Genomic DNA, 115343 nt, shown 5'->3' with positions numbered 1-115343 from the left:
CGAGAAGACCGTCACCGCCACCATGTTCGAGCGGAGCTTCGCGGACGTCGCCACGTCCTGCACCGACGAACTCGGCCCGGCGGGCTACGGCTACGTCGAGGTGTCACCCGCGTCCGAGCACATCCAGGGCGGCCAGTGGTGGACCTCCTACCAGCCCGTCAGCTACAAGATCGCCGGCCGTCTCGGCAGCCGCGACGACTTCGCCGCGATGACGAAGGCGTGCCACGCGGCCGGCGTCAAGGTCATCGCGGACGCGGTCATCAACCACATGTCGTCAGGATCCGGCACCGGAACCGGAGGCACCCAGTACACGAAGTACAGCTATCCCGGCGTCTACCAGGACCAGGACTTCCACGGCTGCCGCAAGGACATCTCGAACTACGGTGACCGCAACGACGTCCAGACCTGCGAACTGGTGGGCCTCGCCGACCTCGACACCGGCAGCGACGCGGTCCGCACCACCCTCGCCAGGTACCTCGACGACCTGCGCTCGCTGGGCGCGGACGGCTTCCGGATCGACGCGGCCAAGCACATGGCGGCCGACGACCTCGCCGCCATCAAGGGCAAGATGACCGAGGACCCCGGCTACTGGGTGCAGGAGGTCATCTACGGCGGCGGCGAAGCGGTGCAGCCCGACGAGTACACCGGCATCGGCGACGTCGACGAATTCCGCTACGGCAGCCACCTCAAGAGCGCCTTCCAGGGGGGCAACATCGCCCAGCTCAGGTCGGTGGCCGACGGCAAGCTCGGCAGCGGCTCGGCCCGTACCTTCGTCGACAACTGGGACACCGAGCGCAACGGCTCGACGCTGACCTACAAGGACGGCGCGGCCTACACCCTCGCCAACGTGTTCATGCTGGCCTCGCCCTACGGCTCGCCCAACGTCTACTCCGGCTACGAGTGGTCCGACAAGGACGCGGGCCCGCCCAGCGGCTCCGGCGGCTGGACCGGCGAGCACGCCAAGCAGGAGATCACCGGCACGGTCGGATTCCGTAACGCGGTGGGCTCGGCCGAGCTGACCGACTGGTGGGACAACGGCGGCAGCGCCCTCGCCTTCGGCCGCGGCAAATCCGGCTTCGTCGCCCTCAACAACGGTGAAGGTGACCTCACGCAGACCTTCACCACCTCCCTGCCGGGCGGCACCTACTGCAACGTCGTCAAGGCCGCGGCTGACCACTGCGATGGCAACACCGTCACCGTCGGCGACGACGGCACGGCGCAGCTGACCGTGCCGGCCAAGAGCGCGGTGGCCCTGCATGTGGGCGCCAAGAGCTGATGCCACAAGGGCTGCGCCCGGTCTCCGTACGGGAGGCCGGGCGCACCCTTGTGTCGCGTCATCCGGTGGCCGTCGGCGGCCGGGTGGCCCGCTCCAGCTCCACCAGCACCGAGTGGTAGGCGGGGCGGCCCAGCGCGTGGTCCATGCCGACCTCGCACATCCGGTTCGCGGACAGGTAGGCGTCGAAGGTGCGGGCGCCGACCTCGGCGGCTTCCCTCGCGGTCGCCGACTCGGTGAGTTCCCTGTGCAGCATCCCGCGGTCCCCGGCGAAGGCGCAGCAGCGCAGGTCGTCGGGGACCACGACGTCCCGCGCGCACGCCTCGGCGACCTCCCGTAGCTGCGCCTCGTCGCCCAAGTGCCGCATGGAGCAGGTGGGGTGGAGGACGGCGGAGCCGGTCGTCCGGTGGATCTCCAGGTGCGGCAGGAGTTCGCGCGCGGCCCAGACGACGGAGTCGACGACCGTCAGCTCGGCGTGCAGGGCGCGGTTGGCCGGGGTCAGGTAGGGGGTCACCTCGTGGGCGATGCCGAGGGTGCAGGAGGAGGCGTCCACGACCAGCGGCAGCCGTCCGCCCGCCGTCCAGCCCCAGGCCGCCTCGACGATGCGGTTGGCCATCACCACGGTGCCCCGCTCGTAGCCCTTGGAGTGCCAGATCGTGGCGCAGCAGGTCCCGGTCACGTCCGGCGGGATCCACACCGGCTTGCCCGCCCGCCCGGAGACCGCGACCACCGCTTCCGGCAGCGGGGGGCCCAGGTCGCAGGCGGGGCCGCCGAAGATGCGGTTCACGCAGGCCGGGTAGTAGACCGCGACCGCGTCCGCCCTGGTGGTGGCGGGCAGGGTGCGGGCCGCGGCGCCGGGGATCTGCGGCAGCCAGCGCGGTACCAGGTCGGGGCGTACGGCCTTGCGGGCGGCGTCGGTCGCCGACTCAAGGAGTCGGTCGTCGATCCGGCGGGCGGCGGCCACCGCGAGGCGGGCGGCCCGTTCGACGGTCGCGAAGTGCCGGGCGAACAGCGCGGCCGACCGTTCCTCGCGCGGGGAGTGCCGCAGGTGGCGGAAGTCCTTCATCATCGCGCCGGTGTCGATGCCCACCGGGCAGGCCAGCTTGCAGGTGGAGTCGCCGGCGCAGGTGTCGACCGCGTCGTAGCCGTAGGCAGCGAGCAGCGCGTCGTTGACCGGGGATTCCGGTGGCTGCCGCAGCATCTCGCGGCGCAGCACGATGCGTTGGCGTGGGGTGGTGGTCAGGTCCTGGCTGGGGCAGGTCGGTTCGCAGAAGCCGCATTCGATGCAGGGGTCGGCGACCGCCTCGATGCGCGGGATGGTCTTCAGGCCGCGCAGGTGGGCCTTGGGGTCGCGGTCGAGCAGGACGCGCGGGGCGAGGATGCCGTGCGGGTCGACGAGGCGCTTGATCCGCCACATCAACTCCGTTGCGCGCGGCCCCCATTCACGTTCCAGGAACGGGGCGATGTTGCGGCCGGTGGCGTGCTCGGCCTTGAGTGAGCCGTCGAAGCGGTCGACGACCAGCGTGCAGAACTCCTCCATGAAGGCGGCGTAGCGCGCCACGTCGTCGGGGCGGGCGGCGTCGAAGGTGAGCAGGAAGTGCAGGTTGCCGTGTGCGGCGTGGCCGGCCACCGCCGCGTCGAAGCCGTGCAGGACCTGGAGTTCGCGCAGTGCGACGCAGGCGTCGGCCAGCCGGTCGGGCGGTACCGCGAAGTCCTCGGTGATCAGGGTGGTGCCGGCCGGCCGTGAGCCGCCGACCGCCGTCACGAACGCCTTGCGGGCGCTCCAGTATCCGGCGATGGTGCCGGCGTCACGGGTGAAGGCGTTGGTGACGGAGCCGACCGGGATCACCAACTCCAGGTCGTCAAGCAGCCGTTCGGCGGTCTGCTCCCACGCGCGCAGCGCGTCCTCGTCGGGTGCCCGGAACTCCACCAGCAGTGCGGTGGTGTCCTTCGGCAGGTCCGCCCAGTCGGCAGGCACCCCGGCGACGCTCACCGAGGCGCGCAGGGTGTTGCCGTCCATCAGCTCGACGGCCCGCGCGCCCGCCGCGTTGAACCGCGGTACGACCGTGGCCGCCGCCCGCAGGGTGGGGAAGAACAGCAGCGCGGTGGAGGTGTGACGGTCCAGCGGCAGGGTGTCGAAGACGGTCTCCGCGATGAAGCCGAGGGTGCCTTCGGAGCCGACCGCCAGGCCGCGCAGGATCTCGGCAGGGGTGCTGCCGTCGAGGAAGGCGTCCAGGCGGTAGCCGTTGGTGTTCTTGATCTCGTACTTGGCGCGGATCCTGGCGACCAGGTCACGGTCCGCCTCGATGGTGGCCTTGAGCGCGAGCAGTCCGGCGCACAACTCGGGCTCGGCGTGCGCCAGTTCCGCGTCGGCCGCCGGGTCCGCGGTGTCGACGAGGGTGCCCGACGGCAGGACGAGGGTGACCGATGCCAGCGTCCGGTAGGAGTTGCGGGTGGTGCCCGCGGTCATCCCTGACGCGTTGTTGGCGACCACGCCGCCCAGGGTGCAGGCGACGGCGCTGGCCGGGTCGGGCCCCAGCAGCCGGCCGTGCCTGGCCAGCGCCGCGTTGGCGCGCAGCACCGTCGTGCCGGGCCTGATGCGGGCGCGGGTGCCGCCGTCGAGCACCTCGATGCCTGACCAGTGCCTGCGGACGTCGACGAGGATGTCCTCGCCCTGCGCCTGGCCGTTGAGGGAGGTCCCGGCGGCGCGGAAGACGACGTGGCGGCCCTTGCCGTGGGCGTAGGAGAAGACCGCGGAGACGTCGTCGATGTCTTCGGCGAGCACCACGACCTGCGGGACGAAGCGGTAGGGGCTGGCGTCGGACGCGTAGCGGACCAGGTCGGAGAGGGTGTGCAGCACCTTGTCGGGGCCGAGCAGCGCGATCAGGTCGCCGCGCAGCGGTTCGGGGGTGCCGGGTGCGCGGGCCGCGGCGACCCGGTCGGGGGAGGGGGCCCCGGTCGCGGCGGGCCGCAGGGCCCCGGGCTTCGGCTCCAGCAGGGGCATGGCGACTCCTCCAGACGCAGGCTTTTCTCAGCAGCGCGGCCCCGGCCCGTCGACCAGGGTGGCCAGCAGACCGCCGAGCACCTCGCGCTGTTCCGCGGTCAACGGAGCCAGGATGTCCTCCGCGGCGGCCCGGCGCGCGCTGCGCAGCGCGTCGAGCGTGGCGCGTCCGGAGTCGGTCAGCTCGACGCGTACCACCCGGCGGTTGGCCGGATCGGGTGCCCGGCGGACCGCGCCGTGCGCCTCCAGGGCGTCGACCAGCGTCGTCACCGCCCGTGGCACCACTTCGAGGCGCTCGGCGAGGTCGGCCATCCGGGGCGGGGTGTCGCGGTGGTGGTCCACGATCCGCAGCAGCCGGGACTGCGCGGGGGTGAAGGCGATGTCCAGCTGCTGCATGCGGTGTTTCTGCGCGCGGTGCATCCGGCGGGTCAGCCGTACCAGTTGTTCGGCGACCTGGGAGGTGCTGTGCGTCGGCTCGGGGGAGGACATGGACGGAGGATAACAGGATCAAGTTCATTGTGAGTATAGGTAACAATGAGCTAGGCTCCATGACCGTCGCACGACGTCCGCCTCTCCGCACACCCTCCGAAGGAGCCCATGCGCCGCGAAGAATCCGAGTGGACCCCACCGCCCAAGGACCCGGACCAGCCGGTCCAGCTCCGGCGGATCCTGGCACTCTTCCGCCCCTACCGTGGCCGCCTGGCCCTCGTCGGCCTCCTGGTCGGCGCCTCCTCGCTGGTCTCGGTCGCCTCGCCCTTCCTGCTGCGCGAGATCCTCGACGTGGCGATACCCGGGCGCCGCACAGGACTGCTGACCCTGCTCGCCCTCGGCATGATCCTCACCGCCGTGACCACCAGCGTCTTCGGCGTCCTGCAGACCCTGCTCTCCACCACCGTCGGCCAGCGCGTCATGCACGACCTGCGCACCGCCGTCTACGCCAAGCTCCAGCGGATGCCGCTGGCCTTCTTCACCCGCACCCGCACCGGCGAGGTCCAGTCCCGGATCGCCAACGACATCGGCGGCATGCAGGCCACCGTCACCTCCACCGCCACCTCCCTGGTCTCCAACCTCACCTCCGTCGTGGCGACCGTCGTCGCCATGCTCGCCCTCGACTGGCGGCTCACCCTCGTCTCCCTGCTGCTGCTCCCGCTCTTCGTGTGGATCAGCCGCCGGGTCGGCAACGAACGCAAGCGGATCACCACCCAGCGGCAGAAGCAGATGGCCGCCATGTCCGCGATCGTCACCGAATCCCTGTCGGTCAGCGGCATCCTCCTGGGCCGCACCATGGGCCGCGCCGACTCCCTCACCCAAAGCTTCGCCGGCGAATCCGAGCGCCTCGTCGACCTGGAGATCCGCTCCAACATGGCGGGCCGCTGGCGGATGGCCACCATCGGCGTCGTCATGGCCGCCATGCCCGCGCTCATCTACTGGGCGGCGGGACTCGTCCTCCAACTCGGCGGGCCCGCCTTCTCGCTCGGCACCCTGGTCGCCTTCGTCTCGCTCCAGCAGGGCCTGCTGCGGCCCACCGTCTCGCTGCTGACGACCGGCGTCCAGATGCAGACCTCGCTCGCCCTCTTCCAGCGCATCTTCGAATACCTCGACCTGCCCGTCGCCCTCACCGAGCCCGCCGCACCGGTACGCATCGCCGCACCCCGCGGCGAGATCCGCTTCGAGCACGTCGGCTTCGCCTACGACGCCGCGGACGCGCCCACCCTCCAGGACATCGACCTGACCGTCCCGGCGGGCAGCAGCCTCGCCGTCGTCGGCGCGACCGGCAGCGGCAAGAGCACCCTGAGCTACCTCGTGCCGCGGCTCTACGACGCCACCGAAGGACGCGTCACCCTCGACGGCACCGACGTACGCGCACTCGACTTCGCCACTCTGGCCCGCGCCATCGGCGTGGTCTCCCAGGAGACCTACCTCTTCCACGCGTCGGTCGCCGAGAACCTCCGCTTCGCCAAGCCCGACGCGAGCGACGACGAGATCGAACGCGCCGCCAGGGCCGCCCAGATCCACGACCACATCACCTCGCTCCCCGACGGCTACGACACCCTCGTCGGCGAGCGCGGCTACCGCTTCTCCGGCGGCGAGAAGCAGCGGCTCGCCATCGCCCGCACCATCCTGCGCGACCCGCCCGTCCTGGTACTCGACGAGGCCACCAGCGCCCTGGACACCCGTACCGAACACGCCGTCCAGCAGGCCATCGACGCGCTGTCCCGAGGCCGCACGACGGTCACCATCGCGCACCGCCTGTCCACCGTCCGCGACGCCGACCAGATCGTGGTCCTGGACGGCGGGCGGATCGCCGAACGCGGTACCCACGACCAGCTGCTCGCCGCCGACGGACGCTATGCCGCACTGCTGCGGCGCGACGCCCACCAGGAGCCTGCCGACCGTGACGCACGCCTCACACCTGCCGGTGATCAGGTGGTGACCAGCTAAGTGACCCACGGGTAAGGTCGGGCTCGCGGCGGCCGGTTCAATGGTCGGGGTGGCCGCCGCACCCACCCTGCGTCCCGTCCGCCGTCCGCCCGCCCGACAGACCGTTCCGGGAGCACACCGTGGCAGCCACCGCACTCTCCGCCCGACTGCTGGCCCGTACGCTCGCCGCGGCCGGCGTCGCCCACTTCCTCGTGCCCAAGCCGTTCGACGCGATCGTGCCCCGCCAACTGCCGGGCAGCGCCCGCGCCTGGACCTACGCCAGCGGCGCCGCCGAACTCGCCGTCGCCGCCGCCGTCGCCCTGCCGCGCACCCGCAGGGCCGGCGCGCTCGCGGCTGCCGGGCTGTTCGCCGCCGTCTTCCCCGCCAACGTCCAGATGGCCTACGACTGGCGGCACCGCCCGGCCCCGCTCAAGGCCATCGCCTACGGCCGGCTGCCCGGCCAGCTCCCGCTCATCGCGCTCGCCCTGCACGCCGCCCGCACGGCGGGCCGGGCCCCCGCCGAGTAGCCACGCGCGGGCCACCCGGCGGCTGCGCGGCGTACGCACCGGCCGCCCGCCAACGGCAAGGTCACCCGGCGGACCCGCCCCGGGCGGGCGCGAGCCGGTAGCCGTAGCGGTACGTCCGGTCGGCGTGCAGCAGGTACTGCTCCAGCGGCGGCGCGCCCCAGGAGTCGTTGCCGCCCACCCCCATCTGCCGGTGATTGACGCCCAGATGGATCTCAGGGCGCCGCTTCAGCTCGTAGGGATGCAGCGGACCGTCCAGGTCGGCCGGGGTGTGGTGCAGCGCGCTCAGCTCCAACAGCGGTGCGTCATCGCCCGGTTCGGCGCTCACCCGCAGCCCGGTGCCGTCACGGGCGGTCAGCGATGCGGTGCGTACGTCGGTGACGTTGCCGGTCTGCTGGGGCCGCACGTACGGGCCGAACTGGGCGTCGACGGTGGAGCGGTGGCGGCCGACGAACGCCGCGGTGCGCCGGTCCCGGTAGTTCTCCTGCGGGCCCCGCCCGTACCACGTGAAGGTGTCGAGCCCAGCGGGTACCGTCAACAGCGCGCCGACCAGCGGAAGATCGGGCAGCAGCACGCCGGGGCGCAGGGTGTGCGCGATGCGCACCTCGCCGTCGCCGCGCACCGTGAACACCGTGTCCCAGTGCGAGACGGCGGGCGAGGTGGGCAGCGTGGCGGTGACCTCGACGGTGACTTCGGACGGGGACGGCTGGGCGGCCCGCACGCCGGTGACGGTGCGCCCGCTGCCCGCGTCGCGCCAGGTCCCGAGCGTGTTCTGGGCGCCGCGCCCGATGTCGTTGTCGGTGGGCGCCCGCCAGAAGTTGGGCACCGGGCCGCCGGAGACCAGGGTGCGCCCGCGGTGCCGGTAGGCGGTCAGGGTGCCGGTGGCCTTGTCCAGGACGACCTCGACGTCGCGGCCGGTGACGGTGACCTGCTCGCCGGTCTCGGTCAGCTGCAGCGGCGGCAGCGCCGACGGATCCGGATCCGCCGGTGCCTGGGTGTGCCAGGGCAGCGCGAACTGCTCGGCGGCGACGCTGTGTCCCGCGTCAGCCCAGCGCGCGTCGCGCCGGAGCACGAACGACAGATTGAGCCAGTACGCGGCGCCGGGCTCCGGGCGCGTCGGCCGCCGCAGGGGGATGCGGACGGTCGCGTCGGCGCCCGGCCCGGCGCTGGGCGCGGGCAGCGTGCCGTGCTGGATCCGCTCGCCGTCGCGGGTGACCTCCCAGCGCAGCTCGTAGTCGTCGAGACCGCGGAACAACTGCCGGTTGGTGACGGTGATCTGCGTCTTCGCCGGGTCGGCAGCGGCCATCCGGATCGCCTGGTAGACCTTCTTCACCTCGTGGATGGCGGGATGCGGGGTGCGGTCGGCGGAGACGATGCCGTTGCAGCAGAAGTTCTTGTCGGTGGGGTAGCCGGGCTTCCAGTCGCCGCCGTAGGAGAGGTAGCTGTGCCGCCGGTCGCCGGGGACCGGGAGGCGGATCGCCTGGTCGACGAAGTCCCAGATGAAGCCGCCGTGCAGGTTGGGGTAGCGCTCGAAGACGTCCCAGTACTCCTGGAAGTTGCCGGTGCTGTTGCCCATCGAGTGGGCGTACTCGCACAGGATGAACGGCTTCGGGTTGCCGGACTTTCCGTACTGCTCGACGCCGTCCGGCGCGGTGTACATCTCGCTGTGCAGATCGGCCACGTCGTTCATGCCCTCGTAGTGCACCGGCCGGGACGGGTCGCGGCCGTGCGTCCAGTCGGCCATCTTGCGGAAGTTGGCGCCCTGCCCCGCTTCGTTGCCGAGCGACCAGACCACCACGCTGGGGTGGTTCTTGTCCCGCTCGACCATCGAGCGCATCCGGTCCAGGCAGGCGTCGGTCCACTCCGGCAGCCCGCCGGGCAGCACCTCGCGCACGCCGTGCGACTCCAGGTTGGCCTCGCCGACGACGTACAGGCCGTACTCGTCGCAGAGGTCGAGCCAGTACGGGTGGTTGGGGTAGTGCGAGGTGCGTACCGCGTTGATGTTGTGCTGCTTCATGATGCGGACGTCCTGCCGCATCCGCTCCGCGGTGACCGCCTGGCCGTGGTCCGGGTCGGACTCGTGGCGGTTGACGCCGCGCAGCACGATCGGCTGCCCGTTGACGGTGAAGGTGCCGGGGCCGTGGGCGATGCTGCGGAAGCCGACCCGGGTGCGCTGGACGTCGACGGCACGGCCCGCCGCGTCGGAGAGCGTGACCACCAGGGTGTAGAGGTACGGGTCTTCGGCCGACCACAGGCGAGGGGCCTTGACGGCGGCGTGCGGGGCGACCGTCACGTCCTTGCCTTCGCCGAAGCCGACGGCGGCGGTCAGCGGCTTCGGCAGCACCTCCTTGCCGTCGGCGTCGTGGAGCGTCGCGGTCAGCCGGTGCGCGCCCGCGCCCGCCGCGCCCCGGTTGCGTACGGTCGCCCGCACGGTCAGTTCCGCGTCGCGCGGCGTGTCGTCAAGGGTGGTGCGTATCTCCAGGTCCTGGACGTGCACCGGGGGAATCGCGTAGAGGTAGACGTCGCGGAAGATCCCGGACAGGTCGATCATGTCCTGGTCCTCCAGCCAACTGCCGTCGGACCAGCGGTAGACCTCGACCGCCAGTGTGTTGCGGCCCGGCTTCAGCGCGTCGGTGATGTCGAACTCGGCCGGGGTGTAGCTGTCCTCGCTGTAGCCGATCCGCTCGCCGTTGAGCCAGACGAAGAACGCCGACTTCACGCCCTGGAAGGAGAGCAGGGTGCGGCGCCCGTCCCAGCCGCCCGGCACGGTGAAGGCGCGGCGGTAGGAGCCGACCGGGTTGAACCCCTCGGGGACGTGCGGCGGCACCGGCGTCTCGTAACCGGTCCAGGGGTACTTGATGTTGAGGTAGATCGGCTCCGGGTAGCCCTCGATCTCCCAGTTGGACGGTACGGGGATACGGTCCCAGCCGCTGTCGTCGTACCCCGGGTCGTGGAATCCGGCCGGCCGCTCGTCCGGGTTCTTGGACCAGTGGAAGCGCCAACTGCCGTTCAGAGATCTGTAGTACGGGGAGTCGTCGACCACGCCGGCCAGCGCCGCGCCGGCGTCCCGGTACGGGATCAGGCGGGCCCGCGCCGCCTCGCGGTTCACCTGGAAGACCTGCGGCTGCGCGTTCCACTCACCGCCCGTGCCCGCGGCCTCGGCGGCGAAGGCGCTCTTCTGCGCGGCGAACGCGGCCCAGCCCGCCAGAGCGCTGCCGGCGACCAGGAACGAACGGCGGGACATGCGGCGAGCAGGCATGCGACAACTCCGAACGTAAGGCAACAGGAAGCAGCAGGATCGAACACGGCGCGCCCCAATACAAGCCCCCGGTACGCCACTTCACCACGCGGCGCCGCCCGCCGGACGCGCTCCGTGACCCCGCGGGCGGACCGGCTCGCCCCGCCGCACGGCCCCGCATGTTGCCCACAGATTTCGGCCGCCCTCCGACCCTGGCGGCCACCCGCCCCCGCGGTACATGATCGCGTGTTGGACCGGCCCGCCCCCGGCGGCGGGCTCAGCCGAAGTACCCGAGCGGAGGACCATGTCGAGCGCGGAACACACCGGACCCTTGACGGAAACCGGGCCACCCGGCGCGCGCAGGCCACCGTCCCCACTGCGCCAGCTGGCCGCCGCGTCGGTGGGCAACGCCGTCGAGTGGTACGACTGGTACGCCTACTCGTTCCTCGCCGTCTACTTCGCGGAACAGGTCTTCCCCGAGGGCACAGGCAACTCCCTCGTCCCGCTGCTGTCGTCCTTCGCGGTCTTCGCCGTCGGCTTCTTCATGCGCCCGATCGGCGGCCTGCTGATGGGCGCGGTCGCCGACCGCCGTGGCCGCCGCGCCGCACTGACCGTCACCATCCTGCTGATGGGCGGCGGCAGCCTGCTCGTCGCCGTCACCCCCACCTACGCCACCGCAGGCGTCCTGGCCCCGGTCGTGCTGGTCGTCGCCCGGCTGATCCAGGGCCTGTCCGTGGGCGGCGAGTTCGCGGCCTCCACCACCTTCCTCGTCGAATCGGCAGGACCCGGCAGACGCGGCCTCTTCTCCAGCTTCCAGTACGTCTCCACCACCATCGGCCAGCTGCTGGCATCCGGCACCGCCGCGCTGCTGGCCACCCTGCTCACCGAGGAGCAGATGGGCCTGTGGGGCTGGCGGGTGGCGTTCATCGGTGGCGCGCTGCTGAGCCTGCTGGGCCTGTGGATCAGGCATGGTGCGCGGGAAACCCTTCCCCAAGCTCTCAGCTCCGTTCGAGCAGGGGAGGCCCCATTCCAAGCTCTCAGCTCCGTTCGAGCAGGGGAGGCCCCATTCCAAGCTCTCAGCTCCGTTCGAGCAGGGGAGGCCCCGACCGCCGCACAGCAGGCCGCCGCCCGTCCCGGGCTCTTCGAAGGGCTGCGCCGCTACCCCCGCCAGTCCCTGCTGATCTGCGGCATCACCGCGGGCGGCACCCTCGCCTACTACACCTGGACCACGTACCTGCCGACCTACGCGCAGGTCAACGTCGGTTTCGACAAGGGTGAAGCGCTCACCGTCGGCACCATCTCGCTGGTCTTCTTCGCGCTGTTGCAGCCGCTGGGCGGCATGCTCTCTGACCGCATCGGCCGCAAGCCGCTGCTGCTCGGCTTCGCGCTGGGCTTCGCGGTGCTCGCCGTGCCGCTGCTGCACCTGATCTCCGACACCTTCGTCTCGCTGCTGCTGGTGCAGTGCGCCGGCATGGTGCTGCTCACCGGATACACCGCGGTCGCCGCCGCCGTGAACGCTGAGATCTTCCCCGCACGGGTACGGGCCGCGGGCATCGGCTTCCCGTACTCGCTGACCGTCGCACTCTTCGGCGGCACCGCCCCGTACGTCGGCACGTGGTTCAAGTCGGCGGGCCACGCCGACCTGTTCCCCTGGTACGTCGCGGTGCTCTGCCTGGTGTCGTTCTGCGTCTACCTGGCGCTGCCGGAGACGGCGCGCACGACGATGGACAACTGACGCACGGCGCCGCCCCGGCACAACGGAAGGCGCCGCCCCTCCCTGGGACGGGGAGGAGCGGCGCCGTGGAGCACGGTCCGTCAGACGAGCCAACCCACGAAGTGGAGGACGCCGGCAAGCAGGTTGGTGAGGATGTCCATGGGGTGTGTTTCTCCTTGTGCGAATGTGCAATGTGGGACCAACTCTCCGGCCCAGCAAGGGATGTCGACCGGAGGCGCTGTGACGTTCTGCAGTCCGTCGCTTGCGCCCCGTAAGCATCACCCGGCGCGAGGTGCCCTGGAAACCCCTTTTGGCATCGATCACGCTTTCTGGCGAACACTCGATCCCGCGTTCGTGTGTTCCCATGCGGGAGTGCCGGGCCCCGGCTCGTCGGCTGGACCCAGCAGCCGCCGCAGATCGCGGACCGCGGCCCGGCCCGCCCGGTTGGCGCCGATCGTGCTCGCCGACGGCCCGTAGCCGACGAGATGGATCCGCGGGTCACGCACCACGCGGGTGCCGGCCAGGCGGATGCCGCCGCCCGCCTCGCGCAGCCGCAGCGGCGCGAGGTGGCCGATCGCCGCGCGGAAGCCCGTCGCGTACAGCAGAACGTCGGCGTCGGCCGACCGCCCGTCCGCCCAGACCACCCCGCCGGGAGTGACGCGCGCGAACATCGGCAGCCGCTCCAGTACGCCGCGCGCACGGGCCTGCCGCATCGCCTCCGTCATCGGCAGGCCCGTCACGCTCACCACGCTCTGCGGCGGCAGGCCCTCGCGCACCCGCTCCTCGACCCGCGCGACCGCGGCCCGGCCCTGCTCCTCACCGAGCGGGCCGTCGCGGAAGACCGGCGGGCGTCTGGTCACCCAGGTCGTGGCCGCCGCGACCGGCGCGATCTCCAGCAGCTGCTGGACCGCCGACGTCCCGCCGCCGACGACGATGACCCGCTGTCCGCGGAACGCCTCGGGGCCGGGGTACTGCGCGCTGTGCAGCTGCCGTCCGGCGAAGGTCTCCTGTCCGGGGACGCGCGGCAGGAACGGCCGGTCCCAGGTGCCGGTCGCGTTGATCAGCGCCCGGGGCGCGTACGTCCCGTCGGAGCTCTCGACGCGCAATCGGCCGCCCGCCCCCTCACGCACCGCCGCGACGTCCGCCGGCCGGTGCACCCGCAGTCCGAAGGCCCGCTCGTAGCGGTCGAAGTACGCGCCGATCACTTCCGACGAGGGCCGCGCGGGATCCGCTCCGGTCAGCTCCATGCCCGGCAGCGCGTGCATGCCGTGGACCTTGTCGTAGGTCAGGGTGGGCCAGCGGAACTGCCAGGCGCCGCCGGGGCGCGGCGCGTGGTCGAGCACCACGACGTCGCGGTCCGGTACGTAGCCGGCCCGCCGCAGGTGGAAGGCGGCGGCCAGGCCGGCCTGCCCGGCGCCGATCACGGCGACTTCGATCTCGCGCGCCGCGTCGTCGGGACGCCCTCCGCTGTAGTTCATGTTTCTACTAACTCGGGAGGGCGGTCAGGTCTTCCCGCCCGCGACCGTCATGGTGGGGGCATGACGGCCGCGGGCTCCGGCGCCGCCGGACGGGGCGGCCCGGACGCCGGGCCCGGCGCCGCTCCCGGGGCGCAGGACCCGGAGGTCGGAGGCTGTGTCCTGACCCCGGCCGACGTGCGCTGATCCGGCCGGGGTCAGGACGCAGGCCCTCAGCGCCCGCCGGCCACCAGCAGCGGAGCCCCGCCGGACGCGGACGCGGGCAGGCCGCCGCCCTGCGCGCCGTCCGGGCCGGCGTCGAGCAGGCCGCGCGCCGCCAGCTCGGGCCGTACGCCCTCGCCGAACCAGTACGCCTCCTCCAGGTGCGGATAGCCGGACAGTACGAAGTGCTCGATGCCCAGGGCGTGGTACTCCTCGATCCGGTCCGCGACCTGCGCGTGGCTGCCGACCAGCGCGGTGCCCGCGCCGCCGCGCACCAGACCCACCCCGGCCCACAGGTTGGGCGAGATCTCCAGCTTGTCGCGCGACCCGCCGTGCAGCGCCAGCATCCGCTGCTGGCCCACCGACTCGCTCTTGCCCAGGGCCTGTTGGGCCGCCGCGACGGTGTCCGGGTCGAGATCGCCGAGCAGCCGGTCGGCATTCGCCCACGCCTCCTTCGACGTGTCCCGGGAGATGGTGTGCAGCCGGATGCCGAACCGGACCGTGCGCCCTTCCCGCTCCGCGAGACCGCGAATCCAGTCGATCTTCTGCCTGACCTGCTCGGGCGGCTCGCCCCAGGTCAGGTACACATCCACGTTCCGCGCGGCGACCGGCCCGGCAGCCGCCGACGAGCCGCCGAAGAAGATCTGCGGCAGCGGATCGGGCGGCAGCGCCGTCAGGCCGCCCTCGACCTGATAGTGCTCCCCCTGGAAGTCGAACGGCGCACCGCCCCACACCCCCCGCACGACCTGGAGGAACTCATCGGTACGGGCGTACCGCCGGTCGTGGTCGAGGTGATCGCCGAACCGCTTCTGCTCGGTCGAGTCGCCGCCGGTGACCACGTTCAGCAGCAGCCGCCCGCGCGAGAGACGCTGGTACGTCGCGGCCATCTGCGCGGCCAGCACCGGTGAGATCACCCCGGGCCTGAAGGCCACCAGGAACTTCAGCCGCTCGGTGACCTGGGTCAGCGCCGTCGTCGTCAGCCAGGCGTCCTCGCACCACGTCCCGGTCGGCGTGAGCACCGCCTCGAAGCCCAACTGCTCGGCGGCCTTGGCGATTTGGGCCAGATACTCGATGTCGGGGCCGCGCACCCCGCGCACCGGTGTGATGCGGTCGCGCCGGACACCGCCGTCGGTGTAGGCGTGCCGGTCGACGAGGGTGCGCCCGTCGCCGCCGGTCGGCAGGAACCAGTGCAGGTGTACGGACATGTCAGTGGGCCTTTCCATAGGTGCGCGGCTCGGTGCCGGACGGCGGCAGGCCACCGTTGAAGCGCGGGTCGACGAACGCGCCGAAGTCGAAGGAGCGGGGGATGAGGTGGAACGCGGCGAAGGTGTCGACGATCTTCTGTTCCGAGGCGATTGCGTCCTTGTCCACGGCCACCTGCACCGCCGTGCCCCGGGTGCGTTTGACCGCGGCGAGCGCCACGTCCTTCGGCAGTCCGGTCTCCTTCGCCCAGACCTCGGCCCAGGCGGCCGGGTGTGCGTGCACCCAGTCCTGGGCCCGGCGCAGCCGCTGGATGTAGTCCTTGACCGCCGCCGACTTCTTCTTGTCGTTCAGCGCGGCGGGCGCGGCGACCTGGAAGCCCAGACCGTTGACCACACCCTGCCCGCTCGCCAGCACCCGCGCGTCGGCCTGCTCCAGCGCCTGCGAGGTGTACGGATCCCACACCGCCCAGGCGTCCACCTTGCCGCGGGTGAACGCGGCCAGCGCGTCGGCCGGCTGGAGGTAGCTGAGCGTGACGTCCTTGGGGGAGAGCCCGGACTTCCGCAGCTGGGCGAGGAGTTGGTAGTGCGCGGAACTGCCCTGCGCGACCGCGATCGACTTCCCCTTGAGCTGGGCGGCACGGTGCAGCGGCGAGTCCTTCTTCACCAGGACCGCGTCGCCGTCCGCCCTGCTGTGCGCCCCGGCGACCACCTTGATCTTCGACTTCGCCGCCGCCGCGAACACCGGCGGCGTATTGCCCACCGCGCCGATGTCGACGGCCCCGGCGTTCACCGCCTCAAGCAGCGGCGGCCCCGAGGTGAAGGTGGACCACTTGATCTTGTAGGTGAGGTCGTCCAGCTCCCCCGCGGCCCGCAGCACGGCCTCCGAACCGCCTTTCTGGTCACCGACGTTGAGGGTCAGCGACCCCTTTCCGTCGGTTCCGCTTCCGGTGCCGCCCGCCGAGCCGCCGGCCCCCGCCGCGCCATCGCAGGCGGCCAGCAGCAGGGCGAGCGGGAACAGCAGGGCCGGCGCGAGGTGCCGTGGTCGTGATCTCATCGACGTTCCGTTTCTCTTCTCGTGTGGGTGCGAGGCGGTGTGTTCCCCGCGCACCGGCCGCGCGGCCGTGCGGTCAGTGCGCGCCGGCCGGAGCGGCCGTCGCCACCTGTGCCTTCTCCTCGGTGCCCGCCACTCCGAGCCGGTCCAGGAGCCGGGCCCGCAGCGCCGTGAACCCCGGGTCGGCGATGTCGCGCGGGCGCGGCAGGTCCACCGCCGTCTCGTACGCGATCCGGCCGTCCTCCATCACCAGCGCGCGATCGGCGAGCAGCAGCGCCTCGTCGACGTCGTGCGTCACCAGCAGCACCGCACAGCCCCGCTGCTGCCACAGGTCGGCCACCAGCCGCTGGGCCTTGATCCGGGTCAGCGCGTCCAGCGCGCCGAACGGCTCGTCGAGCAGCAGCAGATCCGGCTCCCGCACCAGCGCGCGGGCCAGCGAGGCGCGCTGGGCCTCACCGCCGGAGAGCGTCTTGGGCCAGGCGTCGGCGCGGTGCCCGAGCCCGACCTCCTCCAGCGCCGCCACGGCCGTGGCCCGCTCGGGCCGTCCCGGCAGCCCCAGCAGGACATTGCGCCACACCCGCTTCCAGGGCATCAGCCGAGGCGCCTGGAAGGCCACGGCCTTACGGCGCGGCACCAGCACCTCGCCGTCGATCTCCCGGTCGAGGCCGGCCAGCACCCGCAGCAGCGTCGACTTGCCGCAGCCGCTGCGTCCGAGCAGCGCCACGAACTCGCCGGGCCGCAGCGTCAGTTCGAGGTCGTCGATGACGGCCCGGCCGTCGAACGCCCGCACCAGGCCGGCGACCCGCACGGCCGCACCGGCCCCGTCGGCCGTCTCGGGGGTCACCGTCCGGTGAATGTCGGTCGCCATTGCAGCAGCAGCCTTTCGAGGGTGCGGACGAGGAAATCGGCGAGCAGGCCGAGGATCGCGTAGACCACCAGGCAGACCACGATCACGTCGGTGCGGAAGAACTCCCTGGCCTGGTTCATCAGGAAGCCGAGGCCGTCATCGGCGTTGACCTGCTCCCCGAAGACCAGCGCCAGCCAGGCGGTGGCCAGCGAGTAGCGCAGCCCGGTCATGGCACCGGGCAGCGCGCCCGGCAGCACCACGTGCCGGATCAGCCCCCAGCGGCTCAGCCCGAGCGAGGTGCCGGCCTCGACCAACTGCGCGTCCACGCCCCGGATTCCGGCATAGACGTTCAGATACAGGTGGAAGGCCACCCCCAGCGCGATCAGCGCGATCTTCGGTGCCTCGCCGATCCCCAGCCAGACGATGAACAGCGGGATCATGCCCACCCAGGGGATCGACCGCAGCATCTGCACGGTCGCGTCCACCAGATCCTCGCCGAGCCGCGAAAGCCCGGAAGCCAGCGCCAGCGCGACACCTGCCACCCCGCCCAACAGCAGCCCCACGGCGACCCGTTGCAGCGACACCACCATCGCCGACGGCAGCGTCCCGTCCGAGATCAGCCCCGCTCCGGTGGCGGCGATGGTGCCGGGCGACGCCAGGATGTCCTCGTGCAGCACGCCGCTCGCACTGAGCACCTGCCACAGCGCCAGCAGCGCCACGGGGCCGACCGTACGGCGCAGCCACCGCGGCACGGACCGCCGCCGCCCGGACACCGGCACCACACGCGACAGCTCGGGAGGTGGCCCCGCGGACGCGCCTTCCTCGGCGAGCGCCGCGGCCCCGGCGGACGTATCGGGTGGCACCTGACCGGCCACGGCCTGATCGAGACTCATCGGAACTCCACGGAGGGGAGGGACGGGGGAGGGGGAGGAAGAGGGAAGGGGCGGGCGCGGAACCGCAGTTGACCGGCGCGCACCGGAAAGGGCCACTGGCAGGGCCACCGGAAGGGCCACCGGCAGGGCCCGTGCCGGAACCGCACGCGCACGTCGGACCCGGCCGCTCGGGTACGTGCGGCGGACACGCACGGGGGAACAACGCGCTATGGAACGCGGAACGGGGAACGCGAAACGCGGGCCACGTGCCCGGCAGGGAGACAAGAGCCGCAAGCCCTCAGAAAGAGGACGCCTCGGGCAGGGAAAGCGTCAGCAGCCGCGGCGACAGGTGGCGGAGGCCACTCGCAGCAGGTCGATGTGACCACGCGTCGTGAGCTGGGCTGACGTAGACATGCCGCCGAACGTAGCGGGGCGCCGAGATGAGGGTCAATCGCCGTCTCGGCAGGTGGACCTTTGTTGCGGGCGTATGGCGGACGCGGCCCCGAGACTGCGGCCCCGGCACCAGCCGCCGTACGAAGATGGGCACATGAGCACCACATTCATCACGCGCACCCTCGACGTCACCACCGGCTCGACGGAGACCGTCGCCGACCTGACAGCCGATTGCGACGCCTTCCTCCAGGAGGCCGCACACGGCGGCGACGGCCTCCTCAACCTCTTCGTCCCGCACGCCACCGCCGGCATCGCCATCCTGGAGACCGGCGCGGGCAGCGACGACGACCTGCTGTCCGCCCTGCACGACCTGCTGCCCGCCGACGACCGCTGGCAGCACCGCCACGGCAGCCCCGGCCACGGCCGCGACCACGTCCTCCCGGCGCTCGTCCCGCCGCACGCGACCCTGCCGGTCATCGCCGGGCGGATGGCCCTGGGGACGTGGCAGTCCGTGTGCCTCGTCGACACGAATCGCGATAACCCGGACCGTCAGGTGCGGTTGAGCTTCTTGGGTTGACCTTGAGCCGGTCGTCCCTGCCGGGCCTGGTCCGGGTGCCGGCCCTCGCACGCTCCCGGGAGACAGAGTTGCAGGGCCGGGCGCCCGCCACGCCGGTTCGTTCGGTGGGGCCGATGCCGGAGGTGTCACGCCTTCCCACGTGTAGAGCTGTGGCGGCACCCGGAGGAAGCGCGCAACCTGAGTGCTCGGGGCCGTGCGTCATAGGCTGGATGCACAGCACGAGGGGAAGGCTTCGTTGAAATACCATGGAGCGAACTAGCCTTGGGGGAGTGCGGGTGGAATCCGACGGCGTGGTCGGCCCAGTGTCCGGGCAGCAGGGACCATCACCTGTTTCCGCGTCGTCCAGACCCGTGGCACCGTCGCGAAGCGGCAGGCTCGACGACCAGGTCCCCTTCCTGGCCCGGTTGGAACACCAGGAACGTGTCGCGCTGCTGGAGCTGGGCCGGCCCATGAAGTGCGGCCCGCGGTCCGTACTGGTCCGTCAGGACGAACCGTCCACCCACGTGGTGATCATTCTCGTCGGCTGGACCAAGGTCACCCGCTCCACAGCCAATGGTTACGAGGCGCTGCTTGCCCTGCGGGGCCCCGGCGATGTCGTCGGGGAGGCATCCGCCGCCAGTGGCCGCCCGCGCTCTGCGACGGTCACCGCGCTCGGGAAGGTCGAGGCCGTCACGATCGAGCGCGACCGGTTCCTGGGCCATCTCGCGGAATTCCCGGCCTCGTCCCTCCAACTGCTCACCCTTACCGGAGACCGGACACAGGCCAGCGACCGGCGACGCGTGGAGCAAGGCGCACTCGGAGTCCGTGAGCGGCTGTCGCTCCTGCTCCTGGAGCTGTCGCGCACACACGGGGTGCAGGACGCGGAGGGAGTGCGCCTGACCAGCGGTCTCAGCCAGCACGAGCTAGCAGGCGCGGTCGGAGCCTCTCGCGAGGCGGTGGCCAGACTTCTGAAGGAACTGAGGGAACGCAACGTTGTCCGGACCGGCCGCAGGGGACTGGTCATCATCCGCCCGGACCAGCTGCGCCGGATGGGTGGCGGCGAATAGCCGACGGCCGTGCAGCCGGGGCGAGTTGTGTGTCATCGGTTACAGACGCTGTGTGCAACTGTTCCTTCTCCATTGTCAGACCCCCACGAGATAGTGCTCCGGACCGAGCCCGACAGTCCGAGAGGCACCCATGAGCCTGGGTCTGACAGAACCCGTCAACCGCACCATTCTGCTGCTGGACATCGAGGACTTCAGCCGACGGGACAATGTGGTGCAGGCCTTCCTGCGCCGGGAACTGCACAACGTGGTGGAGGACACCCTGGCCGCGGCGGGTGTCGAGCGGAACATGCAGTACCGAGAGGACCGCGGCGACGGTCTGATCGTGCTGGTCAGTGCCGACATCCCGAAAACGGTGCTGCTCCGGGCCCTGCTGACGACCATCCCGGATGCGTTGTGCCAGTACAACCGGCTGGCATCGAGCAGCGCGCAGATGCGGCTGCGGATGGTACTCGCCGCAGGTGAAGTCGCCTTAGACCCGAAGCAGGGCACGGTCGGCGGGCTCGTCGGCCATGACCTCAACCAGTCCTGCCGGCTGCTCGACGCCGACGCCCTGCGCGAAGCGCTCGCGCAGCGAGAAGCGGACTGTGTGCTGGGAGTGTCGTCCCCCGTCTACGAAGGTGTGGTTCGCCACGGACACCGCGGACTGCGCCCGGAGGAGTTCCACCACGCGGCGGTGTCCGTGAAGAAGGACCGGCTCGACCTGTGGCTGCACGGTTCGCTGCCGTACGGCACCACCGCCCCCGCACCGGAGCCCGGGTCCGTCGGAAGCGGCGGCAGGAGTACACACGAGGGCGCCACTGGGCGGGCCTCGGCGCTGCCTGCCGCGGCGCCCGCGAGCAGTGGGGCGGCATTCGCCTTCAATGGCGGAACGGTGTCGGTCGGCGGCAGTCAGGTCAACGGCGATCAGACCGGGGTCAGCGGCGGCCACGTCACGGGCGACGTGGTCATGGGCACGGTCCGGCACGAGGGCCGGAGTGAGCAGGCATGAGCGAGCAGCAGCCCGGTGACAAGCCACCGGACCGCCCCCAGGACGACACCGACCCGGCGGGCGGCAAGCATGAGCAGACGAACGACGAGCATGTTGAAGAGGAGGGCGACCGCCCGCAGGACCCCTGGGCGGCTCGGCGCGACCTGTACGAACACGTACCGTCCGCCGTCGGCGGCAGCCTGGTTGGCGGTGATCAGACAGGGGTCAGCGGGGGCAGTGTAGGAGGCGACGTCGTCCTCGGCACGAAGGTGGAGCACCACTACCGCTTCGGTGCCGCCACCCACACCTCCGGAAACATTCCCCCGGCCGAACTCGACCAGCTCGCCCTGGAGTTCGCCGGATACGAGGAACTCGTGCACCCCCTGCGCGAGCGGCTACGTGAGAAGAGGGTCCTCGTGCTGTACGGCGCGCCCTTCTCCGGCCGCCGCAGCGCGGCCCTGATGCTGCTGCGCTCGCTGGATGCCGTGTCTGTACGCGCCGTCGACCCCAACATCCGCCCGACCGCGCTGAAGGACGAGGTCAACGGCGATCAGCACGGCTACCTCGTCAGCGATCTGGTGACGGGCAGGGAGAACCCGCTGCGCGACATCGATCTGTGGGCCGTGCGGGACGTTCTCCGGGACAAGGGTGCCTATCTGGTCATCACCGTCGACCTGTTCGCGACCCTGCGGGGTGTCGAACCCGTCCGGTGGCAGCCGCCGTCGCCCCAGGCCGTGCTCCGGTCACATCTGCACGCCTTGGTGGACGATCCGCCGAGAGAGCGCGAGCTGCTGGCGCTGGACCTCTCCCGGGAGTTCCTCGAGAGGGACGACCACCAACTGCGGGAGGCAGCGCAGTTCGCGAAAGCCCTTGCCGGACATGCGGACGGCACGGTCTCCCGGGAGAAGTTGGCGAACATCGGCCCGGAGCTGGTCCGGGAGCAGGTCAGGGCATGGTTCGGGGACGATGAAACCCTTCTGCGGGACAAGGCGTTCCTCATCTCCCTGGCGGCGTTCGACGAGGCCGCCTACGCTCTGACCGCGGAGCTCAGCGACACCCTGTGGGCGGAGTTCCAGAGAACCGAGGACGCCGGGAGGCAGCCCCGGGTCGGCATCTTCGGGACGTCCATCACCAAACGCCTGCGCCTGGCCCGAGCGGTCGAGTACCGGAAGGAGGAGCACACCGAGTGGGGCCCCGTGTTCCAGCGCATGGCCCGCTTCCAGGAACCCAGAGCCTCTGGCGAGGTCCTTCGCGAGGTCTGGACAAGCCACCCCTCCGCGCGGCCCGCACTGCTCGCGTGGCTCCGGAAGCTCGCGCAGGACGGCCGTCCACTGGTGCGTACCCGCGCGGCGGTGACCGCCGCGGTGCTCGCCCAGACCGACCTGCCGTCGGCGATGGCACTGCTTATCGAGGGCTGGGCGAAGTCGAAGCTCTACCGCGACTGCCTCGTCGCCGCCAACGCTCTCGCGACGGCATATGCCGTCGGTGCCCCGAACATCCCGCAGATCCTCCGCTCGTGGTGCGACGAGGAAGCCGGACCACGGCTTCGCTGGACAGCCATCCGGGCCTACGCCCTGGTGGGCGCCAGGATGCCCGACGAAGCGCTGAAAGCGCTGGCGGAAGCCGCTCGTACTGGGGACGACGAGCAGGAGGCGCAGCATATCGCCGAGTCCGCCGCGCTGCTGCTGAGCGACGAATCGGCGCCGGTGCGTGGCCGGGTGCTGCGCGGCCTGCTCGACATCCTTCAGGACGGGCCTTCCGGCCGCCAACTGGCACTGCACGCTTTCGTCCTGGCCTGCACACGCGCCGAGAGCCGGCTGATGCTGCGGTGGTACGCGGAGGCCGCCTCGGCGGGCCAGGCCGAGGACGCGCGGCAGCTGTCCCTGATGTGGCAGATCGCCCTGGGCGATCTGCGGTACACGGCAGATGCGTTGAAGGCGCTGGCCGGCTGGGCCCTCGAGGCGGACGGTGATCCGCGGGCCGAGCGGGAGCTGGCGATGCTCCTTCCGGCGCTGGTGGTCTCCGATGAGGATCGCAAGCGCCTCGATCACATGCTCGTGACACTGCGCGGCGGCCGCGGCGGTACGGGGGCGCCACCCGCGGTCGCCGACCGTCTGCGGGGCGTGCTGTGAGGCGCCGCTTCTCGTCTGCGGCCACGGGCTGCGAAGTTCCGGAACACCACTCAGTGAGGAGAGAGCAACCATGGCGGACCTCCGTCGCGAGCCCGACTGGGACCAGGGCGCAGACCGGCACAGCGAACTGATCGACCCCGTATTGACCGTGCGTCAGTTGTCCCGGTTCGGCCACCACAGGGGTTACTGCCGGATCGACAACGCGCTGGTCTTCACCACGGACAAAGGGGAGTTCGAGGTCTACCTGCCGCCCGACCGTCCGGCGCGCTCCCTGTTTACAGCGAGGCGGTACACCGCGGTCTACGAAGTCGACATGGGGGTGCACGCCTGCACCGTGTCCCTACCGCTGCCCAGCGACAACGATGCCTTCGACTTCACCGCCGAGGTGGAGCTGACCTGGCAGGTCTCCTGGCCGCAACAGTTCGTGGCCTCCGGGGAACGGGACGTGCCCGGTCTCCTGAGGCGCCGGCTGGAGCAGCTGATGTACCCGGTGAGCCGTGGCTTTCCGCTCGACCGGAGCGCGGAGGCCGAACGTGCCGTTTATCACGTGCTCGCCAGGGCGGGCGAGTTGGGTGCCGAAGCGGGGTTGCGCACGTCGTACGCCGTGCGGCTCAGGCTGGATGACGAGGCGATCGGCCACCAGCGTGAGCTCCGCCGGATCCGGTACAGCGACGAACAGCTGGGACTGTCGCACGACGTGGCGATGCGGGAGGACCGGCTCAGCGCGGAGCGGAATGCGGAGCAGGCCCGGCACGATCACGAACTGGCCATGCTGCAGGGCCGCCAGGATGAGGAAGTCAGGGAGCTGGAGGCGAAGAAGGTCCACTATTACGAGTACTACCTCCAGCACGGTGGTGTGGCGATGTGGGCCCTGCACCTGGCACAGCACCCCGAGGATTCCCGGTTGGTCATGGAGAACCTGCAAAGGGACCAACTGGAGCTGATCCGGAGCCAGTCCGAGACCGCCCTGCAGGTTCTGAAGGAAGGGAATCTTGAGGACTACCAGCGAGCGGGGCTGAACAAGCAGGCTGTGGAGATCCTGGAGGGGCTCCTCGCACGCAACTTGCCCGGTATCGCTTCTGCTCCCCCCACACCGGACTCCCTGCCCTGGGCCGGTCCCACCGGCACTCCGGTGCGTTTCCACAAGCAGTGGGGCGGATCGTCCGCCGACAGCGCCGAGGAGGGGCGATGAGCAGTCGTGGGGTGCAATTTCCGACGGTGGGGGCCCGTCTGCTCACGGAGCTGCGCTCCGAGACAGCTCGTGCGGACAGCAAGGCGTCGCTGCTTCTGGGGGCCATGAGCATGACGGTGAGTCTGCTCGGTGGTCTGTTCGCTGCCCGCGGATGGTCTCTATCCGGGCTCTCCGCCTCCGGGAGCGTGCTGTTGTGGGTGGCCATGGCCTCTCTGGCCGGTGCACTGGGATGCCTGCTGCTCGCCGTCCTGCCCCGGTACGGCACCAGCCGGTGGTCGCCGGGGCGGCCCTTGACGTACTTCGACGACATCCGCCGTGCCGCGGAGGACGGGCGGCTTGCCGAGGCCCTCGCCGTCACCGCGGCACATCAGACCGACGGATTGCTGGAGGCGCTGGCCCAGAACAGCCGCATCGTCGGCGCCAAACACCGCTGGATCCGCGTCGGCCTGGCTGCCTACTGCGCGGGCGTGGTGCTTCTTCCCCTCGCGCGGCTCGTCGGCTGAACGCACACCGGCGGCCTGCTCCTTACCGCGTCGTCACGATCCGACCGTATGCCGAGACAGGAATCTCTCATGACCACTCCCTTCGACTCCACCCACCCCGGTCGCATTTCCCTGCCTGAAGCCCCGGCCTATCCGGTTGCTGTTCCTTTTCCGTCCCCGTGCAGCCCGGACGAGACGATTCCGTCCCCACCGCCGTACCCGGGCAGCGCGGCACCTTCCGTGGCCGCACCCCCCGCCGGGAAGCCGGAACAGCAGTCCGGGTCTGGGAAGCGTGCGCCGCACGAGGGTCTTGGCCGTCGTGGGCGTGTGCACCTCGCCAAGCGGCAGCGCAGCATAGACGCCACCGCCGTGGGTCAACTGCTGCTGCAGTTACCCTCGTTCCTCGCTGGCCTGGTGATTGTGGCGACACTCTTCCACCTCCTGTTCTCCGGCATGGGCTGGTTGGGAATCCTGCTCTGGATCGCTTCAGGTGCCATGGCGTTTCACCGGCCCACCGAGAGAGCCCTGGCTCGTCATTTGCTGAACCTCCGTCATCCCACCCACGAGGAATTGAACCGGCTGGAACCGCTGTGGCGGGAAGTGACGGCGCGGACGGGTGTAGAGGGCCGTGCCTACGAGCTGTGGATCGAGGACAGCGATCACCTCAACGCACTGGCCGCGGCAGGGCACATCGTGGGCGTCACCCGGTTTGCACTGGAGCGCCTGTCTGATGGTCAGCTGGCCGCCGTCCTTGCTCATGAGCTGGGGCACCACGTCCGTGGACACGCGTGGTCCCTGATCCTGGGGCAGTGGTATGCGGTTCCGGGGCGGTTTGCGTGGGCCGCTGTGCGGAGGCTGATCCGGCTCGTCACCGTCGTGGGCCGTGGGCGCCTGAGCTTCTGGGCGGCAGCGCTGCTTCTGGCGGTGGGCGCCATCGCGCTGGCGGTCGCGTGGGAATACTGGTTCCTCACCCTGACGCTTGTGGCCGCCCCCTATCTCCTCGCCGCCGTGACCCGCCGGACCGAACTGAGGGCGGATCACCATGCGGTAGCGGCTGGTTTCGGGCCGATGCTCGCCGAGGTGTTGCACATGATGCAGGCGGAGGAACGGGAGGGCGGGCATGTGACGACTTCGGCTCTGTCCGGGTGCGGCAAGACGGCTGAGATTGACCCGGGAACCGCCGCCCGCGGCCGTAGGCGGAGTCTTTCGGGCAAGCTCCTGTCCTCGCACCCCGACTACTACACGCGCCTGCACCACCTGGCGCCGTACCCGGAGGGTCGCTGAATCTGCTCCAAGTCGGATCCTGAGGCTGCGCTGCCGCCGCACCCTCGCGGGCCCTGTACCGCTCAGTCAACGCGTGTGGGGCATGTTTGATTGTCCCAGCGGAGTGTGGCGGACACCAACAAGGACAACCCGCACCGCGAGGTCCGGCTGAGTTTCCTGGGATGACTGAGGCCGTCCGGGCGGGGACCGCGGTGGTGCGAGAAACATCACCTTTGGATGGATCTTGACACCAGATGGTCAATTTGGGCGATGCGTCGGTGACAGGATAGAAGGGATTCCGCACCATTTTCGTGCGATTTCAATCCGCAATCCTGCCAGCCTCCGTCCGTCCCCGGACCGAGACAATCGATGGGCCCCGTCCTGCCATGCCGCTCCCCTTCCTCCATCGTCTGCGCGACCGTACGCTGCACAGCCCCCAGCCCTCCCTGCCGCGCGGCGCGGGCGCGCTGGATCTGTGCGTCAACGATCCCGTCGGGCTGGCGATGGCAGGCGTGGGGATCTCGGTCAGGGACGCCCACGGCCAGGAAGTGACGCACGGCCTGACCGATCCCAACGGCCGGCTGACCGTGACGCTGCCGCCCGGCGGCTACCGGCTCGTGGTGACGTCCGACGGCTTCAGCCCGGTCCGGTGCGAGGCCGAGGTGGTGGCGGGCGAGCGCACCGTGCAGCGCCCCGTCACGCTGGAACTGGCACCGGCGGTCCCGCTGCCCGAGCCCGGCCAGTGGCGGATCGACCCCGACCACTCCGCCATCCGCTTCGCCGCCCGGCACATCGGATTGGCCGACATCTACGGCCGCTTCAACACCTTCGAGGGCGGACTGTGGATCGGCGAGCGGATGCAGGACTCCCGGGTCGAGGTGACCATCGACGCGGCGAGCCTGGACACCGGCGTACGGATGCGGGACGACCATCTGCGGTCGGCGGAATTCCTGGACGTGGCCCGCTTCCCCTACCTCCAGTTCGCCGGTGACAAGTTCGTCCACAAGGGCGGCAGCCGGTGGGCGGTGCAGGGCGTGCTGCACCTGCACGGCGTCAGCCGCAACGTCCAGCTGGACACCCGCTACCTGGGCATCGGCACGGGCATGGCGGGCGAGACCCGCACGGCCTGCCGCGCCGTCACCGAACTGCACCGCGAGGACTTCACCCTCGACTGGCGCAAGATGCTGGCCAGAGGCATCGCCGCGATCGGCGCGACGATCCGGATCGATCTGGATATTCAGGCGGTTCGGCCGGAGTAGCGGCCGGGGAGTGAGAGGGGCGCCCCGCCTTTCCGGCAGCTGGCCGGGGAGGCGGGGCGACGTCATATGCGGCCGGGGCGCCGGCGGGCGGGGCGAGCGGGATTCCCTGCCAACGTTTTCGTTTTCGCAGGTCGTGGGCGCGGCTGGTAGGGAATCCCTATAGCCGTTTCGTCAAAGCCGTCTCGACCGGGGGCGGTCGGGCTGATTCAATCGGCGGCATGACCGAGGAACGGCAGGAACTCACGCGGCGTCGCCACGTCGACCTGTCGCGGGTTTCCAGTGCCGTCTGTACCCCGGCGGCCGTTCGGGCCTGAGCGCACTGTGGACAGCGCGCGTAGCCGGTAGCCTCCGCGCCGCCCGTTCCGGATCTGCTTCTCCCTCCTCTCTCCTCCCTTCTTCCTCCCCCTTCCCGCGCGCGACGGCCGTCCGATGCCGTACGGACCGCGTCCGCGGCCGGGCCCGGCGCTGCCCGGGTGCCCGCTCACCGCCCCCGGAGGCCCCCGCATGCCCTCGTCCGCCCTCCCTCCCGAACTGTCCGCGCGCCTTCGCGCCGACGCCGCCGCACTCGAAGCGCGCCGTGAACTCCCTTACAAGAGTGTGGAGTTGGTGCGGGACAGTGGGGTGGGGGCGCTCCGGGTGCCGGTGGAGCACGGCGGGCGCGGTGGTTCGCTCGCCGCGTTGTTCCGTGCCGTCGTCGACCTCGCCGAGGCCGACTCCAACGTGGCGCAGGCGCTCCGCCCGCACTTCGGATTCGTGGAGTTGCTGATCAGCCAGGGCACCGAGACCGAGCGGGAGCGCTGGTTCCCGCTCGTCGCGGGCGGTGCGCTGTTCGGCAACGCGGCGTCCGAGCGGGGCACGGCACACCCCGGGGAGATCAGGACCCGCATCACGGCCGACGGGGAGCACTTCCGGGTCGACGGCACCAAGTTCTACTCGACCGGCTCGCTCTTCGCCGACTACGTCGTGGCGATCGCCCTGGACGACGAGGAGCGCCGGGTCCGGGTGGTATTGCCGCGCGACCGGGAGGGCCTGGAGCTGGCCGACGACTGGGACGCGCTGGGCCAGCGGACCACCGCCAGCGGCACCACGCGGCTGCGGCAGGTGCGGGCCTTCGCCGACGAGGTGGCCGTCGATGCCACGGCCCGGCAGCGCCGTACCCATCTGGGCCCGTACTACCAGCTGTACTTGGCGGCCGTGCACACCGGCATCGCCAAGGCGGCCGTGGCCGATGCCGTGGAGTACGCGCAGGACAAGGCGCGGCCCGTGCAGCACGCCGGGGTCGCACGGGCCGTGGACGATCCGCTGGTGCAGCACACCGTCGGCTCGATCGCCGCGCTCGGCTATGCGGCCGAGGCCGCCGTGCTGCGGGCGGCGGATGCGCTCGACGAGGCCCTGGCGGTGCGCGGTACGGACGGTGTCGCGGGTCTGCCCGATGCCCTGCACGACGCGGCGGTGCAGGTGTCGCAGGTGCAAGTGGTCGCGGCGCGCGCCGCGTTGGACGCGGGGGAGCGGCTCTACGACGTCGGCGGCGCCTCGGCGACGCTGCGCGAACACCACCTCGACCGGCACTGGCGCAACGCCCGCACGCTCGCCTCGCACAACCCGGTCGCACACAAGGCCAGGGTGGCGGGCGACTGGCTGCTCAACGGCACCCCGCCCCCGCTGAACGGCTTCTTCTGACCGCCAGGCTCCGCCCCTCGTCCCGCCTTCCGGCCGCTCGTCCCGGCCCCCTCCCCGGAGTTGCCCGTGAAGCCCCCGTCCCGCAGGCGAGCCGCCACCGCGCTGGTGGCCCTCGCCCTGACCCTCCTCGCCACCGGATGCGGCGCCGGCGGTGTCAGCACCGCACCGCTCGGCGCGCGGCCCGCGCCCGGCGGCACCCTCACCTACGCCACCGACCGCGAACCGACCTGCCTCGACCCCCACGTGTCGGGCGACATGCCGCAGGCGTACGTGGCGCAGCAGTTCCTCGACTCGCTGGTGGCCATCGACGCGCACGGCCGGATCAGGCCGTGGCTCGCCACCTCGTGGGAGGTCTCCGATGACGCCGGCACGTACACCTTCCACCTGCGCCGCGACGTGCGGTTCACCGACGGCACCCGCTTCGACGCGGCGGCCGTGAAGGCCAACCTCGACCACATGGTGAACCCCGCCACCCAGTCGGGTACGGCGGGCGGCTACCTTGCCCCCTACAAGAAAACCGAGGTCGTCGACGCCTTCACCGCCCGCGTCCACCTGGACCGCCCCTACTCGCCCTTCCTCAGCATGCTCGCGCAGACGTTCCTCGGGATGGAGTCCCCGAAGGCGCTGAAGCGCGGCAAGGAGGCGAACTGCGCGGCCCCGGTCGGCACCGGGCCGTTCATCGTGAAGAAGTGGCACCGGCAGTCCGACGTCGAACTCGTCCGCAACCCGCACTACAACTCCCCGCCCCCGTACGCCCGGCACACCGGGCCCGCCCACGTCGCCAAGGTGGTGTGGCGGTTCATCCCGGAGCCCGCGACCCGCTTCGCCGCCGTGCAGTCGGGGCAGGCCGACGTGATCGACGCGCTGCCGCCGGAGGACCAGGCGTCCGCGGAGCGCGACGGCCGCCTGAAGGTCGTGGTGCGCGACCGTCCAGGCAACCCGACGAACCTCGCCCTGAACACCTCCCGTCCCCCCTTCGACGACCGCCGGGTGCGCGAGGCTTTCCTGTACTCGGCGGACGTCGTCAACGGCCTCAAGAGCGTCTTCTTCGGCCAGTACCGGCGCGCGGGCGGCCCGCTCAGCTACGTCACCCCGCACTACGCGAGCGGGTACGAGAACGCCTGGCCGCACGATGCGAAGCGGGCCAACGCGCTGTTGGACAAGGCGGGTTGGGGTCACCGGGACGGCGCGGGCTACCGCGTCAGGAAGGGGCGCAGGCTCACCGCCGACGTCCTGCTGAAGTCCGACATCAGCCCGAACCAGCTGGCCCTGATGGAGCAGATCCAGGCCACCGCCAAGGACGTCGGCTTCGACCTGAAACTGCTCAGGCTCGACGCCGCCACCGTCAACACCCGCTACCTCGCCGGTGATTACGACCTGCGCGACGGCTACTGGAACACCAACACCCCGGACGTGCTGCACACCGTCTTCGGCAGCGAGTACGCCGTGCACCACGGCATCCACTCCAACGCCTCCTACGTCAAGGACCCCGCCCTGGACCGGCTGCTGCGCGCCGCGCAGGCCACCACCGACGACGCCGGGCAGCGGCGGCTGTACGGCAAGGCACAGCGGCTGATCTCCGCGGGGGCCTACCAGCTGACCCTCTACCCGCAGACCACCCGGCTCGCCGCGCACCGCGCGAGCGCCCGCGGCGCGGCACTCGAACCCGCCCTGTCCCTGCCCTACCTCTATGACGCGTGGGTGAACACCCGATGACCGCCACCGCCCCCCGCCTGCGCCGCTACGGCGCCCGGCTCGCCGGCGCCGCCCTCGTCCTGTGGGCGGCGGCCACCGTGACCTTCCTCGCCCTGCACCTGGTGCCCGGCGACCCCGTACTCGTCCTGCTCGGCGGCGGCTCGGGCGCCAACCCCACCCCTGAGACCATCGCCGCCACCCGCCACGCCTACGGACTCGACCAGCCGCTGTACGCGCAGTACCTGCACCACATCGGGCGGCTGGTCACCGGCGACCTCGGCGTCTCCACCTCCCTGAAGGAACCGGTCGCCGGGGTGATCACCCAGCAGCTCCCGGCCACCATCGAACTGACCGCGCTGGCCCTGCTGTTCGCGTGGCTGCTCGCCGGCGCCGTGGTCCTCCTGTCGACCGGCCGCAGCGCACCGGCCCGCGCTCTCGGCTCCGGCCTGGAGACGGTGGCCGCGGGGCTGCCGCACTTCTGGCTCGGTGTGGTGCTGCTGTACGGGTTCGCGTTCCGGCTCGGCTGGTTCCCCGTCGCGGGCGGTACCGGCATCGCCGCGCTCGTCCTGCCCGCCCTCACCCTGGCCGTACCGCTCGCCGGCTACCTCGGCCAGGTCACCCGCGGCGCCCTGCTGACCGCGCTGGAGCAGCCGTTCGTCACCTCGGCGCGGATGCGCGGCATGAGCAGCGCCGCGGTGCGCGCTCGCCGCGCCCTGCGGCACGCGCTGCTGCCCCCGCTGACGCTGTCGGGCTGGGCGGTCGGCGCGCTGTTCTCCAGCGAGGTCGTGGTGGAGTCGGTGTTCGCGCGCCAGGGCATCGGCCGTGCGCTCCTCAACGCCGTACTCGCCCGCGACCTGCCCCTCGTCACCGGGATCGTGCTGCTGATCGCCGCCGTGTACGTCCTCGTCAACCTCGCCGTCGACCTGCTCCACGCGGTGGTCGACCCGCGCATCCGCACGCCACGGGAGCTGTGACACGTGACCACCGCCCTGACCGCCCCCGCGCAGGCCGAGCCGCGGGTGCGCCGGATACGCCCCGGCCTCATCGCCGCCGGGGTCTTCCTCGCCCTCGTCGTGCTGGCCGCGCTCGCGCCTGGCCTGCTCACCACCTACGCTCCCGACGCCATCAGACCGGCCGACTTCTTCCAACCACCTTCCGCCGCCCACTGGTTCGGCACCGACCAGAACGGCCGCGACGTCTACACCCGCCTCGTCCACGGCGCCGGACAGTCGCTGCTCATCGGCCTCGGCGCCACCGCCATCTCCCTCACCCTCGGCATCACGCTCGGCCTGACCGCGGCGCTCGGCGGCCGGCGCGCCGACTTCGCGGTCGGCCGGGTACTCGAAGTGCTCTTCGCCTTCCCAGGGCTGCTGCTCGCGCTGCTGTTCATCGCGGTGTTCGGCACCGGCGCGGTCACCGCTGCCGTCGCCGTCGGCATCGGCGAGGCCGCGGGGTACGCCCGCCTGATCCGCGCCCAGGCCACCACCGTGGTCCGCTCCGGCTACGTCGAGGCGGCCCGCGGCCTGGGCCATCCGCCGCTGCGCGTGGTGCGCCGCACCGTCCTGCCGAACGTGCTGCGCCCGCTCGCGGCACTCGCCACGCTCGGCATCGGCCAGTCCGTGGTGTGGGCCTCGTCCCTGTCCTTCCTGGGCCTGGGCGCCCAGCCGCCCGCAGCCGAGTGGGGCGCGATGCTCGCCGACGGCCGCACCTTCCTGCAGTACGCCTGGTGGACCTCGTTCTTCCCCGGCCTGTTCATCGTCCTGACCACCCTGTCCACCACCGTTCTCGGCCGGCGCCTGCAAGCCTGGCTGGACGCGAGGAGCAGCTGATGCCCGCACCGGATGAGCCCACCGCACCGCCCGGGACGCCCGCGCAGCCCGTACCGCTGATCCGCGCCGAGAACCTCACGGTCGGCTTCGGCGCCCGCACCGTCGTCCACGGCGTCTCGCTCACCGTGCGCCGCGGCGAGACCCTCGCCCTGGTCGGCGAGTCGGGATCGGGCAAGAGCGTCACCGCCCGCACCCTCGTCGGTCTGCCAGGGCCAGGGGCGCGGGTGCGCGCCGACCGCCTGGAGTGGCAGGGCGAGTCCATCCGCACCTGGGGCGAACGGCGCCTGCGGCGGATACGCGGCCGTGGCATCGGCTTCGTCCTCCAGGACGCCCTGGTCTCGCTCGACCCGCTGCGGCCGGTCGGCAAGGAGATCGAGGACGCCCTGAAACTGCACGGGTACGGCGACCGCGACGCGCGGCGCGCACGGGTGCGGGAGGTGATGGAACAGGTCGCCCTGCCCGACCCCGCGCTGCGGGCCGCCCAGTACCCGCACGAACTCTCCGGCGGCCTGCGCCAGCGGGCCCTGATCGCCTCCGCGCTCGCCCTCGACCCGCCGCTCCTGATCGCCGACGAGCCGACGACGGCACTCGACGCGACGGTGCAGGCGCAGATCCTCGACCTGCTGGCCGCCGCCCGCAGCCGGGAGCGCGGCCTGCTGTTCATCACCCACGACCTGGCGGTGGTGCGGCGCCTCGCGGACCGGGTCGCGGTCATGCGGGGCGGCGAGATCGTCGAGGAGGGGCCCGTCGGCCACGTCCTCCAGGACCCGCAACACGCCTACACCCGGCACCTGTTGGCCGCCGACCCGGCCCTGCACCCCAAGGGCGCGCGGCTCTCCGCGACGCCGCGCCCCACTCTTCCCGCACCGGAAGGAGAGCGGCCGAGCGGAGTGGTCCTGGCCGCCGAAGGACTGCACAAGACCTACCGGGGCAGGATGGCCGTCGCGGACGTGTCCTTCGCGCTCGCCGCCGGACGCACCCTGGGCATCGTCGGCGAATCGGGCTCGGGCAAGTCCACCACCGCCCGCATCGCCCTCGGCCTGACCCGCCCCGACAGCGGCACCGTCACCCTGCACGGCGAGGAGTGGAGCGCGCCCGCCGAAAAAGCCCGCCGCCACCGCCGCCACCACATCCAACTCGTCCACCAGGACCCCCTGTCGGCCTTCGACCCGCGCTGGACGGTACGCCGCACCCTGGCCGACGCCGTCCGCCTGCACCGCCCCGGCCACCCCACACCCGGACCCGCCGAAGCGGCCGACCGGGCCCGGGAACTGGCCGCGCAGGTCGGGCTCCCGGCCGACACCCTCGACCGCCACCCACTGCACCTGTCCGGCGGCCAGCGTCAACGTGCCGCCCTCGCACGGGCGTTGGCGCCCCGCCCCGCCATACTCGTCCTGGACGAGCCCGTCTCGGCACTCGACGTCTCCGTCCAGGCCCAGGTACTCGACCTGCTCGCCGAACTCCAGGACACCCTCGGCCTCGCCTACCTCTTCATCTCGCACGACCTGGGTGTCGTGCAGCACGTCAGCGACGACGTGCTCGTGATGCAGGGCGGCCGGATCGTCGAAGCCGGCCCGGCCACCGCCGTGTTCGCGGCCCCGGCCCACCCCCACACCCGCGCCCTCCTGGACGCCGTACGCCCCCTCACCCCCTCCGGAGCCACCCGATGACCGACCTCGCACCGCTGCGCTTCAACGCCTTCGCCATGAACTGCGTCTCGCACATCAACCACGGCCAATGGGTGCGCGACGACACCCGCCAGACCTCCTACACCGACCTCGACACCTGGGTGGACCTGGCCCGCACCCTGGAGCGCGGCCACTTCGACGCGCTGTTCCTCGCCGACGTGATCGGCACCTACGACACGTTCCGCGGCGGGCGCGACACGGCAGTACGCGAGGGTCTCCAGGTCCCCGTCAACGACCCGTCGCTGCTGGTCGCGGCCATCGCCCACGCCACCGAACACCTGGGCCTCGCCTTCACCCAGTCCGTCCTCCAGGAACCCCCCTACAACTTCGCCCGCCGCCTGACCACCCTCGACCACCTCACCAAGGGCCGCGTCGCCTGGAACGTGGTCACCTCCTACCTGGAGTCCGCAGCCAAGGGCCTGGGCCTGGACGGACTGCCCCTGCACGACGAGCGCTACGACCGTGCCGAGGAATACACCGACGTCCTCTACCAGCTCCTCGAAGGCAGCTGGGAAGAGGACGCCGTCGTACGCGACCGGGCGCGCGGCATCTACGCGGACCCCGACCGCATCCACGACATCCACCACGAGGGCCGCTTCTACCGCGTCAACGGCCCCCACCTCTCCGAGCCGTCACCGCAGCGCACCCCGCTGCTCTTCCAGGCCGGATCATCCGAACGGGGCAGGGAGTTCGCGGCCCGCAACGCCGAGGCCGTCTTCCTCGGCGCCATCTCACCGGAGGGCGCGCGGGCACAGGTCGACGACGTGCGCGCACGAGCCGTGGCGCACGGCAGGGACGCAGGCGACATCCTCTTCTTCCAGGGCCTGACCCTGATCATCGGCTCCACCGAGGAGGAAGCCGCCCGCAAGCTGGCCGCCTACCGCGACAACACCAGCCTCGACGGCTTCGCCGCCCACCTCTCCGGCTCCCTCCAACTCGACCTTTCCCAGGTCGACTTCGACGCCCCCGTCGGCGAGATCGACACCAACGGCGTGCAGGGCTTCGTGCGCTCCCTGGTGGAGGGCGCACCCGACAAGAACTGGACATTCGGCGAGGCCCTGCGCGCACGCGCCTGGACCCGCCCGGTGGCCGGCGTACCGGAACAGATCGCCGACGAACTGGAGCAGTGGCGCGGCGCGGGCATCGACGGCATCAACCTCTCCTACGTCACCACCCCCGGCTCCTTCACGGACTTCGCCGACCACCTGGCCCCGGTGCTGCAAAAGCGCGGCCTGCTCAAGACCGAGTACACCGAAGGCACGCTCCGCCAGAAACTGTTCGGGCGCGGGGACCGGCTGCCCGGCACGCATCCGGCGGCTCGATATCGGCGGGGGTGAGGCCGCGGGCGGCTGCGGTCGGGGGTGGTCCGCCGCCGCCCCAGGTGGTGCGGTCGACCGGACCGCCGTGTACGGTGTCTCGCCAACTGCCGCTTCAGGAAAGGGCGGTTGACTACACCCGGAGGGCTCCATGGGAACCGTCAGATCCGTCATGCGTGGAATCCCGGCGTTGCTCGTCGCCGCCGTGCTGCTGGCCGTGACCGTTCCCGGAGCGGTCGCCGCTCCGGACACCGTTCCCACCTCGGCTCCCGCCGCGTTGACGGGGGACGATCTCGCGGCCTCGTGGACCGGCCCGCTCAGCACCCGGGGCCGGTACATCGTCGACGCCCACGGCGACCGCTTCAAGCTCAAGTCCGGCAACTGGGCGGGCGCCCAGGGGACGTACGTGGGCAGCGGCGACGTCGGCGACGTGGCGAACCATCAGGCGCACCAGAAGTCGAACAACATCCCTCTCGGCCTGGACCGCACCCCGATCGGCCGGATCATGGCCGACTTCCACCGCCTCGGTATCAACAGCATTCGGCTGCCGTTCGCCAACGCACTGGTGCACGACAAGACCGAGGTGCCGGACACCGCGGTCGCGGCCAACCCCCAGCTCAAGGGGAAGACGCCGCTGGAAGTGTTCGACGCCGTCATCGCGGCGCTGACCGCCGACGGCTTCGCGGTGATCCTCAACAATCACACCACCAGCTACCGCTTCTGCTGTGGCCTGGACGGCAACGAGCGCTGGAACAGCGGACAGTCGACCCAACAGTGGATCGACGACTGGGTGTTCATGACCAAGCGCTACCGGGCCGACAAGCGCGTGGTCGGTGCCGACCTGCGCAATGAGGTCCGCCGTGACACCTGGGACGACGCCAACTGGGGCCGGGGCGACGAGCACGACGAGTACACCGCCTTCGAGCAGGCCGGGAACAAGATCCTCCAGGCCGCCCCCGACATGCTGATCATCATGGAGGGCATCAACTGGCAGGGCATCCCTGCTGCCCCCTTCCCCCACCAGCGTCCGGACCTCAAGCCGGTCCGCACGCTCTCCCACACACTGATCGACTCGAACAAGCTGGTCTACGCGGTGCACTTCTACGGCTACACCGGCCCGGCCAACACCGGTGCGGGCAGTGGCCCGGGATCGACCGACGACCCGCGTTACCAGGACTTCACCCCCGAGAAGCTCGCCCAGGTCGTGAGCGACGAGGGGCTGTTCGTCACCGAGGAGGGGAAGCACTTCACCGCCCCGGTCTGGGTCAGCGAGTTCGGCGCCGCCGGGCGCGGCTCCACCGACGCCAAGGAGAAGACCTGGTTCAAGAACTTCACCGACATCCTGGTGAAGAACGACACCGACTTCGCCCAGTGGCCGCTGGTGGGCTGGAGCGACGACAAGGGCACGCCGAACGACAACTGGGCGCTGATTTCGTACGACGCATCCGGAAACAAGCTCAGCGTCGAGGACGACGGCGACTGGCGGGCCACCGACTGGAACAAGCTGGTCAACGCCCCCGCCAAGAGCGGCCCCATCGGCCCGGTCAACCACTGGAACATCGTCTACACCGATCACGGCGACTGGAACCTCTCCCGCACCATGCTCGCCAAGGCGGACTGGAGCCCGGACAACTTCAAGGGCAACTGCCCCGACACCGAGCGTCTGATCGGACTCAGCCACAGCAACGGCCGCGGCCTGTGCACCGACGTCGCCGAGCCGCTCAAGGCGGCGGGTGCCTGGGAGATGGTCAGCGACGAGCGCTACGTCAAGCAGGGCGACTGGGCCGGCGGCTACAACAAACTCCAGTGCCCGGTCAACAGCTTCGCGGTCGGCTACAGCAAGAACGGCCCCGCCATGGTCTCCCTGCTCTGTGCACCCTCCGCCACCCCGCTCCCCCTCGAGGGCCGCAGTGTGTGGTTCGACCGAGGCGACAACCGCCCCGCCACCGGCGGCGCCAAGGGCAGTGATTGGGCCGAGAGCGACTACAAGGGTCAGTGCGCCGACAACGAGTACATCGCCGGCGTCGCCATGACCTGGAAGTCCCTCCAGCACGGCCGCCCCGACGCCCTGCTGTGCCGCCCCCTCACCTGATCCACCCCGCACCGACGGACCAGGAGCATCCCGGCGCGCCTCGACTGAAGATCGCCGCTGACGGATTCCGCCCCGGGGGCCGACCACCGCGCATCATCTCTGCCGGACTGCCCCAGCAGTACTTCGTTGGGTTGGTCGGCGCTGTGGTCGGCGCTGTGGTCGGGCGAGGTGGGCATGTCGCGGTGGCAGCAGGTGAGGCATGTGCCGGTCCGTGCGCGTATGAGGGCGCTGACTTGGCAGAAGGTCAGGCCGCACATACCGATCTGCATCCGGTACTGATGGCGCGTATTAATGGCTTGTGCTGATATGACACAGCACAACTGGCACACATGGCCGGCCATCTTCAGATTCCTCCGCACCTTGTCGGTCTGGCTGATCACACGGCGGTGATGGCTGCGAGGGGGGATGGAACAGGAGATGGCGTGGAACGGCGCAGCTTTCTCGTCGGGGCCGCTGCGGTTGCCGCATCCCCCGCGGCCTCCAAGGTGCCTGTTCGGCGGCCACGCGTGGCCGAGAGCGGGCAGGTGGCTACGTTGCGTGTGGCCACGGCGGCTTTCCGTCGGCTGGACGGATCGACGTCATCCCGACAACTCGCGGAAACGGTGCTGTCCCACCTGCGGTTGACACAGGCCATTGCGCAGAACGCGGAAAGCAAGGACGACCGGGGGCGGCTCGCGGCAGTGGGCAGCGAGGTGGCGAGCTTGGCCGGATGGTCGCACTGGGACATGGGCGACTATGGATCGGCCCGTACGTGGTACGGATCGGCGATCAAGGCCGCGCGGCGTGGGGGCAATTCGCTGCTCGCGGCATACCAGTTGGGCAGCTTGGCGCAATTCGAGGCACATGCGGGAAACGCCGTGCAGGGGCTCAGCCTTACGCGGTCGGCGCGTAAACAGCTCGGGCCGGGCCTTCCCGCCATTGCGGATGCGTGGCTGTTCGGCGTCGAGGCTTTGGCGCATGCTGCGGCCGGCGACGCGGAACAGGCCGACGCGGCATTGACGGCGGCGGAACGGAAAGCGGAGCGGATGGAGAAGGAGGGGGCGCCACCGTGGCCGTGGGTGTTCTCCTACACCGAGGCGAAGGTTGCAGCCACGCGAGTCTCGTGCGGTGCGCTTCTCGGGCTGCCGTGGTGGGTCTCCGGCGCAATGGACTCCACTGCTGCCGTGATGACATCAGGCCACGACAAACAGTGCGCGCTACTGATGCTCGACATGGCGTCCGGGCACATGGCGTCAGGGCGGCTCGATGGTGCATTCACCCTGGCGGCACGGGCGTTGGAAGTCGGATTGCGCTACCAGTCGGGGCGAATCGTTGAGCGAGTACGGGCTTTGCGCCGCACGTTCTCCGGAGCCACCCCGCCCAAGGTCGTACGCGATTTTGACTGATCGGCTGTACGGCGTATTCCTGTAACCCGAGATCAGAGGAACTGGGCTGTGCGTGTGGGAATTACCGGACACCGTGGACTGTCTGCCCAACTGGAACGGTAAGTCCGCGACCGCCTGGACACCGCATTGCAGGTGTATGACGCGGACGATCTCTGCGGGGTGTCGTGTATTGCAGACGGCCCTGACGCATGGTTCGCCGAGGCTGTTCTTGACCACGGCGGCAGGCTCGAAGTCGTCGTTCCGGCTGAGGAATACCGCGTAGGGCTGGTTGACCGGCTCATCGCTGTATGGGACGGCCAACCGGCCCGGGGGTATGGCGGCACGGCGGATGTGGTGGCCTACGCGCGGAGTACCGGAGTACCGGTTGAGGTGGTCTGGCCGGACGGGGCAACACGCGACCAGAAGTGATCCACTGGCTGTGGCCAGAGCGTAGCGAGACGCTCGGCCGGGGGATTCCAGCCGAGCGTCTCGCTGAACTTGTTCGCGGGTGAAACTACTCGCCACAGCCGGTCAACGCACCCGCTGGGCTGTCACCATCCGCGGATCGAGGATGTGGGGGCGTCGACCGGCTCATTATGCCGCCGATATCGGGAATGAGTCCTTGCTGTCCTGGACCATCCGCTCGAAGGTGAGTTGGTACGTTTCATTCTTCAGGGCGAAATTCAGCAGGGCTGTGGACCAGTCGTCGAACAGCGAGAACACGCGGTCCACGATGAGCCTCGCCTGCTCACGTTGTGATGCGTCGAGCAGCGGCAGCTCGGAGGTCTCGACCTCCGGAGACTTGATGCTGTGCGACGCCTCCGCGAGGTAGTGCGGCGTACCGAAGAACTCGCACTCCTGGCCGTTTTGCAGCGTAATTCCCTGGCAGTGCTCGAAGATCGTCACAGAAACGGCTTCGATGGACTCGACCATTGCGAACACGACATACGTCGGAGCGTTGGCGGCCATCTCGGCCAGCCCGAGGCAGAGCCGCCGGGAATGCTGGAAGTCCGCTCCCCACAACACCCGCGACGCGTCGGACAGGGGCATGGGGCCGTCCGCCCCGAGTTTGGCGAGGTCCGTGAGCATCCACTGCCAGTGGAAGTCCTCTTCGTAGGTGTGGTCGTTGAGCAGGGCCTGCAGAGGGTCGAGTTCGCCGTCCTCGACGGTCTTGCGGAAGACGTACTTGTTCAGATCGGAGTAACCCATGATGAACGGTATGACGCTCGGAGCCCAGGCCAGACGCTTATCCCCCGACAGCGTTTCGTCGGCCAACAGCCGGATGAAGAAGTCGTGGTCTTCGTACCGCTTGCGTTGTTCTTCGATGTATCGGATGACTTCCCGCATGTTCGTCTCCGGAGTCCGCAAGAGTGCCGGCGGGCCGGGTGAATCCTGACCTGCCGGCACGGTGCGACTTTGCCGCACCCGTAGATCACGACGGTTGCTACGGGCGGGCAGTTCCCGCGTTCTCCGGTTGCCGCCGGTTGCCGAGGAAGTCCAAGGTCGTGTCCGCCGGGGGTGCCCCGCATGAGCGGGCGTCACGTCGGGACGTCGGCGAACTACCCACGGTGGGAGGGGAGTCCGGGGCACGTGAGAGCGTCCGCCGACCTACCGGTGGACGCTCTACGACGCGAACGGCACCGCCGCCGGCGTCTCGTCGCGGGAGGCCGCGTCGGGGTGGCGCCACAGGCCGCGGGCGGCGAGTTGGGGCAGGACGCCCTCGCCGAACCAGTAGGCCTCCTCGACGTGCGGGTAGCCGGAGAGTACGAACTCGTCGATGCCCAGGGCGTGGTACTCGGCGATCCGGTCGGCGATCTCGGCGTGCGAGCCGACCAGGGCGGTGCCCGCGCCGCCGCGTACCAGGCCGATGCCGGCCCACAGGTTCGGGTAGACCTCCAGGCGGTCGGTGGCGCCGCCGTGCAGGGCCAGCATGCGCTTCTGCCCCTCGGAGCCGGACCTGGCGAGGCCCTGCTGCACGTTCTCGATCACGGCCGGGTCGACGCCGGACAGCAGCCGGTGGGCCTGCGCCCAGGCGTCCTCGGCGGTGTCACGGGCGATGACGTGCAGCCGGATCCCGAAGCGGACCTCGCGGCCCTCGGCCCTGGCGAGCGCCCTGATCCACTCGATCTTCTCGGCGACCTGGGCGGGCGGCTCGCCCCAGGTGAGGTAGACGTCGCTGTGCCGGGCGGCCACCGGGCCCGCCGCCTTCGACGAGCCGCCGAAGTAGACGGGCGGCACCGGGTCGGGCAGCCGGGTCAGGCGGGCCTGCTCCACGCGCTCGTGCTGCCCCTGGAAGTCGACGCTCTCGCCGCGCCACAGGGCACGCGTGATGTGCAGGAACTCGTCGGTGCGGGCGTAGCGCGCGTCCTTGTCCAGGAAGTCGCCGTAGGCGCGCTGCTCGTGGTCCTCGCCGCCGGTGACGACGTTGAGCAGCAGCCGGCCGCCGGAGTGCCGCTGGTAGGTGGCCGCCATCTGGGCGGCGAGCGCGGGCGCGACGAGTCCGGGCCGGAAGGCCACCAGGAACTTCAGCCGCTCGGTGGCCTCGACGAGCATCGCCGTGGTCAGCCAGGCGTCCTCGCACCAGGCGCCGGTGGGTGTCAGCGCGCCATCGAAGCCCAACTGCTCGGCGGTACGGGCGACTTGACCGAGGTAGGCGAGGCTCGCGGGCCGGTCGCCGCCGGCCGACCCGGTGGGCACGCCGTGGCCGCCGCCGACGATGTGCCGGCTGTCGCCGTTGGTGGGCAGGAACCAGTGGAAGGTCAGGGTCATGGGTGGTGGTGTCCTCTGCGGTGGGTTCGGGCCGGGCCGTTGTGGTGGGGTCAGACCAGGCCGTTGCGCGGCGGCGGGGTGTCGTTCAGCTCCCACGCGCCCAGATAGCGCAGCTTGAGGCGGCGCGGGTCGTGGAGGGTGTGGGTGCGGGCGTTGCGCCAGTGCCGGTGCAGGTTGAGGTCGCGGTCGGCGGCACGGGTGCCGATGAGTTCGAAGACGCCGCTGGAGACGGCGAGGGCGGCGACGTCGGACTGGGCGCGGGCGGCGGCCACCGCGGCGGACGCCTCGGCGGCGTGCTCAGCGGTCGGCTCGGCGTGCGCGGTGTCCAGGGCGTCACCGGCCTCGCGCAGCAGGGCACGCGCCGCGCGGACCCGCAGCGCCAGCTCGCCGAACCCGTCGATGACGGCTTCGTCGTCGGCGGCCCGCGCCACGCCGGTCTCCAGGCGCGGGCGGGCCAGGGAGTGGATCAGCCGCTTGCCGTCGCGCAGCGCGGCGACGGCGATCCCCGTGTCGATGGCGGCGTGCAGGTACTGGCCGAAGGCGCCGAAGACCTCGTCCTTCTCGAAGATGGTGTGGACCGGCACGAGGTGTTCGGCGGGCACCCGCACCCGGTCGAAGCGGACGGTGCCGCTGCCGGTGGTGCGCTGGCCCATGCCGTTCCAGTCGTCCTCGATGTGCACGCCGGGATGGTCGGCGGGCACCCACGCCGCGTGCGTGCGGCCCTCCTCGTCGTTGGCGTACACCGTGATCCAGTGCGCGAACAGCGTGCCGGTCGCGTAGAACTTGGTGCCGTCCAGGACGCGGCTGCCGTCGTCCTGCCGCTCGAAGCCGATGGCGAAGTCGCGGGCGGTGCGGGTGCCACGCTCGGAGAGCGCGTTGCCGAAGTGGCGGCCCGCGAGGATCTCGGCGTGGAAGAAGGCGCGCTGCTCATCGGTGCCCGCGTGGGCGAGGACGTTGACGAAGAAGTAGTGGTTCTGCGGGATCTGGCCGACGCTCGCGTCACCGGCCGTCAGCTCCGTGAACACCTCCCCGAGGCTGCGGGCGCCGATCCCGGGCCCGCCGTGCGCGCGGGGGACGGTGAGGGTGAACAGGCCGGCTTCGGTCAGGGCGCGGACCTCGTCGTACGGGAGGGTGCGCTCGGCATCGCGGCGTGCGTCGTCGACGGCGAGGCGTTCGGCCAGCTGACGGGCGCGCGTGATCGCCTCGGCGGCGGATGCGGGGATGCGGGGCATGGGACGTGCCTTTCGGTGCAAATGCGTGCCGGGCGGCGGGTGTTGGCCCGCCGCCACGGGCGTCGGGGGAGGCCGGCGCGGAAGGGAAAGCCGATGACCTTCAGGCCGCGGCGAGCCGCTGCGGCTTCGCGAGCGCGTCCCGCCAGCGGGCGACGACCGGTGCCAGGCCGGCGTCCGCGTCGGGTGTGAGGGAGACGGTGCCGTCGTCGGCGGCCGTGATGTGGCGGTCCAGGACGAACCAGCCCTGGGCGACGTCGGCGCCGAGCGAGGTGAGGACGGGCCGCAGCGCGTAGTCGACGGCGAGGACGTGGGCCGGGGAGCCGCCGGTGGCCAGCGGCAGGACGCTCTTGCCGCGCAGCGCGTACTGCGGCAGCAGGTCGAGGAAGGTCTTGAGCACCCCCGAGTAGGCGGCCTTGTAGACGGGCGTGCCGACCAGCAGCGCGTCGGCGCCCTCGACGAGCGCGACGGCGTCGGCGACCGCGGGGTGCGAGGTGTCGGCGGCGAGGAGCGCGTCGGCGGGCAGCGTGCGGACGTCGAGGCCGTGCACCTGGTGGCCCTGGGCGGTCAGTTCGCGGCCCAGGTGCTGGACGAGACGCGCGGTGCGGGAGGAGCCGGGGGCGGAGGCGCTGCCGGTCAGCGTGAGGACGGTGGCCATGGCGGAAATCCTTTGCGTACGCGGCCACAGGGGCCGGTGAGCGGAGAGGTGAAGGGAGGCGGGCGGCAGTTCCGCGGATGCGGTGAGTGCGCCCGGTGGCACGGCGGGCCGGCGTCACGGATGACGCGGCGCGTGCGGGGCGGCTCGGCAGGGCGCCATGGAGGCGTCACAGGGCGCCGGACACCGGCGGGTACCTGCGTACGAGGCGGGGCGAGCGCGCCCGGAAGGCTCAGCGGCAGGGTCGACAGGAGGCGCTGCACACCCGCGCGAGGTCGACGTGACGTCGCCGCGTGAGGGGGTGTCGCACTGCATCCATACCTGTGATTGAAGCAGCCGCTCGCGCGGGCGTCGAGACGGTAATGGCTACGCCCTGATAGGGATTCCCTGCCACGGGGAGGACGGCGGGGCGGCCATGGGGGAGCCGGGGGAGCGGCGCGGGGCCCGCCCGCACGGCCGCCGGAGTACGGCGGGACCGGCCCGCGGCCCGGCGGACCGCGCCGCGCGCCGGACGCACGCGGACGACCCGCATCCTGGCGGTGCCGTGGCGCGCCCTTCCACCGGGCGGTACGGAAAACCTGCCGATGTCGGATGTCGGACGCCGGAAGCAGGGCGCATCCGGGCCGCATCAGCCGCAGCGGCCCCAACTCCTGCGGAAGGGAGGGCAATCAGGGCCGGCTGGGGGACCGGCCCCCCGTGCTACCGGGGGCCGGCCAGCACCTCGGCCGCCGCGACGCCGGAGGCCGCGGTGGCGCCGTGCGTGAAGATCTGGACCGCACCGGGAGCGGCGGCGCCCGGCAGGCCCATCTCCACCACGATCGCGTCGGGACGTGCGGTGGTCAGGTCGGCGAGGGCGCGGCCCATCCACGCGTGCCGGGCGGCGTCCCGGACGACGACCACCACCGGACGGCCCGACGCGGGCGCCAGCGCGTGCTCCTCCAGGACGGCGGGCCGGGTCGTCCAGTCCTCGTGATGCACCCGGACGAAGGTCGTTCCGGGCAGCCGCTCGCGCAGGGGGGCACCGACACCCCACGGAGTCTCCTTGGCGATGGCGAGATTGGTGGCGGGCACCAGCTCCACCACGTGCGGCGGGGCGGCCAGCGGGAGGGATTCGTGCACCGATCCGCTCAGCCGGATGGCGCGCCGGGCGGCGACGAAGCCGATGTCGCCGCTGACCGGGTCGGCCGGTACGGCCTGCGCCAGGTGGGTCGACCAGCCGGCGAAGTCCCGGACCCGGTCGGCCGCTTCGGCGAGGCGCCCTTCGGCGAGGTCCCCGGAGGCCACGGCGTCGACGAGCGCGCCGACGAGGAGTTCGGCGGTCGCCTCATCGGCGTTCTCCCCGCCGACGCAGATGGCGTCGGCCCCGGCGGCGATGGCCTTCACCGCGGCGCCGCCGATGCCGTAGCGGTCGGCGACGGCGCCCATCTCGATGGCGTCGGTGACGATCAGCCCGTCGAACCCGAGTTCCTTGCGGAGCAGGTCGTTGAGGATGCGGGGGCTGAGGGTGGCGGGCAGGTCGGGGTCGTAGGCGGGCACGAGGAGGTGGCCGCTCATGACCGCGCGCACCCCGGCGTCCAGGGCGGCCCGGAACGGGGGCAGCGCCTGCGCGATGATCTCGTCGATTCCGGCGTCGTAGCTGGGCAGCCCGTGGTGGGAGTCGACGGCGACGTCGCCGTGGCCGGGAAAGTGCTTGGCGCAGGCGCCGACACCGGCGGACTGGAGGCCCCGTATCCATGCGGTGGTGTGCCGGGAGACCACGGAGGCGTCCACGCCGAAGGACCGGACGCCGATGACGGGGTTGTCGGGGTTGGAGTTGACGTCCACGCTGGGCGCATAGTCGAGGTTCACCCCGGCGGCGTGCAGCTGACGCCCCAGGTCGCGGGCGACGGCCTCGGTCAGCTCGGTGTCGTCGACGGCGCCGAGGGCGAAGTTGCCGGGCCGGGACGAGCCGGTGGCGGATTCCATCCGGGTGACGTCCCCTGCCTCCTCGTCGACGGCGACGATCAACGCCGGGTTCTCCGCCCGGAGTTGCGCGGTCAGCCGGCTGACCTGATCGGGGCTGCTGATGTTGCGGGTGAACAACGCGACGGATGACAGGCCGTCACCGATGGCCCGCAGTACCCAGTCCGGCGCCTGTGTGCCCACGAATCCCGGCTGCAGGACGGAGAGGGCGAGCCGTCGCAACACCTTGTTGTGCTTGCTGGAGGACATCGACTGGCCTTCCGGATAGTGCCGACACATCGATCACAGGGGCGGGATTGGTACAGACCAAGGGATATTGGCCTAGGCCAATCGGTGGTGTCAAGAACGCCTTGAGGATGACGCGGGGGCCCGCGGGGCGTGGTGCGGGTGCGGCCCGGCCGTCCATCGGGAAGGCGGGCGCGGCGTGCGGGCGTGGCGGTGCTGCGACATGCGCCTCGCGGCCCTGAACTCGCGGGTCGTGAAGCCTTGTTGGTCCGGTCCGCCGTCGCGCTGCCCGCCTGCGGTCCTCCGTGGGGCGGCGACCTGGGCCCGCATCCCCGGCCGTCCGTGGCCGCCGAATCCGGTGTTGACACCGGAAGTTGGTCTAGTCCATTTTAGTGGGACGCGAGTGACGCAAGGGGCGGATGCGGCGTACCAGCCCTCCTACTCCGGCACGACTCTTACCGCTGCCCGAAACCACTCCCTCACCAACGGCCACCTGTGACTGCGCCATGCCCGCGACGGCATGGGCACCGGCCGGCGCACCACAGCCTTCTCCGCGCCGGCCCCGTACGACCCCCACCCCGCTGACACGCCCCCGCACGGCGGCGGCACGGGGCGATCCGGCCAGCCACAGGTCACTTCGAGCCATGGAGCGCACGCATGCCGGCACCCGACAGCTACCTGCACCGAAGTCCATCGGACATCCCGTATTTCAGCTCGGACGGCGAAACCTACCTGGTACGGACACCCCTGCGCGACCTCAGGAAAACCCGGCCGCTACGCGTGCTGTCCGACGAGGATTTCGCCTTCTGGCAGACCTACGGCTACGTCGTGGTGAAGCGGGCGATAACGCCTTCCGCGGCGGCGCGACTCCTGGAATTCACCTGGGAATTCCAGCAACTCGACCCGGGGCGCCCCGACACCTGGTACCAGGACCGTCCCTTCCGGTCCGACCTCGACAGGGAACTGCACATCTACGGCTTCGTCGAGGCGTACCACCACCAACTCCTGTGGGACAGCCGCCAGACCCGGCGGGTCTACGACGCATTCGTCGACGTGTGGGACTGCGAGCAGCTCTGGGTCACCCTGGACCGGCTCAACCTGAACCCGCCCAACGTCAAGAACCGCGACCGCGCGCTGATCCCGGCGACGGAGCGGGGCTTCGACATCGCACTGCACTGGGACATCGACACCACACTCGGCATACTGCCGCAGCGCGTTCAGGGCATCATCGCCCTCAACGACACCGCACCGGACCACGGCGGATTCCAGTGCGCACCCGAACTCTTCCGTCAATTCGACCGCTGGAAGGCCCTCCAGCCGGACGGCCGGGATCCGATAAGGCCCCGCTTCGACCGGACGGAAATGCCCGTGGTGCAGCCCGCATTGGAGGCCGGCGACCTGCTGATCTGGAACGGCCTGCTCGCGCACGGAGTGGCCCCCAACACCTCACGGGACGGCGTGCGCGCGGTCCAGTACCTCTCGATGATGCCGGCGCTGGAGAGCCACGAGGAACTGCGGCGCTCCCGGGTCGATTCCTGGCGCCATCTCCTTACGCCGGAATGGAACGCGACACTGCTCGGCGACGCCGAGAAACCCGAATCGCTGCGTTACGGCACCGCCGAGCTGAATGACCTCGGGGCCAGACTGCTGGGCCTCGAATCCTGGAACGGTACGGAATCCGAAGAGGCAACCGGAGCTGGGGCATGCGCCGAATCTGTCTGACCCTTCCCACCAACAGGGCCTGCGCCGCGACGATATCGGCCATCGGCGAAGAGGCGGCCTACGCGGCCGGACACTTCGACGTCGAGGTCCACCTGCTGATACTGGACTCCACCGAAGGGCCCGTGTTCACGGAGCACGCGCAGGCCGCACGCGGCATTCCCGCGGTGCCGCGGGTGCACGTGCACCACCTCGGCGAGGCGGACCAGCGGGACTTTCTCCAGCGGGTCATCCGCCACGCCGACCTCCCGAAACCCGAGCTGATACTCGACCTCATGCTCCCGGACGGGGTGTCCTACGGCGCCTGCACCAATCGCGCATTCCTGATCGGTGCCGCGCTGGGGTGCAGGTCCCTGCACCGCAGGGATTCGGACAGCCGCTACCAGGTCGTGAACGGCGCACCCGTCTTTCCCGTCCACCAGGAACTCACCTCCATCGGAAAGCGCGCGGCCGAAGCGGCGTACGGCGTCACCGAGAACACGCTCGCCCCGGAACACGCGGACAAACCGGTGGCCATGGTGGGGAGTTCCTTCGTGGGCGAACTCTCCGTGGACATCGGCGAGATGTACCGGCTCGACCGCGACATCTACCACGACGTGGTCAGCCTGTGGGCCCCCGAGAGTTGGACCGACGAGGCGAAGCGGGAACTCGTCGACGAGTCCTTCCGCGGAGCCGGCTCGGAAACGTTCACCGACGACCACACGACCCTGGCTCTCGTCGACCCGATGCGGGTGGACATGTGCAACATCAGTTTCCAGCAGGTGCACGAACAGGTACCGCTGCCGCCCGCGACCGACACCATCGGCAGCGACTACTTCCTCCTGCACTTCGTCCAGGACGCCACGCTGCCCGGCGTGCTGCACAACCGCAACATCGTGAATTTCTACACCAGGGAACGCCGGACCGATCCGGGATTCCTCGCCTACCACCTGCGGTACGCGAAATTCGTCCTGTCCATGCTCTATTTCCATCACGTCTACGACAGGATGGCGGCGGCCCGCGCGTCCCTCCTCGACGACCGGCACCGGGTACGCCCCCTGGCCATCGCCGAAATGGTCAGGGAAAGCGCCCTGTTGGACCCGGCGGAAAATATCCGGCGGCTGGAAAGTCTCGAACGGTCCTACCGGAAACTCGGCGGGAGATACGCCACGTTCGCCGGAACCCTGACGGCCCGCCGCGCGCGACTCCTCGACGAAGCCAGGCATGACATGGAGGACTTCGCCCTGCTGATCGAGGCATGGGAACCGTTGATGGCCGCGAGCAAGGTCACCGACCCCCGCCCCGCCGCACGGCAGCACGGCCGAGACCCTCGATGAGGCCGGGCAACCCGCGCATGCACGCGGCCCTGGCAGCCGCCACCGACGACCGGATCCTCTTCGACCTCACCGGAATCGAAGAAAGCTACGCGACCCTGCGGCGCGAACTGCCCGGCGTATCCGTCCGGTTCGCCATGAAAGCCTGCCCCGTCGACGAGGTACTGGACCGCCTGGCACGGATCGGCGCCGGATTCGACGCGGCAGGACCCGGCGAGATCGCCCAGGCACTGAAGACCGGAGTGCCGGCCGACCGTATCCACTACGGCAACACCATCAAATCCGACCGGAACATCGCCGACGCCCACCGCCTCGGCATCCGGGATTTCGCCACCGACAGCCGGGAAGACGTCACGGCGCTGTCCGTTCACGCGCCCGGCGCCCGGGTGTTCTGCCGACTGGCCACCGACGGCGACGGCGCGCTCTGGGGCCTCAGCAACAAATACGGATGCTCGGCCGCCGACGCGGTACGCGTCCTGGAAACGGCCCGCGACACAGGACTCACCCCGTCCGGACTCTCCGTCCACGTCGGCTCCCAGCAGATGACCGCCGAAGCCTGGCAGCACGCCTTCGAGCGGCTTGCCGACGTCCTCACGGAGCTGAACCGGCGGGGAATATCCCTCGACCACGTCAATCTGGGCGGCGGCCTGCCGGCCATCGGATACCTCGACAAACACGGCAGGCCGCTGGACCCGCCGATCGACAAGATATTCGCGGTGATCAGGGAGGGAATGCAGCACCTCGGGGAAATACCGGGACACGACCTGCAATTCCTGGTGGAACCCGGCCGCTACCTCGTCGCCGACCACGGCTTCATCCGGGCACACGTGTCCCGGCTGACCGCGCGACAGCAACGGAACGGTGAACGCAGGCACTGGCTCTACCTCAGCTGCGGAAAGTTCAACGGCCTCTACGAAATGGACGCGTTGCAGTACCGCCTGGTGTTCCCCTCACACCCGGACACCGCCACCGTCCCCGCCGTCGTCGCGGGCCCCACCTGCGACAGCGACGACGCGTACGCACACGAGCACGGCCTGGTCCAGGTACCCGAAGCGCTCGCGTCCGGCGATCCCGTATGGGTGCTGTCCTGCGGCGCCTACGCCACCAGCTACACGACACAGGGCTTCAACGGATTCCGTCCCCTCCCGGTCCACTGCATTCACGGAATGGACGGCGCACACAACGGCCCGCCCCACCAGAACCCACGGCCCGGAACTCCCACGAAAGGCACCCGGTAAATGAGCCAGGACGTGCAGATACGGCCCATATCCCCGGACGACTGGGACGCCATCGTGGCCATGGAATCCCGTGCCTACGGCGCCATCGGACTGTCGGAGGACCGCGCCGCGCTGGAATCCAGGGCCCGCGCCTCCCCGGACACCTGTTTCGTGCTGCACCGCGAAAAGCGCCCGGCGGGCTACCTGTTGGCGCTGCCGTACCCGATGTTCCGGTACCCGGACCTGACCAGGACCGAGGACCGCACCTTCCCTTCGCGCAATCTGCATCTGCACGATCTCGTCATCGCGGAAGGCTTTCGCGGCCGGGGCCTGGCACAGCACCTGCTGCGCCACCTCACCGCGACGGCCATGGCACACGGATACCGGCAGATGTCCCTGGTCGCCGTGGCGGGCAGCGCGCCCTTCTGGTCGGCGAACGGATTCCTGCCCCGGAACGGCGCCGCACCACCGAAGAGTTACGGCACCGACGCCGTCTACATGTGCCGGGCGATACCGGCATACCGAGCCGCGAATTCGAAGCCGGCGGGCGTCGCACCGCACGGCTCGTCATCGCAAGACGAAATGGGCTGACGGCACTCATGCTCCGCCTCGACGATCCTTTCCGCCGCGCACAGGTGGCGATCACCGCACTGTTCTGTTCCCTCGGATTCCAGTACGCCACCTGGGCATCGAGGCTCCCCGCACTCAAGGCACACCTCGGCCTGACCGCCGCGGAGGTGGGCCTGTTCCTGATGGCCGCAGGTGTGGGCGCCGCGGTGTCCTTCCCCCTGGTCGCGGTGCTGATGCGACGACTCGGCTCGCGCCGCCTCGCGCTCCTGTCGGCGCTCGGCCTCGCCGTACTGCTCCTCGCGCTGGCCCTCGCGCCGAACTACCCGACCGCCCTGGCGGTCATGTGCGCCGACGGCATTCTGGTCGGCTGCCTGAACGTCGCGATGAACGCCCAGGGCGCCGCGCTCGAAGCCGCCCACCAGCGCAACGCCATGGCCAAACTGCACGCGGCGTTCAGCGGCGGGTCACTGTGCGCCGCCCTCCTCGCCTCCGGAATGAACACGGTGACCTCGGCCGTGACCGCGCACTTCGGCGTCGCCGCCGTCATCCTGCTGCTCCTCGCCGTCTGCGCGGGACCTGGACTGCTGACCGATGACGGGCCCGCCGACGACCGGCCCGGCACGGAAAAGGAACGCAAGAGCCGCGGCGGCCTGACCCTGCCGTCCCGTATGACGCTGTGGATGTGCTGCGCCATGGCCTTCGGCACCATCACCGAAGGCGCCATGAACGACTGGTCGGCCCTCTACCTGAAGGACGTCGCCAAGGCATCGGCGGAACTGGCGCCCATGGGCATCGCCGTGGTCTCCGGAATGATGGTCCTGGCCCGCCTGTTCGCCGACGGCTGGCGAAGCCGGTGGGGTGACGGACGTGTCGTGCGGGTCGGCAGCACCCTGGCCGGTGCCGGTCTCGCGCTCGCCCTGCTGTCCGGCGGCGTGATCCCCGCCCTGATCGGGTTCGCCTGCGTCGGCCTGGGCATCGCGGCCGTCACCCCGTGTGTCTACGTGGCCGCGGCGGGACAGGGCTCCGACGCGCTGACGCTGGTCGCCGCCATGGGAACGACGGGCCTGCTGGCGGGGCCGCCGCTCATCGGCTTCCTCGCGAACGCCGCCGGTCTGGTGTGGGGGCTGGCCGCCGTCGCCGCATCGGCCGTCGTCGTGGCGCTGTGCGGCACCCGGATCCGCTGGAAGAGCGCCTGAGAACGGCGCCGGCCGTGCCCCGCCAGGGACACGGCCGACGCCGAGAGAGAACAGACCGGGAACGCGGTGCGGCGGTTACTCGCCGCGCGCCGCGTCCTTCGCCTTCTTCTCTTCCTGCTTCTCCTTGATCCGCTGCGTTTCCTTGCGGACCTCGGCCTGGGTGGCGCGCTCCCGCTGGAGCCACTCGGGGCCTTCCTGCTTGAGCGCGTCGATCTGCTCCGTGGTGAGGGCTTCGGTGACCCCGCCACGGGCGAGGCCCGCGATGGAGACACCGAGCTTCGCCGCGACCACCGGCCGGGGATGCGGGCCGTTGCGTCGCAGCTCCCGCAGCCACTCGGGCGGATCGGTCTGCAGCGCGTTCAGCTCGGTGCGCGAGACCACACCCTCCTGGAACTCGGCGGGGGTGGCTTGGAGGTACACACCCAGCTTCTTCGCCGCGGTGGCGGGCTTCATGGTTTGGGTGCTCTGGTGCGACGTCATGCTGTCAAGGGTATCGAGCGTGTGCGCTACCGCTGACCACGACCGGTAACCTGGCGGGGTGACAGGCTCGGAAGCATCCCCTTCGTTCCGGCTGGCGTATGTCCCGGGAGTGACGCCCACCAAGTGGGTGCGGATCTGGAACGAGCGACTGCCCGGCATCCCGCTGACCCTGACCGCGGTGCCCGCCGCCGAAGCGGGCGAGGTACTGCGGTCCGGCGCCGCCGACGCGGGCTTCGTCCGGCTGCCGATCGACAGGACCGACCTCAGCGCGATTCCCCTCTACACCGAGACGACGGTGGTCGTGGTCCCGAAGGACCACATCGTCGCGGCGGTCGACGAGATCACCGCGGACGACCTGGCCGACGAGCTGGTGCTGCACCCCCTCGACGACACCCTCGACTGGGAACACCCGCCGGGGCGGCCCGCCGTCGAGCGCCCGGCGACGACGGCCGACGCCATCGAACTGGTGGCGGCCGGCGTGGGCCTGCTCGTCGTCCCGCAGTCGCTCGCCCGCCTGCACCACCGCAAGGACCTCACCTACCGGCCGGTCTCCGGTGTGCCCGAGTCCCGCGTCGCGCTGTCCTGGCCGGAGGCCGAGACCACCGACCTGGTGGAGGACTTCATCGGGATCGTCCGCGGCCGGACCGTCAACAGCTCACGCGGCCGTACGCAGGCCCCCGCCCAGCAGCCCAAGCGCAAGCGCCCCGAGTCCGGCGGCACCCGCGCGAAGCCCGCGGGCAAACCGGCCGGCCGGAACCCCCGCGGCGGCTCCGGCGGCCCCAAGGGCGGCAAACGCGGCAAGCCCCGCCGCAGGTCATAGTGCTCCGACGGGCGCGCTCTAGGCCACCCGCTGCCCGGAGCCCCGCTCCTCCCCGGGCGCTTCCTCCTCCTCGGGGACCTTCACATCGCTGACGGCGATGTTGACCTCCACGACCTCGAGGCCGGTCATCCGCTCGACGGCGGAAATGACGCTCTTCCGTACGGCCACCGCCACTTCGGTGATGGGCTCGCCGTACTCGACGACGAGATCCAGGTCGATCGCCGTCTGCTTCTCGCCCACGTCGACCTTCACGCCGTGGGTGGGCGTGGTGCCCCCGGGAACGCGCTGGCGCAGGGCACCGACCGAACGCGAAAGACCGCTGCCGAGTGCGTTGACGCCGTCGACGTCCCGTGCGGTGAAGTACGCGATCTTCTCGACGACCGTGCCTGCGATGGTCGTACGGCCGCGTGCCCCGGCTGCGCCCTGCTCGCTCTGTCCTCCGGTCCCGTTCATACCGATCACCTCACGGCGGCATCGAGGGGAAGTAGCCGATCCACTCCTCACGCTAGGGGCCGATCGGGGGTACCGCCTCTCGGGGCGGCGGCGCGGGGGCACCCGGAGTGCGGTCGCGGCGGCGGTGAGACGAACGCCACAGGGGGTCGGATGGCGCGGTCGCCCTGGGCTCAACCGCTCAGCGGGGAGCGGGAGTTGGGGTGAGTGGCTGCCGCGTCAGGCCGGGAGGGAAGGGGCGCCGGGCCGGTCTTCGGGGGATGTGCGAGCACCGCAAGGGGTACAGGACGGCGGCTCTATACACAACATGTATAGTCATACTATGATCCAGCGCCATCCCTCCCACACCGCACCCGGTTCACCTCAAGGTCGCGGCCTCACGCGCTCCGGCGATCGTACCCCCCACGCCGACAGGCACCTGACCCGCCAAGGGGTCGACGCCTGATGCTGATTCCTGCCCAGAAGCGGCGGTCGGAAGCCGACCCGTCATCCACGCCCGCGCGCGGTGGCCGTCGGTGGGACTGGCCGGTGCTGTTGGTCTGCGCGGTCTCATCGCTCGGGGTGGGGCTCTCTTCCCCGCCCGACACCTCGCAGCAGGCATGGGGCATCTGCGCGGCGGCCGGCTACCTCGTCGCCGCCCTGGTCGCCCTGAAGTCGGCGAAGCCGTGGGCGCGCATCCCCGCCGTGATCTCCGTCATCGGTGCGGCTGTCATGCCCCTGCTGTACCTCACGGTGATCAGCAAGGAGCAGATGGAGGTCGGGGTCGTCGAGCGGGGTGCGGACCTGCTCCTCTCCTCCGGAACCCCGTACAACGCCACACCGCACATCGTCGCCGACTTCAACCCCTACCTGCCCGGGATGAGCCTCTTCGGGATCCCGCACATGCTGTTCGGCGACACCCCGCTCGGCAGCGCGCGGCTGTGGTTCCTGCTCGGCTTCCTCGCGGCGGCGATCTGCGCCGTGCGGGTACTGGCCAAGGGCTCCAAGAGCGGCTCGCTCGGCCTGAACGAGAACGTGGGCGGCGGCATGTCCGGGGGCCTCGGTCTCCTGTGGCTGATCGCCTGCCCGCTGGTCGCGCTGCCCATCGCCATCGGCGGCGTGGACCCGCCGGTCATCGGCCTGATGTGCCTGGCCTTCGCCTTCGCGCACCGGGGCGACGTGGGCCGCGCGGGCCTGGCCCTGGGAGCGGCGGCGGCACTGAAGTGGACGGCCTGGCCGGCCATTCCGGTCCTCGTCATGATGTTCTGGGTGACGCGCGGGAAGCGTGCCGCGGTCAAGTGCGCGCTGGGTTCCATAGGTATCGCGGTCCTCTCCGCGATACCCGTGGCCCTCGTGGACGGCTGGGCGTTCTACCAGAACCTCGTGCTCTACCCGCTGGGCCTCGGCTCCGCTGCGTCTTCCGCCCAGAGCCCGCTGCTCGGCAGCCTGATCGTCTCGCTGGTGCCGAACGGCGAGGCGGTCACCGTCGTGCTCATCGCGCTGAGCGCCCTCGGCGTGGGCATCTCGCTCCTGGTCCGCGCGCCGCGCACCACCGTCGCGGCTGCCAACCGGCTGGCGCTGGGCCTGAGCCTGGCCATCGTGCTGTCCCCGGCCACCCGCATCGGCTACCTCATCTACCCCGTCGTCTTCCTCGTCTGGCCCCGCTTCGCCGCGGGCCTGGCGTCCTGGCGGGAGGGTGACGACCCCGAGGCCACGGCGTCGGCGGACGCCCCGCAGTCCGTGGCGGGCCCCGACGCGGCGCTCGCCCCGAACAGGTAACCACCGGACCGCCGGGGGCTCTCCACAAGGGGAGCCCCCGGCGCGGCAGTTCGGCGCGAGGTCAGTCGAGGTTCAGCTCGCCCATCGCGCTCCAGCCGGTCGCACCCTCGATCACGGTGCTCACGATCTCCGGCGTGCGCCGCAGCATCGGGCGCATCGTCTCCAGACCGGCACGGAAGTGCTCGGAGTTCACGTGCGCCTCGGCCGCGTCGTCCTGGAACGCCTCCACCAGGACGAAGGTGTTCGGGTCCTCCAGGCTGCGGGACCACTCGAACCAGAGGTTGCCCGGCTCGGCGCGGGTGGCCTCGGTGAACGCGTCGACGTGGGTACGCCATTCCGCGACATGCTCGGGCTTTACGGGGAATTTCACGACAATAAAAATCATCCGTCGATTCTACGTCATATGCCGGGCTCCGGCATATGACGATGCCGGGTGGAGCCGCAGGTCAGGGCGGTGCGGGCGGTGCCGGATTCGCCCGGATCGGTGCAAGTCCGGGGTCAGCCCGGCGCGTTCCCGGGAGCGGCCCGGTGACGGTTCAAGGCCCGGTGGGCGTCGGCGACGAGGGTACGTACGATCTCCGCCGCCGGCCGCACCTCGTGGACAAGACCCGCGCTCTGCCCGGCGTAGAGCGCCAGGGCCTCCGCTCGCCCCGTCATGTCCCGGGTGGGCGCCACGTCGGCGTACCGCGCCACGCTCCCGCCGCCGGCGAGGTGCGCGAGGACGTCCCGCTCTCCCGGCCGTGCCCCGGGCGCAGGCCGGCCCGCCGCCTCCCAGTCGCGCACGGTGCTGTTGCGCAGCGCGCGGTGCGGGGCGCCAGGCCACCCCTTGTCGAAGACGATGCCGTGGACGGTGTCGGTCTCCCGGGCAGCCGCCACCTCTTCCCGGTAGACGTCCGCGCTGGACGCCTCTTCCGCGAGCAGGAAACGGGTGCCGATCCAGGCGGCGTCGGCGCCGAGCGCCAGCACGGCGGCCAGGCCGCGGCCGTCCGCGATCCCGCCGGCGGCGATGACCGGAACCGGCGCCACCTCGTCGACCACCGCGGGAATCAGCGGGAGCGTGGCGACCTCGCCCCGGACGTGCCCGCCGGCCTCCCAGCCCTGGGCGACGACGGCGTCCACCCCCGCGTCGACGGCCCGCCTCGCCTCCGCGGCGGACGCCACCGTGTGCACGTGGAGCGCGCCCGCCCGGTGGATGCGCGCGGTCATCGGCGCGGGGTCGCCCCAGAACGTCGAGATGATCCGGACGCCCTCGTCCAGACACTGCGCGAGCCGTTCCCGCTGCGGCCAGTGGAGGATCAGGTTGGCGGCGAAGGGATGCGAGGTCAGTTCCCTGGTGCGGCGGATCCGTTCCCGTAGCGCGGCGCGGTCGTCCCAACTGGCCGCGAGGGTGCCGAGGCCGCCCGCCTCGCTGACGGCCGCCGCCAGGGCCGGCACGCAGGGGCCGCCGATCGGGGCCTGGACCACGGGGACCGTGATGCCGGCCAGTGCGCAGAACGGGGTGCGTAATGCCGCGGGCGGGGGAGTGGACACGTGCGCCTCGATTCTCTGTCGTCGGTCGGTATGTCCTGGATGCCGCCCGGAGTCAGCTCCGTGCGGTCTTGGCCTCGCTGCCGTCGGTGACCGGTACGTCGAGGGGGCGGGCCAGACCCGCCACGCCCTCGTCCAGGCGCTGGAGATGGCGCAGCACGCGGAAGGCCACCGAGCCGGACGGCGGTGTCGCGGCGCCGTCGCCCTTGAGCATCGAAGCGATGCTGGCGCCGGACTCGACCTCGCCGCCGATCGTGTCCTCCCTGACATGCGCGGCGATCACCTCGATGTTGTGGGCGATGCGCAGTCCGGCCCGCTCCAGGCGCGGGTCGGCCGCGATGTTCTTGCTGTACGGCACCAACTCGGCCGTCGCCGCCAGGGATCGGGCGTGGTACGCGCAGGTCTCCAGCAGCGCCACCAGGTAGCGGGCGGTCTGCCGTCGGCCGCGCAGCGGGGTGATCGGATGCGTCAACGGCTTGGTGGAGGCGCGCAGCTCGTCCAGCGCGGTGTCCAGGTCCCGTGCCCTGCCCAGCAGATCGGAAGCGGGCCCGCCGCACAGCTGCTCCACCGCCGCCGACACCACGTCGCCCAGCCGGTCGAGTACGGTGCCGAGCAGCTCGTCGGTGCGCCGGTCGGTGTGCACCGGCAGCACCAGCACCGCCGCGATGATCCCGCAGACGGCGCCCAGTGCGGTCTCCTCGATGCGCAGTACCAGCACGTCGAGGCTGTAGGTGTTCAGCAGCGTGTAGAGCAGCCCCAGCATCGCCGTGACGAAGAAGGACATCAGCGCGTACGACAGGGGCGCGGTGAAGAACATCGCGAAGATGAACAGCAGGACGAGGGCGAACGCGACCCAGGTGTGGTTGCCGACCAGACCTGCGAGCCCGACACCTGCGACCACCCCGACCACCGTGCCGATCAGCCTGCGGTAGCCCTTGACCAGGATCTCGCCGGTGGACGCGGTGTTGAGGAAGACCACCCAGCAGGTCAGCACCGCCCAATACCAGCGCTGCTCGGAGAGGAACTCGCCGCCGATGATGGCCAGCACCGAGCCCACCGAGACCTGGAACGCGGCCCTGGTGGTGAGGCGTTGCAGCCCGGTGCGGTCGTCCTCTGCGGGCTCGTCGGGAGCGGCGAGCGCGACGTCCTCCGCGTCGAACTCCTCGCGGGAGAGGGTGGTTGCCGGGGTGTCATCGGATTCGTCCTGCGGCCCGTCCAGCGCGAGCCGCAGACCCAGGACGGAGCGGGCCGCTTCGCCGAGCCCGCGGAAGACGTCCTGGACGGCGGTCGACGCGCGCGGCAGCTTCTCCTCGTCGCGGTAGCCCAGCAGCCTGTTGCGGACGTGGGCCACGCCGGAGCCCTGTCCCGCGGATGCGGGGCGCGACACCAGCAGGTGCAGGGCGTTGAGGTCGCGGCGGAGCGTGACGGTCGTGTCGTCCTCGACCGTGAACAGGTCTCCGGTGGCGGGTACGGGCGCGTGCGGCAGGTGGAGGGTGAGGGTGTCGGCGCGCTCGGCGCTGCGGGCGTTCAGCAGCAGCATGCCGAGCCGTTCCGTGGCGATCTCGGCGTCCGCGACGCGTCGTTGCAGCAGCGCGGCGGTGGCCTCGTCGCGGGTGCCGTCCTCCAGGCGGCTCTGGATCATCAGCGCCGCCTCGTGCAGCCGGGCGGTGCGCCGCCGCAGGTCGTCGAGGACCTTGTCCATCTGCTCGGGTTCGGCGTCCAGCAGCTCTATCTGGCCCGCCACGAGCTGCGCGAGCCGGGCCCTGAACGCGTCGCGCAGCCGCTTCAGGATGCGTTGCGGGGTCTCCGGTATGACGGCGAACCGCACGACGGCGCTGCACGCGAAGGCGAGGGCGAGCGTCAGGTACAGCACGGGCAGTGCGGACACCGAGGCGCCCACGAACAGGGAGATGAAGTAGATCTGGAAGCCGATCAGGCCCAGCGCGGTGCCGCGGTCGCCGAACCTGCGGCTGTAGACGGCGCCGAAGATCAAGGCCACGAAGAACGCGTCGCCCGCGATGATCCGGTGGTTCAGCAGCGACCCGAGGGACATCGCGGCCAGCGCCACCGGCAGGCCGAGCCCGAGGGTCACCGCCTGGCCGCGTACGTCCTTCTCCTTGATGGCGAAGGTCGACACCATGGCCGCCATCGCGCCCGCGACCATCAGCTTGACGTCGGTGTCGAGCAGGGCGAGGGCGACGAGGGTGAGACCGATCGCGGACACCGTCCGCAGTCCCGCCATCAGCCGCAGCAGACCGGGGTCGGACGCCGAGAAGCGATCCCACGTGCCGGTCCAGACCCGCCGTGTCACTGCCTTCACGCTGCCGGACTCTCCTGATCGCGCCATGATCCTCGGACGCCTCAGCATCCCATGAGCACTCCCCGCGGGGCGAGTGTGTTCGGGTGGCGGACCGGTGTGCGCGGGGCGGAGGGGCCCGACGGGGGGGGGTCAGGGAGCGGGGCAGTGGGCCGGCGTGGGACGTGACGCGTCCCGGATCAGCGCCTCGTTCGCCGCCTTCAGCCGTTTCACGTCGGGTTTGACCACTCTGCGGTCGTACGTCAGCAGGCCGTTCAACTCGCCCTCGACATCGGTGATCTGTGTGTAGACGGCACCGTTGCCGCCCTGGCAGGCCAGCTTGCGGACCTCGCCGAGCCGTGCCAGGTAGTCGTCCGTGTACGTCGCCGGATCCACGTCGACGTACGACTGCTGGACGGCCCAGGCGTGTCCCGGCACCGCGAGGCCGAGGCCGCCGTACTCGCCGCTGACCCGGGCCCGTTTGCCGTCGGACGCGGGCAGTTGGGCGCCCGGGTAGGCGTGGGCGTCGGCGATGTCGCCGTTGCCGCCGTCGACGGCGCCGCAGCAGTTGATGCCGCTCATGTTGTCGACCGGGCGGGTCGGATCCCAGCGCTTGGCCAGGCCGGCGACGCGGGCCGGGTCGTACTGTCCCCAGCCCTCGTTGAAGGTGACCCACATGGCGATCGAGGGGCTGCTGCGGTGCTGGTCGATCATCGCCTTCAGCTCGTGCTCGTACTCGGCGCGTGCGGCGGTGTCCGGGGTGCGGCTCATCGCGGGCATGTCCTGCCAGACCAGCAGGCCCAGCTTGTCGGCCCAGTAGTACCAGCGGTCGGGCTCGGCCTTGATGTGCTTGCGGACGGAGTTGAAGCCCATCTTCTTGTGCATCGTCAGGTCGTGGGCGAGCGCGTCGTCGGTCGGCGCGGTGTGCAGCCCGTCGGGCCAGAAGCCCTGGTCGAGGGTGGCCATCAGGAAGGTGGGCTTCCCGTTGACGAGGGTGCGCGGGGTGCCGTTGACCTTCTCGACGCCCACCGAGCGCATCCCGAAGTAGCTGCCGACCCGGTCGTGTCCGATGCCGGCCTCGAGTCCGTAGAGGAACGGGTCGCCGGGCGACCACAGATGGGGGTCGGGGATCTTCAGCCGCAGTGGCTCGCCGGTGCGTCCGTGCGCCGTGGCGACCTTCTTCTTCCCGTCGTAGGCGGTGGCGGTGAACGGCACCCCGGCGCGTACGCCGCGCGCCTCGACGGTCAGTGTGCGGTGCGCGACGTCGGGGGTGAGCGTGAGGGAGTCGGCGTGGTCGGCGGCCACCGGCTCCATCCACACGGTCTGCCAGATGCCGGACGACGGGGTGTACCAGATGCCGCTGGGGTCCTTGCGCTGCTTGCCGACCGGCGGGTTGGGGCCGCCCGGCCCGTCGGTCGGGTCGTGGACGCCGACGATCAGCTCCTGGGTGCGGCCGGGCTTGAGCGCGTCGGTGACGTCGGCGCCGAACCTGTCGTACCCGCCCCGGTGGGCGGCGACCTTCGTGCCGTTGACGTACACGGTGGACTGCCAGTCGACGGCATCGAAGTTGAGGCGCAGCCGCGTGCCGCCGCCGACGTGCCAGCCATCGGGGACGGTGAAGGTGCGGCGGTACCACATGCGGTCCTCGTGCCGCTCGATGCCGGAGAGCTGGGACTCGACGGGGTAGGGCACCAGGATCTTCTCGCCGAGCCGCTTGCCGACCGGCGGCGCCTCGCCCGCCTTGGCTGCGGCGAACTGCCAGCTGCCGTTGAGGTTCTGCCAGGCGTCGCGGGTGAGCTGCGGGCGCGGATACTCGGGGTGTGCGTTGTCAGGTCCGACCTTGTCGGCCCAGCGCGTCCGCAGTTCGTGCTCCGACGTGTTGGGGCCGCTCGCCCAGAAGGACCCGACGGCCTTGCCGTCGCCGCCGGTCAGGCCGCCCTTGCCGTCGTAGCGCAGCTCGGCGGTGCCCGCGGCGCCGCCGCCCTTCTTGCCGACGACGGGTTCCTTCAGTCCGACGAACAGGACGCGCGGGTCCTTCGGGTCGGCCGTGACCTCGCCCAGCGGCCAGGTGGCGCCACCGATGACGGCCTTCAGATGACCGGCGAGGCCGGCCGGGGGCGCCGCGACGGGCCGCGCGAAGTCGAGCTTGAGCCGGCGGCCGTCCCGGAGCACGGTCGCGGCCACGGCGCCGTCGTAGTCGTAGCCGTCCGGGAGGCGGAACGCCGACGACGGGACGGCCTTTTTGGCCTCGCCGGGTTCGGTCCAGCGCAGGTGCAGGTTGGAGCCGCCGAAGTGCTCGAAGTACTCGATCTTGAGGTCGTGGGCGGTGCCTGCGGTCAACTGCACGGGCCGGGAGGTCTGTTCCTTGTCCCAGTCGTCGACCCAGTGGTCGATGGTGAGCTTGCCGTCCACCCACAGCCGGAACCCGTTGTCGCCGCTCATCGAGAAGGTCGTGGGCCCCGACTTCTCCGGTACGACCTTGCCGGTCCAGCGGACGCTGGTGTCGTCGTCCTGGCCGGTGGCGTACCGGAGCCGGGAGTCCAGGCTGGCGAAGTCGATGTCCGGGTCGAAGCCGGTGGCCTTGAGCGTGTGGAGGTCGAAGGCGCCCGGCGCGGACTGGGTGTAGTACTCGCCCTTCAGCCCGTGGGGCCCGTCCGCGTCGGCCGCCGTGGCCGCGGCAGGCACGGCGGACGCGGCGGGCGCAGCGGGCGCGCCGCACGCGCCGAGGCCGGCCAGGCCCAGCGCGGCGCCGAGCAGCAGCGCCAGGTGTCGTCCGGTTCGTCGGGTGCGCACGGGTCCTCCTCGGTACAGAAAGGGCGGCTCGTCACCGGCACGGACGGCGCCCGGTGGTACGCCGCCGGTGCGCAGGGGAGGAGCTGCGGTGGGCATGACAGCACGCCGGCCGGAGCGCCGTCCAGGCCGTCCGGGGCAGGGTGTCCGGTACGGGCGGCCTCCCCCGGGTGGGCCCCACGGGCACCCGAGGACGGAGGATGGGGCCATGACTACGACACCCGAGCCGCCCGCCGGCCTCGACCTGCCCGCCTATTTCGACCGGATCGGTGTCGACCGGGACCAGGGCCCCGACCTCGGCTCACTGCGGCGCATCGTGGCCGCGCACGCGCAGACGATCGCGTTCGAGAACCTCAGCCCGTTCACCGGCCGGGAGGTCCCGCTCGATCAGGAAGCGCTGACGGCGAAACTGGTGCACGGCGGCAGGGGCGGCTACTGCTTCGAGCAGAACCTGCTGCTCAAGGGTGTCCTGGACGCGCTCGGCCTGCGCACCACAGGACTCGGGGCGCGCGTGGTGTGGGGCCGCCCGGAAGGGGCCGCACCCGGGGCCCGTACGCACATGCTGCTGCGCGTCGAGCTTCCGCAGGGCCCGCACCTCGTCGACGTGGGGTTCGGCGGTGTGACGCTGACCGGCGTGCTCGCCCTGGAGCCCGGGACCGAACAGCCCACCCCGCACGAGCCGTTCCGCCTGATGCCCGACGGGCCGCACGGCTATGTGATGCAGGCCAGGGTCCGTGACACCTGGCGGCCGGTGTACACCTTCGACCTCGGCGAGCAGCTCCTGGCCGACTACCAGGTGAGCAACTACTACCTCTCCCACCACCCGGCCTCGCCGTTCACCTCAGGACTGATGGCGGCACGGCCCGCCGCCGACCGCCGCTACGCGCTCAACGGCGCCTCCTTCGCCGTGCACCACCTGGACGGGCCGACCGAACGGCGCACCCTGGACGGCCCGTCCGGGGTGCGCCGGGTCCTGGAGGAACACTTCCTGCTGGACCTGACGGGCCTGTCCGGTCTCGACGCCGCACTGGCCCGGCTGTTCTGAGCGCCGGCGGACGCCGTGCCCGGTCCGGCCGGGCGCCGGACCTCAGTCCACCTCGGGCAGCGCGTACTCGCTCATCGCGTCCATCAGCCAGCGCGCCAGATGGTCGGCGAACGAGGAGCGGGGCAGCAGGCGGTAGCTGTCGCCGCCGGTCTGCCAGAGGATGACGGGTACCGGCCCGACCAGGGTGCTGACCGCCTGCCCCCGGCCGAAGACCCGCGGATGCAGATCGAGGGGACAGCCCTTCTCCAGCACCTGCCGGGCGGCGGGGCCGCGCAGTTCCAGGACGGTGCGGTTCGCCGAGACGTCCACCACGGACCCCGGCTCCCCGGCGAGCGCGGCGGCCAGCTCCGCGGTGCGGGCGGGCGCTCCCGGCGGCGCGACGACCAGCCATTCGTCGGGCCCCAGCCACAGGGTGGTGCCGGAACCGGCGGACGCCGTACGGCCGCAGCGTGCGGGCAGGGCGGCGCCCAGCACCTTCTCGATCCGGACCGCGGCGGGCGAGGCGGGGTCGACGCGCAGGTTCACCATCACGGCACAGGGCCACTCGGCCAGTGCCACCGCGCGCGGCCCGGTGACCGTCGCGGCGCGCAGCGCTTCGGTGAGGTGCGCCAGCGGACTGCGGCGCAGCGCGGCAGGTCCGGTGGTGGAGAGGTCAGCCGTCACGCTTGGTCCCTTCGGGGTCGTAGAGCACGGGCGATGACACCTCGACGGGCACCAGCTCGTCACCGTGCACGGCGACGAGGGTGCTGCCGATCCGGTCGCGTCCCGCGGCGACCAGCGCCAGGGCGAACGGCCGGCCGAGCGCCGGGCTGTAGTAGCTGGAGGTGACGTGGCCGAGCATCGGCACGGGCCCGTCATCCGGTGTGACGGGCACGCCCCGGTCGATGATCTGGGTGCCTTCGGGCAGCCGGGTGCGGCCGTCGGCCGGCAGCAGCCCGACCAGGTGCTTGCGGTCCCCGCGTGCGGTGTCGGGCCGGGAGAAGGACCGCTTGCCGACGAAGTCCTTGAGCCGGGAGACGACCCAGGGCATGCCGGCGTCCTGCGGGGTGACCGTGCCGTCGGTGTCCTGGCCGACGATGATGAAGCCCTTCTCGGCGCGGAGCACGTGCATGGCCTCCGTGCCGTACGGGGTGATGCCGAAGGGGCGTCCCGCCTCTGCGACCTGTTCCCAGACGGCGTGGCCGTACCAGGCCGAGACGTTGATCTCGTAGGCGAGTTCACCGGAGAAGGAGATCCGGCAGACGCGGGCGGGCACGCCGGACGCCAGGGTGGTCTCGCGGAAGGCCATGAAGGGGAAGGCGTCGTTCGAGACGTCCAGTGCGGGGGCGAGGCGGGCGATGACGTCGCGGGAGCGGGGGCCGGCCACGGCGACGGTGGTCCACTGCTCGGTGACCGAGGTGCACACCACGTCGAGCTCCGGCCATTCGGTCTGCAGCCACTCCTCCAGCCAGTCGAGTACGGCGGCGGCGTTGCCGGTCGTGGTGGTCATGAAGTAGTGGTCGTCGGCGAGGCGGAGGGTGACGCCGTCGTCGAAGATCATGCCGTCCGGTGTGCACATCACGCCGTAGCGGGCGAGGCCGGGCTTCAGCTTCTTGAAGCCGTTGGTGTAGATGCGGTTGAGGAATTCCCCCGCGTCCGCGCCCCGTATCTCGATCTTGCCGAGGGTGGACGCGTCCATGAACGCCACCCCTTCCCGGGCCGCCCGGCACTCGCGGATCACCGCGCGGTCCATGTCCTCGCCGGGCCGCGGGTAGTAGCGGGGCCGCTTCCACTGGCCGACGTCCTCGAACACCGCGCCCTGCCCGACGTGCCAGTCGTGCACCGCCGTCCTGCGCTCCGGGTCGAAGAGCGCGCCCCGCTCGCGTCCTGCCAGCGCCGCGAAGGCCACGGGCGTGTAGGGCGCGCGGTAGGTGGTGGTGCCGAGCGCCCCGGGCGAACTCTCGCCGAGCAGCGTCCCGATGACCCCGATCGCGTTGACACCGGAGGTCTTGCCCTGGTCGTTGGCTGTGCCGAGCGAGGTGTAGCGCTTGACGTGCTCGGCGTCGCGCATGCCGGCGCCGGTGGAGCGCCGCATGTCGGCGACGGTGACGTCGCGTTGGAGGTCGACGAAGTGGGTGTCATCGCCGCCGTCGTCGCCGGGGATCAGCCACAGGGGCCGTACGGTCCACGGCCCGGCGGGTCCGGCCGCCCACGCGGGCGGAGCGTCCGGCGCCGGTGCCTCGGGGTGTCCGGCTGCCGCCGCCGCGCCGGCCCCCGCCCGCGCGCCGTCGGCCAGGCAGCCGGCGAGGTCGTAGATGCCGTGGGCGGCACCGGCCGACCGCTGGTCATCGACCGGTTCCCCGGGGACGAAGGCGGCGCGGTCCGCGTCCCAGCGCAGCGCGCCCTGCCGCTGGCTGTGCAGGTGCACCGCGGGGCTCCAGCCGCCGGACACCGCCAGCAGATCGCAGTCGTAGGACCGGCCGGGTCCGGTGGTCCCGCCCCCGTCGTCCAGTGCGCGGACGGTGACGCCGGTGAGCCGGGGCGCGCCCGCGGTATCGGTCACGGCGCTCGCGGTACGCACCGGAACGCCGGTCGAAGCGGTGAACTCGGCTGCCCTGGCGGAGAGTTGAGGTCTCGCATCGATGACGGCCGCGACGGTGACACCGGCCGTGTGCAGGTCGGCGGCGGTGTCGTAGGCGCTGTCGTTGGTGGTGGCGACCACGGCCCGCGAGCCGGGCGCCACCGCGTAGCGGTTGACGTAGGTGCGCACCGCCGACGCCAGCATCACGCCGGGCCGGTCGTTGCCCGCGCACACCAGCGGCCGTTCGTGGGCGCCGGTCGCCAGGACCACCTGGCGGGCCCTGATGTGCCACAGCCGCTGCCGCGAGACCCCGGCCGGCGCGTCCGCGCCGAGGTGGTCGGTGCGCCGCTGCACGGCCAGCACGTAGTTGCCGTCGTACGAGCCGAAGGCGCTGGTGCGGGTGAGGACCCGGGTCTCCGGTGCGGCGTCCAGCGCGGCGCGGGTCGCGGTGGCCCAGGCGCGGGCGGACTCGCCGGAGCCCGCGCCTTCGGAGAGCAACGACCCGCCGGTCTCCGGCTGTTCGTCGATGAGGACGACCCGGGCACCGGCTCCGGTCGCCGCCGTGGCCGCCGCGAGTCCCGCCGGTCCCGCGCCGATGACCAGGACGTCGGTGTGCACATACTTCTTGTCGTAGACCGCGGTGTCCGGCGTCGGGTCCAGCCTGCCGCGGCCGGAGAGCGTGGTGGCGGCAAGGCCGTCGTACAGCTCGACGGTGGTGGCAGGCAGCATCCCCTCCGAGCAGGGACCGGCCAGCTGGAGAAGGGCGTTGGGCTCCTCCACGCCCGCGGCGACGATGCCGCGCGGGCGCCCGCGGTACAGGGAGGGCGCCACCTCGATGACGCCGCCCGCGAGCATCGCGGAGGCGACGGTGTCGCCCGGGTGGCCGGTCAGCTCGCGCCCGTCGAGGGTGAAGCGCAGCGTGGTGCTCCGGTCGATCAGGCCGCCGTGCGGCAGCCGGTGGTGCTGCTCGGTCATCGGTTCCCTCCGGAGGGTGCGGACGCCGGGGTGTCACCCGGGGACGGTGCTGCGGCGGATGGCGGTGCGGCCTGCGGCCGGTCGTCGGGCGGTGCGGCGGGCCGCGCCTCGTGCAGCCGGTAGGTGGCCAGGATCCGGTAACTCGCGGTGTCCCGCAGGGCGTTGAACCAGCGGCGGCAGCCGGTGGCGTGCATCCACCGCTCGGCGAAGGGCCCCTTGGGGTTGTCGCGGTAGAAGACGTAGTCGGCCCACTGCCGGTCGTCGAGGGCCGCGGGGTCGGCGGGGTGGGGGACATGGGCCTGGCCCCCGTAGTGGAACTCGGTCTCGTCGCGCGGACCGCACCAGGGGCATGTCAGGAGGAGCACGGTGACCTTCTCTCAGTGGGCCACGGCCGCGGCGCCGTGTTCGTCGATGAGCGCTCCCGTGGTGAACCGTTCGAGGGCGAAGGGTGCGTTGAGCGGGTGCGGGGCGCCGGTGGCGAGGGTGTGCGCGAAGGTCCAGCCGGCCGCCGGGGTGGCCTTGAAACCCCCGGTACCCCAGCCGCAGTTGACGAACAGACCGTCGACGGGGGTGGCGCCGATGACCGGCGAGGCGTCCGGGGTGACGTCCACGATCCCGCCCCAGGTGCGCAGCACATGCGCGCGGGCGAAGACCGGGAACAGCTCGACGGCCGCCGCCATCTGCTGCTCGATGACGTGGAACGCGCCGCGCTGCCCGTACCCGTTGTACGCGTCGACCCCCGCGCCCATCACCAGCTCGCCCTTGTGCGCCTGCGAGACGTACACATGCACGTGGTTGGACATGACCACGGTCGGATGGACCGGCTCGTGCAGTTCGGAGACCAGCGCCTGGAGCGGGTGGGACTGCACCGGCAGCCGGAACCCGGCCAGTTCGGCCAGCACACTGCTGTGCCCGGCGGCGGCGAGACCGACCCGCCCGGCGTGGATGCGGCCCCGGGTGGTCTCGACGCCGGTGACCCGGTTCCCGTCCTTCAGGAAGCCGGTGACCTCGCACCCCTGGATGAGGTCGACCCCCAGCTCGTCGGCGCGCCGGGCCAGCGCCCAGGCCACGTGGTCGTGCTTGGCGATGCCGGCCCGCGGCTGGTAGGTGCCGCCGAGCACGGGATAGCGGGTGTCGGGTGAGGTGTTGAGGATCGGGCAGACCTCGGCGATCTCGTCGGGGCTGAGCCACACGGAGTCGATGCCGTTGAGCCGGTTGGCGTTGGCCCTGCGGGTGCCCTCCCGTACGTCCTGGAGGGTGTGCGCGAGGTTGAGGACGCCGCGCTGGCTGAAGAGGAAGTCGTAGTCCAGCTCGTCGGGCAGCCCCTCCCACAGCTTCAGCGCGTGCTCGTAGAGTGCCGCGCTCTCGTCCCAGAGGTAGTTGGAACGGATGATCGTGGTGTTGCGGGCCATGTTGCCGCCCGCCAGCCAGCCCTTCTCCAGGACGGCGACGTTCGTGATGCCGTGCACCGACGCGAGGTAGTAGGCGGTGGCGAGTCCGTGCCCGCCGCCGCCGACGATGACGACGTCGTAGGAGGAGCGGGGCTCGGGATTGCGCCAGAGGTGCTCGGGGTGCTCGGGGAGGGGCTCGGTGCTCATCCGGCGGATCCCTTCAGGTCGTGCGCGGGGGCGGAGAGGTGGTCGTAGAGCGGGAACGCCTTGGCGAGCGCCGCGACGCGGTCGCGCAGTGCGGCGGCACGCGCCTGGCTCAACTCCCGGTGGTGCGCGTCCGGATCGCCCATCAGGGCCTGCGCGATGAGGTCGGAGACCTCGCGGAACTCCTCGGCGCGAAAGCCCCGGGCCGCCAGTGCGGGGGTGCCGATGCGCAGCCCCGACGACACCATCGGGGGCCGCGGGTCGAAGGGCACCGCGTTGCGGTTGACGGTGATGCCGATGCGGTGCAGCCGGTCCTCGGCCTGTTGGCCGTCCAGCGTGGAGTTGCGCAGGTCGACGAGGACGAGATGGACCTCGGTGCCGCCGGTGAGCACGGAGAGACCCGCCTCGGCGGCGTCGTCGGCCAGCAGCCGTCCCGCCAGCGCCCGCGCGCCGTCCAGGGTGCGCTGCTGGCGCTCGCGGAACGAGGGCGTTGCGGCGATGCCCAGGGCGACCGCCTTCGCCGCGATCACGTGCTCCAGGGGCCCGCCCTGCTGGCCGGGGAACACCGCGCTGTTGATCTTCTTGGCGAGCCCGGCCCGGCTCAGGATCAGCCCGCCGCGCGGTCCGCCCAGCGTCTTGTGCGTGGTGGTGGTCACCACGTCCGCGTACGGCACGGGACTGGGGTGCAGACCGGCGGCGACCAGACCCGCGAAGTGGGCCATGTCCACCAGCAGATACGCGCCGACCTCGTCCGCGATCCGGCGGAAGGCGGCGAAGTCGAGCTGCCGCGGGTAGGCCGACCAGCCCGCCACGATCATCTTCGGCCGGTGCTGCCTGGCCAGCCTCTCCACCTCCTCCATGTCGACCCGCAGATCGGACGCGCGGACGTGGTACGGGACGACGTCGTAGAGCCGGCCGGAGAAGTTGAGGCGCATCCCGTGCGTGAGGTGTCCGCCGTGCGCCAGGTCCAGGCCGAGCAGGGTGTCGCCGGGATCGAGGAGCGCGGCCATGGCGGCGGCGTTGGCCTGCGCGCCGGAGTGCGGCTGCACGTTGACCGCATCGGCGCCGAAGAGTTCCTTGGCGCGGGCGATGGCGAGGCGTTCGATGACGTCGACGTGCTCGCAGCCGCCGTAGTAGCGGCGGCCCGGGTAGCCCTCGGCGTACTTGTTGGTGAGGGGCGATCCCTGGGCCTGCATCACCGCCGCCGGAGCGAAGTTCTCCGACGCGATCATTTCGAGGGTCGACTGCTGGCGGTCCAGTTCGGCGTCGATCGCCGCGGCGACCTCGGGGTCGAGGGTGCTCAGCGGGAGGGAGAGGTGGGAGGCGTCCGTGGTGACCGAAGAGTTCGCTGGCATCTGCGCACCGTCCTAAAATGCGTCTGACGAGCAACTGATATATCAGAAGCTTGCGGTAACGTATGGGAGTCAACGGAACAGGTCAAGGGGGCCGGATGAAGCGCACGGAGCCGGGAGTTGAGGAGATCTCGCTCGCCGAGCGCGCCTACCGCACCATCCGCGACCGGCTCGTGATGCTGGAGATCCGCCCGGGAGCCCCGATCAGCGAGGACCAGCTGGCACAGTCCATCGGGCTCGGCCGCACCCCGGTCCGCGAGGCGCTCAAGCGCCTCCAGTACGAACGGCTGATCGCCACCTACCCGCGGCGCGGCACCTTCGCCACCGAGGTCAACATCACGGACCTGGCCCATATATCCGAGGTGCGCCGCCAGTTGGAGCCGATGGCCGCAGCGCAGGCCGCCCGACGCGCCACGGACGGCCACCGGGCCGCCCTCACCGCCCTCCTCGAAGAGCTGGAGGACGGCACCGCCCAGCAGCGCAGCGCCGAGACGCTGATGCGCCTCGACCTCCAGGTCCACCGCGCCGTGTACGCCGCGACCCGCAACCCGTACCTCGAAGACACCCTCGTGCACTACGACAACCTGGCGACCCGGGTGTGGTGCCTCTTCGTCGACCGGCTGCCGGGCATGGCGGGACACATCGGCGAGCACGGCCCGCTGCTGCGCGCCGTCATCGCCGGTGACGCGGACAAGGCGGCCGAACTCGCCGACAGTCACGTCGACGGCTTCGAGCGGGCCATCCGCGCCGCCATCTGACCCCCGCCGCGCCACCTGGAGCCCGCCCAACGGCCCATCCGCATACCCTGCTTGACGCCGCGTCACCGTTTCGTCAAGAAGGAGCCGCCCGATGCCCAGGTCCCTCGCCGCCGTACTGCGCGCCGCCCGCACGCCCCTGTCCGTCGAGTCCGTCGACGTGGAGGCGCCGCGCGACGACGAGGTGCTGGTCAAGGTGACCGCGTCCGGCGTCTGCCACACCGACCTCGGGGTGATGGCGACCGCCGAGCCGGACCGGCTGCCGCTGATCCTGGGGCACGAAGGGGCCGGCGTGGTGGAGCAGGTCGGCGCGTCCGTCACCGAGGTGGCGGTCGGCGACCACGTCGTGCTCAGCTACGCCTACTGCGGTGAGTGCGACCGCTGCAAGGCAGGACGGTTCGTCCACTGCCGCAACATGACGGCGCTGAACTTCGGCGGTGCCCGCGCCGACGGCACCACCGCGTACCGCGCCGAAGGCGAGCCGGTGCGCGGCCACTTCTTCGGCCAGTCGTCGTGGGCGGCGCACGTGGTGACCACACCGCGCAACGTCGTGAAGGTGGACCGCGACCTGCCGCTCGAACTGCTGGGCCCGCTGGGGTGCGGGATCCAGACCGGCGCCGGAGCGGTGCTCAACACCCTGGACCCGGCGCCCGGCAGCTCGCTCGCCGTCTTCGGTGCGGGCTCGGTCGGCCTCTCGGCCGTCATGGCGGCGAAGGTGGCGGGCTGTGCGACCGTCATCGCCGTCGACCCGCTGGAGAGCCGCCGCGCGCTGGCCGCGGAACTGGGCGCCACGCACGTCATCGACCCCGCGGACGAGGACCCCGCGGCTGCCGTCGTACGGATCACCGGCGGCGGTGCGGACCACGCGGTCGAGTGCATCGGCATCCCCGCGGTCGTACGCCAGGCGCTGGAGTCCCTGACCGTGCCCGGCGTCTGCGCCACGGTCGGATTCCAGGGTGCCGCCAATGACATCACCATCGACCAGGGTCATTTGCTCCTCGGCCGTTCGCTGATCGGCGTCGTCGAGGGCGATGCCGACCCGCACACCTTCATCCCGCGGCTGATCTCGCTCCACCGCGAAGGCAGGTTCCCGTTCGACCGGCTCGTCGAGGTATTCCCCCTCGACGAGATCAACGAGGCGATCGACGCGGCACATCACGGAAAGGTCACCAAAGCGGTGGTCAAGTTCCCGTCGTGACGCACTGCCGGTGACGGAATTCCACCGGGGATACCAGGATGTGAGGAAGTGCCACCCATAGGACGACGCTTCGGCGGCCGGAAGCGGAGGATAATCATGCAGCGGGTGTGCATCCATACGCCCGCCTCATGCGTCTCATGGGCAAACGGGCATCCTCATGTGCCCGTCCTGTAAAGGGTATTTGGAGCATTTATCTTGAAAATCGCAAATAGGGGCATGAAGCGCACCTCCGCGGTCGTCGTCACCGCGGGCGCTGTCCTGTCCGCCGGAGTGTTCGCCGCTCCGGCGCAGGCCGCCACCGTCAAGGCGCCGTCGATCGCCGCCAAGGGCGGCTTCGTCATGAACAACGGCTCGGGGAAGACCCTCTTCACCAAGGCCGCTGACACCCGGCGTTCGACCGGCTCCACCACCAAGATCATGACCGCTCGGGTGGTGCTCGGCCAGAAGAACCTCAACCTGAACTCCAAGGTCACGATCCAGAAGGCGTACAGCGACTACATCGTCTCGAAGGGCGCGTCCTCGGCGCGCCTCATCGTCGGCGACAAGGTCACCGTCGGCCAGCTGCTGTACGGGCTGATGCTCCCGTCCGGCTGCGACGCGGCGTACGCGCTGGCCGACAAGTTCGGCAGCGGCTCCACCCGGGCCGCCCGGGTGAAGTCGTTCATCGGCAAGATGAACGCCACCGCCAAGAGCCTGGGCCTGAAGAACACGCACTTCGACTCGTTCGACGGCATCGGTCACGGCGCGAACTACTCGACGCCGCGCGACCTGACCAAGCTCGCCAGCAACACCATGAAGTACTCCACCTTCCGCAACGTCGTGAAGACGAAGTCGACGACGCAGAAGGTCACGATGAAGAGCGGTGGATACCGCAACATGTCGTGGACCAACACGAACACCCTGCTGGGCAGCTACAAGGGTGCCATCGGTCTGAAGACAGGATCGGGCCCGGAGGCCAAGTACTGCCTGGTCTTCGCCGCCACCCGTGGTGGCAAGACGGTCATCGGCACCGTCCTCACCTCCTCCTCGGTCGCCAACCGTACGGCGGACGCGAAGAAGCTGATGGACTACGGCTTCAAGAAGTAACGCAGCGGTACCCGGCAGGGGCCCGTCCGCGACCTCCGGGTGGCGGGCGGGCCCCTGTGCCGTGCAAGGCCGCTCCGGCACCAACATCCGTACGTTAGTGATCTGTTAGTCGTTCGGCAGCGCCACCCGGCAGTGTGGCGTGTGGGGGGAAACGAACGGGACGTCGCCGGCCGGATCTGTGTCCGGTTCCGCCGTCCGCGGCCGTCGCGCGCTGCGCGAGCCAGGCGCGGCACGGCACGGAACGGGCCCCCCGAAGCCGTGGCGTCGGTCGCTTCCCCCGTCCTGATACGGATTCGAGGAGATGATGACCATGCGTGGTCTGCGTACCGCCCTTATCGCCACCGCTGCCGTCGCGCTTGCCGGTGGGATGACCGCGGGTGTCGCGTCCGCCGCGACCACCGGCGCGTCCGCCGCCGGGGCCTGCCAGCCGGGGACGCTGAAGGTGACGACCACCGACGCGGGCGGCAACCAGGCGGGCATGAACCATGCGGGGACCTACCTGACGGTCAAGAACACCGGCAAGACCGCCTGCTCGTTCAGCGGCTATGCGGGCCTCGCCCTGGAGGGCAAGGGCCACACGGCCCTCAAGACCACGGCGCGGCACGGTGACACCTACTTCGCCAAGGACCCCGGAGTCCACAAGGTCACCTTGAAGCCGGGCCAGGCCGCCTACGCCGACCTGGTGTGGACCCACACCGGCGCCTCCACCGCCCACGCCAAGTACCTGCAGGTCTCCCCGACCGGCAGCAACTCGCACAGCGTCATCTCCTTCGACCAGGAAGTGGACAACGGCACGCTGTCCGTCACCGCCTGGTCGGCGAAGCTGCCGACTGCCTGATCCCTTTCACGGCTGCGGGCCGGCACCCCTTTTTGCGGGGTGTCGGCCCGCACCCTTTGCGGGAGTGCCGGCCCGCACCCAAGGAAAATGTCTGCGCGTCATCTTCCTTTTCCAGAACGGCAGTTCACTTAGGGAAGACAGGTAATCCGGGGTGAATTCCGACGCGCCGCCGCTCGGGAATTCCTCAACGCCCTTGCAGCGACTTGGCGTTGTCGCCGAACGTCCATCCCTTGGAACCGTCCCAGTTGATCGACCAGGCCATCAGCCCCTTCAGCCCGTTCCCGTACGTGCTCCACGCCTTCGACACCAGGTCCGGTGACATGTAGCCGCCCCCGGCGCCTGGCTGGGCCGGAAGTCCCGGGACCTGCTTGTCGTACGGGACCTTGATCGTGGTGCCCTGGACGACCAGTCCCTTGTCGAGGCAGTCGGTCTGGGCGGTGAACCCCTCGACGGTGCCGGCGGAGTACGAGTCGCCCGAGCACCCGTACATGCTGCCGTTGTAGTACTGCATGTTGAGCCACCACAGCCGGCCGTTGTCCGCGTACTTCTTCACGATGGGCAGGTACGCGCCCCAGATCGAGCCGTAGGTCACGCTGCCGCCGGTGACGTACGCCGTCTCGGGTGCCATCGTCAGGCCGAAGTTCGACGGCATCTTGCCGAGGATGCCGTCGATGATGCGGATGAGGTTGGACTGCGAGGGCGACAGCTTGTTGATGTCGCCGCTGCCGCTGAGTGCCGTCTCGATGTCGATGTCGATGCCGTCGAAGTGATACTTCTTCAGGATCGGCACGAGCGTCTCGACGAACCGGTCGGCGACGGTGCTGGAGCTGAGGTCGATGCCCGCCGTCGCGCCGCCGATGGACATCAGGACGGTGAGGCCGTCACTCTTCGCCTGACACATCTCCTCCGGCGTCGCGACCTTCACCGTGGAGTCCATCCCGTCCTCCCACAAGGCGGTGCCGTCCGAACGGACCACGGGGAAGGCGGCGTTGATGACGTTGTATCCGTGGTCGCGGATCCGCTTGTCGGTGATCGGGATCCAGCCCAGCGGCGGGTGCACGCCGTTCGACGCGCCGTCCCAGTTCTCCCAGTAGCCCTGGACGACCTTCCCTGTGGGCTTGGACTTGACCGCACAGGGGTCGTCCTTCGCCGCGTGCGGCGCACGCGCCGCCGAGGCGCTCGACGCGTACGCGGCGGGGGCGGGCGGGACTTGCGGGGCGCTCGGTGCCGCGGCGATCAGCAGGTGCGTGACGAAGGCCGTTGCCAGGCCGATTCCCAGCAGGTGTGACGTCCGACGTTTCATCCTGTGCTCCCTTCTTGCCATGGCGGGCCCGCGGCGCAGCCGCTGCGGTACCCGTGGGGGCATGGCGCGGGGTGGGTGGGTAGCGGCCACCGGTTGTCGCGCCGCGTCGCATGCCGGTCGGCCGGCCGGCGGTGGAGCGGTGAGGGGAGAGCGGGGGAGGGGGTGGCCTGGAGGCGTACGTGAGGTGACGCGGTGGCGCGCCACACCGTAAGTTGGTCCAGACCTGTCGTCAAGAGGTCTGGACCAACCTCGGGTGGAGGTGAGGTGCCGTAGGCGTGCTCACGGCACGGGTCAGACCCGGGTGGCCACCACCAGGCGGCAGCGCGGGCTGCCGTCCGCCCGCAGCCCCAGTTCCGGCAGGTCACGCAGGCGCACCGAGAAACCGGCCGCCACCAGCTCCGCCCGGACCTCCGTCAGCCGAAACGGCCGGTAGTACATGACGAAGGCCGGCCGCCACAGCAGATTGCGCACCCGCATCGCCGCGTCGAAGGCGGCCACGGCCCAGTAGAGCGAGCTTCCGGGGCGGGCGGGCGCCGCGAGCGGGAAGACGAACCTTCCGCCGGGCCGCAGCACGGAGCGCACCTGGGCGAACATGCCGGGCCACTCGCGCGGCAGGAAGTGCCCGAACGCCCCGAAGCTGACCGCCAGATCGAAGACAGGGCCGAACGGCAGGGCCCGCGCGTCGCCGCGCACCCAGTCCACCCGCGGCCCGTCATCGGCCACCGGCCGCGTACGCCGCGCCACCGCCAGCATCCCGGCGCTGAGGTCCGCGCCCACGGCCCGCTTCCGGCACACCTGCCGCAGTACGCCCGTCCCGGCGCCGGTTCCGCAGCAGACGTCCAGACCGCTGTCGAACGGCCCCAGTTCACGGAGGGCGGCAGCCGTGGCGTCGAGCACGGCGTCCGGCGTACGGAAGGGCGTGTGGTCGAACTTCGGGGCGAGCAGGTCGTAGCCGCGCTCCACCGACGACAGCGCCTGCACGGCCAGTTCGCGGAGCGTGGGACCTTCACGGGTGAACATGGCGGCCCAGCATACGGGTGCCCGGACCTGCGGGAGCGGGGAAGAACGGGGGCGAACGCGACGGGGGGACATGCGGATGCGGACGCCGCCGTCCTAGCCGCCCAGCACCTCCGTCAGGTCGTAGCGCACCGGCTCGGTCAGTTGCTCGTACGTGCACTGGCCGGGTTCGCGGTCCGGGCGCCAGCGGCGGAACTGGGCGGTGTGCCGGAAGCGGTCGCCCTGCATGTGGTCGTAGGCGACCTCGACGACCCGTTCGGGGCGCAGCGGCAGCCAGGACAGGTCCTTCTTGCCCGTCCACCGGCTCGGCCCGCCCGGCAACCGGCCCGTGGCCTGGGCCTCTTCGCTGGTCCACCGCTCCCACGGATGCCCTTCGACGGAGGGCATCAGCAGCGGTTCGAGCTCCGTCATCAGCTCCTGGCGCCGCCGCATGGGGAAGGAGGCGCAGACCCCGACGTGCTGGAGCCGGCCCGTGTCGTCGTAGAGCCCGAGGAGCAGGGAGCCGACCACGGGGCCGCTCTTGTGGTGGCGGATGCCGGCCACGACGCAGTCGGCGGTCCGCTCGTGCTTGACCTTGGTCATGACGCGCTCACCCGGCCGGTACGCCATGCCGGGAGGCTTGGCGACGATGCCGTCGAGCCCCGCGCCCTCGAAGCGGTCGAACCAGCTGCGGGCCAGGTCGAGATCGTCGGTGGCGGGTGCGGGGAAGACGGGCGCGGTGGCGTCGCGCAGCGCCGCGGTCAGCTCGCGGCGGCGGGCCTGCTGCGGCTGCGGCATCAGCGACGCGTCGCCCAGGGCGAGCAGGTCGAACGCCACGAAGCTGGCCGGGGTCACCTCCGCCAGATGACGGACCCGTGAGTCGGCCGGGTGGATGCGTTCCAGGAGCGCGTCGAAGTCCAGCCGGCCCTCGCGGGCGATCACGATCTCGCCGTCGAGTACGCAGCGCGGCGGGATCCGCTCGCGCAGCGCCGCGACCAGCTCGGGAAAGTAGCGGGTCAGCGGCTTCGCCGAACGGCTGCCCAGCTCGATCTCGTCCCCGTCACGGAAGACGATCGCCCGGAAGCCGTCCCACTTGGCCTCGTACTGCATACCGGGCGGGATGGCCGCGGCGGTCTTCGCCAGCATCGGGTGCACGGGGGGCATCACCGGAAGGTCCATGATCTTGATTGTGCGCGGGCGGGCCCGGCCACGCCCGCCGAGCCGCCGCCGCACAGGCGCCCGCCGACGCGCGCTGCCCGCGCGGGCGGCCTAGCGTGAAGTGCATGGCAGAGACGCTGGAGCTGACCGCGGGCGGCCGGACGGTGCGGGTGTCCCACCCGGACAAGGTCTACTTCCCCGAGCGCGGCTTCACCAAAGGGGACGTGGCTCGCTACTACCTGAGCGTCGGCGACGGCATCCTGCGCGCCCTCCGGGACCGCCCCACGACGCTCCAGCGGCACCCCGACGGCGTGGACGGCGAGTCCTTCTTCCAGAAGCGGGCGCCCAAGAACCTCCCCGACTGGATCCCCACCGGCCGGATCGCGTTCCCCAGTGGCCGCTACGCCGACGAGATCTGCCCCACCGAACCGGCGGCCGTGCTGTGGGCGGCGAACCTCGGGTGCCTGACGTTCCACCCCTGGCCGGTACGCCGCGGCGACACCGACCACCCGGACGAACTGCGCATCGACCTCGATCCGCAGCCGGGCACGGAGTACGCCGACGCGGTGCGGGCCGCCGTCGAACTCCGGGAGGTACTCGCCGAATTGGGCCTGACCGGCTGGCCCAAGACCTCCGGCGGCCGTGGCCTGCACGTCTTCGTGCCGATCGCCCCCGACTGGGTCTTCACGCAGGTACGGCGTTCGGCGATCGCCGTCGCCAGGGAGCTGGAGCGGCGGGCACCGGAGCGGATCACCACCGCGTGGTGGAAGGAGGAGCGCGGCGCCAAGATCTTCGTGGACTACAACCAGACCGCGCGGGACCGCACCATCGCCAGCGCCTACTCCGTACGCCCCTCCGCGCGCGCCCCGGTCTCCGCGCCGCTGCGCTGGGACGAGCTGACCCGCGCCGTGCCGGAGGACTTCGATCTGGCCACGATGCCGGCCAGGTTCGCGGAGGTCGGTGACGTGCACGCCGACATGGACGCGCACGCCTTCCGGCTGGACGCGGCGCTCGAACTGGCCGACCGCGACGAACGCGACCACGGCCTGGGGGACCTGCCCTATCCGCCGGAGCACCCGAAGGTGAAGGGCGAGCCGAAGCGGGTCCAGCCGAGCCGCGCCAAGAAGTAACCCGGGCCGCCCCGGCCGCCGTTGCCCCCGAGGCGCGCCGTACGGTCAGGAGGACCGGTCGGGCTGCCCGAGCCAGTCGTACGCGGCCTGTGCGGTGAACTGGTCCTGGCCGCCGTCGAAGCGCAGCCCGGCCGTCGCGAACGCCGGGTGGTCCGCGGAGCCCTCGACGTACGGGACGGCGATGCACCGCATGCCCGCCCGGTGCGCGGCCTGCGCGCCGGGCGGTGCGTCCTCCAGCACCACGCAGTCGCCCGGCTCGGCACCGATGCGGCGCGCGGCCTCCAGGAACACGTCGGGTTCCGGCTTGCCGTGCGCCACCTCTTCCGCCGAGACCAGGGTGGTCAGTTGAGCGTCGAGGCCGGTGCCCGCGAGGACCGTCTCGATGGCGGTCCGTGAGGAGCCGGACGCCACCGCCATCGGGTGCCCCGCGCCGTGCAGCCGCTCCACGAACGCGCGCATCTGCGGGAAGGCCCGGGTGTGCGCCCGCGCCAGCTCCAGATACGCATGGTTCTTCGCGGCCAGCAGCTCCTCGATCGGCGCGTCGATGCGGTACTCCCGCTTCAGCGTCAGCAGCGTCTCGCGGGTGCTGATGCCGATGAAGCGGGTGTGGTCTTCCCAGCTGAAGTCCGTCACGCCGTACCCGGCGAGCACCCGCCGCGCGGCTTCGAAGTAGTTCGGCTCGCTGTCCACCAGCGTCCCGTCCAGATCGAAGATCACCGGGACGGCGCGGGCGGACGGGGCGCGGGACGCGGAGAGGCTGGTCATGCCCTCCAGCATGCCAAGAACAGTCAGCGCCGGTATCTGCACCCCGGCCGGATCAGCGCGGCCCCGCGGCGTCCCCGACCGCCTCCACCAGCGGCAGCATCCGGTGCGGCACCCGCTCGCGCAGCGCCACCTCGGTACGGGTGCGCACCACACCCGGCAGGTTGATCAGCCGCTGGATCACGTCCTCCAGGTGCTCCGCGTCCCGCGCGACCACCCGGGCCAGCAGGTCCCCGCCGCCGGTCGTCGAGAACGCCTCGATGATCTGCGGCACCTCGGCCAGCGCGTCGGCGACCTCTTCCAGGTGCCCCTGCGTCACCTCGATGTGGACGAAGGCCAGCACCGGATGCTCCAGCGCGGCGGGCGAAAGCCGGGGCCCGTAGGCCGTGATGACCCCGTCCCGCTCCAGCCGGTCGAGCCGCGCCTGCACCGTGCCGCGGGCGACGCCCAGCAGCCGGGCGTACTCCCGCACGCTCGTGCGCGGCTGCTCCAGCAGCAGTCCGAGGATTCTCGCGTCGAGCGCGTCAACGGCCATGGCCCCACGGCCTCCTCACGGTCTTCACGGCCGGCCGGTCGGGCCGGAAAGTGTCCCGGTGACTGTACCAATGGCCCGCTGCTCGCGGATTTCTCCGGGCCGCAGGGCGTGCGGCCCTTCCGCAGCCGGTCTCTTTCCTGGCTCCATTCCAGGGTGAAACATGTAAAACAGTCACCTGGCATATGACCTGCATCACATTGACGTCGCTATCCCGCTGGGCTTCACTTTCCGCGACGGAGGAAAGGGGAAGTCATCGGATGCGTTATCGGGAAAATGTCGGTAAAGAATGCGGTAGCCCTTGCTCTGTCGTCGGAATTCCGTGTGAAGCTCAGTCGGTTCACCGTCCAACGGAGGTGCTGTCATGAAGCTCATCAACGCTCTCAAGCAGAGGATCAGGCCGGCGAAGAGCCTGAAGTCCTACGCGTGGTACGTCTGGTACTGACCGGCCCGCATCCCGTCTCCTCCTTCCGAGGGAACGGCTTTGACCTGGTAGTTCGACGAGCGGTTCGTGTCCGGCGGGGGTGCCCGCCCTCCCGCCGGACACGGCCTTTTCCTCCCTTGGATATTACCGACAGGTACCTGGAGATTGCCGATGTCTCTTTCCGGTACGGCCGCGAACTCCCGGTCCACGGTCTTCACGCCGAGAATCGAAGAGCTCTTCCGGAAATACCGCGGCGCGGACGTGTTCAGGCTGGAGCCCGACACCGTAGGAGTCGCCGGTCCCGCCCTGATCGATGAGGTGCTGCGCAGCCGTCCGGCCAACGATTTCGAGCGCCCGACGTTCAAACCGCTCCAGGGAAAAACCATCAGCCGCCCGGAATCATCGGCCGTCATGCGCGCGGTATCCCAGGACGTAAGGGCCGCACTGAACAAGCCCACCACCGACCCGGTCGATCTCGCCGGGGAATGGCCGCACACCGGCCACGTCTACCTGCGGGACCTGGTCTTCGGCCCCGATCCGTTCCGGCTGCGCGTGCTCATGGACCGCAGGCTGGAATGGACGCCGAAACTGACCTGGACGGTCATCGGTGCCGGGGCGGCGCTGCCAGGCGGCCCCGGGCCCGATGCCCCGGTGTCCCACCTGGCCGCACTCGCCGCAGCCGCCACCACCTACGGCGACCGCCGGCACGCGATGGGCCTCTACCGCCGGGCGGCGGCGCCGGTCTGCTTCACGGTCTCCGCCCTCGTCGCCAACGCGCTCTGGCTCGGCTCGCCCTTCCCCGCCGACGTGCCCAACCGGCACATCCTGCTGGAGTCACTCCGCCTGCTGCCGCCCTCGTGGAACCTGCTGCGGGTGGCGTCCCCCGAATTCGCGGCGCTCGACGACCGGATCGGCGCGACGGACGACGTCCTGATGCTGCCGCTGCTCAGCCACCGCGACCCCGGCATCTGGGACGACCCGGACGCCTTCCGCCCGGACCGCTGGAGCGGCGTCGACGCCGACAACCAGCCCGGCTACCTGCCCTTCGGCCACGCCAACGAACGCTGCTGGGGCCGGCACATGGTGATGCCGCTGGCCGAACGCCTCCTCGACCTGCTGCGCGAAGCGGACCTGGCGGTCAGCCCCGCACAGCGCACGGCACACGTACCGCTCGCCGGGCTGCTCGGCGTCTCCCGGATCCAGGTCACCCGGCGCTGAGGCCGGTGCCCCCGCGGTTGTGCACCCGCGCTCACGCGGCGGGCGGCGCCGCCAGGCCCGCCGGTGTCAGCCGCACCCGCACCGTACGGGGACCGCGGGTGAACACCCCGGTCTCGGCGGGCGCTTCGCCGTCCGCGAAGGACATCCGGGGGAACGCGTCGAGCAGTTGGTTCACCCCCACCTCCACCTCGCTCCTGGCCAGCAGCGCCCCCACGCAGAAGTGCCGTCCGAGGCCGAGCGCCAAGTGGTCGGCAGCGGCGCTGAAGGCGTTGTCCGCGGTGAGGTCGCCGCGGTGGATGTCGAACACCTCGGGCCTGGCGTAGCGCCGCTCGTCGCGGTTGGCGCTGCCGATGAGGCAGGTGACCGTGGCGCCGGCGGGCACGGTGCCGCCGCCGATGGTGACGTCAGCCGCGGGCTGCCGCATGATCATCTGGATCGGCGGGCTGAAGCGCAGCGTCTCGGCGAAGGCCACCGGCACCAGGCTGCGGTCCGCGCGCACCGCTGCCAACTGGCCGGGGTGGGCCAGCAGGTTGCGGAAGATCCCGGCGATGGCCTTGTCCGTGGTCTCGCCGCCGGCCGCGAGCAGCAGGCTGACGAACGCCGTGATGTCCTGGTCGCTCATCCGGGTGCCCTCGACCTCGGCGGTGCACAGCTCGGAGAGCAGGTCGTCGCCGGGCGCCGCGCGGCGCTCCTGGATGACCGGCCGGAGATAGGCGGCCAGTTCGTCGCGCGCCGCGAGCCCGGCGGCGGCGACGGCGGGATCCTGGGCCAGGTTGGCCAAGTACTCCACGACCGCCGAGTACCAGCCGTGGAAGCGGTCGTGGTCGGCGCGGTCGAGGCCGAGCATGTCGACGATGACGTTGACCGGGAACCGGGTGGCGAACCGCGCCACCAGATCGGCATCCGGTGCGTCACGGAACCCGTCGATCAGCTCCCGGGCATTGCGTTCGATCACCGGCAGGAACCTCTCCCGCAGCGCCCGCCCGCGGAACGCCGGCGCCACCAGGGCGCGGCGCACGGCGTGTTCCCGGCCGCTCATCTGCGGCAGCGTCCGGCCGCCGTGCGCGGGTTCGATCTGCCAGGCGTAGTTGTCGCTGGTGAACACCGGTTCGCGAAAGGCGCGTTGCAGGTCTTCGTACCGGGAGATCAGGTAGCTGCCGGTGCCCTCGTGGTGGTGGAGCGGGTAGTGGTCGCGCAGGATCCGGTACGCCGGATAGGGGTCGGCGTCGAACTCGGGGGAGAGGATGTCGGGCGGCGGCGGAACGGCGGTCACGGCACAACCTCGCTTATCCCAGGGGGAGTTCGGGCTCCGACGGCGGGGCTCCGACGCTAGGACACCGCGTCCGCGCCGTCCAGGGTGCCGGGCCGCCGCCCCGCCGCCCGCCGCGCCGGACGGACGCGAAGGCCCGCCGGCACGGAACGGGGCGGCGGGCCGGGCAGGTCAGGGGTAGGAGACGACGGTGGAGGGCACCGTCGATTCGCCTGACGTGGGGGCGCCGATGCCGTTGATCACGTGCTCGTACTGCCCCTTGCCGCCCAGCGAGACGACCAGCAGGTCGTGGAGCTTGATGCCGGGCTTGTCCGGCGCCTTGAAGCCGTGGCCCTGGCGGATCGACGGGTCCACGTTGTAGAAGCAGTAGCTGCCCAGGCCCCACCCCTCGTGGGTACTGACCTTGTCGGCGATGGCGTACGCGGCGAAGCCCTTGGTGTCGCCGTTCTGGATGGCGGCCTGATCGGGCGCGTCGTACGCCTTCTCGTTCTGGAAGAAGATGGTGCGGCCCTGCTCGCCGTGCCACTCCACGTCGTACTTGTTGAAGTGCTCGACGAACAGGCCGGTCGCCAGCACCCGGTCGCCGTTGACGCGGATGCCGTAGTCCGCTCTGTTGGTCTCCCAGCCCACACCGTCGCCGTGGTCGGCGCGCCAGATCCAGGTGTGGTCGATGACGGTGTCGTTGCTGTTGATCACCATGCTGGTCGTCGCCTTGCCGGGGCCCGCGCCGCCGATCCGTACGAACACGTCCTGCACGGTGGTCGGGTTGCCTGAGTGGTCGGACGAGGCGCCGTCGGGGCCGACTTCGAGCAGCGTGGCGGAGTTGACGGGACCGGCGTCGATCAGGAATCCGGCGAGCCGCACCCCGTCGACGTCCGCGACCTTCAGCGCGGTCACGCCGTTGTCAGGGACGATCGTGGCGTACCCCAGGCCGAGGACGACGGTGTTCGCGCGCCGCACATCGACGGGCCGGTCGACGTGGTGGATGCCGGGGGTGAGCAGCAGGTTCAGGCCCTGTTCCAGCGCGGCGTTCAGGGTCGCGGCATCGGTGCCGGGCTTGACGACGTAGAAGCGGTCCAGCGGCAGGGACTCGCCGCGCGGTGTGCCGCCGCCCCAGCTCGTCCCGCGCGCGTCGGTGCGCTTCTCGGGGACGAAGACCTTGTAGGTGTCGCCGTCCAGGTGGAGGAACGGCTTCTCGCGGGACACCGGGGTGGTGTCGAGGGTGGTGTAGGGCGGGTCGGGGAAGCCCTGCGCGGGTGCGCCCTCGACACCAGAGAACACCATGTTCCACACGGCGTTCTCCCAGCCGCCCACCGCGCTGTCGCGGGTGTACCACTGCTGTTGCGAGTACGGGCCGACGGTGCCGTCGATGCGGCTGTCGGCGATGTAGCCGCCGCTGGCCCAGCCGTAGCCGTCGGGCGACAGGTTAAGACCGCCCTTGACGTGCATCCGCCGGAACGGCGCCGCCTGGGCGACCGCCCACCGGTTGGTGCCGCTGACCGGCTTGAGGGCGAGGTTCTCCGCCGAGCGCCAGAAGTTCTGCGTCGCGTTGCCGTCGAACCAGCCCGCGTCCACGGTGACATCGCCGTTGATGGTCGTGTCGTCAGGCGACAGACCCAGGCCCGCGATCGAGGTGTAGAAGCCGAGCTGGGCGTTGAGCCCGTCGTAGGTGCCCGGCTTGAACAGGAGCGCATACCGTCCGGTGCCGAACTGGGCGGTCTCCTGCTTCTGGAAGATCTCGTCAAGTTTCGCCTGTATGCCAGGAGTTGACGGGTCGAAGACGAGGACGTTCGGGCCGAGATCGCCGCCGCCCGGCAGTGGACCTGCGGCGGGGGCACCGGTCCTGGAGGGTGCGGCGGCGGCCGTGGCCGACGAGTCCATGGTCAGCAGGCCGGTGGCGGGAAGTGCGGCGGCCAGCGAGGCGACAACGCGTCGGCGCGAGGGGCCCGATGCGGCTGCTGAAGTGGTGTCGGCAGGTGTGGGGGGTCGAGACATGGAAGCTCTCCTGCTTCAGGTAGTGAACGATTGACGTCCATGAGAGCGCTCTCTTGCCCCATGCATGTTCATGGTGTGAGGACATGACGTCAAGGCGGGCATCCGGTACGGGACGTTCACCGTGGTGTGAAATCCCCGCCGGGGTAAGGGTGTTGACCGATCGATGAGGCCGCTGACGCCGCCTCATCCGCTCCGGCCCGCCGCCGCTGCCCGCCAGCCGTCGATGGGCACCGTTCCGCGACGGTAACCGTTCTCGTCCAGCAGATGCCCGCTCAGCTTCACCGGCCACAGCGCCACCGCCCGGTCGCCGATGACGAGTCCCGGCGCCTTCCCGGTGACCCGGGTTTCCAGGCGCTGGACGTCGTCAACGGACCGCACCCAGGCGATGACCAGCAGATTGTGCCGCCCGGTGATCCCCGCGCACAGCCGGATGTCCCGCATCCCGGCGATCACCCGCGCGGTGTGCTCGACGGTGTCCGACGGCACCTGCGCCCACAGCACCGCCGCGACCGGCCGCTCCGACAGCGGACGGGCGATCTCGCACCGGATCTGCACCGCTCCGGAGCCGAGCAGCCGCTTGGTGCGCCGTCGCACGGTGTCCACGCTGGTGCCGCACGCGTCGGCGAGCGCGGTGTACGAGGCCCGCCCGTCCGCCGACAGCGCCACGATCAGCTTCCGGTCCAGCTCCGACAGCGCCGGGACTGCCGCCCGCTCCCGTGCCTGCCGCCCCTCCGACAGCTGCGCCACCTGAGCCGGGTCGAGCGCGCGCAGCCGCCACCGGCTGCCCTCCGTGTAGATGGCCCCGGCCAGTTGGGTACGCGCCGACGTGACACCCGGGAGCGAACCGAGCACCTGGGTGACCCACCGGGACAGGGCGCCCAGGTCGGTGGTCATGACCGTCAGGAGCAGGTCCCGGTCGCCGCTGACGTGCTCGACGGTGGACACCATCGGCTGCCGCGCCAACCGGTCGGCGACGTCGAGGAGTTGACCGTTGGCGCAGTCCACCTCGATGAACGCCAGGCAGCCCTCGCCGGCCGCCGCCAGGGCCGGCCCCGGATAGCAGCTGATCCAGGCCGCGCCCCGGGTGCTCAGCCGCTTCCAGCGGCGGGCCAGGGTGACCGCGTCCAGGCCGAGCACCTCGGCGATCTTGGCCCAGCCCGCCCGCGGGCTGATCTGGAGGGCGTGGACGAGAGCCGAGTCCGTGGCGTCCAGCCGGTCGAAATCCTGCATGAGAAGAACCCTAATGCGAGTTTCCTGCGGTTTCTGGCCGCCGCTGAGGCGGTGACTTCACCCTGGGGCAGGGCCGCCGCGTGACAGGGCGGCCACAACGAACGGAAGGTGGCATGAGGTGTCGGTACTGACGGACGCCGAGGAACTGCGGGACGACCTCGTCGCATTGCGGCGGTCCCTGCACCGGGAACCCGAACTCGGTCTGGAACTGCCCCGCACACAGGAAAAGGTGCTGGCCGCCCTGGACGGCCTGCCCCTGGAGATCACCCCGGGCAGGGGCATCGGCTCCGTGACGGCCGTGCTGCGGGGCGGCAGGCCCGGAGGCGCGGTGCTGCTCCGGGGGGACATGGACGCCCTGCCGGTGCAGGAAGCCTCCGGCGTCGACTACGCGTCCCGCATCGACGGGCGGATGCACGCCTGCGGCCACGACCTGCACACGGCCGGACTCGTCGGCGCCGCCCGGCTGTTGAGCGCACGGCGCGCGACGCTCCACGGCGACGTGGTGTTCATGTTCCAGCCCGGCGAGGAAGGCCACAACGGCGCCGGCCGGATGATCGAGGAGGGGGTGCTGGAGGCGGCGGGCACGCCCCTGGACGCCGCCTACGCGATTCACGTGTCGGCCAACCGCGTGCCGCAGGGCCTGGTCGTCAGCCGTCCCGGCACCGTGATGACCGCGTCCGACGTGCTGCGGGTGACCGTCAGGGGCCGGGGCGGCCACGGCTCGGAGCCGCACACCGCGGCCGACCCGGTGCCCGCCGCCTGCGAGATGGTGACGGCGATCCACAGCTGGACCAGCCGCACCTTCGACATCTTCGACCCCGTCGTGGTCTCCGTGGGCCGCTTCACGGCCGGCTCACAGCACAACGTCATCCCCGAGACCGCCACCTTCGATGCGACCGTCCGCAGTTACTCCGAGGCCCACCACGAGCGGCTCGCCGACGGCCTGCCCCGCCTGGTCAGGTCCATCGCCGCGGCCCACGGCCTGCACGCCGAGGTCGACTACGAGGTGCTCTACCCGGTCACCGTCAACGAGCCGGAGGAGACCGCCTTCGCGCTCGACACCGCCAGGGAACTCCTCGGCGAACGGGAGGTGTGGCTCTCCCCGCAGCCCGCGGGCGGCTCCGAGGACTTCTCGTTCGTCCTGCAACGGGTGCCTGGCGCCATGCTGTTGCTCGGCGCGGCACCCGAGGGCAGCGACCCGGCGGGCGCGCCGATGAACCATTCCCCGCACGCGGTGTTCGACGACGCGGTACTGCCCCGCCAGGCGGCCCTGCTCGCCGAACTCGCCGCCGGGCGCCTGGCCCGCACCGCGCGGACTCCTGCCGCAACTGCCATGGCAGGAACCGCCGTTGACCGGTGAGCGAAACCCCCGTTGCGCTTCCTATCGTGCTGTCGCGTACACCCGCCCCGCGAACTCCGCGATCTGCTCATCGCTGAGGTTCTTCGCGAGGTTGGCTTCCGTGATCATGCCGACCAGACGGTGACCGCCGGCCACGTCGATCACCGGCAGCCGCTTGATCTGGTGCGCTTCCATCGTGGCCAGCACCTCGGACGCGTCCGCCGCGGCGTCGATCCAGTACAGCGGCCCGTCCAGGGTTCCGGCCTGCACGGTCGCCGGGTCGATGCCCTCGGCGCAGCACTTGACGACGATGTCGCGGTCCGTGATCACGCCGCTGAGCTTGTTGTTGTCGCCGCAGATCGGCAGGCAGCCGACCTTCAGATCGCGCATCATCCGGGCCGCCTGGAGCAGCGATTCGTGCGCGCCGACGCACTGCACCCCGGCGGACATGATGTCCCGTGCCCGCAGCGTGCCGGCCATGTTGCCGGTCATGATTCCTCCCGCCTACGGAGTGTGGATCCCTCCCTTCGATGACACCACGGATGGACCCGCGCCGCTCCCGGGCCGGACGGGGGCAGGAAAGCATTGCGGACCGGCCGGGGGAGGGGGCACCCTGGCGCCATGTCCTACGTGCGGCTCGAAGCCTGGATCGGTGCGGAATGGCTGGAGGTCGACGCCGTCAGCGTCACGGTCATGGGCTCCGCGCTGACCCTCTCCTTCGAGCGCCAGCACTCCGAATCGGGGTACCGGGAGATGATCTGGGAGCCGCTGGAGAACTTTCTCCGGGAGTACGGTGACCAGCCGCTCGTCGTGGTGCCGCTGGGCAACAGCCTGCCGGTGATGTTCGGCCCCGGCGCCGCGGGCCCGTTCCGGCTGGCCGAATGGGCGGACGACTGACCGACAGGGCGACGCCGCCCACCGGATGCCGGTGGGCGGCGGGCCTCGGGCAGGGGCGTCAGGCCGACTCGTGCAGCCGGTGCAGCGACGCCACCAGCTTGTCCACCTCCTCGGCCGTGTTGTAGAGCGCGAGCGAAGCACGGGCCGCGCTCTGCACGCCGTAGTGGCCGAGGGCCGGCTGGGCGCAGTGGTGGCCGGCCCGTACGGCGATGCCGTCGCGGTCCAGCCAGGCCGCGATGTCCGACGGGTCGTGTCCCGCGAGGGTGAAGGTGAGCACGGCGATCCGGTCCGGCGCCGAGCCCAGCAGCTCAAGCCCTGGCACACCGGCCAGGGCTTGCTGCGCGTACTCCATCAGCGACGTCTCGTAGGCGGCGATGGCGTCCCGGTCGAAGGAGGTCAGCCAGTTCAGCGCCGACAGCAGGCCGACCACACCGGAGATGTGCCCGGTACCGGCCTCCAGGAGGTGGGGCACGGGCGCGAAGGTGGTCCCGTTGAAGCCGACCGAATCGATCATGTTGCCGCCGCCCTGCCACGGCGCCATGCCCGCCAGGACGTCCGGCTTGGCGTAGAGCGCGCCGATGCCCGTGGGGGCGAACAGCTTGTGCCCGGAGAACACGTAGAAGTCGGCGTCCAGGTCCTGCACATCGACGGGGAAGTGCGCCACCGCCTGCGCGCCGTCCACCAGCACCTTGGCGCCGTAACGGTGGGCGAGCGCGGTCATCTCACGGACCGGCGGTACGGTGCCCAGCACGTTCGACGCATGGCTGATCGCGACGAGTTGGGTGCGCATGGACAGCAGATCGGCATACGCGTCCAGGTCGATCTGCCCGTCGGGCCGCAGCGGCACCGGCACCACCCGGGCCCTGGTCTCCTTGGCGACCATCTGCCAGGGAACGATGTTCGAGTGGTGCTCAAGGACCGGCACCAGGATGTCGTCGCCGGGCCCGAGGTTGGCGCGTCCCCAGCTCTGCGCGACGAGGTTGATCGCCTCGGTCGTGCCGCGTGCGAAGACGATGCTGTCGGGCGACGGCGCGCCCAGGAAATCGGCGACCGCCGCCCGGCCGCCCTCGTACGCCTCGGTGGCCTCGCGGGCCATGGTGTGCGCACCACGGTGGATGTTGGAGTTGGCGGATCCGTAGAAGGCGGCCAGCGTCTCGATCACCTGGCGCGGCTTCTGCGTGGTGGCTCCGTTGTCCAGCCAGACCAGCGGATGCCCGTTCACCGTACGGTGCAGGATCGGGAAGTCCGCGCGCACCAACTCGGGTGAGAAGGCGGCGCGTTGGCCGGGGAGGCCGGAAGGGTGCGCGGTCGCGGCGGACGGGGTGGTGAAGGACCCGGCCGACGGCGCGCCGCCGGTCAGCGGGTCCGGAGCTGGCGGTGTGCCGGGCCACCCGCTCCGGGTGACGTCAGGAGTAGTCATGGTAGTTGGAGACCTCGACGTTCTGGAGCACCGCGACGGCGTCCTCCACCAGCACCGCGGAGTTGAAGTACGCCGTCATCAGGTACGACGTGATGCCCTTCTGGTCGACGCCCATGTTCCGCATCGCCAGACCGGGCTCCACCTCGTCCTCGACCTTCGCGGGACGCAGCCCCACCACGCCCTGCTCGGCCTCGCCGGTGCGCATCAGCAGGATCTCGGTGGTGCCGATGCCCGCGCCGCCGGAGAACCGCACCTTGTCGGAGGGCAGCAGCGGCACACCGCGCCAGGTCAGCAGCGGGCTGCCGAACCGGTTGTCGATGATCGGGGGCACACCCCGGCGGGTACATTCCCGGGCGAACGCGGCGATGGCGCGGGGGTGCGCCAGGAAGTAGCCGGGCTGCTTCCAGACCCGGGTCAGCAGCTCGTCCAGGTCGTCAGGGGTCGGGGAACCGGTGCGCGCCTGCACCCGCTGCCCGGGGGCCACGTTGTTGAAGAGGCCGAATTCCGGGTGGTTGAGCAGCGAGGCTTCCTGCCGCTCGCGCAGCGCGTGCACGGTGAGGTTGGCCTGCGCGCGGGTCTGGTCGATGGGCCCGTTGTAGAGGTCGGAGACCCGGGTGTGCACGCGGAGCACGGTCTGCGCGAGGGTCATGTGGTATTCGCGGGGAGCGTCCTCGTAGTCGACGTACGTCGCGGGGAGTTCGGGCTCGCCGATGTGCCCGGCGCTGAGGTCGACCGGCACCTCGGAGCCCGGCAGGACGCCGTCCGCCGCGAGGTAGGCGTCCAGCGCTCCCCGTACCGTCGCGTCGCGGTCGCACAGCCCGGCGAGCACACTGCGGTCGACGCACAGCGCCACACCGGGGGTGAGCGCCTTGACGCGGTACGGCAGGGGCGCGGAGCGGGTCCAGGCGTCGAGGTCGAAGAACTGGCCGTCGCCGATCACTTCGAGCACGGCGTCCTCGCCGTAGCGACCGCTCACCCGCTTCTCGGCGCGGCCCTGGGAGATCACCCAGAGCCGGTCGTGCGCGTCGCCGTCCTGGGACAGCATCTGCCCGGCCTCGAAGGTGACTTCGGTGAAGGCGTTCGCCAGCTCGGTGAGCAGGGCGTCGTCGGCCTCCCGGAGGTAGGGCACCTCCCGCAGGTCTCCCGGGATGACGCGGGGCGAACCGCCGTCGTTGTGGGTGCTGATGCGGTCGTCACCCAGGACGTAGGTCCGGCGGCGGTTGACGCGGAAGACACCGGATTCGACGTCCACCCAGGGCAGGGCGCGCAGGAGGTAGCGCGGGGTGATGCCGCGCATCTGCGGGGTGGTCTTGGTGGCCGTCGCGAGTTGCCGTGCCGCATCGGGGGCGAGACTTGTCCGGTCGCTCACAGGATCTCCTTGCCGGGGACGTGCCGGCCGGTCCGGGTGACCGATCGGCAATCGGGGCTGATCGTCGGTTCGTGATCCCGTCGCCCGCAACCGGCCGGAGCCGGAGGTGCGGCCGGAAAGCTACGTTGCACTGAATGCGCAGTTTCGTACCCATGTGCGACTACTTATTGTCGTACCGTCGCCACCTTGCGTGTCTCCGCCACGGGTGCGCGCGACATCGCTCCCCGGCGCTTCGCCCCGCGCCGCCAAGGGCCCTGCATGCGACGTGATTTGCCCTCATGACAGGACTTTGGATTTCCTAAAGGGCGGCTTATAGCAAGGGTTTTGACGGGGCGTCAGGAGTCTTCGTGGGGAGCGCAGATCATGGCCCGCAGGCGCCGGGGCGCGTCCTCGCCGAGGCAGACGGAGAGGCCGGTCGCGGAATCCTCGGCGGCGGCGCGGGCCCGAGGGAAGAGCCGCCGCTCGTAGGCGGCGAGTGCGGTTTCGGTGTCGCCGGGGTGCGCGGCTATGGCCCGCCCGAGGTCGGCGCCGTCGATCATGGCGAGGTTGGCGCCCTCGCCTGCGAACGGGGACATGACGTGGGCGGCGTCGCCGAGCAGGGTGACACCGGGGACGCGCTCCCAGCGGTGCTCGACGGGCAGGGCGTGGATCGGGCGGGGGATGAGGGGGCCGTCCGCGTCGGCGATCAGGGACCGCAGGCCGGCGTCCCAGTCGGCGAAGTGCTCCAGGACGGCGGCCTTGGCCGTCGCGGTGTCGCCGAAGTCGACGCTGGCGGCCCAGTCGTCGGCGACCCGCAGGGCGGCGTAGACGTGCAGGACGGCGTCGTGCTCACGGTGCGCGAGGAGGCCCTTGCCGTCACCCAGGGCGAACAGCGAGCCGGCGCCGACGACGGCCGCGGCCCGGGGGTGACGCCGGTCGGCGTCCAGCAGGTCCCCTTCGACGAAGGCGACGCCGGTGTAGGAGGGACGGGCGTCGGAGAGCAGCGGGCGCACCCTGGACCAGGCGCCGTCGGCCCCGACGAGCAGGCCGGTGGTGAAGGAGCTGCCGTCGGCGATGGTCACCCGGTGGCGTCCGTCGCCGATGGGGTCGGCCGCGGTAACTCTGGCGCCCCAGCGGACCGTTCCTTCCGGCAGTGAGTCCAGGAGCAGGTCGCGCAGGTGACCGCGGTCGGCCTCCGGACGGCCGCCGCCGCCCTTGTCGGGCTCATCGAGGTGGACCGTGGCGTGCTCGTCGAGGATGCGGGTGGCCTCGGCGCCTGGCAGGACGAGCCGGCGGAAGGCGTCGTGGAGGCCGGCGGCGCGCAGGGCGGCCTGGCCCGACTCCTCGTGGATGTCGAGCATGCCGCCCTGGGAGCGGGCGTGGCGGGAGGCGTCGAGGTCGTAGACGACGGCCTCGACGCCGTGGACGTGCAGCACGCGGGCCAGGGTCAGCCCGCCGAGGCCGGCGCCGATGATCGCGAGGGGGTGGTGCGGGGGCATGGGCGCCTCTTTCGTGTGGTGGGGCACGGGGTCAGTCCGTCGGTCTGGGGGTGTGCAGGGCGCCGTTGATGAGCATCTGGAAGATCCAGGCCAGGCGCGTCTCGGGGGTGCCGGACATCAGGTCGGCGCCGAGCGCCGCGATGCGCGGGTGGGTGTCGGCGGACGCGCCCTCCACCGCGGCGGCGAGCGCCCGGTGCTCGGCCTGGGTGTGTTCGGCGTGGTCGCGGGCGGACTGTTCGGCCGCGGTCGCGGTGGCGACCTGGAGCAGCGCGTCGATCCCCCACGCCGCCTGCCGGTCCGGCACGCCGCCCTCGGCGAGCAGCGCCAACAGGCCCTCGACCAGGGCCAGATAGTTCTTGCCCGACGGGTGGGCCACCAGGGCCGAGTGGGCGAGGCTGGGGTGCGCGAAGAGCACCCGCGTGTACGACGTGAGGACGTCGGCCAGCCGCTCGCGCCACGGCCCGGCGGCGGTCACAGGGGTCAGATCGACCTCGCCCAGCAGCTCTTCCAGGATCGCCGCGTGCAGTTCCGTGGTGTTGCGGACGTACACGTACAGCGAGGCGGGTCCGGTGTCGAGTTCCTGGGCCAGGCGGCGCATGGTCACGCGTGGCAGGCCGTCGGCCCGCATGATGCGGACCGCTGTCGCGATGATCCCTTCCTGGGTCAGGGCGGGCTTGGCCGGTCGTTCCCGGCGGCTGCGTGGTGCGGAGGGGGAGGCTGCCATGTCACGAAGGTAACGAACATGTTCGTAGCGAACAAGTTCGTGGCGGGGTTGTCACGCTCGTGAGCCCGCCGCGGGGCCGCGCCTCACCCCGCCGGAAGCGGCCTCCCCCCGGCTCCGTCAGGCGCTCACGGCCGGTGACCGCCGCGCCGTGGCTGCCGGAACAGCCGGCCGGCGATCCAGGACCTGCCGCGCAGGAACACCCGCCGCAGCACATGGCCGGGCGAGGTCCGCCGCTGCTCCACCAGGTCGCCCATCACGGCACGGAAACGCCACCAGGTGCGCAACTCGCGCAGGGCCCGGACATCGCCCGCCCCCGGGGATATCGGCGGCTCCTCGCCCCGCTGCAGGGCCCGTAAGGAATCCAGTACGTGCTGTTGCGTCGCGGTCACGCCGCTCTCCTTCATCGTGAAGTGCCTGTCCCTGAGTGCCCGTTCACGGGCCGGTCCTCAGTGCGCGGCGGCGGGAGCGTGCGGCAGCCGGTCTGCGGCGCAGGGCGGCGCCGTGGCCGGCAGGGCGTGCGCGGACGTGGTGGTGCGGGCGACGATCAACGCGTCGGGCCGGTGCGCGGCGGCCGTCAGCGGCCCGATCCCGACGTCCATAAGGGCGGTCTCCAGCGGAGTGCGGTCACGGGGCGGCGCGGTCGCGGCGGGCCTGCGCCGGTGTCCGTGCGGGTACCGGTCCGTGCTGTCCTGCCCCATGGTGCGCGTCGCCTCCGGTGTGCTCATGTCGTGGCTCCCATGCCACTGGAGGCGATCCTGTACGCCAATTGGCCTGGAAAACATGGCCAATTCGGGGACAGTGGTCGGGGGGGGGGGGGGGGGGGCCCGGCGGGCCCCCCCCCCCCCCCCCCCCAAAACACCCACCCCCCCCCCCCCCCCCCCCCCCCCCGGGGCGGCCCCCCCGGGGTGCCGGCCCCCCGGGGGGGGCTCGGGGGGGGGGGGGGGGGGGGGGGGGGGGGGCGCCCCCCCCCCCCCCCCCCCCCCCCCCCGACCGTTACGTCAGCTCTCCGACCCGTCCAGCGCGCCGACGGGCTGCGCGGCCGGCGGTGGTGCGGTGGCGCGGCGGTCCCACACGGTGATCAGGAGTGCGCAGCCCACCAGGGCGCCGCCCACCCAGGGCAGCGCGGCGGACGACGACGCCGTCAGGGTCAGGCCGCCCACCGCACCGCCGAGTGCCACACCCAGATACGAGGACGCGCTGCTGATCGAGACGGCGATGGTCGGGGCGTCGGGGGCCCGGCCCATGACGCGCTGGATCTGTGCCCCCGGGATCAGCCAGTACAGCGCGCTCCAGACCAGGGTCGCCAGCAGGAAGGCCGCCGTCGTGGGCACCGCTCCGAACGGAGCGGCGGCGGCGACCAGGCCCATCGCGGCGAAGGCCACCAGCACGCCGGTCAGCCCGCTGAGGAAGGTGCGGTCGGGGGAGTGGCGGTCGCTCAGCCTGCCCCCGAGGGTGCTGCCCACCGCCGCCGCGACACCCCAGACCAGCAGGACCGCGCTCACCCCCGCCTCGCTGAGCGGCGTGACCCGGTGCGTGAGCACGGCCAGGTAGGTGTAGACGACGAAACTGCCGGCCACCGCACACATGTTGATGAACACCGCGACCAGGACGGCGGGTTGCGCCGCCACCCGGAGCCGGCTGGCCATGGTGATGGCCGGCGGCCTGGGGGTGGCCGGCAAAGCGAGCGCGAGGCCGCCCATGCTCAGCGCCGCGAGCACGGTGATCAGGACCAGCGTCAGCCGCCAGCTCCCCAGCGCACCGACCAGGGAGCCGATGGGCACGCCGAAGGCGGTGGCCACGGTCAGCCCGCCGACGACCAGGGACACCGCCCGGCCCTGATGACGGTCGCCGGCCACGGAAGTCGCCACCGCCACCGCGCTGTTCATGTAGACCGCGGCGCCCACCCCTGCGAGCACCCGCGCCACCATGAGCACCCCGTAGCCGGGGGCGAGCGCGCCCAGCAGGTTGGCGACCAGGAACACGCCGAGCGACGCCTGGAGGACCACCCACCGCTCCAGGTTCGCCGTCAGCGTCATCATCACCGGCGCGCTGACCGCGTAGCTGAGGGCGAAGACGGTGACCAACTGGCCCGTCAGCCCCTCGGAGACGTGGAGGTCGGCGGCGATGGACGGCAGGATGCCGCTGATGACGTAGCCGTCCGTACCGACCGCGAACGCGCCGAAGGCCAGCAGGATGACGCCGAGCCGGTGGGGCATACGGGCCCCGGTGTTGCCGTCCGTCACCCGGCATCCCGTACCCGTACGAGTCCGGCGTCCGCCAGGCAGTTGAGCATCAGCTCGGTGGTGACGTACAGGGCGCGGGCCCGTGTGGCGTCGGCGGCGAAGCAGCCCGCGAAGACCGTCTCGGCCAGCGCGCGGCCCGCGATGCCGTCCGACGGGGCGTCCCCGATGGCGCTGACCAGCTCGGGCAGCCTGGTCAGCGGGGCCGCCACGTCCGACGTGCCGCCGAGTTCCCAGAAGCCGTCGGGCAGGTCGGCGGCCCGCGCGCGGTAGAGCCGCTCGGCGGTGCGGGACGCTCCCGCCGGAGCCTGGGCGGTGGTCAGCCCGGCGTCCATGCCGACGCCTCCCGACAGGTCGGTGAAGGTCACCCGGCCCGTCCCGCCGGAGCGGCTGACGAGGGAGCAGGCGAAGTAGAGGGGCTGCTCGTAGCGGCTCAGGTGCGCGTCGACGGCGGCCAGGACGGCGTCGGGGGACAGGGCGGGATTGTGCCGCTGGGCGTGCAGCGCGGTCAGGGCGGCGCGGACCTCGGGCACCGTGCGTCCGTCCGCCACCACGGACACGTCGTGTCCTGCGGCCTTCGCGAACTCGCCGATCTCGCGCAGCAGCGTCGGCCCTGACGCGTCACCCAGCGACTGGAACCGCATCACCAGCATGCCGTCGTCGGGGTCGAGAAGGCTCCTCGCGGCCCGCAGCAGCCGGCGGTTGAGGTCCAGGCCGTCCGGCCCTCCGTTGCCCGCGGCGGAGTAGGCGAGGTCCGGTGGCACGGGGACGTAGGGCAGGTTGGCGCAGATGCAGTTGAGCGGGGTGTCGGTGGTGAAGTCCCGGAAGAAGTCGCCGTGCCGGGTGCGGATCCGTTCGCCGACGCCGTTGAGTGCGCCGGACAGCCGGGTCGCCTCCAGGCACACCTCCTGGAGGTCGACGGCCGTCACCTCCTGGCAGGTGCGGGCCAGGGCGCTGCTGGTGATGCCGGATCCGCATCCCACGTCCAGGGCCAGGCCGGTGGGCAGGGCGTCGAGGATCGTGTCGACGAACCGGAGGGAGTCCTCGCCGATGTAGACGTCGCCGGTGCCCGGCTGCTCGGCACGGTCGCGGGCGGCCAACACCCCGCGGAACGCGGTCAGTTCCCATGCACCAGGTCGGCCATGACGGTCCGTCAGGCCGAGGTCCGCCAGCCGGCCGGCCAGGGCGGGATCGAGGGAGGACCGTGCCGGAGACCCTAAGTGCAGCAGGTTCCACAGGCCCGCGCCCAGGTCGTGCTCAGGGCCGGCGGAACCGGTCGAAGGCCACGGCTCGTAGGACTGCGCCGCGCGCCGCCTGGCGTACTCGACGCGCTGCGCGAAGTGGTGCTCGCGCAGCAGCTTTGCAACCTCGTGTGACGTCATGCCGCCCTTACACCGTCCCGCGCGTCGTCGTTGGCCACCGTGGTCTCCCGTGCGGTGCGTATCTCCCGGGCCGCGGCGACGAAGGCCGCGAACAGCGCCCCTACCGGCGCCGCTTCAGGATGCCCCTGGACCCCGACCACGAAGCGCTGATCCGGCATCGACACCGCCTCGATCACGCCGTCGGCGCTCCACCCGGTGGCGAGGACGCCGTCCCCGAGCGTGTCCACCGCCTGGTGGTGGAAGCACGGGATGTCCCAGCGGTCACCGACCGCGCTGCCGGGCAGCTGGTCGGGGCTCAGGGTGATCGCGGCGTTCCTGAACACCGGCTCGGGCGGCTGGTGGTCGTCCGAACCGAGCGCGGTGGGCAGGTGCTGGGTGAGCGTGCCGCCCCGCAGCACATTGATCATCTGCATGCCACGGCACACGCCGAGCACCGCGCGCCCCTCGGCCAGCGCGAGCCGCAGCAGCGCGCTCTCCCAGGTGTCGCGGTCCGGCGCGAACCCGGAGGTGTGCGGGCCCGCCGTCCCGCCGTACAGGGCAGGGTCGATGTCGGCACCGCCGACCAGCAGCAGCCCGTCGATGCCGCCCATGACGGAGGCCGCCTCCTGGTCGCCGCCGTACGGGGGCAGCAGGACGGGGACGCCGCCGGCGTCGGCGACGGCGGCCAGGAAGTCGGTCGGCACCAGCGAGGCGTGCCGGTGCCACCCGCGCCAGGAGGCGTCCTCCTGGTAGGTGGTGATGCCTACGGTCGGCTTGCTGATGACGGCCCCCTCGGCTGCGGTCACTTCGTCGCGTCCAGCACCCACGCGGAACCGTGCTGGGTGAACCCGATGTGCGGGTAGTAGTCGGCCGCCGCCGGCGCGGACAGCAGCACGATCTTCGCGTCCGGCGCCTCCTGCTGGATCCTGCGGATCAGGTCCACGCCGATGCCGCGCTTCTGGAACTCGCGGTCGACGGCCAGGTCGGACAGGTAGGTCACATAGGCGCCGTCCGTCAGGCACCTGGCGATGCCCGCCAGCTTGCCGTCGATCCGTGCGACCACGACGAGGTTGGCGTTCTTGACCATGGCGGTGAACCGGCGCTCGTCCTCCACGGGGCGGCGCTCGGCAAGACCCGAGGCGCGGTACAGGGCCGCGACCTCGGCCACGTCCAGGCCGGCCGCGTCGACCACGTCAGTTTTCCACATCGAGCAAGGTCTCCATTCGTTCTCGTATGACGGCCCTGGAGCGCAGGAAGCGCGCCGGGTCGTACTGCTCGGGGCGGGTCTCGATGCCCCTCTCCCGCAGTGTCTCGCGGAGGTGACGGCCCGTTTCCCAGGTCTCGGTCGCCGCGTCCTGGACCGAGCGGTACGCCTGCTCCCGTTCGGCGCCACCGGCCACGAGGTCCAGCATGACCGTGGAGCTGTGGATCAGTCCGTCGGTCTGTTCCAGATTGGCCCGCATGCGGTCGGGGAAGACCCGCAGGCCCTCGATGACCTCCGCCGCACCGGTCGCCTGGTAGTGGGCGGCGATCATGCTGTCGGGCAGGGCGATCCGTTCGACGGATGAGTGGGCGAGGTCCCGCTCGTGCCACAGCGCCACGTCCTCCAGCACCGCGCCGAGGTTGGCGCGCAGGATGCGGGCCAGGCCGCACAGCCGCTCACTCGACGTGGGGTTGCGCTTGTGGGGCATCGCGCTGGAGCCCTGGTAGGCACTGGACCGCGGTTCCTCCACCTCCCTGACCTCGGTGCGTTGCAACAGCCGCAGTTCCAGGGCGATCTGCTCGATGACGGCGCCCAGCACGGCCACGGCCGACAGCAGTTCGGCGTGCCGGTCGCGCGCCACCACCTGGGTGGGGACGGGCTCGACGCCGAGGCCCAGCGCCTCGCAGACGTAGCTCTCGACGAACGGGTCGATGCGCGCGTAGGTGCCCACAGGACCCGAGATCGTGCCGACGGCCACCGCGGTGCGCGCCGCCCGCAGCCGCCGGACCGAGCGGTCCACGCCGAGGGCGAAGCCGGCCATCTTCTGCCCGAACGTGGTGGGTTCGGCGTGGATGCCGTGGGTCCTGGCCACGCACACCGTGTCCCAGTGTGCCGTCGCCTTGGCGGCCAGCGCGGTGCGCAGCCGGACCGCGGCGGCCAGCAGCACGTCGCACGACCGGGCCAGGGTGTGGCCCAGAGCCGTGTCCACGAGGTCGTAGCTGGTCATCCCGTAGTGGACCCAGCGCGCGGCGTCGTCGGGGATGGTCGCGGTGTAGGCGGCGAGGAAGGCCAGGATCTCGTGGTCCCGGGTCCGCTCCTGCTCGCGCACCTCGTCGGGGGTGGGCACCCGGCCGGCCCTGATCGTGGCGAGGTCGGTGTCCGTCACCTTCCCGAGCCGTGCCTGGGCCTCGCAGGCGAGGACCTCGACGTGGACCCAGGAGGCGTACTTGGCCTCGTCGGTCCACAGCTCCGCCATCTCGGGCAGGGAGTACCGCGGGATCACGCGGGCCTCCTGGCCAGCACCGCGCAGGTGCGGTTGTTCGCCGCGATCGGGCCGCGGGCCAACTCGGCGGTGAGGGAGGCGAGTCCGGTCTCGAACGCCTCGGCGGAGATGAGGTGGAGCGAGGAGAACGCCTTCTCGCGGTACTTGGTGGCGTCGGTCAGCTCGTAGGCGCTCTCGAACAGCCGCTGCTGCCCTTCGACGAATCCGGCGTCGTCAAGCGCGGTGAGCAGGGCGTCGATCGGGTGGTGCCGCTCCAGTTCCACCTTGATGGTGGCGGGGAAGTGCTGGGCCACCGGAATGCGGTTGCGGATGATCCACTCCGAGTCCGTCGCCGTGCACAGCACGCCGCCCGGCTTGAGCGCCTTGAAGGCGCCCGCGAAGTACCGGGCGGGCTCCCGTACGTAATGGATCATGTCGACGGAGAAGATGAGGTCGAGCGACGCCTCGGGGAGGTCGAGCGCGGCGATCTCCTCGGCGCGGCCGACGCGCAGTTCAAGATCTGCCTCGTGGGAAGCGGCGACCTTGAGCATGTCGTCGAAGGGGTCGACGCCGAGCGCACCGCATCCGGTGAGCTGCTGGAGCCTGGCGAGGTGGTTGGCCGTGCCGCAGCCCATTTCCATCGCCCTGGAGGACGCGCCGATGCCCGCCGATTCGGCGAGGAACTCCACCAGTTGGGGGTAGGGGCGCCGGTGCCGGGCGTACTCTGCGGCGAGCTGGTTGTAGTCCAAGCTGTTCAACAGGATTCCTTTACGACGAGTGGTTCTCGTGGACGCTCCTGGCCTGCTGGAGGTACCAAGCGGTGTACGCGTACGTCGCCAGCCAGGCGTGCGGGGAGCGCAGGGAATGCTCGTACTTCAGCCAGCCGGCCAGCGAGCAGGCGGCGCCGATGTAGAGCCGGCACCGGATGGCGTCGACCGGTTCACCGCCGGGCGCCGCCGCGGCCAAGCGGCTTTCCATGGCGCGCAGTTCGGGTGAGAAGTGCAGTGGCAGCCGCAGCGAGGTCAGGTCGTGCGGGCGCGTGAGGTCGAGATCCCCGAACAGGTTCTGCGGCCGGTCCTGCTTCGACGCCTGGAGGATCGCGGTCATCGGGAGCAGGCCGTGCAGCAGGGTGGCCAGGTCGAAGACGGGGTCTCCGTAGCCGACGTCGGGCCGCTGCCGCTTCTCCCAGACGGTGCGCGGGTCGATGAACATCGGGCCGCCGCCGGCGCGGCGCAGCATGTTCGTCGGGAAGATGTCCCCGTGGACCTGGCTGCCGGTCCGCGGCAGCAGACCGGGCGCGTGCGTGTCCAGCCAGGCGGCGGCTTCGGTGTAGCCGGGGATGCGCGCTCCGCCGGGGAGCAGCAGTTCGGCGCCGAGCAGCGCGTCGAGGTCGAGATCGCCGAAGAAGGCGCGGAAGGTGCTCAGGAAGGCGGGCTGTTCGCGCAGTGCGTGGAAGCGCTCGCGGTAGAGGTAGTCGCCGCTGGTGGGGGTGTGGTCCGCGGCGGTCAGCCGGTACCAGCTGCCGAGTTGGTCGAGGTAGGGCCCGAGCGTGTCGGCGGCGTCGGGGCGCAGTGCGGTGCGGGCGTCGTCCTGGAAGAGCTGCGCGTCCAGCTCCGCGGGGTGTCCCGCTTCCATGAGGCTCACGCCCTGGTGGCCTTCGATGTGGACGCCGTGCAGTTCGGGGAAGAGCGGGTCGCGGCCGATCGCGGTGATCTCGCGGTTCGTCCTGGCGATGAACCCGGTCTCGGAGCGGATCATGGCCGCGTCGCCGATCTTCGCGACGATTTCCTTGCCGTCCTCGCCTCCGGTGCGGAACTGGACGACGCCGGTGGAGTCCGAGCCGGGGCGGTGCGCGGTGCTGAAGGCGGGGGCGGGGCCGGCAAGTGCCGCCCAGGTCCGCAGCCTTGAGGCGATGACGGCTGCGCTGATCAGCTCGGTTTCGTCGTCCGCGGTGGGCTGTCCGCCGGGTGCTGCGGGCGGCACGGCGGTGGAGTCCAGGCACCAGCCGTGCAGTCCGCCGCCGAGCAGGAACGTTCTGCGCGGTGGCCGTTCGGCGGTGTCGTCCCCGGTGCTTTCCGTCGCCAGCGTGCGATCGGCAACAGCAGCCACACGAACACCATAAGGCTTCAAACGTTCCGTCAGAGCGGGCACGGTGCTTACCGCGTTTTCTACTGACGGGTATTCCGTAACGATCACCGAAGGGGCGACGGTGTCCGTTAAGACGTTCTCATCGTTGAGAATTGAATAGAGGTTGGCCAGCTCACTGAAGGTGGCGGGTCTGGCTAAATCCACGAGGTATTCACGCACGTCTGAGGTACCTCTTCTTGCGTTTCGAGAGTATTGATGGGCAATGTCCGGAATGCGGCTATCTGACGCACCCGTTGACACCCGGGAAATACGGAGCAAACTTGCCCGCTCAGCGCCGCGGACCATGCTCACACGAGAGGTGGGACCGGGCGAGCCCCGCGTCGTGGTGATCATGGTCACAGCATAAAGGCGTATGGCTGTTGGTAACTTCCCGTTTACGGTGCCGACTTGAAGTGCCAGGGCGTCGAAGGGAACGGACTCGTGGGCGTGGCAGAAAAAACTTCACTGAGATCTGGCGGGTTCGCATCTTTACTTGAGTCGGTGGTAAAGGCAGCCCGGCAGACCACGGATATGGATCATGCGTTAAAGACGCTCCTCACCCTCGACGGCCATATCCCCGAAACCATCGGACGCGCCGCACTCAGCTCCGCCGACCGCTCCGTCGCGGACACTCCGGTCGGGCACCGCCCGCTCCTCGACCCCGCCGCCACCACCCCTGACGTGCTGATACTCGACGCCACCGGCCGGGCGCGGTTCATCCTGGAAGGCGCCGAAACCCCCGCAGGCTCCCTGCTCGTCGGCTCACTCGTGGCCGACCCCGAACTGATCCACAAGATCTCCAGGCGATACGCGTCGGCACGCGCCGCCGACGAGAGCGCGGGCGCCGAGATGCGCCGCTGGCTGCAGGAATTACCGCAGGACGGCGTACGGACCCTCATCGATCAACTCGCCTATGTGGTGCGGCACATGGCCCCGGTCCTGCTCTATGTGGGAGACCGGCACTACTCCAACTTCGGGCAGTTCAGCAATCTCCCGGGAAGATCACTCAACGCCGATGATGATCGCAATCTGCTGAACCGACTCGCCGCCACCCCCGTCACCGAGTGGCCCACCGAAGACGCCTGTTTCATCGCCCTCACCCACTTCCTGTTGCGCAGCGGAATCCAGGCCCGCCTGGAAGAGGTCAACGGCACCCAGCTCTCACCCGCCGCCGTCGTGGATTTCCTCACCGACCGCATACGCAACTACGGTGCCCAGCCGCCCCGTTCACCACAGAACTCGATAACCGCCGCGCACCTGGAATCCCTCGCGGACACCTGCGCCCGGGAACGCCGCGACCAACTCGCGGGCGGCGCGGTCTTCTACCGCCTCATCCACGGCGTCAACCTCAACAAGGCCGAGCACCTGCTGCCGCAGGCCGTCACCTACGCCGACGTCCCCCCGGCGGTCCGCACGCTCTTCGCGCAGACGGCCGGCATCCCGTCGGACACCTCCGCGTTCGACGACACCCGCCCCGCACTGGACCGGCTGGCCGGCGAACTCCACACCAGCCCGGCACCCGCAGGCTTCCACTCGGCCTACGAAGCCCTGCTGACCCGCTTCATGACCACTCTGGCCGAGGCGTCGGGATCGGACGTGGCCATGGGGCGAGGCCCCCGCTCGCTGGCACCGCTGCACCCCGACAACGTCGAGAACGGCGACCCGCTGGAGCTGCGGACCAACGACTTCTTCTGCTGCGTGGCACCCGGCGAAGGCTTCGCCGCCCACTTCGCCGACGACCGCGCCGCGCTGGTGAAGACCCTGAGCGCCTACAGCGCGCGGATGCGCTTCAACACCTGGCACTACCTCCCGCACACCCTGGGCGTGCACGAGCGCGAACCCGGCCGCGACGACTGGTTCTTCGCGCCGTCCATGCCCGACCTGACGCACTGGTCCGACCAGCACCACACCGGACACGTCACCTTCGGCGTCCGCTTCGCCATCCGGGTGCCGCTCGGCATCGAGTACGCGGGCCGCTACCTGCCTGGCCTGTACGACCTCCGCCTGATGCGCGCCCACGGCGAGCAGTACACGGTGGCCGACCTGCGGGCCACCGTCGCCGCCGGCCGGCTCCTCACCGCCCTCCACCAGGCGATGAGCCCCTACGGGCCGACCGTACGCGACTTCGACAACGGATGGTTCCGCACCTTCTATGGATGACAGCCTCCGCCACCTCGACACCGCCGGCCTGCGCAGGCTGTACGAGACCGGCGCACTCTCACCCACCGCCTTCCTCCAGGACACCCTGGACCTCATCGAGGCGCAGCAGCCGTCGCTCGGCGCGTTCGTCACCGTCGCCACCGAGCAGGCGAGGCAGGCGGCGGCCGAAGCCGAGGCACGCATCGGTGCGCTCGGCGCCGCCGCCTGGGACGAACGGCCGCTGCTGGGCGTCCCGGTCAGCGTCAAGGACCTCACCGCCACCAAGGGGCTGCGGACCACCCGCGGCTCCCTGCGGCTGCGCGACGCGACACCCGACGAGGACGCGCCCGCCGTCGCACGGCTGCGCCGGGCGGGCGCCGTCATCCTGGGCAAGACCACCACATCGGAAGGCGGCTGGAGCGCCGCCACCGTCAACCGGCTGGGCCCGGCGGCGGCCAACCCGTGGGACACCTCCCTGAGCGCCGGCGGCTCCAGCGGCGGCGCGGCGGCGGCGGTGGCCGCGGGACTCGGCATCGCCGCGACCGGAACCGACGGCGCGGGCTCGATCAGGATCCCCGCGGCCTTCTGCGGCGTCGTGGGATTCAAACCGACCCACGGCCGCATCCCGTACGTGCCCCACTGCCCCGACCGCCTCTCCCACCTCGGCCCGCTGACCCGCACGGTCGCCGACGCCGGTCTGCTGACGGACGTCATGACCGGCGCCGACCCCCGCGACCCCGACTCCTGCTCCCCATGGCAGGACGGCCGGCTCCCGGTGCCCGCACGTCCGCTGCGCATCGGCTGGACCGAGGCGCCGGGGCGCGCCGCGGCCGACCACCTCACGGCCCCGCAGCGGACGGCCGTCCGGACGCTCGGGGACCTGGGCCACCAGGTGGAGCGGATCCCGCTGCCCTTCGACGACCCCTACCCCGCCCTGGTGACGATCCTGGCCGCCGCCGAAGCGGCCGGATCGCCCCCGGAACACGACGCGTGGGCCGACCCCGAGCGGCTGCGCATCGTCGAGCACGGCAGGCGGCTCGGCGCCGCCGACCTCGTCCGCGCGGAAGCCGCCAGGGGCGTACTGCGCACCCAACTCGCGTCGTGCATGCGCCGGTTCGACGTGCTGGCCATGCCGACCCTCACCGTCGAGCCGTTCCCCGTGGACGCCTGGCGCCCCGCGGACGGCGACCACGACCCGCTGTCGTGGCTGGCCTGGGCGCCCGCCGCCCACCCCTTCAACCTGGCCGGCATGCCGGCCGTCTCCCTGCCCGTCGGCCTCAGCGCCCGCGGGCTGCCGGTCGGCCTCCAGCTGACGGCCGCCCCGGGACACGACGCGCTGGTCCTGCACGTCGCCCGGGAAATCGAGCGCTCGCTTCCCGCGCCACCCACCTATCCCGGAGAGGACCGTCGACAGAAGTGACCCCAAGTGCCGACCGGCCAGGCAGCGCCGCATATCACCAACTGAGTACCGGAAGCCGTGACTTCATCGCACGGAACGAGCTGTGGGACGACCGGCAGCAGGCGGCTGCCCGCGACCTGGAAGCGGCCCTGGACACCCTGGACCACGTGCGGGTGGTCTTCGCCGACCCGCACGGCCTGGCGCGGTCCAAGACGCTCACCGCCGACGCCTTCCGCACGGCGCTGCGCAACGGCATGGACTACAGCCCGGGACCGTTCGTCTTCGACACAGGACACGCCGTCGCGGTCGACTACACCCGCAGCGACGGCGGCGTCGGCGTGGACGAACTCCAGGGCGCCGGCGACTTCGTCCTCGTGCCCGACCCGACCACCTTCCGACGGCTCCCGTACACCCGGGCCCGTACGGGCTGGGTGATCGGCGACGAGTACCTGCGCTCAGGACGCCCGCACCCGCTGTCCGCCCGCGCCGTACTCCGCCGGCTCCTGGCAGGACTGCGGCCCCGCGACCTCGACTATGTCGTGGGCCTTGAGGTCGAGTGGTACCTGACGCGCCTCGTGGACGGCCACTTCACCGGCACGGTCGGCGGCTTCGGCGAACAGGGCGAACCGCCTGCCGTCACCCCGGTCAACGGAGGCTTCCAGTTCAACCTGGACGCGCTCACCGACGCACTGGAACCCGTGACCACCCCGCTCGCCGACGTGCTCCAGCAGCTGGGCATGCCGCTGCGCTCCGTGGAGCACGAATCGGGGCCGGGACAACTGGAGTTCACCTTCGCCCCGCAGAGCGCCCTGGACGCCGCCGACAGCATGCTGCTGTTCCGGACCGTGACCAAGCAGATCTGCGCCCGGCAGGGCTACCATGCGTCCTTCATGGCCCTCCCCGCGCTGCCCGGCTTCGACGCCAGCGGCTGGCACCTGCACCAGTCCCTGGCCCAGGCGTCCACCGGCCGCAACCTTTTCAGCGCACCGGACGGCGACGCGGTACTGTCCCCGACGGGCGAGGCATTCCTGGCCGGCCTCATCGAACACGCCACCGCCGGAGCCCTGTTGTGCGTCCCCACGCTGAACGGATACCGCCGCATCGGCGGCGGGTTCTCGCTCGCCCCGAGCCGCGTGGCCTGGTCGGTCGAGAACCGGGGCGCGCTCCTGCGGGTGCTCGGCGCCCACGGCGACCCGGCGGCACACATCGAGAACCGCCTGGGCGAGCCCTGCGCCAATCCGTACCTCTACATGTCCGCCCAACTCGCCGCAGGACTTGACGGGATGCGCCAGGGCAAGGCACCGGGCCCGTCGGCGGACGACCCGCACGCCACCCACCTGCCGGCGCTGCCCGGCAGCCTGGGCGAGGCCCTGGGGGCCTTCACCGAAAGCCGGTTCTACCGCGAGGTGCTGGGCAACCCCCTGGCGGAGTGCCTGCGGCAGCTCAAGAGCAGTGAGCTGCGGCGCTACGAGCAGTGGTGCGCCACTGCCGGGCGGACGGATGACCGAGCTGTATCTGAATGGGAGCACCGTGAGTTCTTTGCCACGTACTGAGACCTACCGGACGCGTGTGGTACGCACCGTCGAGGACCTCGCGCCGGAGACCGGGGAGTTGGCCTCGGCAGCGGGAGCGTCGGAGTTCTACTACGGACACGAATTCCTGCGGGCGTACGAGAGGGAGCCCATCCAGCCCGTGCACGCGGTGTACTACATCGAGGTGCTGGACCACGACGACCGGGTCATCGGTCTGACCCCCTGCTACGTCCAGGGCGACCCGCTGCGCGCGCTGGGCCTGGCCGCCGACGAGAAGGCCCTCCTCAGCCACGTGTGGCACTGCTCCGACACCCAGCTCGCCAGCACGCACACCGGCCCCGAGGTCGCGCGGGCCGTGGTGGCCGAAATGCGCCGGATCGCGGCCGACGAGGGCTTGTCGCGCTGCGGTTTCATCAACGTCGCGACCGGCTCACCGACCGCCGACGCCCTGGAAGCCGCCGGTCTGACGGGCACGGACCTGGACACCCGCTACACCGTCGACCTGGCGGCCGTCGGGAACTGGGACGGCTATCTGGCCTCGCTGCGGTACAACGCCCGCAGGGAGTACGCACGTCAGCTCCGCCGCGCCGACGACTGCGGGGTGCGGGTGAGCGAACGCGAGCCGCAGGAGAACGAGGACCCCGAGACGCTCCGCATCTTCGAAGCGCTGATGGCGAACGTGGGCTCCGCCGGGTACTACAGCAAGGAACGGATCGCGGCCTTCCTCCGGTACACGCGCAAGGGCGCCCGCATCATCGAAGTCACCCAGGACGGTGAACTGATCGCCAAGGCCGTCGTCTTCATCGAGTCCAAGAAGATCCACGCCTGGGCCGGCGGCTACGACCGCCACGCCGACGAGGCGAGCGGCCGGCCCTTCAGCTCGTACTACGTGCTGATGTCGGCCATCATCAAGCTCGGCCTGCGCATCGGCGTCCCCACGCTGGAAGGCGGACGCCGCAACGGACACTTCAAGATCCGCTACGGCATGCGTCCGCAGGAGCTGATGGCCTTCATGACGGACGTCGCGGGATGACCACCGCCTGAGTCCCGCGCGGGCCCGCCCGCGACGAGAGACCTCCGTGTGATGCGGCGTGAACACCGCCCCCGCACGGAGGTCTTCGTCTTTTCACCGGCCCTCATGGCCACCGGCTGTCATGGCCACCGGCCCTCAGGGGCCGTCGGCGCGGGCGCCCTGCCCCTCGTCCGTCATCCGGCGTGCCCGGCGTGCCCGGCGTCGAGCGGGTCGAGGAACCGCACCCCCAGATCGTCGAACTCCCGCTCCGCGGGCGGGGTGTCGTCCACCAGGAACACCAGGCGGCCGGCGTCCGCACCGCCGTTCCCGTCCCGGTGCGCGCCGTGCTCCCCGGCATCGTGACGCGGGGCCTGCGGGAGCGCCAGGGCGACCTGCTGCGATGCGTGGCGTACGGCGACGGAGCCGGCCGGGCCGCTGCCGAAGGGGACGTGCGCGGCGGCGAGGCGTGCGAAGCCGAGGACGTTCTCGCAGAAGGCCGTGTAACCGTTGAGGTCGTCCGCGGGGAGCCGGAAGGCGAGGGGGCCCGGCATCCGGGCCGACGTCAGCGGCTCCGACGGGGCCCCCGGGGTGGCGGCCCACTGACGGCCGGCGGCCCACCGGCGCCCCGCGGGCCGCGCGTGGCCTTCGTGCCCGATGGCCGGCAGGAGGGTGTGCGAGGAGCCGCCGAATCCCGACACGACCGGGTTTCCCTGAGGCGAGTACTCCACCGTCGCGCCGGCCGCCAGCGCGGCATCGCGGGTCGCGGCGACGTCCGCACACCGCACCGCGACGTCGGCCACCCCCGCTCCGTTTTCGGAGACGAACTTCCATGTCGCCCAGCCCGAGGTGACGACGAGGTGGAGACCGGCCAGCCGAAGCAGCACGGAGCTTCGGTCGACTTCGACGGAGTCGGCGACGCGTGTGAAGCCCATGGCCGACACGAAGTGCTCGACAGCCGCGACTTTGTCTCTCGTGTACAACTCGACATGCGATATATCTCGCACCGTCATGGGGATTTACTCCTTGCGGGCAGGGGAATTGCGCGGGGCGCCACGGTCCGTCAACAGCCGCCGTATACAGCGTGGTTCGGGTGTGCGGTGTTGTCGCCGGTCCGCGACCGGGATTGCCACGGTCACGGACGCGGATGGCGCGCCCTTGGTCATCTATCGGGCAGTTGCAGACTAACCCAGCAGGTGTGCCGCCGATACGTCTCCGGAGAGGGCCAGGGAATCACCCGTGAACTGCTTCCCTAGCCGGGAGACGCGGCAAACCTTCTCCCGATATGACCATGGCGATACCCGGGGGAGCGGAGCGGGCGAAGGGCCGGCCGCTCGCCGGACACCGGGGTGTGCGGGCCGTGAAACGGCTGCGTAACAGGGCTGTCCGTCGCGTTCATCAAGAGTTCGGGTTTCCCTCGCTGTCCTGTAGTGCGCGAACGGGCAATGTGGCTCCGGCCGCGTAACACCGGTATGAACTCGGCCGGCGCGAAGCCGCCTTGGCCTATGCGCTCGCGCTTCAAACGTGAAAAAGCTCATCAGATTCCACGGCGTCGGCGCCGCCCGCGTCCGGCGAGGTCGCAAGCCTGGAGGTCCTACTCATTCAAGCCACTATTCCGGCCCATGGCTGGACAGCACCGGAAACATCAAAAACGCCGCAAGCATCGGTGGAATGGAGTGATGTCCGGCCCAGGTCATTGCAGGGACGCCGCTACGACAGTCTGAAACCGGCCAGAGACTGACCGGACCTCATGCCCCCCCTTGCTCGCATCGCGGCTCACCAGCATCATCAGTTGTGTTCCTTGTTCACCGACACACAAGCGAGCACTGACGACAATGCCAGGAGTGCCCCTTATGGCCCTCAGCAGCGAACCCCACGCCGCCTGTAGCGCGAATGAAGTCCGGTGATCCGCTGTCTGTGTTGCCGCGGTGTTGATGGGATGAGTGCCCCGCGTGGCCGCCCATCGGGTAAAAAGGGCCATTGAGTATGTCGTCGGGCGGTAATCGCTACTGACGAACGAGGCATCCACCAAGATCACAAACATTCGATGTCGTGTTAGTCTTTCGCCGTTGCATTCAGGCTGGCAGCCTGACATTCTTCTGGGCGATTACTGGTTCTGTCATCCGGTTCGCAAGCGCGCAAGGGTGCGTGTTTATCGCTCCCGAATACGGTGCAGAAGGTGTCCTTTTCCAAGCGAACAATACGCTGATATCGACGAGCCGCGGGCCGTGGCTGCGTAGGGCAGACCCATGTCTTCAACGCGGCGTTCATATCGCAGATTCAAGCTGAATCGCACATCAATCAGAAGACAGGAACTGACATGATCAACCCCACCTTCTCCATCAGCAAGGACGACGTCGAGTTCTTCAAGGAGCACGGCTTCCTGAAGCTGCGGAACATCTTCTCGGAAGAGTTCACGGAGCACATGAGGAGCATCAGCACCTCGCAGGTGGCTCCCCCCGGAGACAACTACGGGTCGGGCTTCAGCAAGCTCAAGTACGACGTCGGAAACGACGACCCAAAGATTCTCGCGCTCATGAGCGATCCCGCCTTTTCGAAGGCGATGACACGGCTCACCGAGACGTCTCTGTTCTTCACGCAGGGCCTCGGTTTCGAGCTGGAGAAGAACAAGAGCACGGGCTTCCCCTGGCATGTGGGAACGCAGAGCTTCGGCTTCCAGCGGCGGCAGGACCAGGGCTTCACGATCTGGACGCCGCTGTGCTCCATCGACCCGGAGGGGCAGCGCGGCGGCATGAAGTACCTGTCCAAGCAGGTGCTGTCCGGTGAATTCGTGTACCAGCACATCAACCTGCTGCCGGACTTCATGAAGGACGAGATAGCCGCCGGCAAGGAACTCGGCTTCGACGACTTCAGCCGGCTCAAGAACAGCCTGCTGAACTCGCCCGAAATGGCGAAGCTGCTCGACCACTTCGCGGTCGAGGACTCCTTCGAGCCCGGCGACGCCCTGATCTTCGACAAGTACGTACTCCACCGGAGCGTACCGCTCGCCGAGGGCCCCATTCCGTCCCGCCTGGCCTACGCGCTGCGCTTCTCGTCGGTCGACGCACGCTACGACAAGCGCCGGGTGGACGCGCTGGCATTCCCGCGGGTCACCTTCAACTACGACGTCGGCAGCCACTTCAACGACAATGTCGGCACCCACGACGGCGACACCGTTTACAGCAGCCCGCACTTCGACGGCACCCGCGAGGCTCGCACGCTCGACGCGGACGATGCGCCGCAGCACGTCTAGCACAAAGCGTTTTGTTCACATGTAGCCGCGACGGCTCCTCGCCGGGCACCGGCTTTTCTCGTCAGGAGAGAAACCGGTGCCTGGCAGGACCGTTGCGCTGCATGTCTGCTCCCGTCGCCGCCGGCTCCGCCGGCCGTCGCCGTGCCCGCACCGTATGCGACGGGAAACCCCAGCAGATGGCGAAGCAACACATCCGGGTGGTTGATCTGCGATCGACCGCTGGATGGTGCGTCTCAGGAACGGGAAAAACATGGTAGGCATCGTGAATGACACTGACGTTGTGCTGCGGCCGGCCAGGCCCGAGGACAGCCGGCAAATGGCGTCACTGGCGCAAGAAGCGTATGGGAAATACGTCGACCTGGTGGATGAACCGCCGGCACCCACGCTGCTCGACTACGAAGACGTCGCCGCCGCGGGCCGCACGCACGTCGCGGTGGACGCGGGTGAAATCGTGGGCATGGTCACGGTGGAACCGAGCGATCCCCACCTGATCCTGAGAAACCTCGCGGTGCGTCCTTCCTGCCAGGGAAAAGGCATAGGGAAAAAGCTGGTTTCACTTGTGGAGAATATGGCGCAGGTGGCCGACCTGAAAGGTGTCCGGCTTTGGACCCGTGCCGAAATGATCGATAATATCGCATTTTACGAGCGGCTTCATTACGCCATCACTCACTCCGAGCAGACGGCCGAGGCCAACCGGGTCTTCTTCTGCAAAGAGCTCGGGTGACGCGGATACCGCGCAACAGCTCGAAGTACTCGACCAGCACGTGAATGGGAGCGCACAGTGGTTACCCCTCAGTCCACGCCGATTGCGAATCGAATCGCCGAGACTTTCGCCGCGGAGGTGAAGGAGCCGGCCATCACCCAGGACATGATCCGGGAAATGGGCCGGTCGATCTACGAGACGTACCTCGACCACAAGGTCCTGGTTTTCCGCTCCCAGGACATCTCGGCCCGCACCTTCGCCGAGTTCGGCACCATCTTCGGGCGCCCTGAAGAGCACCACGTCATCAAGCTGCGCCACCCGGAAGAGCCGACGCTCACGCTCCTGTCCAACCAGGACGAGCCCGGCAGGAACAAGGAGATGAAGACGTCGGGCCAGGGATGGCACTCCGACTACTCCTACAAGCTGGTGCCCGGAAGCGCGACGATGCTGCACGGCACCAGCATTCCGGGTGAGGGCGGGGACACCCTCTTCGCCGATGCCGAATCGGCCTTCGCGGCTCTCCCCGAAGACCGGAAGGCGTACCTCAGGACGCTGCGGGTCCGCCATCAGTACCGCTGGTCGCCGGACCGCGATGACCCCTGGGCGCGCTGGAAGTACATCGGCCCGGAAGAGCGGAAGAAGACCCCGGAAATCACTCACCCGCTCGTCCGCCGGCACCCGGACACGGGCCGCGAGACGCTGTTCATCCAGCCGCGCATCATCGGCAGTGTGGTGGCGATCGATGGCATGGAAGAGAAGGAAAGCACGGCGCTGATCGAGGAGTTGATCGCGCACATCACGAGCGAGCGCTTCGTCTACCGGCACAAGTGGAGCCCGCTCGACGTGGTGGTCTGGGACAACCGGTGCGTGCTGCACTCGGCAACGACGAAGGACCTCGACGAGAAGCACGTGCGGCGGCTGCTGCGGCTGACCACGCACGGCCAGCCGGTCACGCCGTCCCTGCCGGAAGTGGGCCACAGCCGGCTGTCGCCCGTGAACTGAATCCGCGGCGGATGACCTGAACGGCGAAGCCATGCGTTTCACCGCGGCAGGAACATCCACGACGAAGAGAAACGTGCGCTGTTGTGGGCGCCCTGTGTCTCACCCACCGGGGCGCCCGCACACCCTCGATACCCAGGCCCACTCGACGTTAGCGAGCCATCATGTCTGCCAGGTTTCCGGTCCGGTGCTCGGACAGCGAGCTGTACTCCCACATGCTCGGCATTCTTGAGCGATTGGTCGGCTTCGACACCACGAGCCACAAGTCCAATCTGGAGCTGATCAGTTACGTCCAGGGGCTCCTTTCCAGCAACAACATCGACAGCACTCTCCACTGGAACGACGAACGCAGTAAGGCCAACCTGGTGGCGACGGCGGGGCCGCGCAGCGGCGGACAACGCGGAATCATCTGGTCGGGCCATACGGACGTGGTTCCCGTGGACGGACAGAAGTGGACGGCGGACCCTTTCACGCTGCGCGTGACGGATGACCAGGCCATCGGCCGTGGCACCGCGGACATGAAGGGCTTCATCGCCTGTTGCCTGGCCCTGCTGACCCAGGTCGACCAGGCGGCGCTGACCGTTCCCGTCACCCTCCTCCTCACCTATGAGGAGGAAGTGGGCTGCGTGGGCGCCCGCCGCCTCGTGCCGGAATTGCAGACGTGGGTCGACGACAGCATCGGCTGCGTCATCGGCGAGCCCACGGGCATGAAGGTGGTCATCGGGCACAAGGGAAAGCAGAACTACCGGATCCGGTTCACCGGCGAGCCGAAGCACGCCGCGCTCGCGCCGCAGATGCCCAACCCCATCGTGTCCGCATCCGAACTCGCCGCGTTCGCCCAGACGTTGAACGAGAAATTCCAGTCGGACGGCCCGCATGACGAGCGGTTCACCATCGACCACTCATGGATCAACGTCGGCAGGATCGACGGCGGTGTCAAGCCCAACATCGTCCCGGACAACTGCCTCATGGAGCTGGAGATCCGAGCCGTACCGGGCCATGACTGCGACGGAATCGCCAATGAACTGAAGCGCTTCGCCGAGGAAAGCCTCCTGCCGAAGATGGTGAAGAAGTCTCAACTGGCCGACATTTCCGTGGAACAGCTCTCCGACACGCCCTCGTTCGCCATTGATGACACGCACGCGTTCGTCGAGCTGGTCAGGTCGGCCTTCGGTGAGGAAGAGCCCCCGGAATACGTGCCCTTCGGGACGGAAGCCGGACTCATCTGGGGGAAGGCCGGAGTGCCTGCCGTCGTGTGCGGACCGGGATTCATCAGCGAAGCCCACACGGCCGACGAAGCCGTTCCGCTGGAACAGCTCAAGCTGTGCCTGTCGCAGCTGCAGCAACTGCCGCTCACCTAAAAGGGAAGCGCTCAAAGGGAATCGCCGGTACGGCCGGTCACATCCGGCCGGCCCCCAGGGGATACGGACCAGCGGCCAACCCGCTGCGCGTCCCCTTTCGATAAGGAGAACTGTTGACCTGTGACAGCCCTCGCGGTCCTGACACGAAAACCGTCAGTGGTGGGGTGTCCGCCTCCGGCGCGACCGTCGGCGCCGCAGCGTCGCGCCGTCTCGGCCGGGAATTCGGGAAGCTGTGGACCGCCTCTTCCACCTCGGCCATCGGCGACGGCATATCACTCACCGCCGCCCCGCTCATAGCCAGCACGCTGACGGACGACCCGCGGCTCATCGCCGGCGTCACCATGGCCCTGACCTTGCCGTACGCCCTGTTCGGCATTCCGGCGGGAGTCCTCGCCGACCGGGTCGACCTGCGGCGTTCCATGGCCCGCATCGATTTCTTCCGCGGTGCCATGGTCCTCGTGTTCGCCCTGTCGGTCGCCTTCGACTGGGCCAGTCTCGGCGTGATGTACGGATGCTTCTTCCTTATCGGCACCTGTGAGACGTTCTTCCGGAACGCCTCACAGATTCTTGTGCCGTCCGTCGTCGCCGAAGAGCAATTGGTCGACGCCAACGGCCGGCTTCTGGGAGCACAGACCGCCGCCAACCAATTCGTCGGGCCACTGGTGGGATCGGCGCTCTTCGTGCTGGCGCCCGCCGTACCGTTCGGGCTCGACGCGGTCACCTTCTTCGTCTCCGCCGTACTGCTCACCCGGCTGCGGACCACCACCCCTCACGACCACGTCACCCCGGCGAAGCGCCCAGGGCTGCTGGCCGATATGACCACCGGCGCCCGGTGGCTGATGCGCCATCGGTTGCTGCGCAATCTGTCGCTGACCGCGGGCGCGATCAATCTCGTATACACCGGTTCCCTCGCGGTACTCGTCGTTTACGCGCACAAAGTCCTGGGACTCGGCGATCTCGGGTACGGCGTGCTGTTGGCCTGCCAGGCCATCGGCGCCGTCGCCGCGGCGAAATTGTCGCCGCTTCTGGTCCGGCGCATCGGCGGCGAATGGACCCTCGTATGCGTCGTGGCGACCATGGCGGTCGGCGACGCGGTGATCTGGCAGACGTCCACGGTGTGGGTCGTGGGATGCGCGCTGGCCCTCGGCGCCTGTGCCAGCATCACCTGGGATGTCGTCGTGGTCGTCCTGCGTCAGACGGTGATTCCCAAGCCGTTGCAGGGCCGCGTCAACAGCATTTACCGGCTCTTCGCCTGGGGCGCGATGCCGGTGGGCGCCGGGCTGGCCGGAGTGGTTTCCAAAGGGCTGGGCGCGACCGCCGTGTACGGACTCGGCGCCGCCGTCATGGCCGTCGTCGCCGTGCGCCTCGTACTGGGCGCCCGCCGGCACTGGTTTGCCGACGCACAGGCGCAGCAGTCATGAAATGCCGTACCAGAAAGGGCCGTTCAGCGAACAGGACGGCCTGCCGTACGACCGTCCGTCATCCGGCGTGCACCCCCGAATGAGGAGGTCGAATCGCCGGTCACCGATCCCTTTCACACCACTCTGTTCAAGCCGCCGGCCGGCCCGCCGTGCCCGCCCGAGCCGAACGAAATGAGAACCCCTCCATGACGCAGCCCCTGACCACCCCGCACGTTCCCAGGTCGGAACTCGGCGCGGAATATCTCAAGTCCCTTTCCCAGCAGGGCACCGACCCCGCCGACCTGACCCGAAAGGTCGTCGAGGACGAACTGGTGACGGTGGCCTACCAAGGCCGTTTCCTCGCCTCGCCGGTATTCCTCTCTACCGCGGAGCGCCGCAGGCTCGCCGCCGACCTGCTGATGGTCCACACCCTGCTGACCGAACTTCCCGAGCGCCTTTTCGACGGTGACATCGCTGCCCTGGCCCGCGCCGTCGGCATGACGGAAACGCAGGCTTCCGTGGTCGAGCGCGCGGCGAAGGCGGGCCCGCAGCTGCTCCCGCTGGCGCGTTCCGACCTCTACCGCGGTGCCGACGGCTTCAAGCTTCTCGAACTCAACATCACCAGCGCCCTCGGCGGTTTCGAGAACGCCGGAATCAACCGGGCCATGCTGACGCACCCGGCGCTGTCCGCATTCGCCGCGGAACACCGGCTCGGTTACGTCGACACGCTGCGCGGCATTGTCGACACCCTCTTCGCCGAGTGCGCGGCGAACATCGAAGAGGGCCGCCGCCCCGTCGTCGCGCTGGTCGACTGGCCCGAGAGCTTCCTGTCGTACGAGCCCCGCCTGAAGGTCATGGCCGCGCTGTTCGACGGAATGGGCATCGACGCCATTCCCTGCCACGTGGGCCATATCCGGGAGAACGACGGGCATCTTG

General features: G+C 70.8%; 97 protein-coding genes (2 of these 97 only partly in view). 49 read left to right on the top strand and 48 right to left on the bottom strand.

Annotated elements, in window-relative coordinates:
• Positions 1-1276: the 3' portion of an alpha-amylase family protein gene (locus ACGFNI_RS06925; RefSeq protein WP_393681292.1), read on the top strand. The gene continues 104 nt to the left of window position 1, outside the view; only the last 1276 of its 1380 coding nucleotides appear in the window; the start codon falls outside the window, past its left edge; its stop codon occupies positions 1274-1276.
• A gap of 58 nt (positions 1277-1334) precedes the next feature.
• On the opposite strand, the gene ACGFNI_RS06920 is transcribed toward ACGFNI_RS06925, so the two are convergent.
• Entirely contained in the window at positions 1335-4277 is a 2943-nt protein-coding gene (locus ACGFNI_RS06920; RefSeq protein ID WP_393681290.1) for an FAD-binding and (Fe-S)-binding domain-containing protein, read from the bottom strand.
• A 27-nt stretch (positions 4278-4304) separates the two neighbouring features.
• Positions 4305-4763: a MarR family winged helix-turn-helix transcriptional regulator gene (locus ACGFNI_RS06915; RefSeq protein ID WP_393681288.1), complete on the bottom strand. Its 459-nt coding sequence runs from the start codon at positions 4761-4763 to the stop codon at positions 4305-4307.
• 108 nt (positions 4764-4871) lie between these two features.
• On the opposite strand from ACGFNI_RS06915, the gene ACGFNI_RS06910 reads away from it, so the two are divergent.
• Positions 4872-6716, top strand: coding sequence for an ABC transporter ATP-binding protein (locus ACGFNI_RS06910; protein ID WP_393681286.1), 1845 nt, complete (start codon positions 4872-4874; stop codon positions 6714-6716).
• A 119-nt stretch (positions 6717-6835) separates the two neighbouring features.
• Positions 6836-7222 carry a hypothetical protein gene (locus tag ACGFNI_RS06905; protein WP_393681284.1) on the top strand — a complete coding sequence of 129 codons (387 nt, stop codon included), beginning with the start codon at positions 6836-6838 and terminating at the stop codon, positions 7220-7222.
• A 61-nt stretch (positions 7223-7283) separates the two neighbouring features.
• On the opposite strand, the gene ACGFNI_RS06900 is transcribed toward ACGFNI_RS06905, so the two are convergent.
• Positions 7284-10478: a glycoside hydrolase family 2 TIM barrel-domain containing protein gene (locus ACGFNI_RS06900; RefSeq protein WP_393681282.1), complete on the bottom strand. Its 3195-nt coding sequence runs from the start codon at positions 10476-10478 to the stop codon at positions 7284-7286.
• A 283-nt stretch (positions 10479-10761) separates the two neighbouring features.
• On the opposite strand from ACGFNI_RS06900, the gene ACGFNI_RS06895 reads away from it, so the two are divergent.
• Positions 10762-12192, top strand: coding sequence for an MFS transporter (locus tag ACGFNI_RS06895; protein ID WP_393681280.1), 1431 nt, complete (start codon positions 10762-10764; stop codon positions 12190-12192).
• A 299-nt stretch (positions 12193-12491) separates the two neighbouring features.
• Here the strand turns inward: ACGFNI_RS06895 and ACGFNI_RS06890 are convergent, their stop codons facing one another.
• The 6 genes from ACGFNI_RS06890 to ACGFNI_RS06865 form a co-directional block, all read right to left on the bottom strand.
• A complete protein-coding gene (locus ACGFNI_RS06890; RefSeq protein WP_393681278.1) occupies positions 12492-13649 on the bottom strand; it encodes an NAD(P)-binding domain-containing protein in 1158 nt (385 codons plus the stop codon).
• A gap of 209 nt (positions 13650-13858) precedes the next feature.
• On the bottom strand, positions 13859-15052 hold the full coding sequence (locus tag ACGFNI_RS06885; protein ID WP_393681276.1) for an LLM class flavin-dependent oxidoreductase: 1194 nt from the start codon (positions 15050-15052) through the stop codon (positions 13859-13861).
• Between the two features lies 1 nt (position 15053).
• Positions 15054-16103: an ABC transporter substrate-binding protein gene (locus ACGFNI_RS06880; RefSeq protein ID WP_393681274.1), complete on the bottom strand. Its 1050-nt coding sequence runs from the start codon at positions 16101-16103 to the stop codon at positions 15054-15056.
• 73 nt (positions 16104-16176) lie between these two features.
• Positions 16177-16968 (bottom strand): ABC transporter ATP-binding protein, encoded by a 792-nt coding sequence (locus ACGFNI_RS06875; RefSeq protein WP_393681272.1) that lies wholly within the window; start codon positions 16966-16968, stop codon positions 16177-16179.
• A complete protein-coding gene (locus tag ACGFNI_RS06870) occupies positions 16941-17840 on the bottom strand; it encodes an ABC transporter permease (RefSeq protein WP_393681270.1) in 900 nt (299 codons plus the stop codon). Before ACGFNI_RS06870 ends, ACGFNI_RS06875 begins: the two co-directional genes overlap by 28 nt.
• A 309-nt stretch (positions 17841-18149) precedes the next feature.
• Positions 18150-18233 (bottom strand): putative leader peptide, encoded by an 84-nt coding sequence (locus ACGFNI_RS06865; RefSeq protein ID WP_372463791.1) that lies wholly within the window; start codon positions 18231-18233, stop codon positions 18150-18152.
• Positions 18234-18366: 133 nt separating this feature from the next.
• Between ACGFNI_RS06865 and ACGFNI_RS06860 the strand changes: the two genes are divergently transcribed.
• The 18 genes from ACGFNI_RS06860 to ACGFNI_RS06775 all read left to right on the top strand — a co-directional run bounded on the left by ACGFNI_RS06860 (position 18367) and on the right by ACGFNI_RS06775 (position 39223).
• The gene (locus tag ACGFNI_RS06860) at positions 18367-18789 is read left to right on the top strand and encodes a YjbQ family protein (RefSeq protein ID WP_393681268.1); all 423 of its coding nucleotides are present in this window, start codon (positions 18367-18369) and stop codon (positions 18787-18789) included.
• A gap of 350 nt (positions 18790-19139) precedes the next feature.
• Entirely contained in the window at positions 19140-19835 is a 696-nt protein-coding gene (locus tag ACGFNI_RS06855) for a Crp/Fnr family transcriptional regulator (protein ID WP_393681266.1), read from the top strand.
• Positions 19836-19965: 130 nt separating this feature from the next.
• Complete coding sequence (locus ACGFNI_RS06850) at positions 19966-20823, top strand: hypothetical protein (protein WP_393681265.1); 858 nt, start codon at positions 19966-19968, stop codon at positions 20821-20823.
• On the top strand, positions 20820-22934 hold the full coding sequence (locus ACGFNI_RS06845; RefSeq protein WP_393681263.1) for a hypothetical protein: 2115 nt from the start codon (positions 20820-20822) through the stop codon (positions 22932-22934). Before ACGFNI_RS06850 ends, ACGFNI_RS06845 begins: the two co-directional genes overlap by 4 nt.
• Positions 22935-23004: 70 nt before the next feature.
• Positions 23005-24126 carry a PE-PGRS family protein gene (locus ACGFNI_RS06840; RefSeq protein WP_393681261.1) on the top strand — a complete coding sequence of 374 codons (1122 nt, stop codon included), beginning with the start codon at positions 23005-23007 and terminating at the stop codon, positions 24124-24126.
• Positions 24123-24629 carry a Pycsar system effector family protein gene (locus ACGFNI_RS06835; RefSeq protein WP_393681259.1) on the top strand — a complete coding sequence of 169 codons (507 nt, stop codon included), beginning with the start codon at positions 24123-24125 and terminating at the stop codon, positions 24627-24629. The genes ACGFNI_RS06840 and ACGFNI_RS06835 overlap by 4 nt, the downstream gene beginning before the upstream one ends.
• A 306-nt stretch (positions 24630-24935) precedes the next feature.
• Positions 24936-25892, top strand: a complete 957-nt coding sequence (locus tag ACGFNI_RS06830) for a M48 family metalloprotease (RefSeq protein WP_393681257.1) — start codon at positions 24936-24938, stop codon at positions 25890-25892.
• A 365-nt stretch (positions 25893-26257) separates the two neighbouring features.
• A complete protein-coding gene (locus ACGFNI_RS06825) occupies positions 26258-27130 on the top strand; it encodes a YceI family protein (protein WP_393681256.1) in 873 nt (290 codons plus the stop codon).
• A gap of 218 nt (positions 27131-27348) precedes the next feature.
• On the top strand, positions 27349-27444 hold the full coding sequence (locus ACGFNI_RS06820; RefSeq protein WP_393681255.1) for a putative leader peptide: 96 nt from the start codon (positions 27349-27351) through the stop codon (positions 27442-27444).
• Between the two features lie 190 nt (positions 27445-27634).
• The gene (locus ACGFNI_RS06815) at positions 27635-28810 is read left to right on the top strand and encodes an acyl-CoA dehydrogenase family protein (RefSeq protein WP_393681253.1); all 1176 of its coding nucleotides are present in this window, start codon (positions 27635-27637) and stop codon (positions 28808-28810) included.
• 66 nt (positions 28811-28876) lie between these two features.
• Positions 28877-30526 (top strand): ABC transporter substrate-binding protein, encoded by a 1650-nt coding sequence (locus ACGFNI_RS06810; protein WP_393681251.1) that lies wholly within the window; start codon positions 28877-28879, stop codon positions 30524-30526.
• Positions 30523-31479 carry an ABC transporter permease gene (locus ACGFNI_RS06805; RefSeq protein ID WP_393681249.1) on the top strand — a complete coding sequence of 319 codons (957 nt, stop codon included), beginning with the start codon at positions 30523-30525 and terminating at the stop codon, positions 31477-31479. Before ACGFNI_RS06810 ends, ACGFNI_RS06805 begins: the two co-directional genes overlap by 4 nt.
• 3 nt (positions 31480-31482) lie before the next feature.
• Positions 31483-32334: an ABC transporter permease gene (locus ACGFNI_RS06800; RefSeq protein WP_393681247.1), complete on the top strand. Its 852-nt coding sequence runs from the start codon at positions 31483-31485 to the stop codon at positions 32332-32334.
• Positions 32334-34004, top strand: a complete 1671-nt coding sequence (locus ACGFNI_RS06795) for a dipeptide ABC transporter ATP-binding protein (protein WP_393681245.1) — start codon at positions 32334-32336, stop codon at positions 34002-34004. Before ACGFNI_RS06800 ends, ACGFNI_RS06795 begins: the two co-directional genes overlap by 1 nt.
• Positions 34001-35359, top strand: a complete 1359-nt coding sequence (locus ACGFNI_RS06790) for an LLM class flavin-dependent oxidoreductase (protein WP_393681244.1) — start codon at positions 34001-34003, stop codon at positions 35357-35359. Before ACGFNI_RS06795 ends, ACGFNI_RS06790 begins: the two co-directional genes overlap by 4 nt.
• Positions 35360-35489: 130 nt before the next feature.
• Positions 35490-37430 carry a glycoside hydrolase family 5 protein gene (locus ACGFNI_RS06785; RefSeq protein ID WP_393681242.1) on the top strand — a complete coding sequence of 647 codons (1941 nt, stop codon included), beginning with the start codon at positions 35490-35492 and terminating at the stop codon, positions 37428-37430.
• A 422-nt stretch (positions 37431-37852) separates the two neighbouring features.
• Complete coding sequence (locus ACGFNI_RS06780) at positions 37853-38815, top strand: hypothetical protein (RefSeq protein WP_393681240.1); 963 nt, start codon at positions 37853-37855, stop codon at positions 38813-38815.
• Positions 38816-38929: 114 nt separating this feature from the next.
• Complete coding sequence (locus ACGFNI_RS06775) at positions 38930-39223, top strand: hypothetical protein (protein WP_393681478.1); 294 nt, start codon at positions 38930-38932, stop codon at positions 39221-39223.
• Positions 39224-39388: 165 nt separating this feature from the next.
• Here ACGFNI_RS06775 and ACGFNI_RS06770 read toward each other — a convergent pair whose 3' ends face one another.
• The 5 genes from ACGFNI_RS06770 to ACGFNI_RS06750 form a co-directional block, all read right to left on the bottom strand.
• A complete protein-coding gene (locus tag ACGFNI_RS06770) occupies positions 39389-40141 on the bottom strand; it encodes a hypothetical protein (RefSeq protein ID WP_393681238.1) in 753 nt (250 codons plus the stop codon).
• Between the two features lie 276 nt (positions 40142-40417).
• Positions 40418-41563 carry an LLM class flavin-dependent oxidoreductase gene (locus ACGFNI_RS06765; RefSeq protein ID WP_393681236.1) on the bottom strand — a complete coding sequence of 382 codons (1146 nt, stop codon included), beginning with the start codon at positions 41561-41563 and terminating at the stop codon, positions 40418-40420.
• Between the two features lie 50 nt (positions 41564-41613).
• The gene (locus ACGFNI_RS06760) at positions 41614-42795 is read right to left on the bottom strand and encodes an SfnB family sulfur acquisition oxidoreductase (protein ID WP_393681234.1); all 1182 of its coding nucleotides are present in this window, start codon (positions 42793-42795) and stop codon (positions 41614-41616) included.
• Positions 42796-42895: 100 nt separating this feature from the next.
• Positions 42896-43450 (bottom strand): NADPH-dependent FMN reductase, encoded by a 555-nt coding sequence (gene ssuE, locus ACGFNI_RS06755; RefSeq protein WP_393681232.1) that lies wholly within the window; start codon positions 43448-43450, stop codon positions 42896-42898.
• A 696-nt stretch (positions 43451-44146) separates the two neighbouring features.
• The gene (locus ACGFNI_RS06750) at positions 44147-45658 is read right to left on the bottom strand and encodes a glycoside hydrolase family 3 protein (RefSeq protein ID WP_393681230.1); all 1512 of its coding nucleotides are present in this window, start codon (positions 45656-45658) and stop codon (positions 44147-44149) included.
• 633 nt (positions 45659-46291) lie between these two features.
• On the opposite strand from ACGFNI_RS06750, the gene ACGFNI_RS06745 reads away from it, so the two are divergent.
• Genes ACGFNI_RS06745 through ACGFNI_RS06725 form a run of 5 tightly spaced genes read left to right on the top strand, consistent with a single transcriptional unit; the run spans position 46292 to position 51649 of the window.
• Positions 46292-47356: a phytanoyl-CoA dioxygenase family protein gene (locus ACGFNI_RS06745; protein ID WP_393681228.1), complete on the top strand. Its 1065-nt coding sequence runs from the start codon at positions 46292-46294 to the stop codon at positions 47354-47356.
• A complete protein-coding gene (locus tag ACGFNI_RS06740) occupies positions 47338-48669 on the top strand; it encodes a DUF6271 family protein (RefSeq protein WP_393681226.1) in 1332 nt (443 codons plus the stop codon). Before ACGFNI_RS06745 ends, ACGFNI_RS06740 begins: the two co-directional genes overlap by 19 nt.
• 17 nt (positions 48670-48686) lie before the next feature.
• On the top strand, positions 48687-49904 hold the full coding sequence (locus tag ACGFNI_RS06735; protein ID WP_393681225.1) for a type III PLP-dependent enzyme: 1218 nt from the start codon (positions 48687-48689) through the stop codon (positions 49902-49904).
• Positions 49905-50474, top strand: coding sequence for a GNAT family N-acetyltransferase (locus ACGFNI_RS06730; RefSeq protein ID WP_393681223.1), 570 nt, complete (start codon positions 49905-49907; stop codon positions 50472-50474).
• 8 nt (positions 50475-50482) lie between these two features.
• Positions 50483-51649: an MFS transporter gene (locus ACGFNI_RS06725; protein WP_393681221.1), complete on the top strand. Its 1167-nt coding sequence runs from the start codon at positions 50483-50485 to the stop codon at positions 51647-51649.
• A gap of 75 nt (positions 51650-51724) precedes the next feature.
• On the opposite strand, the gene ACGFNI_RS06720 is transcribed toward ACGFNI_RS06725, so the two are convergent.
• Positions 51725-52129 carry a DUF5997 family protein gene (locus tag ACGFNI_RS06720; protein ID WP_393681219.1) on the bottom strand — a complete coding sequence of 135 codons (405 nt, stop codon included), beginning with the start codon at positions 52127-52129 and terminating at the stop codon, positions 51725-51727.
• Between the two features lie 58 nt (positions 52130-52187).
• Here ACGFNI_RS06720 and ACGFNI_RS06715 point away from each other — a divergent pair, with 58 nt between their 5' ends.
• Positions 52188-52949 carry a LysR family substrate-binding domain-containing protein gene (locus ACGFNI_RS06715; RefSeq protein WP_393681217.1) on the top strand — a complete coding sequence of 254 codons (762 nt, stop codon included), beginning with the start codon at positions 52188-52190 and terminating at the stop codon, positions 52947-52949.
• Between the two features lie 18 nt (positions 52950-52967).
• On the opposite strand, the gene ACGFNI_RS06710 is transcribed toward ACGFNI_RS06715, so the two are convergent.
• The gene (locus ACGFNI_RS06710; protein ID WP_393681216.1) at positions 52968-53402 is read right to left on the bottom strand and encodes an Asp23/Gls24 family envelope stress response protein; all 435 of its coding nucleotides are present in this window, start codon (positions 53400-53402) and stop codon (positions 52968-52970) included.
• A gap of 441 nt (positions 53403-53843) precedes the next feature.
• Between ACGFNI_RS06710 and ACGFNI_RS06705 the strand changes: the two genes are divergently transcribed.
• Complete coding sequence (locus ACGFNI_RS06705) at positions 53844-55157, top strand: glycosyltransferase 87 family protein (RefSeq protein WP_393681214.1); 1314 nt, start codon at positions 53844-53846, stop codon at positions 55155-55157.
• A 61-nt stretch (positions 55158-55218) separates the two neighbouring features.
• Here ACGFNI_RS06705 and ACGFNI_RS06700 read toward each other — a convergent pair whose 3' ends face one another.
• The 4 genes from ACGFNI_RS06700 to ACGFNI_RS06685 form a co-directional block, all read right to left on the bottom strand.
• Positions 55219-55542: a putative quinol monooxygenase gene (locus ACGFNI_RS06700; protein ID WP_393681213.1), complete on the bottom strand. Its 324-nt coding sequence runs from the start codon at positions 55540-55542 to the stop codon at positions 55219-55221.
• A gap of 113 nt (positions 55543-55655) precedes the next feature.
• Positions 55656-56687, bottom strand: coding sequence for an NAD(P)H-dependent flavin oxidoreductase (locus tag ACGFNI_RS06695; protein WP_393681211.1), 1032 nt, complete (start codon positions 56685-56687; stop codon positions 55656-55658).
• Positions 56688-56739: 52 nt separating this feature from the next.
• Complete coding sequence (locus ACGFNI_RS06690) at positions 56740-59031, bottom strand: FUSC family protein (RefSeq protein WP_393681210.1); 2292 nt, start codon at positions 59029-59031, stop codon at positions 56740-56742.
• 102 nt (positions 59032-59133) lie between these two features.
• Positions 59134-61773, bottom strand: a complete 2640-nt coding sequence (locus ACGFNI_RS06685; RefSeq protein ID WP_393681208.1) for a PA14 domain-containing protein — start codon at positions 61771-61773, stop codon at positions 59134-59136.
• Between the two features lie 205 nt (positions 61774-61978).
• Here ACGFNI_RS06685 and ACGFNI_RS06680 point away from each other — a divergent pair, with 205 nt between their 5' ends.
• Positions 61979-62815: an arylamine N-acetyltransferase gene (locus ACGFNI_RS06680; protein WP_393681207.1), complete on the top strand. Its 837-nt coding sequence runs from the start codon at positions 61979-61981 to the stop codon at positions 62813-62815.
• A 42-nt stretch (positions 62816-62857) separates the two neighbouring features.
• Here ACGFNI_RS06680 and ACGFNI_RS06675 read toward each other — a convergent pair whose 3' ends face one another.
• From ACGFNI_RS06675 to glyA, 5 genes are read right to left on the bottom strand one after another with little or no spacing between them, the layout of a single operon-like run.
• The gene (locus ACGFNI_RS06675) at positions 62858-63478 is read right to left on the bottom strand and encodes a sarcosine oxidase subunit gamma (RefSeq protein ID WP_393681205.1); all 621 of its coding nucleotides are present in this window, start codon (positions 63476-63478) and stop codon (positions 62858-62860) included.
• A complete protein-coding gene (locus ACGFNI_RS06670; RefSeq protein ID WP_393681203.1) occupies positions 63468-66350 on the bottom strand; it encodes a sarcosine oxidase subunit alpha family protein in 2883 nt (960 codons plus the stop codon). Before ACGFNI_RS06670 ends, ACGFNI_RS06675 begins: the two co-directional genes overlap by 11 nt.
• Positions 66347-66715 (bottom strand): sarcosine oxidase subunit delta, encoded by a 369-nt coding sequence (locus tag ACGFNI_RS06665; RefSeq protein WP_393681202.1) that lies wholly within the window; start codon positions 66713-66715, stop codon positions 66347-66349. Before ACGFNI_RS06665 ends, ACGFNI_RS06670 begins: the two co-directional genes overlap by 4 nt.
• 12 nt (positions 66716-66727) lie before the next feature.
• Positions 66728-67948, bottom strand: coding sequence for a sarcosine oxidase subunit beta family protein (locus tag ACGFNI_RS06660; protein WP_393681200.1), 1221 nt, complete (start codon positions 67946-67948; stop codon positions 66728-66730).
• Positions 67945-69300 (bottom strand): serine hydroxymethyltransferase, encoded by a 1356-nt coding sequence (glyA, locus tag ACGFNI_RS06655; RefSeq protein WP_393681198.1) that lies wholly within the window; start codon positions 69298-69300, stop codon positions 67945-67947. The genes ACGFNI_RS06660 and glyA overlap by 4 nt, the downstream gene beginning before the upstream one ends.
• A 95-nt stretch (positions 69301-69395) precedes the next feature.
• On the opposite strand from glyA, the gene ACGFNI_RS06650 reads away from it, so the two are divergent.
• The 4 genes from ACGFNI_RS06650 to ACGFNI_RS06635 all read left to right on the top strand — a co-directional run bounded on the left by ACGFNI_RS06650 (position 69396) and on the right by ACGFNI_RS06635 (position 73174).
• Positions 69396-70055: a GntR family transcriptional regulator gene (locus tag ACGFNI_RS06650; protein ID WP_393681197.1), complete on the top strand. Its 660-nt coding sequence runs from the start codon at positions 69396-69398 to the stop codon at positions 70053-70055.
• Positions 70056-70146: 91 nt separating this feature from the next.
• Positions 70147-71250 carry an NAD(P)-dependent alcohol dehydrogenase gene (locus ACGFNI_RS06645; protein ID WP_393681195.1) on the top strand — a complete coding sequence of 368 codons (1104 nt, stop codon included), beginning with the start codon at positions 70147-70149 and terminating at the stop codon, positions 71248-71250.
• Positions 71251-71466: 216 nt separating this feature from the next.
• Positions 71467-72336: a D-alanyl-D-alanine carboxypeptidase family protein gene (locus ACGFNI_RS06640; RefSeq protein WP_393681193.1), complete on the top strand. Its 870-nt coding sequence runs from the start codon at positions 71467-71469 to the stop codon at positions 72334-72336.
• Between the two features lie 310 nt (positions 72337-72646).
• Complete coding sequence (locus ACGFNI_RS06635) at positions 72647-73174, top strand: DUF4232 domain-containing protein (RefSeq protein WP_393681191.1); 528 nt, start codon at positions 72647-72649, stop codon at positions 73172-73174.
• Between the two features lie 184 nt (positions 73175-73358).
• Here ACGFNI_RS06635 and ACGFNI_RS06630 read toward each other — a convergent pair whose 3' ends face one another.
• The 3 genes from ACGFNI_RS06630 to ACGFNI_RS06620 form a co-directional block, all read right to left on the bottom strand.
• Positions 73359-74477, bottom strand: a complete 1119-nt coding sequence (locus ACGFNI_RS06630) for a chitinase (RefSeq protein ID WP_393681190.1) — start codon at positions 74475-74477, stop codon at positions 73359-73361.
• A gap of 291 nt (positions 74478-74768) precedes the next feature.
• Positions 74769-75497, bottom strand: coding sequence for a class I SAM-dependent methyltransferase (locus tag ACGFNI_RS06625; RefSeq protein WP_393681189.1), 729 nt, complete (start codon positions 75495-75497; stop codon positions 74769-74771).
• Positions 75498-75590: 93 nt separating this feature from the next.
• Positions 75591-76652: an ATP-dependent DNA ligase gene (locus ACGFNI_RS06620; RefSeq protein WP_393681187.1), complete on the bottom strand. Its 1062-nt coding sequence runs from the start codon at positions 76650-76652 to the stop codon at positions 75591-75593.
• 104 nt (positions 76653-76756) lie between these two features.
• Between ACGFNI_RS06620 and ligD the strand changes: the two genes are divergently transcribed.
• Positions 76757-77761 (top strand): non-homologous end-joining DNA ligase, encoded by a 1005-nt coding sequence (gene ligD, locus ACGFNI_RS06615; RefSeq protein ID WP_393681185.1) that lies wholly within the window; start codon positions 76757-76759, stop codon positions 77759-77761.
• A 45-nt stretch (positions 77762-77806) separates the two neighbouring features.
• Here ligD and ACGFNI_RS06610 read toward each other — a convergent pair whose 3' ends face one another.
• Both ACGFNI_RS06610 and ACGFNI_RS06605 read right to left on the bottom strand, forming a co-directional pair.
• Complete coding sequence (locus ACGFNI_RS06610) at positions 77807-78526, bottom strand: HAD family hydrolase (RefSeq protein ID WP_393681183.1); 720 nt, start codon at positions 78524-78526, stop codon at positions 77807-77809.
• Positions 78527-78578: 52 nt separating this feature from the next.
• Positions 78579-79058 carry an Lrp/AsnC family transcriptional regulator gene (locus ACGFNI_RS06605; RefSeq protein WP_393681181.1) on the bottom strand — a complete coding sequence of 160 codons (480 nt, stop codon included), beginning with the start codon at positions 79056-79058 and terminating at the stop codon, positions 78579-78581.
• A gap of 361 nt (positions 79059-79419) precedes the next feature.
• Between ACGFNI_RS06605 and ACGFNI_RS06600 the strand changes: the two genes are divergently transcribed.
• Both ACGFNI_RS06600 and ACGFNI_RS06595 read left to right on the top strand, forming a co-directional pair.
• Positions 79420-79500, top strand: coding sequence for a tryptorubin family RiPP precursor (locus ACGFNI_RS06600; protein WP_393681477.1), 81 nt, complete (start codon positions 79420-79422; stop codon positions 79498-79500).
• 150 nt (positions 79501-79650) lie between these two features.
• Positions 79651-80697: a cytochrome P450 gene (locus ACGFNI_RS06595; RefSeq protein ID WP_393681180.1), complete on the top strand. Its 1047-nt coding sequence runs from the start codon at positions 79651-79653 to the stop codon at positions 80695-80697.
• A 31-nt stretch (positions 80698-80728) separates the two neighbouring features.
• On the opposite strand, the gene ACGFNI_RS06590 is transcribed toward ACGFNI_RS06595, so the two are convergent.
• The 3 genes from ACGFNI_RS06590 to ACGFNI_RS06580 form a co-directional block, all read right to left on the bottom strand.
• Positions 80729-81970, bottom strand: a complete 1242-nt coding sequence (locus ACGFNI_RS06590) for a cytochrome P450 (RefSeq protein ID WP_393681179.1) — start codon at positions 81968-81970, stop codon at positions 80729-80731.
• Positions 81971-82138: 168 nt separating this feature from the next.
• Positions 82139-83962, bottom strand: a complete 1824-nt coding sequence (locus tag ACGFNI_RS06585; RefSeq protein ID WP_393681177.1) for a coagulation factor 5/8 type domain-containing protein — start codon at positions 83960-83962, stop codon at positions 82139-82141.
• Positions 83963-84145: 183 nt separating this feature from the next.
• On the bottom strand, positions 84146-85192 hold the full coding sequence (locus ACGFNI_RS06580; RefSeq protein WP_393681175.1) for an Lrp/AsnC family transcriptional regulator: 1047 nt from the start codon (positions 85190-85192) through the stop codon (positions 84146-84148).
• 118 nt (positions 85193-85310) lie between these two features.
• Between ACGFNI_RS06580 and ACGFNI_RS06575 the strand changes: the two genes are divergently transcribed.
• A complete protein-coding gene (locus ACGFNI_RS06575; RefSeq protein ID WP_393681173.1) occupies positions 85311-86552 on the top strand; it encodes a M20 family metallopeptidase in 1242 nt (413 codons plus the stop codon).
• Positions 86553-86573: 21 nt separating this feature from the next.
• On the opposite strand, the gene ACGFNI_RS06570 is transcribed toward ACGFNI_RS06575, so the two are convergent.
• A complete protein-coding gene (locus ACGFNI_RS06570; protein WP_393681476.1) occupies positions 86574-87011 on the bottom strand; it encodes a CBS domain-containing protein in 438 nt (145 codons plus the stop codon).
• Between the two features lie 141 nt (positions 87012-87152).
• Here ACGFNI_RS06570 and ACGFNI_RS06565 point away from each other — a divergent pair, with 141 nt between their 5' ends.
• Positions 87153-87428 carry a hypothetical protein gene (locus ACGFNI_RS06565; RefSeq protein WP_393681172.1) on the top strand — a complete coding sequence of 92 codons (276 nt, stop codon included), beginning with the start codon at positions 87153-87155 and terminating at the stop codon, positions 87426-87428.
• A gap of 58 nt (positions 87429-87486) precedes the next feature.
• Here ACGFNI_RS06565 and ACGFNI_RS06560 read toward each other — a convergent pair whose 3' ends face one another.
• From ACGFNI_RS06560 to ACGFNI_RS06500, 13 genes are all read right to left on the bottom strand, one after another.
• Entirely contained in the window at positions 87487-88848 is a 1362-nt protein-coding gene (locus tag ACGFNI_RS06560; RefSeq protein ID WP_393681170.1) for a SufS family cysteine desulfurase, read from the bottom strand.
• The gene (locus tag ACGFNI_RS06555; protein WP_393681169.1) at positions 88835-90217 is read right to left on the bottom strand and encodes a family 2B encapsulin nanocompartment shell protein; all 1383 of its coding nucleotides are present in this window, start codon (positions 90215-90217) and stop codon (positions 88835-88837) included. The genes ACGFNI_RS06560 and ACGFNI_RS06555 overlap by 14 nt, the downstream gene beginning before the upstream one ends.
• Before the next feature lie 335 nt (positions 90218-90552).
• Complete coding sequence (locus ACGFNI_RS06550; RefSeq protein WP_393681167.1) at positions 90553-91695, bottom strand: FAD-dependent oxidoreductase; 1143 nt, start codon at positions 91693-91695, stop codon at positions 90553-90555.
• A 31-nt stretch (positions 91696-91726) separates the two neighbouring features.
• Positions 91727-92419: a TetR/AcrR family transcriptional regulator gene (locus ACGFNI_RS06545; protein ID WP_393681166.1), complete on the bottom strand. Its 693-nt coding sequence runs from the start codon at positions 92417-92419 to the stop codon at positions 91727-91729.
• Positions 92420-92544: 125 nt separating this feature from the next.
• On the bottom strand, positions 92545-92808 hold the full coding sequence (locus ACGFNI_RS06540; RefSeq protein WP_393681165.1) for a hypothetical protein: 264 nt from the start codon (positions 92806-92808) through the stop codon (positions 92545-92547).
• Between the two features lie 57 nt (positions 92809-92865).
• Complete coding sequence (locus tag ACGFNI_RS06535) at positions 92866-93144, bottom strand: hypothetical protein (RefSeq protein ID WP_393681163.1); 279 nt, start codon at positions 93142-93144, stop codon at positions 92866-92868.
• Positions 93145-93417: 273 nt separating this feature from the next.
• On the bottom strand, positions 93418-94662 hold the full coding sequence (locus ACGFNI_RS06530; protein WP_393681161.1) for an MFS transporter: 1245 nt from the start codon (positions 94660-94662) through the stop codon (positions 93418-93420).
• On the bottom strand, positions 94659-96041 hold the full coding sequence (locus ACGFNI_RS06525; protein ID WP_393681159.1) for a methyltransferase domain-containing protein: 1383 nt from the start codon (positions 96039-96041) through the stop codon (positions 94659-94661). Before ACGFNI_RS06525 ends, ACGFNI_RS06530 begins: the two co-directional genes overlap by 4 nt.
• On the bottom strand, positions 96038-96826 hold the full coding sequence (locus ACGFNI_RS06520; RefSeq protein ID WP_393681157.1) for a gamma-glutamyl-gamma-aminobutyrate hydrolase family protein: 789 nt from the start codon (positions 96824-96826) through the stop codon (positions 96038-96040). The genes ACGFNI_RS06525 and ACGFNI_RS06520 overlap by 4 nt, the downstream gene beginning before the upstream one ends.
• A complete protein-coding gene (locus ACGFNI_RS06515) occupies positions 96823-97227 on the bottom strand; it encodes a GNAT family N-acetyltransferase (protein ID WP_393681155.1) in 405 nt (134 codons plus the stop codon). The genes ACGFNI_RS06520 and ACGFNI_RS06515 overlap by 4 nt, the downstream gene beginning before the upstream one ends.
• Complete coding sequence (purB, locus tag ACGFNI_RS06510; protein ID WP_393681153.1) at positions 97214-98506, bottom strand: adenylosuccinate lyase; 1293 nt, start codon at positions 98504-98506, stop codon at positions 97214-97216. The genes ACGFNI_RS06515 and purB overlap by 14 nt, the downstream gene beginning before the upstream one ends.
• Complete coding sequence (locus tag ACGFNI_RS06505) at positions 98503-99243, bottom strand: methyltransferase domain-containing protein (RefSeq protein ID WP_393681151.1); 741 nt, start codon at positions 99241-99243, stop codon at positions 98503-98505. Before ACGFNI_RS06505 ends, purB begins: the two co-directional genes overlap by 4 nt.
• Before the next feature lie 10 nt (positions 99244-99253).
• Positions 99254-100594 carry a phosphotransferase family protein gene (locus tag ACGFNI_RS06500; RefSeq protein WP_393681150.1) on the bottom strand — a complete coding sequence of 447 codons (1341 nt, stop codon included), beginning with the start codon at positions 100592-100594 and terminating at the stop codon, positions 99254-99256.
• Between the two features lie 549 nt (positions 100595-101143).
• Between ACGFNI_RS06500 and ACGFNI_RS06495 the strand changes: the two genes are divergently transcribed.
• From ACGFNI_RS06495 to ACGFNI_RS06480, 4 genes are read left to right on the top strand one after another with little or no spacing between them, the layout of a single operon-like run.
• Positions 101144-102772, top strand: a complete 1629-nt coding sequence (locus ACGFNI_RS06495) for a hypothetical protein (RefSeq protein WP_393681149.1) — start codon at positions 101144-101146, stop codon at positions 102770-102772.
• Positions 102765-104171, top strand: coding sequence for an amidase (locus ACGFNI_RS06490; protein ID WP_393681147.1), 1407 nt, complete (start codon positions 102765-102767; stop codon positions 104169-104171). Before ACGFNI_RS06495 ends, ACGFNI_RS06490 begins: the two co-directional genes overlap by 8 nt.
• Complete coding sequence (locus ACGFNI_RS06485) at positions 104168-105703, top strand: glutamine synthetase family protein (RefSeq protein WP_393681145.1); 1536 nt, start codon at positions 104168-104170, stop codon at positions 105701-105703. The genes ACGFNI_RS06490 and ACGFNI_RS06485 overlap by 4 nt, the downstream gene beginning before the upstream one ends.
• Positions 105690-106715, top strand: a complete 1026-nt coding sequence (locus ACGFNI_RS06480) for a GNAT family N-acetyltransferase (protein WP_393681144.1) — start codon at positions 105690-105692, stop codon at positions 106713-106715. The genes ACGFNI_RS06485 and ACGFNI_RS06480 overlap by 14 nt, the downstream gene beginning before the upstream one ends.
• 173 nt (positions 106716-106888) lie before the next feature.
• Here ACGFNI_RS06480 and ACGFNI_RS06475 read toward each other — a convergent pair whose 3' ends face one another.
• Positions 106889-107704: a 4-hydroxyphenylpyruvate dioxygenase gene (locus ACGFNI_RS06475; protein WP_393681143.1), complete on the bottom strand. Its 816-nt coding sequence runs from the start codon at positions 107702-107704 to the stop codon at positions 106889-106891.
• Positions 107705-109011: 1307 nt separating this feature from the next.
• Between ACGFNI_RS06475 and ACGFNI_RS06470 the strand changes: the two genes are divergently transcribed.
• The 6 genes from ACGFNI_RS06470 to ACGFNI_RS06445 form a co-directional block, all read left to right on the top strand.
• Positions 109012-109944: a phytanoyl-CoA dioxygenase family protein gene (locus ACGFNI_RS06470; RefSeq protein ID WP_393681141.1), complete on the top strand. Its 933-nt coding sequence runs from the start codon at positions 109012-109014 to the stop codon at positions 109942-109944.
• 262 nt (positions 109945-110206) lie between these two features.
• Entirely contained in the window at positions 110207-110668 is a 462-nt protein-coding gene (locus ACGFNI_RS06465; RefSeq protein ID WP_393681139.1) for a GNAT family N-acetyltransferase, read from the top strand.
• Between the two features lie 57 nt (positions 110669-110725).
• The gene (locus tag ACGFNI_RS06460) at positions 110726-111649 is read left to right on the top strand and encodes a TauD/TfdA dioxygenase family protein (protein WP_393681137.1); all 924 of its coding nucleotides are present in this window, start codon (positions 110726-110728) and stop codon (positions 111647-111649) included.
• Positions 111650-111810: 161 nt separating this feature from the next.
• Positions 111811-113007, top strand: a complete 1197-nt coding sequence (argE, locus tag ACGFNI_RS06455; protein WP_393681136.1) for an acetylornithine deacetylase — start codon at positions 111811-111813, stop codon at positions 113005-113007.
• Between the two features lie 113 nt (positions 113008-113120).
• Positions 113121-114428, top strand: coding sequence for an MFS transporter (locus tag ACGFNI_RS06450; RefSeq protein ID WP_393681134.1), 1308 nt, complete (start codon positions 113121-113123; stop codon positions 114426-114428).
• 185 nt (positions 114429-114613) lie between these two features.
• A protein-coding gene (locus tag ACGFNI_RS06445; protein ID WP_393681132.1) for a hypothetical protein crosses the window boundary here: on the top strand, positions 114614-115343 show its 5' portion. The gene runs 680 nt beyond the window's last position; only the first 730 of its 1410 coding nucleotides appear in the window; the start codon lies at positions 114614-114616; its stop codon lies off the right edge, out of view.

It is taken from the genome of Streptomyces sp. NPDC048644 (assembly GCF_043199105.1).
Lineage (GTDB): Bacteria > Actinomycetota > Actinomycetes > Streptomycetales > Streptomycetaceae > Streptomyces.
This window is presented reverse-complemented; position numbering and strand designations above follow the sequence as displayed.

Excerpts from the sequence above, each read along its gene's own strand:
- ACGFNI_RS06920 (WP_393681290.1), bottom strand. The coding sequence starts at position 4,277 with ATGCCCCTGCTGGAGCCGAAGCCCGGGGCCCTGCGGCCCGCCGCGACC.
- ACGFNI_RS06915 (WP_393681288.1), bottom strand. The coding sequence starts at position 4,763 with ATGTCCTCCCCCGAGCCGACGCACAGCACCTCCCAGGTCGCCGAACAA.
- ACGFNI_RS06910 (WP_393681286.1), top strand. The coding sequence starts at position 4,872 with ATGCGCCGCGAAGAATCCGAGTGGACCCCACCGCCCAAGGACCCGGAC.
- ACGFNI_RS06900 (WP_393681282.1), bottom strand. The coding sequence starts at position 10,478 with ATGCCTGCTCGCCGCATGTCCCGCCGTTCGTTCCTGGTCGCCGGCAGC.
- ACGFNI_RS06895 (WP_393681280.1), top strand. The coding sequence starts at position 10,762 with ATGTCGAGCGCGGAACACACCGGACCCTTGACGGAAACCGGGCCACCC.
- ACGFNI_RS06890 (WP_393681278.1), bottom strand. The coding sequence starts at position 13,649 with ATGAACTACAGCGGAGGGCGTCCCGACGACGCGGCGCGCGAGATCGAA.
- ACGFNI_RS06885 (WP_393681276.1), bottom strand. The coding sequence starts at position 15,052 with ATGTCCGTACACCTGCACTGGTTCCTGCCGACCGGCGGCGACGGGCGC.
- ACGFNI_RS06880 (WP_393681274.1), bottom strand. The coding sequence starts at position 16,103 with ATGAGATCACGACCACGGCACCTCGCGCCGGCCCTGCTGTTCCCGCTC.
- ACGFNI_RS06875 (WP_393681272.1), bottom strand. The coding sequence starts at position 16,968 with ATGGCGACCGACATTCACCGGACGGTGACCCCCGAGACGGCCGACGGG.
- ACGFNI_RS06870 (WP_393681270.1), bottom strand. The coding sequence starts at position 17,840 with ATGAGTCTCGATCAGGCCGTGGCCGGTCAGGTGCCACCCGATACGTCC.
- ACGFNI_RS06865 (WP_372463791.1), bottom strand. The coding sequence starts at position 18,233 with ATGTCTACGTCAGCCCAGCTCACGACGCGTGGTCACATCGACCTGCTG.
- ACGFNI_RS06860 (WP_393681268.1), top strand. The coding sequence starts at position 18,367 with ATGAGCACCACATTCATCACGCGCACCCTCGACGTCACCACCGGCTCG.
- ACGFNI_RS06850 (WP_393681265.1), top strand. The coding sequence starts at position 19,966 with ATGAGCCTGGGTCTGACAGAACCCGTCAACCGCACCATTCTGCTGCTG.
- ACGFNI_RS06845 (WP_393681263.1), top strand. The coding sequence starts at position 20,820 with ATGAGCGAGCAGCAGCCCGGTGACAAGCCACCGGACCGCCCCCAGGAC.
- ACGFNI_RS06840 (WP_393681261.1), top strand. The coding sequence starts at position 23,005 with ATGGCGGACCTCCGTCGCGAGCCCGACTGGGACCAGGGCGCAGACCGG.
- ACGFNI_RS06835 (WP_393681259.1), top strand. The coding sequence starts at position 24,123 with ATGAGCAGTCGTGGGGTGCAATTTCCGACGGTGGGGGCCCGTCTGCTC.
- ACGFNI_RS06825 (WP_393681256.1), top strand. The coding sequence starts at position 26,258 with ATGCCGCTCCCCTTCCTCCATCGTCTGCGCGACCGTACGCTGCACAGC.
- ACGFNI_RS06820 (WP_393681255.1), top strand. The coding sequence starts at position 27,349 with ATGACCGAGGAACGGCAGGAACTCACGCGGCGTCGCCACGTCGACCTG.
- ACGFNI_RS06815 (WP_393681253.1), top strand. The coding sequence starts at position 27,635 with ATGCCCTCGTCCGCCCTCCCTCCCGAACTGTCCGCGCGCCTTCGCGCC.
- ACGFNI_RS06805 (WP_393681249.1), top strand. The coding sequence starts at position 30,523 with ATGACCGCCACCGCCCCCCGCCTGCGCCGCTACGGCGCCCGGCTCGCC.
- ACGFNI_RS06795 (WP_393681245.1), top strand. The coding sequence starts at position 32,334 with ATGCCCGCACCGGATGAGCCCACCGCACCGCCCGGGACGCCCGCGCAG.
- ACGFNI_RS06790 (WP_393681244.1), top strand. The coding sequence starts at position 34,001 with ATGACCGACCTCGCACCGCTGCGCTTCAACGCCTTCGCCATGAACTGC.
- ACGFNI_RS06785 (WP_393681242.1), top strand. The coding sequence starts at position 35,490 with ATGGGAACCGTCAGATCCGTCATGCGTGGAATCCCGGCGTTGCTCGTC.
- ACGFNI_RS06770 (WP_393681238.1), bottom strand. The coding sequence starts at position 40,141 with ATGCGGGAAGTCATCCGATACATCGAAGAACAACGCAAGCGGTACGAA.
- ACGFNI_RS06765 (WP_393681236.1), bottom strand. The coding sequence starts at position 41,563 with ATGACCCTGACCTTCCACTGGTTCCTGCCCACCAACGGCGACAGCCGG.
- ACGFNI_RS06760 (WP_393681234.1), bottom strand. The coding sequence starts at position 42,795 with ATGCCCCGCATCCCCGCATCCGCCGCCGAGGCGATCACGCGCGCCCGT.
- ssuE (WP_393681232.1), bottom strand. The coding sequence starts at position 43,450 with ATGGCCACCGTCCTCACGCTGACCGGCAGCGCCTCCGCCCCCGGCTCC.
- ACGFNI_RS06750 (WP_393681230.1), bottom strand. The coding sequence starts at position 45,658 with ATGTCCTCCAGCAAGCACAACAAGGTGTTGCGACGGCTCGCCCTCTCC.
- ACGFNI_RS06745 (WP_393681228.1), top strand. The coding sequence starts at position 46,292 with ATGCCGGCACCCGACAGCTACCTGCACCGAAGTCCATCGGACATCCCG.
- ACGFNI_RS06740 (WP_393681226.1), top strand. The coding sequence starts at position 47,338 with ATGCGCCGAATCTGTCTGACCCTTCCCACCAACAGGGCCTGCGCCGCG.
- ACGFNI_RS06735 (WP_393681225.1), top strand. The coding sequence starts at position 48,687 with ATGCACGCGGCCCTGGCAGCCGCCACCGACGACCGGATCCTCTTCGAC.
- ACGFNI_RS06730 (WP_393681223.1), top strand. The coding sequence starts at position 49,905 with ATGAGCCAGGACGTGCAGATACGGCCCATATCCCCGGACGACTGGGAC.
- ACGFNI_RS06725 (WP_393681221.1), top strand. The coding sequence starts at position 50,483 with ATGCTCCGCCTCGACGATCCTTTCCGCCGCGCACAGGTGGCGATCACC.
- ACGFNI_RS06720 (WP_393681219.1), bottom strand. The coding sequence starts at position 52,129 with ATGACGTCGCACCAGAGCACCCAAACCATGAAGCCCGCCACCGCGGCG.
- ACGFNI_RS06710 (WP_393681216.1), bottom strand. The coding sequence starts at position 53,402 with ATGAACGGGACCGGAGGACAGAGCGAGCAGGGCGCAGCCGGGGCACGC.
- ACGFNI_RS06705 (WP_393681214.1), top strand. The coding sequence starts at position 53,844 with ATGCTGATTCCTGCCCAGAAGCGGCGGTCGGAAGCCGACCCGTCATCC.
- ACGFNI_RS06700 (WP_393681213.1), bottom strand. The coding sequence starts at position 55,542 with ATGATTTTTATTGTCGTGAAATTCCCCGTAAAGCCCGAGCATGTCGCG.
- ACGFNI_RS06690 (WP_393681210.1), bottom strand. The coding sequence starts at position 59,031 with ATGGCGCGATCAGGAGAGTCCGGCAGCGTGAAGGCAGTGACACGGCGG.
- ACGFNI_RS06680 (WP_393681207.1), top strand. The coding sequence starts at position 61,979 with ATGACTACGACACCCGAGCCGCCCGCCGGCCTCGACCTGCCCGCCTAT.
- ACGFNI_RS06670 (WP_393681203.1), bottom strand. The coding sequence starts at position 66,350 with ATGACCGAGCAGCACCACCGGCTGCCGCACGGCGGCCTGATCGACCGG.
- ACGFNI_RS06660 (WP_393681200.1), bottom strand. The coding sequence starts at position 67,948 with ATGAGCACCGAGCCCCTCCCCGAGCACCCCGAGCACCTCTGGCGCAAT.
- glyA (WP_393681198.1), bottom strand. The coding sequence starts at position 69,300 with ATGCCAGCGAACTCTTCGGTCACCACGGACGCCTCCCACCTCTCCCTC.
- ACGFNI_RS06650 (WP_393681197.1), top strand. The coding sequence starts at position 69,396 with ATGAAGCGCACGGAGCCGGGAGTTGAGGAGATCTCGCTCGCCGAGCGC.
- ACGFNI_RS06645 (WP_393681195.1), top strand. The coding sequence starts at position 70,147 with ATGCCCAGGTCCCTCGCCGCCGTACTGCGCGCCGCCCGCACGCCCCTG.
- ACGFNI_RS06640 (WP_393681193.1), top strand. The coding sequence starts at position 71,467 with ATGAAGCGCACCTCCGCGGTCGTCGTCACCGCGGGCGCTGTCCTGTCC.
- ACGFNI_RS06635 (WP_393681191.1), top strand. The coding sequence starts at position 72,647 with ATGCGTGGTCTGCGTACCGCCCTTATCGCCACCGCTGCCGTCGCGCTT.
- ACGFNI_RS06630 (WP_393681190.1), bottom strand. The coding sequence starts at position 74,477 with ATGAAACGTCGGACGTCACACCTGCTGGGAATCGGCCTGGCAACGGCC.
- ACGFNI_RS06625 (WP_393681189.1), bottom strand. The coding sequence starts at position 75,497 with ATGTTCACCCGTGAAGGTCCCACGCTCCGCGAACTGGCCGTGCAGGCG.
- ACGFNI_RS06620 (WP_393681187.1), bottom strand. The coding sequence starts at position 76,652 with ATGGACCTTCCGGTGATGCCCCCCGTGCACCCGATGCTGGCGAAGACC.
- ligD (WP_393681185.1), top strand. The coding sequence starts at position 76,757 with ATGGCAGAGACGCTGGAGCTGACCGCGGGCGGCCGGACGGTGCGGGTG.
- ACGFNI_RS06610 (WP_393681183.1), bottom strand. The coding sequence starts at position 78,526 with ATGACCAGCCTCTCCGCGTCCCGCGCCCCGTCCGCCCGCGCCGTCCCG.
- ACGFNI_RS06605 (WP_393681181.1), bottom strand. The coding sequence starts at position 79,058 with ATGGCCGTTGACGCGCTCGACGCGAGAATCCTCGGACTGCTGCTGGAG.
- ACGFNI_RS06600 (WP_393681477.1), top strand. The coding sequence starts at position 79,420 with ATGAAGCTCATCAACGCTCTCAAGCAGAGGATCAGGCCGGCGAAGAGC.
- ACGFNI_RS06595 (WP_393681180.1), top strand. The coding sequence starts at position 79,651 with ATGTCTCTTTCCGGTACGGCCGCGAACTCCCGGTCCACGGTCTTCACG.
- ACGFNI_RS06585 (WP_393681177.1), bottom strand. The coding sequence starts at position 83,962 with ATGTCTCGACCCCCCACACCTGCCGACACCACTTCAGCAGCCGCATCG.
- ACGFNI_RS06580 (WP_393681175.1), bottom strand. The coding sequence starts at position 85,192 with ATGCAGGATTTCGACCGGCTGGACGCCACGGACTCGGCTCTCGTCCAC.
- ACGFNI_RS06570 (WP_393681476.1), bottom strand. The coding sequence starts at position 87,011 with ATGGCCGGCACGCTGCGGGCACGGGACATCATGTCCGCCGGGGTGCAG.
- ACGFNI_RS06565 (WP_393681172.1), top strand. The coding sequence starts at position 87,153 with ATGTCCTACGTGCGGCTCGAAGCCTGGATCGGTGCGGAATGGCTGGAG.
- ACGFNI_RS06560 (WP_393681170.1), bottom strand. The coding sequence starts at position 88,848 with ATGACTACTCCTGACGTCACCCGGAGCGGGTGGCCCGGCACACCGCCA.
- ACGFNI_RS06550 (WP_393681167.1), bottom strand. The coding sequence starts at position 91,695 with ATGCCCCCGCACCACCCCCTCGCGATCATCGGCGCCGGCCTCGGCGGG.
- ACGFNI_RS06545 (WP_393681166.1), bottom strand. The coding sequence starts at position 92,419 with ATGGCAGCCTCCCCCTCCGCACCACGCAGCCGCCGGGAACGACCGGCC.
- ACGFNI_RS06535 (WP_393681163.1), bottom strand. The coding sequence starts at position 93,144 with ATGAGCACACCGGAGGCGACGCGCACCATGGGGCAGGACAGCACGGAC.
- ACGFNI_RS06525 (WP_393681159.1), bottom strand. The coding sequence starts at position 96,041 with ATGACGTCACACGAGGTTGCAAAGCTGCTGCGCGAGCACCACTTCGCG.
- ACGFNI_RS06515 (WP_393681155.1), bottom strand. The coding sequence starts at position 97,227 with ATGTGGAAAACTGACGTGGTCGACGCGGCCGGCCTGGACGTGGCCGAG.
- ACGFNI_RS06495 (WP_393681149.1), top strand. The coding sequence starts at position 101,144 with ATGGATCATGCGTTAAAGACGCTCCTCACCCTCGACGGCCATATCCCC.
- ACGFNI_RS06490 (WP_393681147.1), top strand. The coding sequence starts at position 102,765 with ATGGATGACAGCCTCCGCCACCTCGACACCGCCGGCCTGCGCAGGCTG.
- ACGFNI_RS06475 (WP_393681143.1), bottom strand. The coding sequence starts at position 107,704 with ATGACGGTGCGAGATATATCGCATGTCGAGTTGTACACGAGAGACAAA.
- ACGFNI_RS06470 (WP_393681141.1), top strand. The coding sequence starts at position 109,012 with ATGATCAACCCCACCTTCTCCATCAGCAAGGACGACGTCGAGTTCTTC.
- argE (WP_393681136.1), top strand. The coding sequence starts at position 111,811 with ATGTCTGCCAGGTTTCCGGTCCGGTGCTCGGACAGCGAGCTGTACTCC.